Source organism: Burkholderia sp. BCC1638 (assembly GCF_902833195.1).
Taxonomy (GTDB): domain Bacteria; phylum Pseudomonadota; class Gammaproteobacteria; order Burkholderiales; family Burkholderiaceae; genus Burkholderia; species Burkholderia diffusa.
Window position 1 is genome coordinate 225,462 of sequence record NZ_CADFEC010000001.1, and the last position, 113,811, is coordinate 339,272.

Annotated in this window: 100 protein-coding genes and 1 pseudogene (2 of these 101 running past the window's edge); 51 read left to right on the forward strand and 50 right to left on the reverse strand. The window is 67.0% G+C overall.

Going from position 1 to position 113,811, the window contains the following annotated elements:
• The 7 genes in view from HWX22_RS01010 to HWX22_RS01040 are tightly spaced (at most 47 nt apart) and all read left to right on the forward strand, a layout consistent with a single transcriptional unit that may run on beyond the window.
• A protein-coding gene (locus HWX22_RS01010) for a beta-ketoacyl-[acyl-carrier-protein] synthase family protein (protein WP_175914859.1) crosses the window boundary here: on the forward strand, positions 1-350 show its 3' end. It extends 838 nt beyond the left edge of the window; only the last 350 of its 1,188 coding nucleotides appear in the window; its start codon lies beyond the left edge, outside the window; the stop codon is at positions 348-350.
• Position 351: 1 nt separating this feature from the next.
• Positions 352-855 carry a hotdog family protein gene (locus HWX22_RS01015; RefSeq protein WP_059525123.1) on the forward strand — a complete coding sequence of 168 codons (504 nt, stop codon included), beginning with the start codon at positions 352-354 and terminating at the stop codon, positions 853-855.
• Positions 852-1,577: a 3-ketoacyl-ACP reductase FabG2 gene (locus HWX22_RS01020; RefSeq protein ID WP_059525124.1), complete on the forward strand. Its 726-nt coding sequence runs from the start codon at positions 852-854 to the stop codon at positions 1,575-1,577. Before HWX22_RS01015 ends, HWX22_RS01020 begins: the two co-directional genes overlap by 4 nt.
• Complete coding sequence (locus tag HWX22_RS01025; protein ID WP_175914860.1) at positions 1,577-2,806, forward strand: beta-ketoacyl-ACP synthase; 1,230 nt, start codon at positions 1,577-1,579, stop codon at positions 2,804-2,806. Before HWX22_RS01020 ends, HWX22_RS01025 begins: the two co-directional genes overlap by 1 nt.
• Positions 2,803-4,023 carry a beta-ketoacyl synthase N-terminal-like domain-containing protein gene (locus HWX22_RS01030; RefSeq protein ID WP_175914861.1) on the forward strand — a complete coding sequence of 407 codons (1,221 nt, stop codon included), beginning with the start codon at positions 2,803-2,805 and terminating at the stop codon, positions 4,021-4,023. Before HWX22_RS01025 ends, HWX22_RS01030 begins: the two co-directional genes overlap by 4 nt.
• Positions 4,024-4,055: 32 nt before the next feature.
• Complete coding sequence (locus HWX22_RS01035) at positions 4,056-4,481, forward strand: hypothetical protein (RefSeq protein ID WP_059818951.1); 426 nt, start codon at positions 4,056-4,058, stop codon at positions 4,479-4,481.
• Between the two features lie 47 nt (positions 4,482-4,528).
• Positions 4,529-4,927, forward strand: coding sequence for a hypothetical protein (locus HWX22_RS01040; RefSeq protein ID WP_059819644.1), 399 nt, complete (start codon positions 4,529-4,531; stop codon positions 4,925-4,927).
• Positions 4,928-4,972: 45 nt separating this feature from the next.
• Here HWX22_RS01040 and HWX22_RS01045 read toward each other — a convergent pair whose 3' ends face one another.
• Positions 4,973-5,692: a class I SAM-dependent methyltransferase gene (locus HWX22_RS01045; RefSeq protein WP_175914862.1), complete on the reverse strand. Its 720-nt coding sequence runs from the start codon at positions 5,690-5,692 to the stop codon at positions 4,973-4,975.
• A 110-nt stretch (positions 5,693-5,802) separates the two neighbouring features.
• On the opposite strand from HWX22_RS01045, the gene HWX22_RS01050 reads away from it, so the two are divergent.
• On the forward strand, positions 5,803-7,050 hold the full coding sequence (locus tag HWX22_RS01050) for an NAD(P)/FAD-dependent oxidoreductase (protein ID WP_175914863.1): 1,248 nt from the start codon (positions 5,803-5,805) through the stop codon (positions 7,048-7,050).
• A gap of 114 nt (positions 7,051-7,164) precedes the next feature.
• Here HWX22_RS01050 and HWX22_RS01055 read toward each other — a convergent pair whose 3' ends face one another.
• Together HWX22_RS01055 and HWX22_RS01060 are read right to left on the reverse strand one after the other, a co-directional pair.
• A complete protein-coding gene (locus HWX22_RS01055; RefSeq protein ID WP_175914864.1) occupies positions 7,165-9,366 on the reverse strand; it encodes a glycoside hydrolase family 3 C-terminal domain-containing protein in 2,202 nt (733 codons plus the stop codon).
• Positions 9,367-9,866: 500 nt separating this feature from the next.
• Positions 9,867-11,126 carry a flippase gene (locus HWX22_RS01060; protein ID WP_059700184.1) on the reverse strand — a complete coding sequence of 420 codons (1,260 nt, stop codon included), beginning with the start codon at positions 11,124-11,126 and terminating at the stop codon, positions 9,867-9,869.
• Between the two features lie 572 nt (positions 11,127-11,698).
• Between HWX22_RS01060 and HWX22_RS01065 the strand changes: the two genes are divergently transcribed.
• Positions 11,699-13,555, forward strand: a complete 1,857-nt coding sequence (locus HWX22_RS01065; RefSeq protein ID WP_175914865.1) for an alpha/beta hydrolase — start codon at positions 11,699-11,701, stop codon at positions 13,553-13,555.
• A gap of 153 nt (positions 13,556-13,708) precedes the next feature.
• Here HWX22_RS01065 and HWX22_RS01070 read toward each other — a convergent pair whose 3' ends face one another.
• Positions 13,709-14,128 (reverse strand): hypothetical protein, encoded by a 420-nt coding sequence (locus HWX22_RS01070; RefSeq protein ID WP_175914866.1) that lies wholly within the window; start codon positions 14,126-14,128, stop codon positions 13,709-13,711.
• A 127-nt stretch (positions 14,129-14,255) separates the two neighbouring features.
• Between HWX22_RS01070 and HWX22_RS01075 the strand changes: the two genes are divergently transcribed.
• From HWX22_RS01075 to HWX22_RS01090, 4 genes are all read left to right on the forward strand, one after another.
• Positions 14,256-15,470 (forward strand): polysaccharide biosynthesis/export family protein, encoded by a 1,215-nt coding sequence (locus tag HWX22_RS01075; RefSeq protein WP_175914867.1) that lies wholly within the window; start codon positions 14,256-14,258, stop codon positions 15,468-15,470.
• A 58-nt stretch (positions 15,471-15,528) separates the two neighbouring features.
• Positions 15,529-17,802 carry a polysaccharide biosynthesis tyrosine autokinase gene (locus tag HWX22_RS01080; RefSeq protein ID WP_175914868.1) on the forward strand — a complete coding sequence of 758 codons (2,274 nt, stop codon included), beginning with the start codon at positions 15,529-15,531 and terminating at the stop codon, positions 17,800-17,802.
• Positions 17,799-19,202, forward strand: a complete 1,404-nt coding sequence (locus HWX22_RS01085) for an oligosaccharide repeat unit polymerase (protein ID WP_175914869.1) — start codon at positions 17,799-17,801, stop codon at positions 19,200-19,202. Before HWX22_RS01080 ends, HWX22_RS01085 begins: the two co-directional genes overlap by 4 nt.
• Positions 19,203-19,289: 87 nt before the next feature.
• A complete protein-coding gene (locus HWX22_RS01090) occupies positions 19,290-20,459 on the forward strand; it encodes an acyltransferase (RefSeq protein WP_175914870.1) in 1,170 nt (389 codons plus the stop codon).
• A gap of 139 nt (positions 20,460-20,598) precedes the next feature.
• Here HWX22_RS01090 and HWX22_RS01095 read toward each other — a convergent pair whose 3' ends face one another.
• From HWX22_RS01095 to HWX22_RS01105, 3 genes are all read right to left on the reverse strand, one after another.
• A complete protein-coding gene (locus tag HWX22_RS01095; RefSeq protein WP_175914871.1) occupies positions 20,599-21,678 on the reverse strand; it encodes a glycosyltransferase family 1 protein in 1,080 nt (359 codons plus the stop codon).
• A gap of 27 nt (positions 21,679-21,705) precedes the next feature.
• A complete protein-coding gene (locus HWX22_RS01100; RefSeq protein WP_059818960.1) occupies positions 21,706-22,854 on the reverse strand; it encodes a glycosyltransferase in 1,149 nt (382 codons plus the stop codon).
• Positions 22,855-23,312: 458 nt separating this feature from the next.
• Positions 23,313-24,362, reverse strand: coding sequence for a glycosyltransferase family A protein (locus HWX22_RS01105; RefSeq protein ID WP_175914872.1), 1,050 nt, complete (start codon positions 24,360-24,362; stop codon positions 23,313-23,315).
• Positions 24,363-24,777: 415 nt separating this feature from the next.
• Here HWX22_RS01105 and HWX22_RS01110 point away from each other — a divergent pair, with 415 nt between their 5' ends.
• On the forward strand, positions 24,778-26,067 hold the full coding sequence (locus tag HWX22_RS01110) for a right-handed parallel beta-helix repeat-containing protein (protein ID WP_175914873.1): 1,290 nt from the start codon (positions 24,778-24,780) through the stop codon (positions 26,065-26,067).
• 114 nt (positions 26,068-26,181) lie between these two features.
• Here HWX22_RS01110 and HWX22_RS01115 read toward each other — a convergent pair whose 3' ends face one another.
• Together HWX22_RS01115 and HWX22_RS01120 are read right to left on the reverse strand one after the other, a co-directional pair.
• Positions 26,182-27,756 carry a mannose-1-phosphate guanylyltransferase/mannose-6-phosphate isomerase gene (locus tag HWX22_RS01115; protein ID WP_175914874.1) on the reverse strand — a complete coding sequence of 525 codons (1,575 nt, stop codon included), beginning with the start codon at positions 27,754-27,756 and terminating at the stop codon, positions 26,182-26,184.
• A complete protein-coding gene (locus tag HWX22_RS01120; RefSeq protein WP_244135179.1) occupies positions 27,753-28,337 on the reverse strand; it encodes a drug:proton antiporter in 585 nt (194 codons plus the stop codon). The genes HWX22_RS01115 and HWX22_RS01120 overlap by 4 nt, the downstream gene beginning before the upstream one ends.
• A 1,299-nt stretch (positions 28,338-29,636) precedes the next feature.
• Between HWX22_RS01120 and HWX22_RS01125 the strand changes: the two genes are divergently transcribed.
• A complete protein-coding gene (locus HWX22_RS01125; RefSeq protein WP_175914875.1) occupies positions 29,637-31,028 on the forward strand; it encodes a sigma-54 dependent transcriptional regulator in 1,392 nt (463 codons plus the stop codon).
• Between the two features lie 45 nt (positions 31,029-31,073).
• Here HWX22_RS01125 and HWX22_RS01130 read toward each other — a convergent pair whose 3' ends face one another.
• From HWX22_RS01130 to HWX22_RS01155, 6 genes are all read right to left on the reverse strand, one after another.
• Complete coding sequence (locus tag HWX22_RS01130) at positions 31,074-33,548, reverse strand: glycoside hydrolase family 2 protein (RefSeq protein ID WP_175914876.1); 2,475 nt, start codon at positions 33,546-33,548, stop codon at positions 31,074-31,076.
• On the reverse strand, positions 33,545-34,600 hold the full coding sequence (locus HWX22_RS01135) for a DUF1839 family protein (RefSeq protein ID WP_175914877.1): 1,056 nt from the start codon (positions 34,598-34,600) through the stop codon (positions 33,545-33,547). The genes HWX22_RS01130 and HWX22_RS01135 overlap by 4 nt, the downstream gene beginning before the upstream one ends.
• Positions 34,597-35,568: an amino acid--[acyl-carrier-protein] ligase gene (locus HWX22_RS01140; RefSeq protein ID WP_059525165.1), complete on the reverse strand. Its 972-nt coding sequence runs from the start codon at positions 35,566-35,568 to the stop codon at positions 34,597-34,599. The genes HWX22_RS01135 and HWX22_RS01140 overlap by 4 nt, the downstream gene beginning before the upstream one ends.
• A complete protein-coding gene (locus tag HWX22_RS01145; RefSeq protein ID WP_175914878.1) occupies positions 35,565-36,761 on the reverse strand; it encodes an acyl-CoA dehydrogenase family protein in 1,197 nt (398 codons plus the stop codon). The genes HWX22_RS01140 and HWX22_RS01145 overlap by 4 nt, the downstream gene beginning before the upstream one ends.
• Positions 36,758-37,009 (reverse strand): acyl carrier protein, encoded by a 252-nt coding sequence (locus HWX22_RS01150; protein WP_047903457.1) that lies wholly within the window; start codon positions 37,007-37,009, stop codon positions 36,758-36,760. Before HWX22_RS01150 ends, HWX22_RS01145 begins: the two co-directional genes overlap by 4 nt.
• A gap of 168 nt (positions 37,010-37,177) precedes the next feature.
• Positions 37,178-37,960 carry a Crp/Fnr family transcriptional regulator gene (locus tag HWX22_RS01155; protein ID WP_175914879.1) on the reverse strand — a complete coding sequence of 261 codons (783 nt, stop codon included), beginning with the start codon at positions 37,958-37,960 and terminating at the stop codon, positions 37,178-37,180.
• Positions 37,961-38,877: 917 nt separating this feature from the next.
• Between HWX22_RS01155 and HWX22_RS01160 the strand changes: the two genes are divergently transcribed.
• On the forward strand, positions 38,878-39,660 hold the full coding sequence (locus HWX22_RS01160) for a Crp/Fnr family transcriptional regulator (RefSeq protein WP_059818969.1): 783 nt from the start codon (positions 38,878-38,880) through the stop codon (positions 39,658-39,660).
• Positions 39,661-39,692: 32 nt separating this feature from the next.
• A complete protein-coding gene (locus tag HWX22_RS01165; RefSeq protein ID WP_175914880.1) occupies positions 39,693-41,084 on the forward strand; it encodes an undecaprenyl-phosphate glucose phosphotransferase in 1,392 nt (463 codons plus the stop codon).
• A gap of 82 nt (positions 41,085-41,166) precedes the next feature.
• Here the strand turns inward: HWX22_RS01165 and HWX22_RS01170 are convergent, their stop codons facing one another.
• The gene (locus HWX22_RS01170; protein WP_175907158.1) at positions 41,167-41,340 is read right to left on the reverse strand and encodes a hypothetical protein; all 174 of its coding nucleotides are present in this window, start codon (positions 41,338-41,340) and stop codon (positions 41,167-41,169) included.
• 343 nt (positions 41,341-41,683) lie between these two features.
• Between HWX22_RS01170 and HWX22_RS32340 the strand changes: the two genes are divergently transcribed.
• Both HWX22_RS32340 and polX read left to right on the forward strand, forming a co-directional pair.
• Positions 41,684-42,076, forward strand: a complete 393-nt coding sequence (locus tag HWX22_RS32340) for a TraR/DksA C4-type zinc finger protein (protein ID WP_175914952.1) — start codon at positions 41,684-41,686, stop codon at positions 42,074-42,076.
• Positions 42,077-42,245: 169 nt separating this feature from the next.
• On the forward strand, positions 42,246-44,012 hold the full coding sequence (gene polX, locus HWX22_RS01180; protein ID WP_175914881.1) for a DNA polymerase/3'-5' exonuclease PolX: 1,767 nt from the start codon (positions 42,246-42,248) through the stop codon (positions 44,010-44,012).
• A gap of 15 nt (positions 44,013-44,027) precedes the next feature.
• Here polX and ald read toward each other — a convergent pair whose 3' ends face one another.
• Positions 44,028-45,143 carry an alanine dehydrogenase gene (gene ald, locus HWX22_RS01185; RefSeq protein WP_175914882.1) on the reverse strand — a complete coding sequence of 372 codons (1,116 nt, stop codon included), beginning with the start codon at positions 45,141-45,143 and terminating at the stop codon, positions 44,028-44,030.
• A gap of 354 nt (positions 45,144-45,497) precedes the next feature.
• Here ald and HWX22_RS01190 point away from each other — a divergent pair, with 354 nt between their 5' ends.
• On the forward strand, positions 45,498-45,914 hold the full coding sequence (locus HWX22_RS01190; protein ID WP_175907152.1) for a DUF3995 domain-containing protein: 417 nt from the start codon (positions 45,498-45,500) through the stop codon (positions 45,912-45,914).
• Positions 45,915-46,157: 243 nt separating this feature from the next.
• On the opposite strand, the gene HWX22_RS01195 is transcribed toward HWX22_RS01190, so the two are convergent.
• Positions 46,158-46,469 (reverse strand): hypothetical protein, encoded by a 312-nt coding sequence (locus tag HWX22_RS01195; protein ID WP_244135174.1) that lies wholly within the window; start codon positions 46,467-46,469, stop codon positions 46,158-46,160.
• A 55-nt stretch (positions 46,470-46,524) separates the two neighbouring features.
• Here HWX22_RS01195 and HWX22_RS01200 point away from each other — a divergent pair, with 55 nt between their 5' ends.
• From HWX22_RS01200 to HWX22_RS01215, 4 genes are all read left to right on the forward strand, one after another.
• The gene (locus HWX22_RS01200; RefSeq protein WP_175914883.1) at positions 46,525-47,262 is read left to right on the forward strand and encodes a gluconate 2-dehydrogenase subunit 3 family protein; all 738 of its coding nucleotides are present in this window, start codon (positions 46,525-46,527) and stop codon (positions 47,260-47,262) included.
• Entirely contained in the window at positions 47,262-49,040 is a 1,779-nt protein-coding gene (locus HWX22_RS01205; protein WP_175914884.1) for a GMC family oxidoreductase, read from the forward strand. The genes HWX22_RS01200 and HWX22_RS01205 overlap by 1 nt, the downstream gene beginning before the upstream one ends.
• Entirely contained in the window at positions 49,037-50,446 is a 1,410-nt protein-coding gene (locus tag HWX22_RS01210; RefSeq protein ID WP_175914885.1) for a cytochrome c, read from the forward strand. Before HWX22_RS01205 ends, HWX22_RS01210 begins: the two co-directional genes overlap by 4 nt.
• A gap of 145 nt (positions 50,447-50,591) precedes the next feature.
• Positions 50,592-52,313 (forward strand): cation:proton antiporter, encoded by a 1,722-nt coding sequence (locus tag HWX22_RS01215; protein WP_059525184.1) that lies wholly within the window; start codon positions 50,592-50,594, stop codon positions 52,311-52,313.
• Between the two features lie 129 nt (positions 52,314-52,442).
• Here HWX22_RS01215 and HWX22_RS01220 read toward each other — a convergent pair whose 3' ends face one another.
• Together HWX22_RS01220 and HWX22_RS01225 are read right to left on the reverse strand one after the other, a co-directional pair.
• Positions 52,443-54,335: a penicillin-binding protein 2 gene (locus HWX22_RS01220; protein WP_175914886.1), complete on the reverse strand. Its 1,893-nt coding sequence runs from the start codon at positions 54,333-54,335 to the stop codon at positions 52,443-52,445.
• Positions 54,336-54,710: 375 nt separating this feature from the next.
• Positions 54,711-55,058, reverse strand: coding sequence for a DUF3564 family protein (locus tag HWX22_RS01225; RefSeq protein WP_059525188.1), 348 nt, complete (start codon positions 55,056-55,058; stop codon positions 54,711-54,713).
• A 651-nt stretch (positions 55,059-55,709) separates the two neighbouring features.
• On the opposite strand from HWX22_RS01225, the gene HWX22_RS01230 reads away from it, so the two are divergent.
• Positions 55,710-56,921, forward strand: a complete 1,212-nt coding sequence (locus HWX22_RS01230; protein ID WP_175914887.1) for an SDR family oxidoreductase — start codon at positions 55,710-55,712, stop codon at positions 56,919-56,921.
• A 78-nt stretch (positions 56,922-56,999) separates the two neighbouring features.
• Here the strand turns inward: HWX22_RS01230 and hpaR are convergent, their stop codons facing one another.
• A complete protein-coding gene (gene hpaR, locus HWX22_RS01235; protein ID WP_124660096.1) occupies positions 57,000-57,440 on the reverse strand; it encodes a homoprotocatechuate degradation operon regulator HpaR in 441 nt (146 codons plus the stop codon).
• A 160-nt stretch (positions 57,441-57,600) separates the two neighbouring features.
• On the opposite strand from hpaR, the gene HWX22_RS01240 reads away from it, so the two are divergent.
• From HWX22_RS01240 to HWX22_RS01280, 9 genes are all read left to right on the forward strand, one after another.
• Positions 57,601-58,290 (forward strand): fumarylacetoacetate hydrolase family protein, encoded by a 690-nt coding sequence (locus tag HWX22_RS01240; RefSeq protein WP_175914888.1) that lies wholly within the window; start codon positions 57,601-57,603, stop codon positions 58,288-58,290.
• Positions 58,287-59,051 carry a fumarylacetoacetate hydrolase family protein gene (locus HWX22_RS01245; protein WP_175907138.1) on the forward strand — a complete coding sequence of 255 codons (765 nt, stop codon included), beginning with the start codon at positions 58,287-58,289 and terminating at the stop codon, positions 59,049-59,051. The genes HWX22_RS01240 and HWX22_RS01245 overlap by 4 nt, the downstream gene beginning before the upstream one ends.
• A 22-nt stretch (positions 59,052-59,073) precedes the next feature.
• A complete protein-coding gene (gene hpaE / locus HWX22_RS01250) occupies positions 59,074-60,537 on the forward strand; it encodes a 5-carboxymethyl-2-hydroxymuconate semialdehyde dehydrogenase (protein ID WP_175914889.1) in 1,464 nt (487 codons plus the stop codon).
• Positions 60,538-60,601: 64 nt separating this feature from the next.
• Positions 60,602-61,450 carry a 3,4-dihydroxyphenylacetate 2,3-dioxygenase gene (gene hpaD / locus HWX22_RS01255; protein WP_175914890.1) on the forward strand — a complete coding sequence of 283 codons (849 nt, stop codon included), beginning with the start codon at positions 60,602-60,604 and terminating at the stop codon, positions 61,448-61,450.
• Between the two features lie 29 nt (positions 61,451-61,479).
• Complete coding sequence (locus HWX22_RS01260) at positions 61,480-61,872, forward strand: 5-carboxymethyl-2-hydroxymuconate Delta-isomerase (protein WP_175914891.1); 393 nt, start codon at positions 61,480-61,482, stop codon at positions 61,870-61,872.
• A gap of 20 nt (positions 61,873-61,892) precedes the next feature.
• Positions 61,893-62,696 carry a 2-oxo-hept-4-ene-1,7-dioate hydratase gene (hpaH, locus tag HWX22_RS01265; protein ID WP_059689968.1) on the forward strand — a complete coding sequence of 268 codons (804 nt, stop codon included), beginning with the start codon at positions 61,893-61,895 and terminating at the stop codon, positions 62,694-62,696.
• A gap of 12 nt (positions 62,697-62,708) precedes the next feature.
• On the forward strand, positions 62,709-63,515 hold the full coding sequence (gene hpaI, locus HWX22_RS01270) for a 4-hydroxy-2-oxoheptanedioate aldolase (protein WP_175914892.1): 807 nt from the start codon (positions 62,709-62,711) through the stop codon (positions 63,513-63,515).
• Positions 63,516-63,623: 108 nt separating this feature from the next.
• Entirely contained in the window at positions 63,624-63,782 is a 159-nt protein-coding gene (locus HWX22_RS01275) for a hypothetical protein (RefSeq protein WP_175907127.1), read from the forward strand.
• Positions 63,779-65,422 carry a DUF6396 domain-containing protein gene (locus HWX22_RS01280; protein ID WP_244135175.1) on the forward strand — a complete coding sequence of 548 codons (1,644 nt, stop codon included), beginning with the start codon at positions 63,779-63,781 and terminating at the stop codon, positions 65,420-65,422. The genes HWX22_RS01275 and HWX22_RS01280 overlap by 4 nt, the downstream gene beginning before the upstream one ends.
• Before the next feature lie 275 nt (positions 65,423-65,697).
• On the opposite strand, the pseudogene HWX22_RS31885 reads toward HWX22_RS01280, so the two are convergent.
• Positions 65,698-65,821 (reverse strand): annotated as a pseudogene (locus HWX22_RS31885) (helix-turn-helix domain-containing protein); the annotation flags it as partial.
• A 35-nt stretch (positions 65,822-65,856) separates the two neighbouring features.
• Here HWX22_RS31885 and HWX22_RS31890 point away from each other — a divergent pair.
• A complete protein-coding gene (locus HWX22_RS31890; protein WP_244135180.1) occupies positions 65,857-65,988 on the forward strand; it encodes a DUF6402 family protein in 132 nt (43 codons plus the stop codon).
• A complete protein-coding gene (locus tag HWX22_RS01285; RefSeq protein ID WP_244135176.1) occupies positions 65,985-66,485 on the forward strand; it encodes a hypothetical protein in 501 nt (166 codons plus the stop codon). Before HWX22_RS31890 ends, HWX22_RS01285 begins: the two co-directional genes overlap by 4 nt.
• A 137-nt stretch (positions 66,486-66,622) precedes the next feature.
• Here HWX22_RS01285 and HWX22_RS01290 read toward each other — a convergent pair whose 3' ends face one another.
• From HWX22_RS01290 to HWX22_RS01305, 4 genes are all read right to left on the reverse strand, one after another.
• The gene (locus HWX22_RS01290) at positions 66,623-67,696 is read right to left on the reverse strand and encodes a porin (RefSeq protein WP_175907125.1); all 1,074 of its coding nucleotides are present in this window, start codon (positions 67,694-67,696) and stop codon (positions 66,623-66,625) included.
• A gap of 138 nt (positions 67,697-67,834) precedes the next feature.
• Complete coding sequence (locus HWX22_RS01295) at positions 67,835-68,902, reverse strand: ABC transporter ATP-binding protein (protein WP_175914893.1); 1,068 nt, start codon at positions 68,900-68,902, stop codon at positions 67,835-67,837.
• On the reverse strand, positions 68,895-70,667 hold the full coding sequence (locus HWX22_RS01300; protein ID WP_175914894.1) for an iron ABC transporter permease: 1,773 nt from the start codon (positions 70,665-70,667) through the stop codon (positions 68,895-68,897). The genes HWX22_RS01295 and HWX22_RS01300 overlap by 8 nt, the downstream gene beginning before the upstream one ends.
• Before the next feature lie 114 nt (positions 70,668-70,781).
• Complete coding sequence (locus HWX22_RS01305) at positions 70,782-71,882, reverse strand: ABC transporter substrate-binding protein (RefSeq protein WP_175914895.1); 1,101 nt, start codon at positions 71,880-71,882, stop codon at positions 70,782-70,784.
• A gap of 125 nt (positions 71,883-72,007) precedes the next feature.
• Here HWX22_RS01305 and HWX22_RS01310 point away from each other — a divergent pair, with 125 nt between their 5' ends.
• Both HWX22_RS01310 and HWX22_RS01315 read left to right on the forward strand, forming a co-directional pair.
• Positions 72,008-72,682 carry a response regulator gene (locus tag HWX22_RS01310; RefSeq protein WP_059450182.1) on the forward strand — a complete coding sequence of 225 codons (675 nt, stop codon included), beginning with the start codon at positions 72,008-72,010 and terminating at the stop codon, positions 72,680-72,682.
• A 130-nt stretch (positions 72,683-72,812) separates the two neighbouring features.
• Positions 72,813-74,207: a sensor histidine kinase gene (locus HWX22_RS01315; protein ID WP_175914955.1), complete on the forward strand. Its 1,395-nt coding sequence runs from the start codon at positions 72,813-72,815 to the stop codon at positions 74,205-74,207.
• A gap of 81 nt (positions 74,208-74,288) precedes the next feature.
• Here the strand turns inward: HWX22_RS01315 and HWX22_RS01320 are convergent, their stop codons facing one another.
• The 9 genes from HWX22_RS01320 to HWX22_RS01360 form a co-directional block, all read right to left on the reverse strand.
• Positions 74,289-75,155, reverse strand: coding sequence for an MOSC N-terminal beta barrel domain-containing protein (locus tag HWX22_RS01320; protein WP_059525223.1), 867 nt, complete (start codon positions 75,153-75,155; stop codon positions 74,289-74,291).
• A gap of 99 nt (positions 75,156-75,254) precedes the next feature.
• Positions 75,255-76,214, reverse strand: a complete 960-nt coding sequence (locus HWX22_RS01325) for an ABC transporter substrate-binding protein (protein ID WP_175914896.1) — start codon at positions 76,212-76,214, stop codon at positions 75,255-75,257.
• Between the two features lie 38 nt (positions 76,215-76,252).
• Positions 76,253-77,434, reverse strand: a complete 1,182-nt coding sequence (locus HWX22_RS01330; protein ID WP_175914897.1) for a cytochrome c — start codon at positions 77,432-77,434, stop codon at positions 76,253-76,255.
• 50 nt (positions 77,435-77,484) lie between these two features.
• Positions 77,485-78,309, reverse strand: coding sequence for an ABC transporter ATP-binding protein (locus HWX22_RS01335; protein ID WP_175914898.1), 825 nt, complete (start codon positions 78,307-78,309; stop codon positions 77,485-77,487).
• The gene (locus HWX22_RS01340; protein ID WP_175914899.1) at positions 78,303-79,397 is read right to left on the reverse strand and encodes an ABC transporter permease; all 1,095 of its coding nucleotides are present in this window, start codon (positions 79,395-79,397) and stop codon (positions 78,303-78,305) included. Before HWX22_RS01340 ends, HWX22_RS01335 begins: the two co-directional genes overlap by 7 nt.
• A 4-nt stretch (positions 79,398-79,401) precedes the next feature.
• Positions 79,402-80,436 (reverse strand): ABC transporter substrate-binding protein, encoded by a 1,035-nt coding sequence (locus HWX22_RS01345; protein WP_059689977.1) that lies wholly within the window; start codon positions 80,434-80,436, stop codon positions 79,402-79,404.
• A 36-nt stretch (positions 80,437-80,472) separates the two neighbouring features.
• Positions 80,473-81,318, reverse strand: a complete 846-nt coding sequence (locus HWX22_RS01350) for a class II aldolase/adducin family protein (protein ID WP_175914900.1) — start codon at positions 81,316-81,318, stop codon at positions 80,473-80,475.
• Positions 81,319-81,338: 20 nt separating this feature from the next.
• Positions 81,339-82,424 (reverse strand): LLM class flavin-dependent oxidoreductase, encoded by a 1,086-nt coding sequence (locus HWX22_RS01355; protein ID WP_175914901.1) that lies wholly within the window; start codon positions 82,422-82,424, stop codon positions 81,339-81,341.
• Between the two features lie 82 nt (positions 82,425-82,506).
• The gene (locus HWX22_RS01360) at positions 82,507-82,815 is read right to left on the reverse strand and encodes a hypothetical protein (protein ID WP_175914902.1); all 309 of its coding nucleotides are present in this window, start codon (positions 82,813-82,815) and stop codon (positions 82,507-82,509) included.
• A gap of 58 nt (positions 82,816-82,873) precedes the next feature.
• Between HWX22_RS01360 and HWX22_RS01365 the strand changes: the two genes are divergently transcribed.
• A complete protein-coding gene (locus HWX22_RS01365; protein ID WP_175914903.1) occupies positions 82,874-84,193 on the forward strand; it encodes an acyl-CoA dehydrogenase family protein in 1,320 nt (439 codons plus the stop codon).
• 61 nt (positions 84,194-84,254) lie between these two features.
• Here HWX22_RS01365 and HWX22_RS01370 read toward each other — a convergent pair whose 3' ends face one another.
• A complete protein-coding gene (locus HWX22_RS01370; protein WP_175914904.1) occupies positions 84,255-85,178 on the reverse strand; it encodes a LysR family transcriptional regulator in 924 nt (307 codons plus the stop codon).
• A gap of 62 nt (positions 85,179-85,240) precedes the next feature.
• Here HWX22_RS01370 and HWX22_RS01375 point away from each other — a divergent pair, with 62 nt between their 5' ends.
• Both HWX22_RS01375 and HWX22_RS01380 read left to right on the forward strand, forming a co-directional pair.
• Complete coding sequence (locus tag HWX22_RS01375) at positions 85,241-85,807, forward strand: cysteine dioxygenase (protein ID WP_059525241.1); 567 nt, start codon at positions 85,241-85,243, stop codon at positions 85,805-85,807.
• Between the two features lie 111 nt (positions 85,808-85,918).
• A complete protein-coding gene (locus HWX22_RS01380; protein ID WP_175914905.1) occupies positions 85,919-87,544 on the forward strand; it encodes a rhodanese-related sulfurtransferase in 1,626 nt (541 codons plus the stop codon).
• Between the two features lie 92 nt (positions 87,545-87,636).
• Here the strand turns inward: HWX22_RS01380 and HWX22_RS01385 are convergent, their stop codons facing one another.
• Positions 87,637-88,782: a glycerophosphodiester phosphodiesterase gene (locus HWX22_RS01385; protein ID WP_175914906.1), complete on the reverse strand. Its 1,146-nt coding sequence runs from the start codon at positions 88,780-88,782 to the stop codon at positions 87,637-87,639.
• A gap of 370 nt (positions 88,783-89,152) precedes the next feature.
• Here HWX22_RS01385 and HWX22_RS01390 point away from each other — a divergent pair, with 370 nt between their 5' ends.
• Positions 89,153-90,217 carry a phytoene/squalene synthase family protein gene (locus HWX22_RS01390; protein ID WP_175914907.1) on the forward strand — a complete coding sequence of 355 codons (1,065 nt, stop codon included), beginning with the start codon at positions 89,153-89,155 and terminating at the stop codon, positions 90,215-90,217.
• Positions 90,218-90,707: 490 nt separating this feature from the next.
• The gene (locus HWX22_RS01395; protein WP_059689985.1) at positions 90,708-91,928 is read left to right on the forward strand and encodes a porin; all 1,221 of its coding nucleotides are present in this window, start codon (positions 90,708-90,710) and stop codon (positions 91,926-91,928) included.
• A 155-nt stretch (positions 91,929-92,083) separates the two neighbouring features.
• On the opposite strand, the gene HWX22_RS01400 is transcribed toward HWX22_RS01395, so the two are convergent.
• The 8 genes from HWX22_RS01400 to HWX22_RS01435 form a co-directional block, all read right to left on the reverse strand.
• Positions 92,084-93,562 carry an efflux transporter outer membrane subunit gene (locus HWX22_RS01400; RefSeq protein WP_175914908.1) on the reverse strand — a complete coding sequence of 493 codons (1,479 nt, stop codon included), beginning with the start codon at positions 93,560-93,562 and terminating at the stop codon, positions 92,084-92,086.
• A 10-nt stretch (positions 93,563-93,572) separates the two neighbouring features.
• Positions 93,573-94,727 (reverse strand): ABC transporter permease, encoded by a 1,155-nt coding sequence (locus HWX22_RS01405; protein ID WP_175914909.1) that lies wholly within the window; start codon positions 94,725-94,727, stop codon positions 93,573-93,575.
• Positions 94,724-95,695, reverse strand: a complete 972-nt coding sequence (locus HWX22_RS01410) for an ABC transporter ATP-binding protein (RefSeq protein ID WP_175914910.1) — start codon at positions 95,693-95,695, stop codon at positions 94,724-94,726. The genes HWX22_RS01405 and HWX22_RS01410 overlap by 4 nt, the downstream gene beginning before the upstream one ends.
• Positions 95,692-96,657 carry an HlyD family efflux transporter periplasmic adaptor subunit gene (locus tag HWX22_RS01415; RefSeq protein WP_175914911.1) on the reverse strand — a complete coding sequence of 322 codons (966 nt, stop codon included), beginning with the start codon at positions 96,655-96,657 and terminating at the stop codon, positions 95,692-95,694. Before HWX22_RS01415 ends, HWX22_RS01410 begins: the two co-directional genes overlap by 4 nt.
• On the reverse strand, positions 96,654-97,352 hold the full coding sequence (locus tag HWX22_RS01420; protein ID WP_175907090.1) for a TetR/AcrR family transcriptional regulator: 699 nt from the start codon (positions 97,350-97,352) through the stop codon (positions 96,654-96,656). The genes HWX22_RS01415 and HWX22_RS01420 overlap by 4 nt, the downstream gene beginning before the upstream one ends.
• A 255-nt stretch (positions 97,353-97,607) precedes the next feature.
• Positions 97,608-98,030, reverse strand: coding sequence for a cupin domain-containing protein (locus HWX22_RS01425; RefSeq protein WP_175907088.1), 423 nt, complete (start codon positions 98,028-98,030; stop codon positions 97,608-97,610).
• Between the two features lie 13 nt (positions 98,031-98,043).
• Complete coding sequence (locus tag HWX22_RS01430) at positions 98,044-98,481, reverse strand: carboxymuconolactone decarboxylase family protein (RefSeq protein ID WP_175907086.1); 438 nt, start codon at positions 98,479-98,481, stop codon at positions 98,044-98,046.
• A gap of 95 nt (positions 98,482-98,576) precedes the next feature.
• The gene (locus HWX22_RS01435; protein WP_175914912.1) at positions 98,577-100,058 is read right to left on the reverse strand and encodes a PLP-dependent aminotransferase family protein; all 1,482 of its coding nucleotides are present in this window, start codon (positions 100,056-100,058) and stop codon (positions 98,577-98,579) included.
• A gap of 161 nt (positions 100,059-100,219) precedes the next feature.
• On the opposite strand from HWX22_RS01435, the gene HWX22_RS01440 reads away from it, so the two are divergent.
• The gene (locus tag HWX22_RS01440) at positions 100,220-101,137 is read left to right on the forward strand and encodes a LysR family transcriptional regulator (protein ID WP_175907082.1); all 918 of its coding nucleotides are present in this window, start codon (positions 100,220-100,222) and stop codon (positions 101,135-101,137) included.
• Between the two features lie 146 nt (positions 101,138-101,283).
• On the forward strand, positions 101,284-102,033 hold the full coding sequence (locus tag HWX22_RS01445; protein ID WP_059819009.1) for an SDR family oxidoreductase: 750 nt from the start codon (positions 101,284-101,286) through the stop codon (positions 102,031-102,033).
• Between the two features lie 71 nt (positions 102,034-102,104).
• Here HWX22_RS01445 and HWX22_RS01450 read toward each other — a convergent pair whose 3' ends face one another.
• Complete coding sequence (locus tag HWX22_RS01450) at positions 102,105-103,760, reverse strand: glycoside hydrolase family 32 protein (RefSeq protein ID WP_175914913.1); 1,656 nt, start codon at positions 103,758-103,760, stop codon at positions 102,105-102,107.
• A 166-nt stretch (positions 103,761-103,926) separates the two neighbouring features.
• Positions 103,927-105,513 carry a glycoside hydrolase family 68 protein gene (locus HWX22_RS01455; RefSeq protein WP_175914914.1) on the reverse strand — a complete coding sequence of 529 codons (1,587 nt, stop codon included), beginning with the start codon at positions 105,511-105,513 and terminating at the stop codon, positions 103,927-103,929.
• 168 nt (positions 105,514-105,681) lie between these two features.
• On the opposite strand from HWX22_RS01455, the gene HWX22_RS01460 reads away from it, so the two are divergent.
• The 5 genes from HWX22_RS01460 (at position 105,682) to HWX22_RS01480 (ending at position 110,899) form a co-directional block, all read left to right on the forward strand.
• Positions 105,682-106,716: a substrate-binding domain-containing protein gene (locus HWX22_RS01460; RefSeq protein ID WP_175914915.1), complete on the forward strand. Its 1,035-nt coding sequence runs from the start codon at positions 105,682-105,684 to the stop codon at positions 106,714-106,716.
• Positions 106,717-107,129: 413 nt separating this feature from the next.
• Positions 107,130-107,816: a type 1 glutamine amidotransferase domain-containing protein gene (locus tag HWX22_RS01465; protein ID WP_059525276.1), complete on the forward strand. Its 687-nt coding sequence runs from the start codon at positions 107,130-107,132 to the stop codon at positions 107,814-107,816.
• 143 nt (positions 107,817-107,959) lie between these two features.
• Positions 107,960-109,069 carry an NADH:flavin oxidoreductase/NADH oxidase gene (locus HWX22_RS01470; protein WP_175914916.1) on the forward strand — a complete coding sequence of 370 codons (1,110 nt, stop codon included), beginning with the start codon at positions 107,960-107,962 and terminating at the stop codon, positions 109,067-109,069.
• A 161-nt stretch (positions 109,070-109,230) separates the two neighbouring features.
• A complete protein-coding gene (locus HWX22_RS01475) occupies positions 109,231-110,301 on the forward strand; it encodes an AI-2E family transporter (protein WP_175914917.1) in 1,071 nt (356 codons plus the stop codon).
• Positions 110,302-110,524: 223 nt separating this feature from the next.
• Complete coding sequence (locus tag HWX22_RS01480) at positions 110,525-110,899, forward strand: hypothetical protein (RefSeq protein ID WP_175907070.1); 375 nt, start codon at positions 110,525-110,527, stop codon at positions 110,897-110,899.
• A 39-nt stretch (positions 110,900-110,938) separates the two neighbouring features.
• Here HWX22_RS01480 and HWX22_RS01485 read toward each other — a convergent pair whose 3' ends face one another.
• Complete coding sequence (locus HWX22_RS01485) at positions 110,939-111,733, reverse strand: SDR family NAD(P)-dependent oxidoreductase (protein WP_175914918.1); 795 nt, start codon at positions 111,731-111,733, stop codon at positions 110,939-110,941.
• A 161-nt stretch (positions 111,734-111,894) separates the two neighbouring features.
• On the opposite strand from HWX22_RS01485, the gene HWX22_RS01490 reads away from it, so the two are divergent.
• The gene (locus tag HWX22_RS01490; protein ID WP_175914919.1) at positions 111,895-112,743 is read left to right on the forward strand and encodes an AraC family transcriptional regulator; all 849 of its coding nucleotides are present in this window, start codon (positions 111,895-111,897) and stop codon (positions 112,741-112,743) included.
• A gap of 94 nt (positions 112,744-112,837) precedes the next feature.
• Here HWX22_RS01490 and HWX22_RS01495 read toward each other — a convergent pair whose 3' ends face one another.
• A complete protein-coding gene (locus HWX22_RS01495; protein WP_175907067.1) occupies positions 112,838-113,443 on the reverse strand; it encodes a LysE family translocator in 606 nt (201 codons plus the stop codon).
• A gap of 94 nt (positions 113,444-113,537) precedes the next feature.
• Positions 113,538-113,811, reverse strand: partial view of a heavy metal sensor histidine kinase gene (locus HWX22_RS01500; protein WP_175907065.1) — the final stretch only. 1,184 nt of this gene lie beyond the right edge of the window; the window shows 274 of its 1,458 coding nt (coding positions 1,185-1,458); its start codon lies beyond the right edge, outside the window; its stop codon occupies positions 113,538-113,540.

Below are 113,811 nucleotides of genomic sequence, written 5' to 3' on the forward strand. Positions count from 1 at the left end.
TCGGCTATGTGAACCTGCACGCGACGGCGACGCGCCTGAACGACGAAATGGAAGCGAACGTGACGGCGCGGGTGTTTCCGCACGGCGTGCCGGCGAGCGGGACCAAGCCGCTGACGGGGCACATGCTTGGCGCGGCTGGCGCGACCGAACTCGGATTCGGCTGGCTGACGCTGGCCCGCGGGATCCCGCTGCCGACGCACGTCTGGGACGGTGAGCACGATCCGGCGCTGCCGAAACTCGATCTCGTCCACAGCGAGCGCCGCCTCGCGGGCGATGCAACAGGGCGCTATGTAATGAGCAATTCGTTCGCTTTCGGCGGCAGCAACGCCAGCCTGATTCTGGGAGCCTGACATGCATGCCGAACCTTTGATCGACGCGTTGCACGGCGGTGCGGATATCCCGGTCGGGAACGTGCCGGACGTATTGCCGCATCGCGGCACGATGCTGCTGCTCGATGCGATCGAGCGCTGCTCGGAAACCGGCATCGAAGTGAGCGCGACCGTGCGCCGCGATGCGTGGTATGCCGACGGCAGCGGGGCGATGCCGGCGTGGATCGGCATCGAGCTGATGGCGCAGGCGATCGCCGCGCACGTCGGCCTGCTCGCGGCACATGCGGGCGGCCGCGCGAAGCCGGGCGTGCTGCTCGGGGCCAACCGCTATGTCGCGCATCGCACGACGTTCGGCGCGGACACGGTGCTGCGCATCGTCGCGCGGGAACTGCTGCGCGGCGACGAGGGGCATGGCGCATACGAATGCGCGATTCATGCCGAAGGTCAGTGTTGCGCGGAAGCCGTCGTCAAGGTGTACCAACCGAACGATTTCCAATCTTTTATCGAAGGGAGCTTCAATTCATGACTCGGCGAGTTCTCGTGACAGGGGCGAGCCGCGGCATCGGCCGCGCCGTGGCACTGCGCGTGGCGTCCGACGGCTTCGCCGTGACGGTTCATTGCCGCACCGGGCGCGAGGCAGCGGAAGCGGTCGCCGCGACGATTCGCGCGCAGGGCGGCACGGCCAGCGTGTTGCAGTTCGACGTGCGCGATCGTGCGGCGTGCCGGCGTGAGCTGGAGGCCGACGTCGAAGCGAACGGCGCGTACTACGGGATCGTCTGCAACGCAGGCGTGACGCGGGACGGTGCATTTCCGGCGTTGTCCGAAGAGGACTGGGACGTCGTGATCGAAACCGGGCTGGACGGGTTCTATAACATCGTTCATCCGCTGACCATGCCGATGGTGCGCCTGCGTAGCGGCGGACGCATCGTGACGATCGCGTCCGTGTCGGGCGTGATGGGCAATCGCGGCCAGGTCAACTACAGCGCCGCGAAGGCGGGCCTGATCGGCGCGACCAAGGCGCTGGCGGTCGAACTGGCATCGCGCAAGATCACGGTCAATTGCGTTGCTCCGGGGCTGGTTGACACCGGCATGCTCGACGACGTGCCGCTCGAGCACGCATTGAAGACGGTCCCGATGGGCCGCGTCGGTCAACCCGACGAAGTCGCGGCGGTAGTCGGCTTCCTGATGTCGGATGCGGCGACCTACGTCACCCGGCAAGTGATCGGCGTCAACGGCGGGATGGTGTGATGAAGCGAGTGGTCGTGACGGGGATGGGTGGCGTGACCGCCTTCGGCCAAAGCTGGCCGGAAATCGAGGCGCGCTTGCGCGACGGGCGCAATGCGGTACGGCGCATGCCGGAATGGGATTGCTACGAAGCGCTGCATACGCGGCTCGCGTGTCCGTTGCCGGCCTTCGAGTTGCCGGGCACGTATCCGCGCAAGAAGACGCGTTCGATGGGGCCGGTTTCGATGTACGCGGTGCGAGCGAGCGAGCTCGCACTGGCGGATGCGGGGCTGACCGACGATCCGTCGATCCGGGACGGCCGGATGGGCGTCGCGTACGGGTCGTCGTCGGGATCGGTCGAACCGATCCGGGCGTTCGGCACGATGATCGAGACGGGTTCGATGCGGGACGTCACATCGAACAGTTACGTGCAGATGATGCCGCACACGACGGCGGTCAACGTCAGTTTGTTCTGGGACCTGAAAGGCCGGATCGTGCCGACGTCGTCCGCCTGCGCGTCCGGCAGCCAGGCGATCGGCTATGCCTACGAGGCGATCGCGACGGGCAAGCAGACGCTGATGCTGGCGGGCGGCGCAGAAGAATTGTCGGGCCCGGCGGTGGCGGTGTTCGATACGTTGTACGCGACCAGCACGCGCAACGATAACGCGAACCTGACGCCGCGCCCGTTCGACGCCGATCGTGACGGCCTGGTTGTCGGCGAAGGTGCGGCGACGCTGGTGCTCGAGGAGTACGAGCACGCGATCGCACGCGGCGCGACGATCCATGCGGAGATCGTCGGCTTCGGCTGCAATTCCGACGGTGCACATATTACCCAGCCGACGGCCGAGACGATGGCGGTCGCCATGCGTCTCGCGCTGAGTGACGCGGGGCTCGATGCCGATGCGATCGGCTACGTCAACGCGCACGGTACGTCGACCGATCGAGGCGATGTGGCGGAGAGTCACGCGACGGCATCCGTGTTCGGGGAGTGTATGCCGATCAGCTCGTTGAAAAGCTATGTGGGTCATACATTGGGCGCGTGCGGCGCGCTCGAGGCGTGGTGGACGATCGAGATGATGAAGCGCAACTGGTACGCACCGACGCTCAATCTCGAGACAGTCGATCCAGCCTGTGCACCGCTCGACTACATCGTCGGCGACGCGCGACGGATCGATGTGGAATTCGCGATGAGCAACAACTTCGCATTCGGCGGAATCAACACGTCGTTGATTTTCCGGCGGGCCGGCCGATGACGGCGCGCGTCGTCGTCACCGGGCTCGGCATCGTGTCGTGCCTCGGTAATTCGCTGGACGAAGTATCGGCCGCGCTGCGAGCCGGTCGCTCGGGCGTGAGTCACGTGAGCGCATGGCGTGAACGCGGTTTTCGCAGCCAGGTCGCAGGGGTGGCGTCGGTCGCATCGGCGGCGCGGTTTTCGCGCAAGCACGAACGGTTCATGGGCGACACGGCGCGCTTTGCGGCGCATGCGGCTGCGTCGGCGCTCGACGATGCGGGCATCGATGCCGGGATGCTTCGTTCGCCGCGCGCGGGCGCGATCGTGGGGTCGGGCATCGGATCGATGGCCGATTACGACGATGCGATGACGATTGCGCAGCATCGCGGTATCGACAAGACGCCACCTTATGTCGTTCCGAAGGCGATGGGCAGCACGGCATCGGCATGCGTTGCGCAGTTGTTCGGCATCGAGGGCGTGTCGTACTCGCCGTCGTCCGCGTGCACGAGCGCGGCGCTCGCGATTGGGCAAGCGACGCAATTGATCCGGTCCGGTTGCCAGGACATCGTGCTCGCAGGCGGGAGCGAGGCGCTGCACGACAACATGACGTTGATGTTCGACGCGATGGGTGTGTTGTCCGGCAGTTTCAACAGTACGCCGGATCGCGCGTCGCGTCCGTATGCGCTTGGTCGCGACGGCTTCGTGATCGCATCCGGCGCAGGCATTCTCGTGCTCGAATCGCTCGAGCACGCGCGTGCGCGTGGTGCGCGAATTTACGCGGAGGTCGCCGGGTTCGGCCAATGCACGGACAGCGCCGGCATGGCGACGCCTCACGCGGCGGGGATCGCGCGGGCGATGCGCGGCGCGCTGGACGGCGGCGGACGGCGTGTGGACTACGTCAATACGCACGCGCCATCGACGCCGCTCGGAGACATCGAGGAACTGAAGGCGCTCATCGACGTATTTCGGGGCGACGTTCCGGCGTTCTCGTCGACGAAAGGCATGACGGGGCATCCGCTCGGCGCGAGCGGGGCGCATGAAGCGATCTATACGATCCTGATGATGCGCGACGGTTTTGTCGCGGGCACGGCCGTCGGCCACGAGCCCGACCCGGCAATCGCCGGCATGCCGCTCGTTCGCGACGCACGCGAATGGACAATCGAGCGGGCGCTGTCGGTTTCGTTCGGATTCGGCGGGAGCTGTGCAAGTGTGTTGTTGGACGCCTGGAAGGGCGATTGATGTGAACTTACTGAGCTGAGAGGACGATAACAATGAAGCACAAACGACATCTGGCCGGCATGTTGGTCGCGGCATCGTTGCTGACGGGGTGCGGCACCGTGGTCCGTTCGCTGCCTCTGCCGGCAGCGGCGACGGCATCGGACACGAGCGGCGTCGCGATCTATTTCGGTGCGCAGCCGCACCCGGACGTCAAGACCAGCATCGGTCCGCGTTCGGAATCGGTCCGTGTGTCGCGCGGGACGCAAGCTGAACAGCCGACGTGCGACCAGGCGTTGGCCGAAGCGCTGAACCGTCTGCGCGTCTATGCGAAGAATCATGGCGGGAATGCGGTCATCAACGTGACGACACGTTTCCATGACAAGCGCTCAAATTCGACGAGCGAATATACGTGCGGCGTGAGCGGCAGTGCCGGTGCGATCGCCGTGTCGGGCGACGTCGTGCAACTGAACGCGCAATAACGGGAGCGCATGTGAAATATCGCATTGCACTGGCGCTGTTTGGCGCGATGTTCGCGGTCTCGGTTGCACACGCACGGGACACGATCAACGATTATCCGATCGAAAGCGCATTGAAGAGCGAGGAAGGCAAGCTCGACAATGGCATCGCGCTCTATTTCGGCGATCAGGCGCATCCGCGCGTCATTAAGTCGTACGGTTCGTTCGCGACCAACAAGAAGACCAATTCGGTCGGCAAGAGCGACGAGGCCGCGTGCCAGCATGTATTCCTGTCGGCCGTGATCGAACTTCAGGCGCGCGCGCGAAAGGAGGGCGGCAATGCCGTCATCGGCATCAAGAGCAATTACCGCAACGTGTTGCGATCCAGCGCGACCGAGTTCACGTGCGGTGCCGGTGCGATCGTGGCCGGGGCAGCACTGACCGGCGAGGTCGTGACGTTGAAGCCGTAATCGCCACGCGTCGGGAAGGGGCCGCCAAACGGCGGCCTTGTTCGCTCAGGCAGGTTTGCGTGCAGCGACGTTGACGAGCGTCTCGCGACGCTTGCCGGGCTTCGGTGCATACAGGCCGATGCGCTCGAGCAGGCCGAAGTCTTTCGCGCGGCTCCACCACAGGTAGGGAAACGACACGTTGCACGGTTCGAACGCAAACCCGGCGTGGCGGAGCATCGCAAGGTAGCCGTCGGCGCTTTTCTGAACCTGCATCGGGTGACGGAACAGCAGACGGATCACCCATGACTTGATGTACGCATCGGTCGATTCGGCGAACAGCAGCAGCCCGCCGGGTTTCAGCACGCGGCGAAAGTCGGCCAGTGCATGTTCCTGATCGACGAGATGGTGAAAGGTCTGATGGCAGAACACGATGTCGACGCTCGAATCGGCAAGCGGAATCTGCGTGCAGTCTGCGTGATGCAGTTCGACGGGCGTTGCGCAGCGATGCGCCTCTTCCGACGCATGCTCGAGCGAGTCATCGTGGCAATCGATACCGATGATCTTGCCGGGCGAGAACGCTTCACTCAGCAGGCGGAACGATTTACCCTGACCGCAGCCCGCATCGAGGATGACGGGCGCCGTCGGCAGCGGCGCCGCGACAAGCCGCTTCAGATCGTCGATGGCCACCCTGAGCACGTGATGTTCCCAGGTATGCGTGCGAAGAAACCAGATGCCGAATCGGGTTTCGGGAACATAGGTGGGAGCGTGCGTGCGGTAGGACGTCATGGGCCTCTCGTCGGAATCTTGGATTTGTTGAGCGCCTATTGTAATTTGCAACGTCAAATCGTGGCGTGAGAAACGTAAGATACCCAATCAATCGAAGTGAGTTGGCAAGCATGAGTGAAATGAAATCGAATTCGATCGACGTCGCGATCATCGGGGCAGGGCCGTCCGGTGCAGTCGCAGCCGCGCTGCTGCGCAAGGCCGGCCGCTCGGTGTTGGTGCTCGAACGTCAGCATTTTCCGCGCTTCTCGATCGGGGAAAGCCTGTTGCCCCAGAGCATGCGGTATCTCGAAGAAGCGGGCATGTTGCAGGCAGTGGTCGAGGCCGGCTTCCAGTTCAAGAACGGCGCGTATTTCGTTTATCGCGACAGGATGTCGTCATTCGATTTCCGCGAGAAGTTTTCCGAGGGCTGGGGAACGGCGTATCAGGTCGAACGCGCAACGTTCGACGATCTGCTGATTCGGTGTGCGGCCGAACAGGGCGCGGACGTGCGATTTGGCCATACCGTACGCGCTTTCGAGCCCGGCGATACGCCGCGGCTCGACGTCGTCGACGAGGCAGGCCAAGAATATTCCGTTCAAGCGTCGTTCGTACTCGATGCGAGCGGGTTCGGTCGTGTGTTGCCGCGCTTGCTGGGGCTCGAGGCGCCCACCGGCCTGCCGACACGCGCGGCCATCTTTTCGCACGTCGAAGATGGCTTGCCTGCCGGATCGACCGATCGAGACAAGATCTGCATTGCTGTCCATCCGGCGCGACGCGATGTGTGGTTCTGGATGATTCCGCTGACGAACGGACGTTCGTCGGTCGGGTGTGTGGCCGATGCCGGATTTCTGGACGTGCCGGAAGCGCAGCAGGAATCGCTGTTGCGCGAATTGCTGCAGAGCGAGCCGACACTGTTGCGGCTGGTCGGCAGCAAGCCCTTCGTGATGCCGGTGCGTCGCATTTCGGGCTATGCGTCGAATGTCGAGTCGCTGCACGGCCGCGGCTATGCATTGCTCGGTAACGCGGGCGAATTTCTCGATCCGATCTTCTCGTCGGGCGTGACGATCGCGCTGCGGTCCGCGCATCTGGCGGTTGCCGTGCTCGAACGGCAGTTGCGCGGTGAGACCGTCGACTGGACGCGCGATTACGACGTCGCGTTGCGCAAGGGCATCGACACCTTCCGCGCCTTCGTCGAGCGTTGGTATTCAGGGACGCTGCAAGACATCGTGTTTCATGAAGACAAGGCATCCGACGTGAAGCGCATGGTCTGCTCGATCCTGGCCGGCTACGCGTGGGACGAGTCGAATCCGTTTGTGCGGGAACCGGCGCGCGGCCTCGACGTGCTCGCCGAATTCTGCCGTTCCGGCGGCCTCGGCTGATTCACCTAAGCCGCATGTGCGATACGGGAAGCCCGGACGTCGTGAGACGTCCGGGCTTCCCGTTTCACCTGTCAGCCGAGCGGGCGGGGGTGCGCTGGCCGCCGGGCTGTCCGATCAGCTCCCCTGCAGCCGGATATCGCGCGACGACGCGCCCACATACACCGTCCCGCCCGGCACGACCTTCCATCCGTTGCGCGACGTGTCCCACACGCTCTGCATCCGCGGTGAGACGGTCACGCGGACATGCCGTGCCTCACCCGGGTTCAGCCGGACCTTTTCCCAGCCGACCAGCCGCTTCGGCGGTTCGTCCTTGTACGGCACGCCGAGATAGACCTGCGGCGTTTCCGCACCGGCGACGTGGCCGTCATTGCGCACGGTAAACGCGACGCTCAGCGAACCGTCCCGGTGCCGCGACACCGACAGACCCGAATACGCGAAGTGCGTGTACGACAGCCCGTAGCCGAATTCGAACATCGGCTTGATGTTGCGCGCGTCGTACCAGCGGTAGCCCATGTTCAGCTTCTCCGCATAGACCGGATCGTTCTCGAACGCACCGTTTTGCCCCCACGCCGGCGAATCCTGGTCGCGCGCCGGGAACGTGACGGGCAGCTTGCCGGACGGATTGACCGCGCCGAACAGCACGTTCGCGATGGCCTTGCCGCCGCCTTCGCCGGGATACCACGCCTCGACGATCGCCGACACGTTGTCCTTCCACGGCATCAGCACCGGATTGCCGCTCTGGACGACGACGATCGTATGCGGATTCGCACGCGCGACCGCTTCGACGAGTGCATCCTGGTTCGACGGATTCGCGAGGCTCAGGCTTTGCAGGTCACCGAAATCCTCGCCGGCCGGCTGCGCGACCACGACGATTGCGACATCCGAGCGGCCCGCGAGTGCCGCGGCCTGGTCGATTTCCTGCTGCGTGTACGCGCGGAACGGCGACTGCTGATCGCTGTTGCCCGCGAACGTGACCTGTGCCGCCGGCGCGAGCGCGCGGATCGCCGCGACGATCGGCACGTCGACCTTGAGCCACGGATTGCGCCACCAGCTGCAGCCCGTCGACGACCCGAACGTCAGCCCGCCGCAGCCCGCGAACGAACCCGTGACCGGATCGCGTGTGTTGCCCGAGCCGCCGCCCGACAGCACGGCCGCGTCGGCGTGGCCGCCGATCACGGCGATACGCGACAATGCCGCGGCCGCCAGCGGCAACTGGTTGCCGTCGTTCTTCAACAGTACGATCGACTGCTCGGCGACCCCCTGTGCGAACCGATTCGCCGCCGCGAAATCGAGCGTGCCGCCGCCCTTGGCCGGATCGTCCATCACGCCGACGCGAATCATCACGGCCAGCTTGCGGCGCACCATGTCGTCGAGGCGCGCGGTCGACACTGAGCCGTTCGCGATCGCCTGCTTGACGGCGGCCGGCGTCAGGTAGACCGACGGCCCGACGTCCTCTTCCTCGTCGAGGCCGGCGTTGATCGCGGCGGCCGTGCTGTGCGTCGCGCCCCAGTCGGATTGCACCTGACCCTGGAAGCCCCATTCGTTCTTCAGCACGTCGTTGAGCAGGTGATTGTTCTCGCACGCATACGTGCCGTTCAGGCGGTTGTAGCTGCACATCACGCTGCCAGGCTGCCCGCGTTTCGCGGCGATCTCGAACGGCAGCAGGTAGAGCTCGCGCAGCGTGCGCTCGTCGATCTGCGTGTTGCCGCCCATCCGGCCATGCTCCTGTTCGTTGCCGGCATAGTGCTTGATGGTCGCGATGACCTTCTGCCGCTGCGTCGCGAGTGTGCGCTCCGCGAGCAGGTCGCCGGCGAGCAATGGATCCTCGCCGAGATACTCGAACAGGCGGCCGCCGCGCGGTTCGCGAGCGAGATTGGTGCCGCCGGCGAGGCCCATGCCGAACCCTTGCGCGCGCAACTGGATCGCGACCTGCTTGCCGAAGTCGTACGACAGGCGGCGATCCCAGCTCGCGGCGACGGCGATCGTCGCGGGAAACGTCGTACTGGCCTGCGACGTGCTGCCGGAACCGGTCGCCGAGTCGACCATGTTGAGATCGGGAATGCCGAGCCGCGGCACACCCTGGATGTAGCCGGCCCCGCCGCCCGGCACCTTCGACATTTCGTATTGCGAATGGATAAACTGGAGTTTCTCGTCGAGCGTCATCTTGCGCACGAGGAGGTCGGCGCGTCGTTGCACGGCGGAAGATGCGAACGCGTCGGCGGCGTCGCCCGGTGCATTGAAATCGGCGTTGCCCGCGTAAGCGGTGGTGCAGAGGGTCGCTGCCAGCACGGCGGCCGGCCAGAGTGTGTCCCGCATGTTGCTCTCCATGATCGTATTGCCGGTTGTTCGAATGATGTCTGGAGCTGCGCACGCCCGGTGGATTCGCACCGGACGCATTCGGCTGGCGATGCAGGGTGATTGCGCGTCGGCATGCCAGGCCTGGCGGGGAATCGTTACGGCCGGTTGGGCCCGATCGAATAACGCGGACGGCGACGCGGACCGTCCGACGCTGCCGAATCGGATGTAGCGATTCTCTGCAGCGACCAATCGTACGAATGTAGTTTGACTACAGCATCGGTATTTCTACCGATACGTATGATCTTTTTTCGAGATGGTCGCGCGGTGTGGGGAAAAGGCAGTAAGCGTTCCTGATTGTGCGTATGCAGCAGGGTAAGAAGTACCTGCGCGCGAGCGTTTCGAAGGGGGGGAGCGGAGAGGCGTGTGCCCGTGCGACGCCGCTCGTTGCGTGCGCATCGAACGCGACACCGTGGGGATCCGGCCGCTTCGGCGAAATCTGGGCGGCCCGTCCGAACTCGCTAGCCGCGTCGCGCGACGGGACTGCCGGGCAGCGGTATCCCGGCGCGATAGACGACGGTTGCGAGCGCCGCGGCGACGGCAGCCTCGGCCGTCAGCACGGCAGCGGCGGCGCCCAGTTCGGCGAAGTACTTCGCGAGCACAGGCACGAGCACGATGTTCAGAATGCCCGATGACATGAGCACGCGCGTGAATTCGGACTTCATCCCGAGCGGCAGCATCGTTTGCACACCGAAGAGGTCGGTCATCCCGGCCATGAAGGGAATGAAGGCCATCCACCGCAGAACCTGGACCGTGGGTTCGTACGAAGGCCCGTACAGGATGCGCACGGCGAGCGGCGCGCCGAAGAAGATCGCGAGCGAGATGCCGAGCACCATCGCGACCTGCACGACGAACAGCTTGCGCAGGAAAGAAAACGCGTCGTTTCGCGCATGCCGCATCAGATAACTGATACGTGGATAGGTGGCGGCCTTCAGCGGCTGGAGCATGCTGAGCGCCGCGCGGATCAGCTTGTCGCCGGCGGCGAAATAGCCGGCCGCGACGTTGCCCGACACGAAGCCGAGCAGCACGGTGTTGGTCGACGCATAGAACGCGATCGACGTCGATGCGAGGAACACCTGCCAGCCGCCTTTCAGCGATTCGGCGATGTCGGCGAAACCGACGCGAACGAAGTCGATTTCGCGCTGAGCATACAGATAGACGGCCAGCACGAGCGCGGACAGCGTCGGGACGGCGGCGTTGACGATCATCGCGCGATCGATGTCCGCCGGGCTGTGCACGAGCGCGAACATCGCGGGCAGGCTCAGGATGCGGCCGACGAACAGGATCACGCTCAGCGCGCGCAACTTCTCCATGCCCTGGAAATACCAGCCTGGCGTGAACGCCACGCCGGCCACCATTCCGAAGCCGATCAGCAGCAGGTCGCGGTCCTCGCCGAAGCGGCCGACGAGGACGATCAGCCCGATCAGCACGACGAAACAGATCACCGCGATGCCGATCTGCGCATACAGCGTCGCCCAGAAGATGCGGGAGCGTTCGGCGCGGTCGTCGCGGGCGAGCGCGATGCGCGGCGTGGCGGTCAGGTCGAAGCTGTAGCTCGTGCAGTTGGTGAGATACGCGATGACCGCGAGCGAAAACGCGAGCTGCCCGTAGCCTTCCGGGCCCAGCGCATGCGTGAGCAACGGTGCGATCAGCAGCGGCACCGCGTACATCGAAATCTGCAGCGTCAGCAGCAGCAGGAAATTCTTCTTGATGTTTGACATTCGCTTGGTCGGCGCCGTGGGTGTCGCTGGGCGGCGGCGCGCGTGCCGCCGTGCGCTCGCGCGGCCGGTCGGCGCTGACCCGGCTGCGTGGGTTCGCGGCCTGTTCCGGCTGGCGCCGGTTTCATCCGGCGATGCCGGACACGGCCACATCGTATGGCGGTCATGATACGGGCCGAGCGGGACGGCAGTGTTCGCGAGCCTACCTTTCGGGGATTCGGTGCGCATGTGCGGCGCGAATCGCGACAGCGCGCGCCTCGTTGTATCGCCGCAGTGATGAATGCATTTGTAAGCTGGCGCACCGAAGAACGCTCGGGCCGAGTGCTCTAATCGAACGACTGTTTGGGTTCGCGACGGAAAGGCTTGACGACGACTCAGGCCGGCAACCTGCCGCAGCGGGACCGGGACAACGCATGGCGAAGGTCGAACGAGTCGCGCAGGGGCGCGGCGAAGGTCCGTTGCCTGAAGGCCGTGCGTTGTCGCGCAGTCACATGATCGTGGAGTGGCCGATTCCGGTGGAGCCGCCGGAACGCGTGTTCGCATCCGATAACAAATACCGATCCGAGGAGTACCGATTGAAGCCGATAACGTTCGGCGGCTGCGTGGGGTGGCTGCACGAAGGACAGACGACACAAGGCGTGATCCTGTGCGAATCGCTGGGTCACGAAGCTTCATGGACGCACAAGCTCATGCGGGCGATCGCTGAGCGGCTGGCCCGCGAGGGCGTCACGGTATTGCGATTCAGCTATCCGTGCACCGGCGACTCGGCGGGCGACGATCGCGATGCCGGTCGACATGCCGCGAGCATCGCCAGCATTCACGACGCGATCGACCTGCTGCGCGATCAGGCCGGTGTCACCGCGCTGACGCTTGTCGGGATCCGCGCGGGCGCGCTGTTCGCGATGCTGGCCGCCGCGGGTTTCGGCCCGCGCCCGGCGCCGCGTGTCGACGCACTGGTGGCGCTGGCACCCGTGGTGCGCGGCCGCGCCTACCTGCGCGAGCTGTCGTTCGTGCATCGCCAGTGGCTCGATACCACGTCGCCCGCCATCCGCGTCGCGCATCGCGACGAACCGTGCATGAACGTACTGGGGCACCGCTTTCCCGGCGATTTCGTCGACGCGCTGAAGGCGGTCGATCTGTGCGACGTCGTGCGCGATGCGCCGACGTTACCCGGCGCGATGTTGCTGATCCAGCCCGATCAGGGCGACGGGCCCGCATTGCGTGAAGCGTTGCTCGAGCGCGGCGTGGACGTGGCGAGCGATCCGTTCCGCGAATGGCCGACGACGATGCTGGACGGCACGCGCTCGCGCCTGCCGCTCGCGGCGATCGACACACTCGCGAACTGGATCGTCGCACGCGCGCCGGGTACGGCGACTGGCGTCGAGACGCCGTCGCGAGCGGATCCGACGTGGAATGGCGAATCGGCCGTCGCGCTCGACTTGCACGACATGACCGAGCAGGTCGTCGCGGTCGGTCCGGACCGGCTGGTCGGCGTGCTGTGCCGTCCCGCCGACACGCGGCCGACGAATCCGGCGGGGCCGGCGGTCGTGATCGCGAACACGTCGACGAATCCGCGCAGTGGCGAAGGGCGCTTCAGCGTGCGCCTCGCGCGCACGCTGGCACGCGCCGGCGTGACGACGCTGCGGATCGACGTGCAGGGCGTCGGCGACAGCGGGCCCGCTGCGCTGGACGATCAGTCGGGCGTCGTGTATTCGGCGCAGTCGAGCGACGACGTGGCCGCTGCCGCGGACTGGCTGCGCGCGCTCGGTCACCCGGAGGTCGCCGCGGCCGGCATTTGTTCCGGCGCCTATGCCGCGTTGCATGCGGCCGTGAAGACGCCGTCGCTCGGCGGCGTGATCGCGATCAATCTCGCCCGCTTCGTGTGGCCGGCCGGGCTATCGCTCGAGGTGGTGCAGAAGCAGCGGAACAACTCGGTGCGCGGCTACTGGCTGTCGGTGCGCGACTGGCAGAAGTGGAAGCGTCTCGTGCGCGAACGGCGCGACCTGCGGCCCATCGTGCGGGCCGTGGCCGCGAATGCGGTCGCGCGGGTCAGCGTGCCGGTGAAGGAACTTGCCGCGCGCGTCGGCTGGAAGCCGGGCATCGGCACGCCACGCGGCGTGATGCACGAGCTTGCGCGGCGCGACGTATGGACGATGCTGGTATACGGCGCGCTCGATCCCGGCATCGACGATGTCCGGCGTCACTTCGGTGCAATCGAGTGTGCGTTCCGGCGCTCGCGTCACGTGCGTCTGCACCTCGAGCCGCAGGTCGACCATGCGGTGTACGGCGCGGTCGGCACGGACATCGTGATCGACCGGTGCATGCAGGCGCTGGGCCGCGACGCGGCCCGACCGGTCGCGCGCATCGCCGATCCGGCCATACCCGAAGCGGCCGCGCGATCGTACGCGAGCGTGTCGGTCGGCCGGTCGTGATGCGTGCCGCGTCGTGCGCGTTGGGGTGCGATCCCCGTTACATATGAAGATCGGCGTTCGGTGGGGTCCCTCACAGACGCGCCGTTCGCCGTGGTGTCCAATCCCGTATCGGCGCATCGTCGGTCACGTCGCGACATGACCGGCCGGGATGTGTCAGTCCGGAACACCCGGTTGCTCATAGGGCGACTTCGCGTAGGGCGACTCGTACAACCTGTCGCTGCGCCATACGTCGTCGGCGGGTGCAACGGCCAAGTGCGAGCGATGCGGCCGCCCTGGCACGAGCGGCTGGCGCAGCATGCCACGGGCGCGCGTGTCGGGCTGGACGGCGGCGCTGGCGGCGGGACGCGCGAAGGCGGGCGTCGCGACCCCGGAGGCGGTTGCCGCGGGATCGGCGGCGTCGTTTGTCGCGGCGGCTTGCGCCGAACGTTGCAGCGGTGCCGGCGAAAGCACCGCCGACGATGCGAGCGCCGGCGCGTCGGCCGGGACGGCGGGCAACGTCTGCGCATTGACGGCGCAGGCAAAGCCGACCGAGACGATGCAGACGAGTGACGAAAGCGACGAAGAGCAGTTCATGACGAATCGTACGGAATGACGTGCGGTGTAGAGGGAGGTGCGGCACCGCGATGCGAGCCGCGCCGGCAAGCGTAATGCCGGAATTCGCCGCGTTCGGCGGGTTACCACACAGTTTTGGAAGGGCACGATGTCAATCACCACGCAACCCGAATCGACGCCAGGGACGCCGCGGCCATGCATGGGCGGTACCCGTCGCGCACCGTGGCTGTCGCGCATGGCGATCGTAGCGGCCGCGTGCGCGCTGAGCGCATGCGTGCTGTCGCCGGGCATGACGTACCGGGCGCCCGCCGACCGTGACGTGAGCGCCGATGCGTCGGGCTCGGGCGGCCTCGACGGCGTGCAGAACGTGTCGAGCGAGGAGCTGATCGAAATCACGCCGGCATTCGTCGCGCAGCAGCACGCGGGCCGGCCGGCCGATGTCGACGCGGAAATCCGTCAACTGTTCGGCAAGCCGAAGCCGTACGCGATCGGCCCCGGCGACGTGCTCGGCATCGTCGTGTGGGATCACCCCGAGTTGAATCTGCCGACGACGCAGACGACGGGGAGCGGCGACGGTGTCGGCGCCAGTTCGGTTGCGACCGGTTACACGGTCGACGCCAACGGCAACGTGCAGTTCGCGTACGCGGGCCTCGTGCACGTGGCGGGGTTGACCGAGGCGCAGGCGCGCGCGCTGCTGACGAAGCGGCTCGGCGAATACGTGCGCAAGCCGCAGATCGCGCTTCGCGTGCAGACCTATCGCAGCAAGCGTGTCTATCTCGATGGCGAGGTGCGCACGCCGGGTCTGCAGATCGTCAACGACATGCCGATGACGCTGCCCGAAGCGATCGACCGCGCGGGCGGCTTCACGCCGACGGCCGACCGCTCGCAGGTCTCGGTCACGCGCGGCGACAGGACCGTGAACGTGAGCCTGCCCGCGCTGATCGCCGCGGGCGTGAACCCGTCGAACATCCTGCTGCGCGACGGCGATCTCGTGCGCGTGCGCGCGGCGAGCGATGCGAAGGTGTTCGTGCTCGGCGAGGTGTCGCGGCCCGCGACGCTGACGCTGACCGACGGCCGGATGAGCCTCGGCGAAGCGCTCGGCGACACCGGCGGCGCGAGCCAGTACACGTCGGACGCGCGCCAGGTGTTCGTCGTGCGGCGCGGCCCGGACAACCGTCCGCGGGTGTACCACCTCGACGGCAGTTCGCCCGCGTCGTTCGCGCTGGCCGACCAGTTTCCGCTCGAGCGTCGCGACGTCGTGTTCGTCGATGCGTCGTCGCTGGTGCGCTGGAGCCGTGTCGTCAACCTGTTGATTCCGTCGTCCGCGCAGGGCGCGCTGACGGCCAAGGCGATTTCGCCGTGACCCTCGTGACCCATTTCGTCATCGCGACCGCGCGTCGCGCCTACGGGACTGATGCCGTATGACTTCTTCGACCCTGCCCGACCCGCACGGCGGGCCCGCCCTGCGGCCGTCCTATCCGGTGCGCCGCTACTGGAGCATGCTGTACGGCGGCCGGCGCCTGATCCTTTGCACGGCGCTCGCGGGCGCGCTCATCGGCGCCGTGTATGCGCTGTGTGCGGCCCCCGTCTACCGGACCGACATCCTGTTCCAGGTCGAGCAAAGCCCGACCGACTCGAAATCGACGTCGCCCACAGGCGATCCGTCGTCGGTGTTCGACCTGAAGACGGACGCGTCGACCGAGATCGAAGTGCTGAAATCCCGCGCGGTGCTCGATCGCGCGATCGACAGCACCAATCTGGCCGTCGACGCACGGCCGCACTACCTGCCGCTGATCGGCTGGCGGCTCGTGAACGCGGCCGACGGGGTGTCGTCGCCGTTGCCGGGCGGCTATGTGTACGGCACCGAGCGCATCGACGTGCCGACCTTCGACGTGCCCAAGCGCCTGCTCGGCAAGCGGTTCGCACTGACTGTCGGCGACGACGGCGCCTACACGCTGCAGCGTACCGGCTGGTTCGGCCGAAGCGGCCCGGCATGGCAGGGGCGCATCGGGCAGCCGCTGCATGTCGAGACGCCGCAGGGGCCGCTCGACATCTTCGTGCGCGGCGTAGCCGGCAAGCCCGGCGCACGCTTCGACCTGACGCGCTACAGCGACGAGGAGGCGACGGCCTGGCTGCAGAAGAACGCGCTGATCTCGGAGCGCGGCAAGCAGTCGAACATGGTCGGCGTGACGCTCGACGGGACCGATCCCGTACACGACAGCCGTGTGCTGAACGCGATCGGCGACGCGTACCTGGCGCAGAACACGCAGCGCAAGTCCGAGGCGGCCGACAAGCTGATCCGCTTCATGGACGCCCAGTTGCCGCAGCTCAAGGCGCAGCTCGAAAAGGCGGAAAGCCGCTTCAATGCATTCCGGGCCTCGCACGGGACGGTCAATACGAGCGACGAGGCGCTGGCGTTGCGCCAGCAGTCGGTCGACATCGAGACGCGTGTGCAGACGCTGCAGCAGCGGCGCGAGGAATTGCTGACGCGCTTCATGCCGAAGCATCCGGCCGTGGTGGCCGTCGATGCCCAGCTCTCCGACGCGCAGCGTTCGCTCGAGACGACACGCAAGCAGATTCAGCAACTGCCTACCGTCGAGCAGGGCGTGCTGCAGCTGCAGCGCGATGTGGCCGTCGACACTGCGCTGTACACGAACCTGCTCAATACGCGTCAGCAGATGATCCTCGCGCGGGCCAGCAAGACCGGCACCGTGCGGATCGTCGATACGGCGAAGGTCGCCGAGCAGCCGATCGGTCCGCATCGCGGGGTCGCCGTGATCGCCCTGTTGACGGTGGGCCTGCTGGCAGGCGCGGCGATCGTGATCGTCCGGCAGCGCATCGTCGGCATGATCGGCGATGCCGAGGAAATCGAATGGACGACCGGGCTGCCCGTGTTCGCGACGGTGCCGCACAGCCCGGCCGCGGCGCAAGCGGAATTGCCCCCGAAGGCCGGACGGCGCGGCGCGCGCGCGCCGGTTCCGCCGGTGGCCGTGCAGGACGCGGCGCTCGAAAGCCTGCGCAATTTCCGCGCGGCGCTGCAACTGTCGATGCCGGGCGCGTCGAATCCCGTCGTGCTGATCTCCGGGCCGACCACGGGCGTCGGCAAGTCGTTCGTCGCCGCGAATATCGCATCGCTCGTCGGCGCGGCGAAGCGACGAGTCCTGTTGATCGATGCCGATCTGCGCAAGGGATCGCTGCACGAGCGGTTCCGCTATAGCCGCGCACCGGGCCTGTCGGACGTGGTGGCAGGCACCCACAGGCTCGACGAGGCGATCAAGCGCGGCGTCGTGCCGGGTCTCGATTTCATCGCGATGGGCAACGTCGTGCCCGATCCGGGCGAACTGCTGCTGCAGCCCGCGCTCGCCGAACTGATCGAGCAGGTCGCGTCGCGCTACGACATGGTCGTGATCGACGGGCCGCCGTTGCTGCCGGTGGCCGATGCGCTGGTGCTCGGCCGCCTCGCGGGAACCGTGTTCCTCGTCGCGCGCAGCGGCGTGACGACGCTCGCCGAACTCGACGAAAGCGCGCGACGGCTCGAACACGCACATATCGACGTGCGCGGTGTGGTCCTGAACGATTACAAGGGCGCGCCGGGACGTTACGACTACGGCTATACGGATACGAACACGCATCAGGCCGCGTCCGGATATGCCGGGGTAATCGCGCCGCGTCAACGGGTGGAACGGGTGTCATGAACCGGCGAGCAGGCGGCGCACGGGGCGAGCCACGACAGCGCCCGGCGACGACGCGCAGGATGGCGCGCGTGCGCGGTGGCGTGGGCGGTTATACGGGCTATTGGTGGGAAGATCCGGCGCGCCTCGTGCTGATGTTCACCCTGCCGTTGTACGGATTGCTGTCGCTGAGCCTGCTGGGTGACCAGAAGTCGATTGCGCGGATCTACTTCGACGGCTACTACGCGTTCGTCGGCGCGCTGTTCCTGATGGTGGTGATGGCGGCGTCATGGCTCGCAACGACCGAAGTGCGGACGCGACGCGGCCCGCCGCCAGCCGAGGTCGAACTGTCGCCTCGCGTGCTCGATTTCGTGTTCGCGCTTGCTCTGTTCGGCTACGCCTTGTTACTGAGCGGCATCGTCACGCATCCTGCACTGCTGGTCGCGTTCGTCCGCGGTGAAGCGAACGCATACGACATGCTCGATCTGAAAGGGCGCATCGCGGGTCTCAGCACGTTCACGCAGGCGACCGCACCATACGTTGTCCTGTATTTCTATGTGTTCAGGACACCGGTAAAGGGCTTGAATCGTTACAAGATCTACTTCGCCGTGCTCGCGGTGCTGACACTGCTGCGCAGCTTCATCTTCGCCGAGCGGCTCGCGCTGATCGAAATGGTGATGCCGCTTGCGCTCATGGTCGTGCGATTCCGCCTCGGCGGCAGGTATTCGCGGTTGTTGACGTTCGGCCCGTATGCGGCGATCCCGTTGCTGTTCGGGCTGTTCATCGCGAACGAGTACAACCGGTCGTGGGAAGCCTATTACGTCAACATCTACGACAACCTGTTCGATTTCGCGCTCGAACGTCTCGGCCTGTACTACTCGACGTCGTTGAACAACGGCGCGGGAATACTGAGTGTGCTGGGCTGGGACCAGGGCCACCCGATGTTTACGTTCGACTGGCTGCTGCGTTTTCCGATCATCGGCGCGACGTTGCAGCCGTGGCTCGACTCGGGAGACAGCATCAACCTGTTCCTGAACGGCTACGCCGATCCGGAGTTCAACAATCCGTCAGGGATTTTCGTTCACTTCTACGAGTGGGGCTGGTTCGGCTTGTTCGACGCGCTCGTGCTCGGCTGGGCGGTCGGCCGCAGTTATGCGGGCTGGCGGAGCGGGAACGGCTTCTGGTGCTGCGTACACGCGGTGCTGTTCGTGTCGGTCATGGAAGTCATGCGGACCCCGAACCTGTTCAGCGGGCGGAATTTCGTTCCGGTCGTACTGCTCATCGCCGTATTTCACTGGTTCTCCAAGGCTCGGGCACGCGCGGCGCCCGATGTCGCCGGCGCCGGATCAGATGGAGACGGAAGCAGGCGCGCCATCGCGCGCGGGAATCGCGCCGCGGACATCGATCCAGTGTTGTCGCGATAACAGCAAGGGTCGCGCGGTACGGGGCATGCGACCGCCTCATAGATTGCCGGGTCCCAAAACCAATATTTCCCGGAGCCGCTACTTTTCATGGCTACTCACAAGCAGAAGTTTGAAATTCTGGACGGATTGCGCGGTATTGCGGCAATCAGCGTGATGTTCATGCATTTCCTTCAGGATCTGCCGATTCCGATACTGCAGAGCGCGTATCTTTCGGTGGACGTTTTTTTCATGCTGAGTGGATTCATCCTGACGCACTCTTATGGCGAAAGATTGCGTCAGGAGTCGTGGTGGGGCGAGTATCTGAAGCGACGCGTGATACGCCTGTATCCGATGATATGCATCGGGCTCACGATCGGGTTCGTGAGCCTTGTCGTCATGCGTATCCACGCGTCGGCGGCGTTTTCGTTGGGTAACCTGGCGGCAGCCACCGGCCAGAACTATTTCCTCGTTCCGTATCTCGGTCGTTTCTCGGTGTCGGGCTTCGTCGGCGCTGCAAGTCACGGCCTGCCGGCAGTCGATGACCCGGGAGTGTTTCCTCTCAATCCGCCTGCATGGTCGCTGTTCTTCGAGCTGTTCGCGAGTGTCGTCCTGATCGCGGCGATCAGGACGAATGCGCGGAATCTGCTGCGACTGGCGTATGCATGTCTCGGCGCTTTCGTCGTGTATGGATGGCTCGTAGGCCTCGACAACGACAAGCTGACCGTCATCCTGAATCAGGGTTGGTCGGCCGATAACTTCATCGGCGGGTTCTTCAGAGTCGGCTACGGATTCCTGCTGGGAGTGGCGATCGGGAAGATGCACGACGCCAGTCTCTCGGCCAGGCCCCACTGGTTTGTCGCCAGGCTCATCAAGAGCGATTACATGCTGTTTGTCGCTTTCCTGCTGGTTGTCGTGTTTCCGACGTCGATCAAGGGGATTTACGCGCTGGCCGTGCTGTGGTTCATCGCGCCTGCGCTGGTTTATCGGGGTGCCATGCTGGCTCCGAGCGGCAGGGTCATTGCCCGTATCAGTGCATTCCTCGGCTGGATCTCTTACCCGCTCTATTGTGTGCATTACCCGATCGGAAGGCTGGTGTTCGCGTATGCACCGCATGGCGACATCCACGTCGTCAGAACGGCGATGCTTGCGGCGTGCGTTTCGATCGTCTCCGCTGCCGTCCTCGCGAAATTCGTCGAGGAGCCGATCAGGTCGTATCTCGGCAAACGCCTGTTCGGAAATCGACGGGCCGCGGCCGGTAGCACGGTCAACGTCGCGTAATTGCGTCGATTTGCCGAGCATGCCGGCCGGTGGCGGCGCGACTACATGAAACTGCGAGTGTCGATCGGGGCGCGGGGAGGCGCATGAGAGAAGGGCGTGTCGATCGATCGCTTCCCGATGACGACACGCCGCGATTGACCTACAGCGACTCGAAGATCTCCTTCATCATCTCGGCACTTCGGCTCCAGCGATATTTCTCCGCGTGCAGGCTTCCCTTGCGTTTGAGCTCGGCCCTGAGTTCGGCGGAATCGAGCAGGCTCCGCAACTTTTGTGCAATGTCGTCCTGCGAATACGGGTCGCAGTACAACGCCGCATCGGCGCAGACTTCCGGCAGTGCGGCCGATTTACCGACAACCACCGGACAGCCGTATCGCATCGCCTCGAGCGGCGGTATGCCGAAGCCTTCGTAGATCGACGGGTAAAGGAAGCACGCCGCATTCTGGTACAGCGCCTTCAGTTGCTCGTCGCTGATGTAGCCCACGTACTTGATGTTCGGCTCGGCTGCCGAGAGGTGATCCTGCTTGCCGAACACGGTGGCGTTCTGCATGCCGACGATGACGAGATCGACAGACGGATCGTTGATCTGCCGGAACGCCGCGATCAGCCGGCCGAAGTTCTTGGTGGGATTCATGCTGCTGACCGCGAGCACGAACCGGTCCGGCGTCAGCGCATGCTTGTCGAGCACGCTCGTGTCCGGTTCCAGGGCGTCGAGGTGATCCGCGCCGAGCGGCACGACGCTGATCTTCTCCGCGGAAACGCCGCAGTGATGCGCGAGGCGATCCCGCGAGAAACAGGAGTTGGTCAGCACGCAAACGGAGGTTCGCGCGAGGATCCAGAACATGATTCGGTACCACGCGCGAAACGCCCTGGAGAAATGCGCGGGCGTGTCGAACACCGCCGCGTCGTGCATGTAGATGATCTGGTTGCCGATGAAAATGGATGCCGAATTGCTGAGATTGACGATGCGGCCGCGGCGCGCGAATAACGGGAGAACCAGCTGCTCCCAGACGACGCCCTTGTAAAACCCCACCTTGACCGTCTTCGCGCCGCTTACCTCGACGCTCGGCTGCGGCGGCACCAGCACGGTCACCGGATCCTGCGGCTGAAACTTGATCAGTGCGGCGATCAGTTCGCGCGCGACGCGTTGCACGCCGGTTGTTTTCTGCGTCGTGAATCGGCCGTTGTAGACGAGTTGCTTCGATTTCTTGAAAGCGGTCATGTCGATAAGGGAATGTCGAATTCGGAATCAGGCTTTGACGTGATCCGGAACAACCGGCTTGAAGTCGCGCGTGTCGACACGCGGCTCGTCGGTGTCGAGTCCGTAAAGGGCGTGCCACTGACGGAATATCGCGTTCATCGAAAATCGCTGAATCGCCCGTTGCCGGGCAGCCGCACCCATATCCTCGCGAAGCTGCCGGTCGTCGCGGAGCAGGCTCAGATATGCGGTCATCTCGTCGGCGTTCGACGCGACGTAGCCGGTCACGCCGTGAATCACCACGTCGCGATTGCCCACGACGTCCGTCACCACGGCCGGTATGCCGGCGACCTGCGCTTCGATCAGCGCGACCGGCATGCCTTCCCAGCGGGAAGTCTGGACATAGATGTCCAGTTCCGACGTCAGCGCGAGCGCGCGTGCGCGGGTTACCCAGCCGCTGCAGACGACGGCGCGGCGCTGGCCGGGGTCCGGAATTTCGGCGGCGTCGCCGCCGATCCAGAGAAACTCGACGTCCGCGCCGTGCAGCGCGTCGGCCAGACGCACGAATGCTTCGTGATTCTTCTGGAACGACGCCCGACCGCTCATCCCGATGACGACCTTGCGATCGTCGCGCGTTCGACGCAGCGGAATCTCCGCCGCATTCACGCCGTTTTCCACCAGGACGGCCGACTTCGCACGAACCTTTCCCCTGATCTCGGCGAGTTCGCTGCCCGAGCACGCGACGATGGTTCCGCCGATATGCGCCGCGATGCGTTCGAAGCTCAGATAAGCGTATTGCTTCATGCGCGATACGTCGCGGCGCAGGAACGAGAGTCCGTGCGGCGAGTAGAGGACCCTTGCGTCCGGGGCGGCGATCCGGGCGGCGACTCGCCCCAGCACGCCGGCCTTCGACGAGTGCAGATGAATCGCGGTCGGCTTGCAGTCGCGCAGGTTCCGGACCAGCGCACGCAAGCTCCGCAGATCCTGTTTGATGCTCACCTCGCGCGCCATCTCGACGTATACGAGCTTCACGTCGGGCAGGAACAGCGTCGAGAAATCGGCCGGGGTTTCCGGTCGAATCGAATGCAGCACCGTCACGTCGACACCGGATGCCGCCGCATGGTTCGCGAGATGGGTCAGCATCGAAAGCACGCCGCCGCCAAATGCCTCGGCAATATGAACGATCTTTTCTTTGGTCATCATTGGGTCTGGCGATCCGATCGCACACTCATCGCCCATCGTGACGATGAGTCGCCTGCAAATCGTGCGGTCTAGGTGTCCGGTTCGTTAAAATATGCATTCCTGATTGATAAATGCATGGTGGTCTTGACCATTGGATCCTGCAGTCGCGGTCGCATGTGTGAGCTGGCGAGGCGGCCGGGTGATTTCAGCCGATGAAATATCGGGTAGACGTAGCCGGAGAGCGCCGAACACGATGCGGCACGGAGAATCCATGCCGTGCGCTACGCGTCGGCCAGATTTCTCCGAACATCGGATGCCGACGTTCGACTACGACGACTGGAGAGAGAACACGGCGAGATCCGGTCAGCGCGCGTGAATCCACTGGTCCGGATCATTGTGCAGCGCATGCGCGGCCTACTGGGTGCGATGGCTTACCGAAGGAGCGATTTGGCGCGGGATGCGCTGGCCCGACGCTGCTATCGAGCGTCGTCGCGATGCCCGGATGACTTGCGCACGCGTGCGAGAGGGTTGGAGATGTAGTGAATCGCGCGATTGCTGAGCGTTGCCGACGGCAGCAGGCATGCGAGTGAAAGTCCGGCGACGGCCACCTTCTTGGCAGGACCCCAGAACGGGTTGCGCAGCACGGTTTGCCAGTAGCGCCCGGATTCGCACAGGAACCAGCGCCAGCGCCTCACGAGCGGCGCGTGATACAGCGTGCTTGCGAAGCGCGCCTTCTCGATCGCGAAGTCGAGCGGCGCGATCGGCAATGTTTCGTGCAGCCGCGTGCCGGCGATCATGCGCAGCGTCGACCAACGGCGTTCAGCTTTCAGCGCGCCGGTCGCGGCGTCTTCCGAATTGGTGAGGGCAAGTGACGGCGTGTCCTCGGCCGGCCGCGTATCCGACTGCTGATGCACGCGATAGCCGCCGAGCGTTGCATCGATCATGTGCACGGCGCCAAGCAACGCGATACCGTAGATCGCGTAGAAATCGGCGCCATGCAGGTTGTCCGGCGTGACGGGCACCGGAAAGATGCGCTTGAGTGCATCGACACGATACGCGTTGCCGGATGCCGGCGGCGACGGGTACAGCCAGCCCGCGCGCAACAGTCGGCCGCAATCGGAGTCGACGGCCGACTGCGGCACGCTCGCCCCGGTCACCGCACCGTCCCGCGCGATCACGTCGAGCCGGAAATGCACCTTCACGAAGTCGCCGGACGCGAACGCGGCCAGCACGCGGATCGCGGCGTCGTCATAGAGCAGGTCGTCCGCGTCGAGCAGGATGACGTAGCGCGTCGTGACGTGCTCGAGCGCGCGGTTGTACGCGGCGACCTGACCGCGATTCTCCTGAAACACCGCCGTCACCCGCTTGCCGTACGAGCGAATGATGTCGCGCGAATCGTCGGTGGAACCGTCGTCGACGACCAGCACGCGTACACCGTGCGCGGTCTGTGCGAGCGCCGAATCGATCGCGTCGCGCAAGTAAGCGCCATGGTTGTAGTTGCAGATTGCGATGGTCAGGTCGGTCATGAACGGATTCTGGACGAGCGAAGAGCGGACGATGCGGGTGGGGCGCGCATGGGACCCCGTCGGGACCACGACGCCGGATCGGCGGCGGCCGGTGTCTTTGGGTGATGCCGTACCACGGTCGCGTCGCACGATGACCATGATACGCGTCGCCGATCTGCACTCGGTTCGCGAGCCTACCGTTCGGCGATTCGCGTCACGGGAGGCGCGACGAATGATCAACGGTACGTGAGCGCACGCGGTGCAGGAGGGATGCGTCGGTCTGTTGACGCACCGAAACGCGGCTGGTTCGAATGATCTAATCGAACATATCGCGTCGCCCGCTTCGGCGGTATCACGGGCAGGCAATCCGGCTGGGATCCCGCGTTCGGCTGCGCCAGCCGACGCGCATGAAGTCATTCGAGGGAGTCGATTCGATATGTGTAGATCACCAAGCCCGTTCCTCGCATGCGCGGCGATCGCCGGCATGTGCATTGCAGGCGGGCTGGCGTGGCCGGGTAGTGCCGTGGCGGCATCCGGCACGCCCGCACCCGGCGCACTTCATGCGAGCGTACCGGATGCATACGTGCGTCCCGCCGCGGACGGTGCAGATCAGGCCGACATGCTGCAACGTGCGCTGGACGCATTGCAGCCGGGCCAGCGACTGATATTCGCGCCGGGGCGGTACGTGATCGGCCGTTCGCTGGTCGTGCGGCAGCCGAATGTGGTGTTGTCGGGCTACGGCGCGACGTTGATCGCGACAACCCCCGACGACCAGACGATCGAGATGCGCGGCGACGGTACGACACTCGTCGGCTTTCGGCTCGCGGGAACCGGCACGACTCGGCTCACGACGCCCGCATCGACGAAGGTCGAGGTCACGGGGCGCGGCGTGCAGGTGCTCGACAACGTGATCGACGGCGGCGCCGGCGCCGGCATTTTCGTGTTCGGCGGCGCGGATGTCGCGATCGTCGGCAACGAGGTGCTGTCGACGCTGGCGGACGGCATTCACATGACGCACGGCTCGCACAACTTGCTCGTGCAAGGCAACGTCGTGCGCGGCACCGGCGACGACATGATCGCCGTGGTGAGTTACCAGGCGGAAGGCGTGCTGACGCGCAACGTGCTGATTACCGGCAACTCGCTGGAGGGCAATCCGTGGGGCCGGGGCATCACGGTGGTCGGCGGCGCGAACGTCACCATCTCGAACAACATCGTGCGCAACGTGGAGGTGAGCTCGGGGATTCTCGTCGCGCAGGAAGACAGCAACCGCACCGCCGGCTCGTCCGACATCCGCATCGAGAGCAACTCGATCGCGGATATCCAGACCGCGGCGGGCCGGCCCGATCATCGCCCGATCACACAGCAGGCGGCAATCGAGGTCAGCACGTGGTCGGGTTCGGTGTCGCGCGTGACCGTGATCGGCAACCGCGTATCGCATGCGCGATTCGACGGCATTCGTCTGTGGGGAAACGTGTCGGGCGTGCGTCTTGCGGACAACAAACTATCGGAGATCGGCGGAATGCCGGTCCGGATCGATCCGGCGCTCGATTGCGCGACCAGCCGGCCGGCGATGGCATCGGGCGGGCCGGCGAAGGGCACGCCGTGTGCGGCCGGGCATCAATCGCCGTCGGCGGCGGGTGACGCGGTCGGCGCAGATGCGTCGTTGTTGCCGCGCGTGCGCGAGTCCGTCAGGCAGGCGCGCTGGTCGCAAGGCGGAATCGACTGATGATGCGTCGCATGGGCCGCCGGTCCGAGGCGACATACGGTGAGCGGTCCGCCGCCGCTTGTTCGCGCGGCGGCGCCCGTCATCGTCGCGCGCGCCGCCGCGATTCGCATGCGCCTACCGGATGACGTCGCGTTCCGCGGCTTCCTCGTCCGGTTCGCGCGAGGCGAGCGACGGTCGCTGCCGCGCGGTCTCGACGACCGGCCGCCCATACTGATCGTCGAATCGCACGATATCGTCTTCGCCGAGATAGTCACCCGACTGCACCTCGATGATCTCGAGCGGAATCCGGCCGGGATTCTCGAGACGGTGAACCTCGCCGACGGCGATGTAGGTCGATTCGTTCTCGCTGAGCAGAAAGGTTTCGTCGCCGCGCGTGACCTTCGCAGTGCCGCGCACGACGATCCAGTGCTCGGAACGGTGATAGTGCATCTGCAGCGACAGCCGCTTGCCGGGCTCGACGACGATCCGCTTCACCTGGAACCGCTCGCCGAGATCGATCGAATCGTAGTGTCCCCACGGCCGCTGCACCTTGCGGTGTTCGCTTGCCTGCGGGCGCTGCTCGGTCTTCAGGCGCGTGACGATGTTCTTCACGCGCTGGACGTCGTGCTTGTTCGCGACCAGCACCGCATCGGGTGTCTCGATCACGACGACGTCCTTCATCCCGACGCACGCGATCAGGCGGCCTTCCGAGCGCACGAGACTGTCCTGAGTGTCCTCGAACACGATCGGGCCACGCGCGACGTTGCCATGATCGTCCTTCGGCATGATTTCCCAGATCGCATCCCAGGTGCCGACGTCCGACCAGCCTGCGGAAAGCGGGACCACGATGCCTTCGATGCCAAGTTCGGGGCTCTCCGCGAGACGTTCCATGACCGCGTAGTCGATCGAGTCGGACGGACACGCGTCGAAAGCCGCCGCGTCGATGCGGAAGAACGGATCCTCGGCGGTGCCCGCGCGCCATGCTGCGTCGCAGGCCGCATGGATGTCGGGTGCGAGCGCGCCGATGGCCTTCAGCCAGATCGATGCGCGCGTGATGAAAATCCCGCTGTTCCACCAATAATCGCCCGAATGCAGGTAGCGTTCGGCGAGTGTGGCGTTCGGTTTCTCGACGAACCGCCCGATTGCATAGCCGCCTTGTCCGCCGAGGCGACCGGCGCGCGGTTCGCCGACCTGGATGTACCCGTAGCCGGTTTCCGCGCGGCGCGGCAGCACGCCGAGGGTGACGATCGCGCCTTCCTGCGCGTAGCGCGCCGCGCGTCCGATCGCTTCCTGGAATGCCGCGACGTCGCCGATCACGTGATCGGCCGGCATGACGACGAGGATGGGATCGTCCGCAAGCGCACTGGCGTCGAGCGCCGCGAGCGTCAGCGCAGGTGCCGTATTGCGCGCGGCCGGTTCGAGCAGGATACGGGGAGGCGCCGCGCGCCCGACCACCTGAGCGGCGCTCATGATGCGATGCTGTTCGCCGCATACCAGCAGCAGCGTGTCGCCGAGTGCCGCATTCGCGATGCCGTTCAGGCGGCGCGCGGTCGACGACAGCGGCGATTCGTTCGAGGTCAGCTCGATCAACTGCTTCGGATACTGCTCTCGCGACAACGGCCAGAGGCGCGTGCCCGAACCGCCGGCGAGAATGACGGGCAGGATGCAGGGCAGCTCCGGGTCGGGAACCGGGCGAAGGGTGGCGCTCATCGATTGGCTCCGGTATCGGCGGGCAGCCGTTTGTGTACGCGTCCGTCGACGCGTGCGTCCTCGTTTCGCGATCGCGGCGCGGAGATGGCCCGTGACAGGAGCTGACGCAGCGCGCCGGCGGCGCGGTCGGCCGGCCGGACGAGACCGACGAACGGCGCGCCCTGTTCGAGATAGGGGCCGTAGGCCTTGCGGAATCCGAAACGCTTGTAGAAGGACTGACGCTGTGCGGGCACGTGCGTGCGCACAGCCACGTCGGGCCATGCGGCTTGCGCGGCCGTGAGCGCGCGCTGCATCAGTTGTTCGAGGGTGCGGTCGTCGCGACATGCCTCGCTTGTCAGCACCTTGTCGATCACGACGTCCGGATCGGCGTCGTCGCCGGGGAGGACGCGCGCGTAGGCGACGACTTCCGTCGTGTCGCCCCTGTGCATGCACGCGAACACGTGCAGTGCGTGCGCATCCTTGCCGTCGATGTCGAGATGCGTGTGCGCGTCCTCGACCACCAGCACCGCGTTTCGCGAACGCAGGATTGCGTAGAGATCGATCGGGCTCAGATGTTCGAATTCACAACAATGCCATTCCATGATGCGGTCCTCGTGTGAAGCCTTCAGCACGCCGGGCCGCATGAACGCCTTCGTTCCGTGCGGCCGGACGATATTCATGATGCGGATGCGGCGTGCGGCGGTCTGTTCGAAAGCGCACTCACGCTCCCGTTATTCCTGTTTCGAGCGGCCGATGCCGGCTGCGCGACACGGACCGCGTGCCGCGAACGGGGCAATGTGCGGTAGCACACGGTGGCCGTATGGCGGCTTTCCCATAATTGAATCGTCGCGACGCCCGCTGCGAAATTCGCAGCGAGGTCGTCCGCATCGAACGCGATTGAAGAACCGGGGCCGTACTTGAAGATTGCGATCGTTCACGGCAGGCAGGTCGCGCCTCGCGATCGGCTGTCGCTCGCAAGCCAACATCCATCGCATCGCCGGTTTCCTCGCGGTGCGCACATCCTTCATCTGGCCGCGATCGTTTCGCCGCGCCGGCCAACACGCGCATACTTGCCATTTAGCGCTGCCCGGCTCTTTTCGGGCTGCATGCGGGCTTGCACCAGCGCGGTGCCTGTCGCATCGGCACGTCGGCAGCGGCAGGGGGCGCGACAGGCATGGAGGTCATGCTGCATCGCGGCAGTGGGCGGATGGTCCGGCCGGCCGCTTCGTTACGATGTTGTAACGAACACGCCCGGTTTGCCCGCATTCGATGCGTCATGCTGCGTCGCGCGCGACGCGTGATTACCGACGGACGAAACATGCTGTCCGGACTTTTTGTTCGATTCAGGCGAGAATCGCGGGCAATGGGAGGGGCCGATCTTGCAGAAAAGTGGGATTTGCCACTGATTGACGGGAATGGTCGTAGATAATCAAATCTGAGTCGCTAAACGCGCGCCGCGCAGGCGGAGCGGCACCGTAATCGGCTGAATCGATGTTTAGCTTTTGGTAACAAGGCCATCTCGATACGGGGTGTAAATTCAGGAGCGGATGAAATGAGGTCACCATTCCGAAAGCGGGTTGGCGGCCATCCGGTTCAGCATCGGGCGCGACTGTCGTGTACGACGCGACGCAAATGCGGACGGAATTCCCGTTTGCCGACGTGCTCCGCCTGACGGCGCGTCGCATGAAAGCCGGAACGCCGCGGCTCCCGCGGCCGTGCGTTCCCTTCGAGTTCGATGACAACGAGGCCGGATGACATCCGGCTCGACCTCCGGGGGCTCTCGCCGTGTGCAGTTTCGATCTTCGCCAAAGCTGCGGAAACGCAGCGCGGACAGGCGGCCATGCACCGCCGTCCGCAGCGCACGCGAACGGTTCGCGGAGTGGAGAAAGTGATGGTTCGTTATGAATATGCCAATAACGCGCGATAAGAGCGCCGGCGGGGGGAGGACTACCGGGCAGCGTCCTCTGATTTACTGGACCCGGTCGCCGTCCGTCATGCTGCGCAAGGAACTTGCCCGGCGTGACTGGAAAGTGACGGTCGTTGCGCACGCAAACGAATTGCGCGACACCTCCGGCGAAATCACCTGCGGCATCCTCGACCTGAGCGGCGGCCACGCCGACGCGATCGGATTCATCGCGTCGACCTGCGCGTCGATGCGCGATGTCGTATGGGTCGCGCTCGTCGAAACCGGTCAGACCGCTTCGCCGAACGTGCGCGCACTGTTGCGCGACTATTGCTTCGACTACATCACGTTGCCCGCGTCGCACCAACGAATCGCCGATACGGTCGGCCACGCGTACGGAATGGAATGCCTGTTCGCGCGCGATCGCGAAGCGCTCGAATCGCGGGAGCACGGCATCGTCGGCACCTGCAGCGCGATGCTGCGGCTGTTCGATACGGTGCGGCGCTTCGCGCGCACCGACGCACCGGTGTTCGTGTTCGGCGAGACAGGCACCGGCAAGGAACTGACGGCCGTCGCGATCCATCGTCATTCCGAACGGCGCAACGGCCCGTTCGTCGCGGTCAATTGCGGTGCGATCCCGCCCCACCTGCTGCAATCGGAGCTGTTCGGCTACGAGCGCGGCGCGTTTACCGGCGCGAACGCACGCAAGATCGGCTACGTCGAGGCCGCGAACGGCGGCACGCTGCTGCTCGACGAAATCGGCGACCTGCCGCACGAGAGCCAGGCGAGCCTGCTGCGCTTCCTGCAGGAGCGTGCGATTCATCGCCTCGGCGGCAGCGATCCGGTGCCGGTCGACGTGCGGATCGTCTCCGCGACGCACGTCGACCTGCGCGAAGCGATGGAAGAAGGGCGTTTCCGCGCGGACTTGTTCCACCGTCTCTGCGTGATGCGCATCGATCAGCCGCCGCTGCGTGCGCGCGGCAAGGATATCGAGCTGCTCGCGCATCACATGCTGGAACGCTTTCGTGGCGACGCGCGCCATCGCGTGCGCGGCTTCTCCACGGATGCGATCACGGCGCTCTACAAGCACGACTGGCCGGGCAATGTCCGCGAGCTGATCAACCGCGTGCGGCGCGCGGTCGTGATGACGGAAGGGCGCCTGATCACCGCGCAGGATCTGGAGCTCGAATATTGTCTCGACGCGGCGTCGCCGTCCGTTGCCGATATCCGCAAGTCGATCGAACGCGAAGCGATCGAAACCGCGCTGCTGCGCACGCGCGGACGCGTCGCCGCTTCCGCGCGCGAGCTCGGCGTGTCGCGTGCCACGCTCTATCGCTGGATGGAAGCGTACGGAATCGAGCGGCCGCGCGGCACGGGCTCGTCGGACTGACGTGCGCGGCGCGGCCGTGCGGCCGTGTGAGCGGCCCCGGCCGCGTCAGCCGGCCAACGCGGCGCGCACGGTTCGCGCGGCGTTGACCGCACGGATCTCGACGGTTGGTGGCGCGCCGGCGGCCGGATGGTCGCCGGTGTTATCCAGCGGCACGAGCGCGACGCGTGCCGGCGTGCCGGGCGCGAGATCGAACCAGTCGTCGCGCGGCACGAAGCCCGGTGCGTCGATCTGCACGTGCCGCGCGACGTGGCTCGTATCGATGTCGACGTGCCACGTGTCGCCGGTGCGCGACACGCATGCCTCGATGCCGGGTTCGCGGCGGGCGAACACGGCCGGATGCGTGCGGGACGGAAAGTAGAAGGCCTGCGACAGCAGCGTGCCGTCCTCGGCGCGCAGCGTCGCGACGACGGTATCGTGCTCGCACGGGCCGAAGCGATACGCATAGGTCCAGTCGAAAAAGCGGCCGAGCAATTCGGCCGACTCGAGCCGCACCGTGTCGTGCGCGGCGATCCGGAGGGACCCGCCAGCCCGCGCGACCGGCGTACGGCCGTCGCGCAGCGCGACCAGCTCGACCGCTGCCGACAGCGGCGCCGGCCGTTCGTTGATCACATGCACGTCGAGCCCGTTCAGCCCTTCGTCGACGAGCAGGACCTGCACCGGTTGAAGTACCTGGCGCAGCGCATACCATGCCGATTTCGGCCGATGCGTCGCATCGAGCAAGCCCCATCCGGCGCCCGCCATCACGTCCTGGAACTGCCAGACGAGCGCACCCGCGCAGCGTGAGCCGGTGCGCCGCCATTCCGAGAACGTGTCGCGCATCAGGTCCGCGATCACCGCGCGCGACAGCTCGAAGTAACGCGACGGGTCCTCGCGCCGCAGGCGGTCGGGTGCCACGTCGTACAACGTCTGCAGATAGTGATCGCGAATATCGTCGAAATCCCACGACGTGCCGGGATCGCGCGGTACGGCCGCTTTCCAGCGCGGCTCATGAACGCCCGGCCAGCCGAGGCTTGCGAGCATCGCATCGCACGGCACGTTCGCGAACGCGAGGCATTCGCTTGCGAAGCGCACGTCGGCGCGACGTGCGTCGTCGAGCGGGCGAAGGTACGCGCCGACGCCGTAGTAGTGCGACACACGTTCGCGCGGCATGAACGGCAGCACGCCGCCGTCGGGCGAGTCGGGGACGTAAACCGTGTCGGGCCGTCGCGCCGCCGCATGGCTGGCGAGGCGCTCGGCAGTCAGTTCGAGGAAGCGCTGCTTCGGCCCGAGCCCCGACATCGCGGCCTGCTGCGCGATCTCGCTGCCGCCGCACAGAACCGCGAGCGACGGCGATGCGCGGTGGCGCGTGAGGAACTGTTCGACTTCGCGATCGACGGCGTCCGCGAACGCGCGATCGTCGAGCGCGTAATCGAAATTCGCGAACATGAAGTCCTGCCAGACCAGCAGTCCGAGCCGGTCGCACCATGCGTGGAATGCGTCGGCCTCATACGCCATCGTGCCGCCGACGCGAATCATGTTGAAGCCGGCGTCGCGCGCGAGTCCGAGCAGCCGGCCATAGGTTGCGTCGTCGGCGTGCAGCGCGAGCGGTGCGGCGCTGCTCCAGCAGGCGCCGCGCGCGAACACGCGCACGCCGTTCACGCGCAGGCCGAACCCCTTGCCGTCGTCGCCCGCGTCCTGCTCGATCGTGCGAAAACCCGTCGCGCCGAGCGGTCGTCGATCGGCGCCGATGTGCAATGCGACTTCATAGAGCACCGGTTCGCCGTGCGTGTGCGGCCACCAGCGGCGCACGTTCGGCACCGCGACGGTCGCGTGCAGCCGGTCGGCGCCGCTGCGCTCGAGCGTCGCGTGGTGCTCGCCGCACGACAGCCGGGCCGTGAACGCATCGGGCAGCGGCCCGGCGAACGCGAGTTCCGCGTCGAGCCAGCCGGTGTCGCCATCGATGCGCGCATGCAGGTCGCAATGAACGAGAACGGGCCCGGCGGCCGGATCGAGCACGTCGACGGGCCGCCACGGTCCGGTCGGCACGCAGCGCGGAAACCACCCGGGCATGTGCCCGAGCAGCGACGTGCGAACGGTGCGCAGCGTCGCCGGTTCGGCCAGTCGCGTGCGCCAGCGTGCACGGCGCGGTGCGCGCACGTCGCGCAGGTGCGGCGCGAGGGCGCGGAAGCAGACGGTCAGGCGGTGTGTGCCATCGAGCGACACGGGTACGTCGTGCGCGACGAACATGCTGTCAGAGCGCAGGATCTGCGTGTCGTCGAGCCAGGCTTCGGCGAGTGTCGCGAGGCCGTGAAAGCGCAGCACGCGCGGCCCGTGCCCGTGCAGTTCGACGCGATACCAGTGGTCGCGTTCGTCGAGCGACGCTGTATCGTCGGGGCGTCCGGCCAGCGCGAGCGCTTGCGCGACCGTGCCGGGGACGGGGGCGGCGATCCAGCCGTCGGCGGGAAGATCGAGCGGCCCGCGCGTGGCGCCCGCTGCCGTGGCGAGCATCGACCACGCGAGCGCGGCGGGCGCGCGTCTCACCGCATCGACGGCACGGAGGCCGCGTCGACGCGAACGGGCACCGCGCGCTGAAGCGGCGGGATGATCTGCCGCGCGCAGTCGATCAGGTCGGCGTATGCCGCTTCGATCGCTTCGAGCGTCGCGTCGCCGCGCTCTTCCTTGCCGCGCGCGCAGGCCCGCGCCAGCCGGAACTCCAGCACCATCGCCTCGGACGCGATGCGGTCGCAGGCGGTGCGAATCTCGGCGAACGGTCCGACGCAGCCGCTTGCCTGCAGCCAGCGCGCGTAATGGCCGAACAGTTCGAAGTTCGCACCGAGTTGCCGCACCGAATTGAATGAGTACGCGTGGAACCGTTCGAGCGGCGAATCGACGAGCGATTTCGCATCGATCTGCAACTGGCGCCGGAACGCCGCGACCGGATTGACGACCGGCAGGCGGTGCAGATGGCGCTGCAGCGCCGCGAGCGAGGCTTCGCACAGCGCGCGCTCGTCGAGCGGCGCGAAACGCCGCTTCGCGCACTCGACGTACGGCGGCAGCGGCATCGGCGAGCCGCCGCCTACGAGGCCGTCGTAGTCCACATCCTCGGCCACGTAATAGCCGCTGTTGTGGAAGTAGCCGATCTGGCGGTGCGTGCGATCGATCGAGTCGATGCCGATCGTCGTCTTCGTATGCTGCGCGCGGTAGCTGCTGCCGCGCGTGTCCGGCAGGAACCACGCGTCGACCTCGACGATCATCAGGTGACCGCGCGCGACCTGCGTCTCGACGTGCTGGTCGAGCGGCTCGTAGATCGAATGCTCCTGCACGACGATTCCGTAAAGCCGCTCCAGTTCGTCGTGCGGAAACTTGAAGAACGTGAACTGGTCGCCCTCGAAATCGAGCGCGATCGTAAACGGCAGTGCCGCGTACGGATTGAGGCCCCACCAACGGAGCACCTCGAGCCACATGTCGACGTAGCAGTTGGTCTGCTTCCAGACCATCTCCTGACTGTGCAGCGGGTGCGGCCGATAGTGGCGTGCGCGATGGCGCACGTCCTCGAACGACGCATCCTCGCCGTCGCGGGACACGAATTTCATCGCGTGCCCCACAGCACGTCGCGAACGTCGGCCGGCCATGCGTCGATGTCGAAACCGTGATGACGGAACAGCGCGAGCGTCAGCCGCTCGAGGCCGAAGCCGACACAGCCCGTGTGCGCGACGTCGCCCGTCGCGGTGCGGATGTCCCACAGCAGTCCGAAGTGATCCATGTGGTAGTTGAAGCTCAGGCACGCGGTCTGGCGATCGTCGTGCTCGATGGGGATCAGAAGCTCGAACTTCAGGTTCTGCTCGCGCTGGCTGTTCGCGACGATCTTGCCGCCGCGCCCGAAGAACGGATCGTTCGCGAGATCAATCGCGTTCGGCAGGCGCAGCGCCTCGATCATCCGCGTGCCGCGCTCCATCCACGTCGCGCGGAACGCGACGATCTGCTCGGGCGTGCCGATCCGCACGTATTCACGCATCCGGAACAGCTGCATGCGGGTCGGGTCGAGCGACGGCTCGTGGCGGAAGCAATACGAGAACACGTCGACGATGCGGCCGTCGTCGGGCAGCGCACCCGCGCGCGCGACGACCGGATAGACCGGGTAGCAGGCGGCCGGCGTCAGCACGACGTAAGTCGGCTTCTGGCTTTCGGTCCAGTCCTCGCCGCGGTCGAGGCACTGCAGCACGCGCTGGTGGCGCTGCTCGTCGCCGCAGAACGCATGCACGCTGCCCGCGAGCTGCGGGAAGCTCTTCATGTATTCGCTGCGCTCGAACTCGGTGCGGCTCATCGCCGGCGGGAAGCGCAGCACTTCGGCCTGCTGGTCGGCGCCGAGGCGCGTGACGAAGGCGTCGAGCGCTTCGACGACGCGCTCGAACCGTTCGCTGCGGCCGAACAGGCCCTGGATGCCGGTCGACACGAGCAGGCCCGCATCGATCAGCGCGTCGCGCAGCGGATTGACGCCCGCGCGGTCGAGCGGTGCGTCGGACGGGGTGGCGGCAGAGGGCACGGACAGGCGGTCGTTCACGAATGTTTCTCCAGCGTCGCGGGACGCAATGCGAGCAGCAGGCTCGCGGTATTGGCGGCAATGCGGTCGTTGCTGATCATCAGCGGCGCCGCGTGCAGGTCGCGCAGGTGGCGGCCGATGCTGAACGGCGTGCCGTGCTTGTAGCCGGCCATTCCGCAGATCATCATCGCCTGCTGTGCGACTTCGAGCGCGGTCGACGACACATAGGTTTTCAGCGTGTTGATCTCGGCGGCCCAGGCCATGCCGGCCGACCACGAGCGGGGCGACGCGCTGGCATGGAGGCGCAGTACGTTGTCGACGCGGGCCTGCATCGCCTGCATCAGCGCAAGCGATTCGGCGATGCGCCGCGACGCGGGCGACGGCGCGCCGTCGGTCTGGCGCGCCTGCGCGCGGAAAAACTGATGCGCGCGATGGAACGCATCGCCGGCCACGCCGATCCACACCGCCGCCCACAGGATGTGCGAAACCGGCACCATCGTCTGTTCGGCGATCTGCGCGAACGGCACGGGCAGGCATTGTTCGGTCGCGCCCTGTGCGTCGAGTACGAAGCCGTTGCTGCACGTTCCGCGCATGCCGAGCGTGTCCCATTCGCCGCGGCGCGTGAGCGTGTAGCCGTCGCGCAGCAGCGTGACGAGCACCTGCTCGGACGCCGGCGCGTCGGCGTCGCGCCGCGCGGTCGCGAGGATGCCGTCGGCATAGTCGCCGTACGAGATCGTCGGTGCGGATTTGTGCAGCCGGAATGCGCCGCCGTTGGTCTCGAGCGCGCACTGGCTCGCGCGCAGGTTGCCGCCGACGCCGTCTTCGGATGTCGCCGACGCGAGCAGCCACTGATGGCGCACGAGCTGCTGCAGGAACAGCTTGTGCCAGCCCTGGTCGGCGGCGTGATTGACGATGCAGGCGACCTGGATCTGGTGCATCGCGAACACCATCGCCGACGATGCGCACGCTTGCCCGAGGATCGAGCATGCCGACGCGATGTCGGCCAGCGACGCGCCGGCACCGCCGAGCCGGGCCGGGACCATTGCGCTCAGCAGGCGGCGCGCGCGCATGGCCTCGATCGCTTCGACGGGGCAGCGCGCGTCGCGATCGACCGCATCCGCATGCTGGGCGGCGATATGCGCGACAGCATGCGCGGCCTCGTCGAGCCGGCGTGCTTCGTCGTCGGCCGCGAGTTCGGGAAGCAGCGCGCTCATGCGGAATGCTCGGAGCGTTGCAGGGTCGCGATCGTATCCGCGAGCGCGTCGATGCTGCGGAACAGATTGCGGTTCAGCATCTCGTCGGGAATCTCGATGTTGAACTGCTTCTCGATCGCGAGCATCAACTGGATCGTGTCGAGCGAGGAGAGGCCCGCTTCGTAGAGGTCGTCCCCGTCACCGATCGAATCGATCGCGGCTTCGAGGTGGGCGACGTGCTTGAGGATGGTTCTGATTTCGTTTTTCACGTGCTGCTCCGGCGTGTGTGGTGTCGTCCGCACGGGCGGACGCGCGCAGCGCGCTGACATCCCCCCGGCAGTCCGGCATCAGTAGACCATTCGCAAGCACGGCGTTCTGTTCGCCACCCTACAATCGGCTGACTCGGATCGCACGCGTGCGCCGAAACGACGTGCGTATCACGCGCGTGCCGCAGCGGTCACGCTCGAGTCGGCCGACAGGATGCGCTTCATCTCGTCGCGCACGATCGCGCGGCAGCCGCACGACATTTTCTCGAGGCCCGCAAGGTCGGCAAGCTCGATCGAGCTCCGGTACTGGCGGATCAGGCCGAGTTTCTGGATCTCGCCGGCTGCGTCCGTGACCGTCTCGCGCCGCACGCCGAGCATCTGCGCGAGCATGCTGTGAGTCACCTGGATCTCGATGCTGCGCGACCGGTCGTAGGCAAGCAGGAACCATCTGCATAACTGATGTTTGAGCACATGATGGCGGCTGCAGAACGTGATCTGCGATACCTGGGCCATCAGCAGCCGCACGCAGACGAACACCAGGTGGCGAATCACCGGTGACGCATCGAACGCGGCGGCGAAGACGCGTCGGTCCAGCCGGTAGACGAAGCCGTCGCGGCATGCGACGGCACGGCAGGGCATCCGGCCGCTGCCGCCGATCACGTCGTCGCACACGACGCTCTCGCTGCCGATCTCGGCCACTTCCAGCGTCATGCCGCCGGACGATACGTACTGCAGCGAAATCGCCGTCGTGACGGGCAGATAAACCGCGGTGAGCATTTCGCCGGGTTCGCACAGCACCTGGCCCGATTTCAGGTGAACGAGCTGAAGATTGGCAATCAGCGTGGCGCGTTCCTCGCGGTCGAGGGCCGCGAGGAACCGGTTGGCGTCGAAACTGTGGGAGAGCTCGATCATGCCGCTCGCGTGGGCGACGGCTTCATTGGCCTGGTGGGTCACGGCGCATCCTCGTAGGGGGCGGTCGCACGTCGCGCGGCGGCATCCACGGGGATTTAGCACGCGCGTGCGGATTTGAGTTCGTCGGAATTCGAATGCCGATGGCGGGAAAAGGCTAGCACGCAATTGAATTCGATAAATTGCGCACTGCGCAACTTCACAAAGTTTGACGATTCGGGATAAATGAAAACGTTATACGGATTTGAAGATCATGTTTTCGCGAGTTAATCGCCTTGATATGGATCGACGGTTAAGTCGGGAATTCGATGATGATCTGGAATCAATCGGGAGTCGATGCATATCGTACAGGTAAAACATTAAGAATGCATTGAACATTATTTGACAATTTGGATTTCTGTCGTGAATTTGTCAATTGAATCATATGGTTACGGTGGTTGTGTGCGTTTGCTTACAGAGTCGTAAATTAATATGCCGATTCATATTTGAGACAGTTTCAAACGATCACTCGAGGTGTCGTGCGCCGCTCGGGTGACGCGCGGGACATCACGGAAACAATTGAAAACGGGCCGTAAGTAGTTGAACGATAAGCTTCGTGGCCCGGCTGTCGGAGCCGCCGCATACTCGGTGGCCATTGATCAGTCGAATCGCCGGCGGTGTCCGCTGCGGCAGAGGGTGTCCGAAAATGAGACGCTTTTTGCAGTTTTCAGTCGGCAATTCGGGGGTGCAAAATCGCGGGTCATTTATATATTAAGGATGAGGCGGGTATTGGCACGTAAATCGCTTATTGAGATGGGCGCATCGAAACGGGACTGCCGATTCGATCCGGCGGCGTGAAGCTGACGGTCGATTGGAAGGAGGGTTGTGGGCCGCAACCCGCGTCGCCGTCGGGACGCGCATCGCGATAACGAGTTCCGCTGACGCGGCTGCATGCGGCGCGGACGACAAAATGGGATACAGACATGCTTCATCTTCACTCGAGCTACTCGGCGAACGCCATCCTCGATGCCCTCCCGGAGGACAGCATCCGTGCCATCGCACCGCACCTCGAACTGGTCAGAATCAAGGCCGGCATGCTCGACCGTGTCGGGGAACCGATGCGCCACCTGCATTTCCCGACGACCGCCATGATGTCGGTGCAGCACCTGATGGAGGACGGTGCGATGGTCGAGGTCGCCGTGGTCGGCCGCGAAGGCGTGGTCGGTCTGGCGACGCTCGTCGGCGGTACCGCGATATCGAACCGCGTCGAAGTCCGTATCGGCGGCATGGCCTATCGCGTGCCGACCTGCGTGATGCGCTCGGAATTCGAGCGTTCCCCGGCGACGTATCGGCTGCTGCTGAACTACTGCCAGGCGACGATGGCGCAGATCTCGCGCAGCGCGTTGTGCAACCGGCATCACTCGGTCAGCGAGCAGTTGAGCCGCTGGCTGCTGCTCGCGCATGACCGGATCGACGGCGACGAACTGGCCGTCACGCAGCAGACGATCGCGAACATGCTCGGCGTGCGTCGCGAAGGCGTGACGGAAGCAGCCGGCCACCTGCAGGAAGCCGGACTGATCCGTCAGCGTCGCGGCCGCATCACGGTGCTCGACCGCGACGGCCTCGAGCGCCAGGCGTGCGAATGCTACGAGCTGATTCGTGCGGACTATCGCCGGCTGCTCGGCACGCGGAACGGCGCGCGATCGATGCCGGTGCGACCGCGCATGCACGACGTGCACGGCGGATTTCCGGTGCATGGTGCGTGACGATGCACGCGACGGCGGGTGGAACGAATACGATGCGGCGCGCCGCGATCGCTGCGGCCGATGTCGCGCTCGTGCTGGCAGGCGCGCTCGCCGCGCAGGTTGCGATGGGGCTCGCGTGGCGCGATCTGTCGGATGCGCAGCGCGGCGCGATTGCATTGCTGTGTGCGCTGACGGTCGCGTTGTTGCCGCGCAGTGTGCGCGTGTCGCGCGGGGCGTCGTCGTCGCATGACAGCGGAACCGTGCTGACGCGCACGGTGGTGGCCGTCGTGTGCGCGGGCACGCTGACGGTGGCCGGTACGATGTGGATCATGAACCGCGGCGGCACAGTCACGACGCGCTGGATTGCGCGGACGGTGCTGTCCGGCGACGCGGCACTGCTGCTCGGCAGGCTGGCACTGGGCGCGCTGGCGATGAAGCGCGGCGATCCGCGCACACGGCAGCGGCGGGTCGCAATCGTCGGCGCGACCGCTTACGGACGGGTGGCGATCGAGCGCATGCAGCTCGAGCCGACCGGCCCATTTGCGGCGGCCTGCGTGTTCGACGACGACGCGCCGGCCGCTGCAGCCACCGCCGGGATCGGCGGCGTGCCGGTGATCGGCGACTGGGTCGCGCTTCGGCGCATGATCCGCGGCGGCGAGATCGACGAAGTGTGGCTCACGCTGCCGATGTCGCATGAGTCGCGCATTCAGCGCATCGTGCGCGAACTGCGCGACGAGTTCGTCGAGTTGAGACTGTTGCCGGACGTGCGGCAGATGGCGGTCGTCGAGCGATCTGCGACCGATGTACTCGGCATGCCGGCAATCAACCTCGCGACTACGCCGCGTTCCGCGCCGGAACTGTGGGCGAAGTTCGCGTTCGACCGGCTGTTCGCGGTCGCCGTGCTGATCCCGCTGCTGCCGCTGCTTGCGGTGCTGGCGATCGCGGTGAAGCTGTCGTCGCCGGGGCCCGTCTTGTTCAGACAGCGCCGCAAGGGTGCCGACGGCCGCGAGTTTCACATCCTCAAGTTCAGGACGATGCGCGTGCATCGCGCACAGCCCGGTGTCGTGCGGCAGGCCTCGCGCAACGATGCGCGCATCACGCCTGTCGGTGCGTTTCTGCGGCGCACGTCGCTCGACGAGCTGCCGCAGTTCTTCAACGTGTTGTTCGGCCAGATGTCGGTGGTCGGTCCGCGTCCGCATGCGATCGAACACGACGACTTCTACCGGCAACTGGTCGACTGCTACATGTATCGCTATCGCATACGGCCGGGGATCACGGGATGGGCGCAGGTAAACGGCTATCGCGGCGAGACGCGCAAGGTCGAGGCGATGGCCGCGCGCGTGAAGTTCGATCTGTTCTACATGCAGAACTGGAGCTTCTGGTTCGACATGAAGATCATCCTGATGACGGTCGTGCGTGGCTTCGTCGGGCGCAATGCCTTCTGACGAAGAGGATTGCGAAGTATTCTGCGCGGCGTTTTCGTCGTCGATGCGATGCGCCCCGCAACGGCGCACCTGAAACCGCGTGTCAACCGTCCGACGGCGGCTGAGCGGCCGCCGGCAACGCAGCGGGCGTGGCGGCGGGGCTGGCGTCGGGCGCGGCTTGCGCGCTCGACGGCTGGATGGCGTGCTGGATCGTCGGCACGACCATCGTCGGGAACAGGGCCGCAAGGGCCACCCAGATGACGACGCCGAACAACATGACGTTCTCCCTCAAAGCAGCGGATTCGCCGCGCATGTTTTCAATCTATGTCGCAACTTTTTACAGGGGATTGATCGACCTCAACGGCGGCTGCGTCAGACGAATGCGGGCATGCGGGATTATCGCGTCGGTCCCCCGTTTTCGCGCGCACGAGGTGGGCGCTGACGCCGGTCAACACATGCGTGTGCATTGGGTTTATGCTGCGTCGAAGGCGTCCGGCGCTTCGTGCGGCCGGGCGTGCATCCGGGCGCGGCGAGCCGGGGCGTTCCGGCCCGCCGCGCACCGGCGCGACAACCGCGCGCCGTATGCTCGTTGCGCGGAACCCGGAAAAGGAGAGACGGCGATGGCGCTCGATCAAGAACAACGGCGAACGCTGCAGCAGCGACTGACCGAGAGCGAGCAGGCGTTGCGGGCGGATATCCGCACGAGCGAGGATCAGCGCGCGTCGGAGTCCTACGCGGAGCTTGCCGGCGCGGCGCCGGACGAGGGCGACGAGGCGAACGCCGATCTTTTCGTCGACATGGATCACGCGCTGATCGGGATGAAGCTGGCCGAGTTGCGTGCGATCAGGCGCGCGCAGCAGCACATGCGCGACGGCAGCTACGGCGAATGCATCGATTGCAATGCGCCGGTCGGCTACGAGCGGCTGCTCGCACGCCCGACTGCCGAGCGTTGCACGCATTGCCAGTCCCTGTACGAGCGCCGCTACGCGACGACACCGCGCGCATCGCTCTGAGGTATCGGCGCAGGCGCCGCGCAAGCCGCATGTCCCGCGCGACATGACACGGGCAATCGGTGCAGGATGACCAACGGGCGCCCGCCGTCGTCGACATGCGGCGCCGGGCGGGCAGACGCCGGCGCGCCGGCGCACGGCGCCATCCACGTGGAAGGGAGCCACGCCGACCATGCCGATCCACAATGCCGAGTGTGCGGCCGTCTTCGCCGAAATCGCCGACATGCTCGAGATCCAGGGCGCCAATCCATTCAGGGTGCGCGCTTATCGCAACGCGGCCCGCACGATTGCCGACTACGGGCGGGACATTCCCGCGATCATCGCGAGCGGCGGCGATCTCGGCCGGATTCCATCGATCGGTGCCGATCTCGCGGCGAAGCTGCGCGAGATCGCGTCGACCGGCACCTGCGAACTGCAGCAAACGCTGCGCCATGCGCTGCCGGGCGCGATCGTCGAACTGCTCGACGTGCCGGGGCTCGGCGCGAAACGCGTCAAGGCGCTGCATGACGCACTGCACGTCGACTCGCTCGAACAGCTGCGCGCCGAAGCGAAGAGTGGGCACATCCGTGCGCTGCCGGGTTTCGGCGCGAAGACCGAAGCCCATCTGCTCGACGCGATCGACGATCGCCTGAAGCGCGAGCCGCAACGCTTCCTGCTGCCGGATGCCGCGCAATCGCTGATGCCGTTGCTCGAGCGTCTGCGCAAGGTGGCCGGCGTCGGCGAAGCGGTGCCGGCCGGCAGCTTTCGCCGCAGCCGCGAGACGGTCGGCGATCTCGACATCCTCGTGACGGCCCGCGATCCGGCCACGGTGGCCGATGCGTTCGTCGGCTATGGTGAAGTCGCGCGCGTGCTCGCGAACGGCAAGACGCGTTCGAGCGTCATGCTCGGCAACGGGCTGCAGGTGGACCTGCGCGTCGTCGAGGCCGACGCGTTCGGCGCGGCGCTCGTCTATTTCACGGGATCGAAGGCGCACAACATCGCACTGCGAAGGATCGCGCAGGCCGGCGGGCTGAAGATCAACGAATACGGCGTATTCCGCGGCGACGAACGAATCGCGGGCGCGACGGAGGCATCCGTCTACGAGGCGATCGGTCTTCACTGGGTGCCGCCCGAGTTGCGCGAGGACCGCGGCGAGATCGACGCGGCGCGCGCGGGCACGCTGCCGGCGCTGGTCGAGCGTAGGCACGTTCATGGCGATCTGCACGCGCATACCGCGGCGTCGGCCGGGCGCGACAGCCTGCGCGCGATGGCGGATGCGGCCAGGGCCCGCGGACTCGCTTATCTGGCCGTCACCGATCGCGCACCGGATACGAAAGGTCACCGCGCCGATGGCGACTGGCTCGTGCGGCAGATCGACGAGATCGATCGCCTCAACGCGTCATTCGACGACTTCGTGCTGTTGAAGGGCGTCGAGGCCGGCATTCGCGAGGACGGCAGCCTCGACGTGCCCGACGACGTGCTTGGCCGCCTCGACCTCGTCGTCGGCGCGGTGCGCGACGGCTTTGACCTGTCGGGCGACGCGCAGACCGCGCGGATCCTGCGTGCGATGGATCAACCGTATTTCACGATCCTCGCGCATCCGACCGGCCGGCTGCTCGGCGAACGCGACGCATGCGAACTCGACGTGCCGCGCGTGCTCGCCGCGGCCGCCGCGCGCCACTGCTTCGTCGAACTCGACGGCGATCCGCGGCGGCTCGATCTGCCGGACGTCTGGTGCCGCGAGGCCGCGAAAACCGGCGTCGCCGTGGCGATCGGCTCGGACGCACTGTGCGCGAACGATCTGGACAACCTCGGATACGGTATCGGCCAGGCGCGGCGTGGTTGGCTCACGCGGCAGGACGTGCTCAACACGCGCACGCTCGCGCAACTGCGGCCGCTGCTGGCGCGCACGATGCGCGCGAGCGGCGCGTCGAAGCGCGGCCGCCCGAAGGGTGCGTGACGGCGCGCGCCGAAGTCAGGCCAGCACGTCTTCCGCCGGGACGTACGGCAGGCCGAGCGCCAGCGCGACGGCCTCGTACGTGATGCGGCCGTCGCATACGTTCAGGCCCGCGCGCAGATGCGGATCGTCTGCCATCGCGCGTTTCCAACCCTTGTCGGCGAGCGCGAGCGCATGGCCGAGCGTCGCGTTGTTCAACGCGAACGTCGACGTGCGCGCGACCGCGCCGGGCATGTTCGCGACGCAGTAGTGCACGACGCCGTCGACGACGAAAGTCGGCTGCGCATGGGTCGTTGCATGCGATGTCTCGAAACAGCCGCCCTGGTCGATTGCGACGTCGACGACAACCGCCCCCGTGCGCATCGTCGCGATCATGTCGCGCGTGACGAGCCGCGGCGCCGACGCGCCCGGCACGAGCACCGCGCCGATCACGACGTCGGCGTCGCGCACGGCTTCGTCGATCGTGTGCGCGTTCGAGCAGACGGTCGCGATCCGGTTCGCGAAGACCAGGTCGAGCTGGCGCAGCCGGTCCACGTTCGTGTCGAGCACGGTGACGCGTGCGCCGAGGCCGACCGCCATCTGCAGCGCACCGGTGCCCACCACGCCCGCACCGAGCACCACGACGTGCGCGGCCGGCACGCCGGGCACGCCGGCCATCAGCACGCCGCGGCCGCCGCGCGGGCTTTCGAGGTGCGTCGCCGCCACCTGGATCGACATGCGTCCCGCGACCTCGCTCATCGGCGCGAGCAGCGGCAGTCCGCCGCCGGGGCCCGTCACGGTCTCGTACGCGATGCACACCGCACCGGACTTCACCAGCGCGGCCGCCTGCTCGGGATCGGGCGCGAGATGCAGATACGTATAAAGAATCTGTCCGCGCCGCAGCATCGCGCACTCGGCCGCCTGTGGCTCCTTGACCTTGATGATCATGTCGGCGCGCGCGAAGACGTCGCGCGCGTCGTCGCACAATGCCGCGCCGGCGGCCGTGTAGTCGTCGTCGAGCAGGCCGATCGCGGTGCCCGCGCCGCGCTGCACGAGCACGCCGTGGCCATGCCGCGTGAGTTCGCGTGCACCGGCCGGCGTGAGGCCGACGCGGTATTCGTGGTTCTTGATCTCCTTCGGCACACCGATCAGCATGAGTCGTCTCCATGGGTATTCATCGTTGTCGTCGTGCCCGAGTGTGCGGCGATCGTCCGATCGTGCGTGCCGGCGAACGGCACGTGTGCGACGGTCGCGCATGCACGGTTCGAGTGCCGTACTGGAATAAAAGGGTAGTGGTGCCCGGAGGGAAGTCAAGCGGCGGCCGGTGAGACGGCGCGCGCGCACTGCACCGCAGCACGCGGCACGGCGCATTGCGACCGGACGTCGCAATGCATGCGGCACGTGGTTTGGGTATCGTCTCGTGTTGCGCGGAACGGGGCCGCGCGCGGCCGGAGCCGTTCCGGCCGGATCACGACACGACGACACGATGAGACAAGGAACCTTACCGAGATGACCGGCGCGTATTTCAGCGTGCCGACGCTTTGTGCGATCGCACTCGTTCACGTCTACTGGGCGTTCGGCGGACGGCTCGGCAAGCGCGCGGCCATTCCCGAACAGGACGGGGTACCGCTGCTGCGGCCGACCATGCTCGGCACGCTCGCCGTCGCGACGGCATTGCTGGCCGGCGCATGCGTGGTGGCGTCGCGCGCGGGCTGGCTGTGGCCGAACCTGTATCCCGGCGCGATCGCGTTCGCGATCGTTGCGCTCGCATTGATCTTCGCGGTGCGCGCGGTCGGCGATTTCCGCTACGTCGGCTTCTTCAAGCGGGTTCGCGGGTCGCGTTTCGCGCGGATGGACAGCGTGTGTTACTCGCCGCTGTGCGTGGCGCTCTCGTTGTCGATCGCGTCGATGCTGTGGCCGTGGTGAGCGTCGCGCCCGGCGCGGCAGGCCGTGTGCAGCGACGGGAGCCCTGACGCTCGTCGCGGCGTCGAGATGGAACGCGCAGACAGGGAGGAGTGGGCGAAGCCCGCGCGCGCATCGCGCCGGCGGGGTAAGTGACGACGCGACCGCACCACGGCTCTTGCGCAATCCGGAAAACGATTTCCCCATTATTGCGATTTTCGATGTAATGAATTGCATTGAACCCTTTGGAAATGGAACCGGTTCCATTTATAATTCGCGACGTTTGTCGCCGGGCCCGGAATGAGGGTCGTGCACGATGCGCTTGCCGCCGGCCAGCGCGGCGTCTAAGTTGGATAGGGCCATGGCGATGCAGGGCAGATGCGGGCGGTAAGCCGGTATTTGTCCGACGATGAGACCCACGAAGAGGTCGACTCCATGCAGCGCGCCGACAACCGGCGCGCTGCACGGCTGCATGACGGCGCCACCGCGCAACGCGCGGCGCGCCCGCATCGAGGTTGTTCGCAACACCGCAAGAACAGGACGGCCAGCCGCGCGCGGCATGGCTGCCGTGCCGGGCATGCCGCATGCGGAATGCGCGCCCCGAACCACGTTCCCCAACGATCACCATCCGACCATGTCCACGCCACCCGACAAACCCAATTCGCGTCGCCGTTTCCTGCGCACGTCGGTCGCGCTCGTGCCGATCGCGTCGGCCGCCGGTTGCGACCTGCGCTCGTCGTCGTCCGCGACCACGGCCGGCAATGCGTCCACCGCATCGGCCAGTGTCGAACGCGCGCCGTACAAGCCGACCTTTTTCGATGCGAAGGAGTGGGCGTTCGTCCAGGCCGCCGTCGATCGCCTGATCCCGGCCGACGCCGAAGGCCCCGGCGCGCTCGAATCCGGCGTGCCCGAATTCATCGATCGCCAGATGGAAACCCCGTACGCGCACGGCGCGACGTGGTACATGCAGGGGCCGTTCCAGCAGGGCGTGCCCGAACTCGGCTACCAGCTCAAGCTCGTGCCGCGCGACATCTACCGGCTCGGCATTGCGGCCGTCAACCGCTACTGCGAAAAGGCCCACGGCAAGGTGTTCACCGATCTCGACGCGCCGACTCGCGATACCGTGCTCGGCGCACTGGAGAAAGGCGGCGCGCAGATCGACGACGTGCCGTCCGTCGTGTTCTTCGGCCAGTTGCTGCAGAACACGCGCGAAGGCTACTTCTGCGATCCGGTGCATGGCGGCAATCACGACATGGCCGCGTGGAAGATGATCGGTTTTCCGGGCGCGCGCGCCGACTTCATGGATTTCGTCAACCAGAACGGCAAGCCGTACCCGTACGGCCCGGTCTCGATCAATGGGGAGCGCACCTGATGGCAGCGGAAAAGAAGCCGCACGTCGATGCGGTGATCGTCGGTTTCGGCTGGACCGGCGCGATTCTCGCGAAGGAACTCACCGAAGCGGGCCTGAACGTTGTCGCGCTGGAGCGCGGCGAGTATCGCGACACTTATCCGGACGGCGCGTATCCGAACACGATCGACGAGCTGACCTACAACGTCCGCAAGAAGCTGTTCCTCGACCTGTCAAAAACGACCGTGTCGATCCGCCACGGCGTGCAGGACACCGCGCTGCCTTACCGGCAGCTCGCCGCGTTCCTGCCGGGCGAGGGCGTTGGCGGCGCGGGGCTGCACTGGTCGGGCGTCCATTTCCGGATCACGCCGGAAGAGCTGCGCCTGCGCAGCCACTACGAAGAGCGCTACGGCAAGAAGTTCATCCCGGAAGGGATGACGATCCAGGACACGGGCGTCAGCTACGACGAGCTCGAGCCGTATTTCGACTTCGCCGAGAAGGTGTTCGGCACGTCGGGGCAGGCATACAAGGTCGGCGGCAAGGTGGTCGGCGACGGCAACGTGTTCGAGGCGAACCGCAGCGACAACTTCCCGCTGCCCGCGCAGCTCAACACGTATTCGGCGCAACGCTTCTTCGATGCGGCGAAGTCGCTCGGGCTGCATCCGTACCGGCTGCCGTCGGCGAACACGTCGGGTCCGTACACGAACCCGTACGGCGTGCAGATGGGGCCGTGCAACTTCTGCGGCTACTGCAGCGGCTATGCGTGCTACATGTACTCGAAGGCGTCGCCGAACCTGAACATCCTGCCGGCGCTGAAGCAGGTGCCGAACTTCGAGTTGCGCTCGAAGTGCCACGTGCTGCGCGTGGACCTCGACGACACGAAGAAGCGCGCGACGGGCGTCACCTACATCGACCCGGCAGGCCGTGAAGTGCACCAGCCGGCCGATCTCGTGATCGTCGCGGCGTTCCAGTATCACAACGTGCACCTGCTGTTGCTCTCGGGCATCGGCAAGCCGTACGACCCGATCTCGGGCGAAGGCGTCGTGGGCCGCAATTTCGCGTACCAGAACCTGTCGACGATCAAGGCGTTCTTCGACAAGGACACCTTCACGAACCCGTTCATCGGCGCGGGCGGCAACGGCGTCGCGGTGGACGACTTCAACGCGGACAACTTCGACCATGGCCCGCTCGGCTTCGTCGGCGGTTCGCCGCTGTGGGTGAACCAGGCCGGTGTGAAGCCGATCAGCGGCATCGCGACACCGCCGGGCACGCCGCAATGGGGCGCCGCGTGGAAGAAGGCCGTGAAGGACAACTACGCGCATACGATCTCGATGGACGCGCACGGCACGAACATGTCGTACCGAGATGTCTACCTCGACCTCGATCCGACCTATCGCGATTCGTACGGCCAGCCGCTCTTGCGGATGACCTTCGACTGGAAGGACAACGACATCAAGATGGCGCAGTACGTGACCGGGCAGATGAAGAAGATCGCGGAGGCGATGGGGCCGAAGGCGATCGGCGTGTCGACGCGCGAGTTCGGCAAGCACTTCGATTCGCGCGCGTACCAGACGACGCACCTGGTCGGCGGCGCGATCATGGGCACCGATCCGAAGACGAGCGTGCTGAACCGCTACCTGCAGTGCTGGGACGTGCACAACGTGTTCGTGATGGGTGCGTCGGCGTTGCCGCAGGGCATCGGCTACAACCCGACCGGGATCATCGCGGCGCTGGCCTACTGGTCGGCACGCGCGATCCGCGAGCAATACCTGAAAAATCCCGCCCCGCTGGTGACCGCATGAAGAGGACAGTGAACCACCACAACGCCGCGCGCCGAATTTCCCCGCTGCGGCGCGCACTGGCGATGGGCACGGCATGGGCGGCGTTCGGTCTCGCGGGCGGCGCGGCCTTCGCGCAATCGGCGGCGCCAGCGGCACAGTCGGCCGACGCGAACCTCGTCAAGCGTGGCGAATACCTCGCCCGCGCGGGCGATTGCATCGCGTGCCACACCGCGAGCGGCGGCAAGCCGTTCGCGGGCGGGCTGAAGTTCGACACGCCGATCGGTGCGATCTATTCGACCAACATCACGCCGGACCCGAAGACGGGCCTCGGCGGCTGGACGCTCGACGACTTCACCCGCGCGGTGCGCGAGGGCGTCCGCAAGAACGGCGACACGATGTATCCGGCGATGCCGTATCCGTCCTACGCGCGCCTGAGCGACGACGACGTGAAGGCGCTGTATACGTACTTCATGCACGGCGTCGCGCCGGTCGAACGCGAGAACCGCGCGGTCGACATCGTGTGGCCGCTGTCGATGCGCTGGCCGCTGACGTTCTGGCGCAAGATGTTCGCGCCGGCGCCGAAGCCGTTCGATGCGGCGTCGTACACCGATCCGGTGGTCGCGCGCGGCGCGTATCTCGTGCAGGGTCTCGGCCATTGCGGCGCGTGCCACACGCCGCGCGCGGTGACGATGCAGGAGCGCGCGCTGACCGATGCGGGCGGCCTCGACTTCCTGGCCGGCGGCGCGGCGATCGACGGCTGGGTGCCGACGAGCCTGCGCGGCGAGGCGCGCACCGGGCTCGGCACGTGGAGCGAAACTGAGATCGTGCAGTTCCTGAAGACCGGCCGCACGCTGCGCACGGCCGCGTTCGGCGGGATGACGGACGTGGTCGGCCACAGCATGCAGCACATGACCGACGACGACCTGACCGCGATCGCGCGCTACCTGAAGACGCTGCCGCCGCGCGTGCAGGGCGAGCAGCCGCACGTCTACGACGCGGCCGCGGCGAAGGCACTGCAGACCGGCGACGCGAGCAAGCCGGGCGCCGCCGTCTATCGCGACAACTGCATGGCGTGCCACCGCAGCGACGGCCACGGCTACACGCGCGTGTTCCCGGCGCTTGCGGGCAACCCGGTCGTGCAAAGCGAGGACCCGACGTCGCTCATCCACGTCGTGCTGGAAGGCAGCGCGCTGCAGGGTACGCACACCGCGCCGTCGACCTTCACGATGCCGCCGTTCGGCTGGCGCCTGTCGGACCAGGAAGTCGCGGACGTGTCGAACTTCGTGCGCACGAGCTGGGGCAATACGGGCGCGGCGATCACGGCCGCGCAGGTCGCGAAGGTGCGCAAGAGCACGCCGTCGACGCGGCCGGAGCCGCCGCCGGGCCCCGCCCGATCGATCCGACTCGCGCTGCCGGCCGGCTCGTGAGGCGCGTTCCGACTGCCCGGGGTAGTACCCCGCAATGGCGGGCCATCGCGTGAATTTTTCGCGGTGGCCCGCCATTTTTCCATCTCATCCCTTATCCTTCCATTCTTGAACCTTACTAAATAGTTACAAGAACTCGGGAGGGGGGATGCCTCATGACGTCAGCCTGATTGCGTTGCTCGCGGCCGGTTTCGGTCTCGCGATGATCTTCGGTTACCTCGCGTCACTGCTGAAAATGCCGCCGCTCGTCGGCTATCTGCTTGCCGGGATCGTGATCGGCCCCGGCACGCCCGGTTTTGTCGGCGACCTGTCGCTCGCGCAGCAGCTCGCGGAAGTCGGTGTGATGCTGCTGATGTTCGGCGTCGGCCTGCATTTCTCGCTCGGCGACCTGCTCGCGGTGCGCAAGATCGCGCTGCCGGGGGCCGTCGTCCAGATCACCGTCGCGACGTTGCTCGGCGGCGGGCTCGCGCTCACATGGGGCTGGAGCCTCGGCGCGGCGCTCGTGTTCGGGCTCGCGCTGTCGGTCGCGAGCACGGTCGTGCTGCTGCGGGCGCTCGAGGGGCGCGGGCTCGTCGAGACGGTGAACGGGCGCATCGCGGTCGGCTGGCTCGTCGTCGAGGATCTCGTGATGGTGCTCGTGCTCGTGCTGCTGCCGCCCGTCGCGGGGCTGCTCGGCGGCACGCCGCCCGGCGACGCGCACGCGGCCGGCGGCAGCGTATGGGGCACGCTCGGCGTCACGATGCTGAAAGTGGCCGCGTTCATCGCGCTGATGCTCGTGGTCGGCAAGCGCGTGTTTCCGCGCATCCTGTGGCTCGTCGCGCGCACCGGTTCGCGCGAGCTGTTCACGCTGTGCATGATTGCCGCGGCGGTCGGCATTGCGTTCGGCGCGGCGAAGCTGTTCGACGTGTCGTTCGCGCTCGGCGCGTTCTTCGCCGGGATGATGATGCGCGAGTCGGAGTTCAGCCGGCGCGCGGCCGACGAGACGCTGCCGCTGCGCGACGCATTCTCGGTGCTGTTCTTCATTTCGGTCGGGATGCTGTTCGACCCGACGGTGCTGCTCACCGAGCCGCTGCACGTGATCGAGGTCGCGGCGATCGTGCTGGTCGGCAAGACGCTCGCGGCGGTCGCGCTCGTGATCGCGTTCCGCTATCCGCTGAACACCGCGCTGACGGTCGGCGCGGGCCTCGCGCAGATCGGCGAATTCTCGTTCATTCTCGCGGGGCTCGGTCGTGCGCTCGGGCTGCTGTCGGCCGAAGGGCAGAGCCTGATCCTCGCGGTCGCGCTGATCTCGATCGCAATGAACACGCTGCTGTTCGCGATGATCGATCCGGCGCTTGCGTGGATCCGCAAGCATTCGGCGTTCGCGCGCAAGCTCGAGGCACGCGACGATCCGCTCGCCGCGCTGCCGATGTCGACGCCGCAGACGCATCTGACCGGGCAGGTCGTGATCGTCGGCTACGGCAAGGTCGGCACGCGGATCGCGCATGCGCTGGACGAGCGCGGAATCGCGTATGTCGTCGTCGAGCAGAATCGCGAGCTCGTCGAGAAGCTGCGCGCGGACGGTGTCGCTGCCGTGTCGGGCGATGCGATCGAGCCGATCGTGCTCGTCCAGGCGCACATCGCGCGCGCCGGGATGCTGGTCGTCACGCTGCCGGACGTATTCGACGTGCGGCAGATCGTCGAGATCTCGCGCACGCTGAATCCGACGCTGGAGGTCGTGCTTTGCACGAATAGCAGCGACGAGGCCGCGTTGCTCTCGAGCGAGGGCGTCGGCACCGTGTTCATGGGCGAGAGCGAACTCGCGCGTGGAATGACCGAGCACGTACTCGGCAGGATGGTGAAGCCGGTGGCGGCCGCGCACGCGCACTGACGGTCGTGCGGCCGGATTCGCGCGGATAGAGGGGCGTGTCGGCCAGCGGAAAGCGGGCGTGCCGGGCATTCGACACCGCGAACGATTGACCTGTTCGCCGCGTGCGGTGCCGAGCGCGCCCCGGCGGCTTCAGCCTGCCGCCGCCTTCGCCTGTACGGCCGCGCCGGATTGCGCGGCCGTTTTCACGGGGGCCGATGCCTTCTGCTCGGCCGCCGTCTTCGGTTGCGCCGCGGCCTTCGGCGCCGCGACGGTCTTCTGCGGTGCGGCCTTGACCGGCGCATTCGGCGTCGGCTCGACCGGTGCGTCGGGCGGCACGCCGAGCAACTGCAGCGAGCCGCTCGTGACCGACGAGAACACCGGGCCGGCCACCGTGCCGCCGTAATAGCCCTTGCCGCGCGGCTCGTCGATCATCACCGCGACGATCAGGCGCGGGTTGCTCATCGGCGCCATCCCCGCGAACAATGCGCGGTATTTGCCCTTCGCATAGGTCGCGCCGACCTGCTTGCGCGCCGTGCCCGTCTTGCCGCCGATCCGGTAGCCGTCGACCCGCGCGCGGCGCCCGGTGCCGCCTTCGCCGACGGCCGACTCGAGCATCGCGCGGATCGCCGCCGCGGTTTGCGGCGACGTCACGCGGTGGCCGCGATGGGCATTGATCGTCTGCGGGTCGGAGCCGTTCTTCAGCAGCGACACCGGGTGCAGCGTGCCGTCGCCCGCGTAGGCGGTGTAGGTCTGCGCGATCTGCAGCAGCGACATCGACAGCCCGTAGCCGTACGCCATCGTCGCCTGCTCGATCGGCCGCCAGCGCTTGTAGCCGCGCAGGCGGCCCGACGCGACGCCCGGGAACGTCAGCTCCGGCGCGCGGCCGATCCCGTATTCCTGGTACTTGTTCCAGATCGTTTCGGCGGGCAGGTTCAGCGCCAGCTTCGCGAGCGCGACGTTGCTCGACTTCTGCAGCGCTTGCGAGACGGTCAGCGAGCCGTGGTTCGACGTGTCGTGGATCACGGCCGGGCCGATCTTGTAGGTGCCGGGCGACGTGTTGATGATCGTGTTCGGTGTGACCTTGCGCTCGTCGATCGACAGCGCGACGACGAGCGGCTTGATCGTCGAACCCGGCTCGAACGTGTCGATCACCGCGCGGTTGCGCAGCTGCTGGCCCGTCAGCCGGGCGCGGTCGTTCGGGTCGAAGGTCGGGTAGTTCGCGAGCGCGAGGATTTCCCCGTTCTGCGCGTCGAGCACGACTACGCTGCCGGCTACCGCGTTGTTCTCGAGCACCGCGGCCTTGAGCTGGCTGAACGCGAGCTGCTGGATCCGCCGGTCGATCGTCAGTTCGATCGTCGCGCCGTGCTGCGCGGGCACGAGCGGACGCGTGTCGGACACGATGCGGCCCAGTCGATCGCGGATCACCTCGCGCTGCCCGGCGGTGCCCGACAGCCGCCCGTTCGCCGCGAGCTCGACGCCTTCCTGGCCCTTGTCCTCGACGTTGGTGAAGCCGACCACGTGCGCGGCCGATTCTCCCTCCGGATAGAAACGCTTCGAGTCGGCGATCTGCGTGATGCCGTCGATCTCGAGCTTGTCGAGCCGGCTCGCGGTGTCGGCGTCGATCTGCCGCTTGAGCAGCACGAACGTCCGGTCGTTGCGCAGGCGGCGCTTCACTTCCACGAGCGGCATGTCGAGCAGCTTCGCGATCTGCGGATAGTCGATTTCGGCGACCTGTTTCGGATTTGCCCAGATTTCATAGGTTGACAGGCTGACCGCGAGCATCGCGCCGTTGCGGTCGACGATGCGCCCGCGCATCGCATCGAGCTCGATCGTGCGCTGGTAGCGCTTCTGGCCTTGCCCGACGTAGAAATCCTGGTTCGCGACCTGCACCCAGAAGGCGCGTCCGATCAGCGCGGCGAAACCGAGGGACACCATGATCACGACCAGCTTCGAGCGCCACATCGGCAGGCGTGACGCGAGCATCGGATGCTTGGTCGCGGCGGCGTATGGATCGGCGGGGTGGGTCTTCTTTTTCACGCTCATGCAAGGGCCGGGTCGGGCCGCCGGACGGCGGCAAGTCAGTCGGAATAATGCGATTGTAATAAATGAGTAAACATCATGTGGGGAAAGTGTGTTTCGGCCCCGTAAAAGATTGGCGTTTCCGCCCGGGCACGGTCGGGAAAAGGTGGGGGCGGGGCGAAATGGCGGCGCCGCCTGACGTGCTGGCGCAACGGAGCCGGATTGGAGGGGGCGGATCGTTACCGTCGCCGCGGTTCGATTAACCCGGCCCCGATTAATTCAGGGGCCGGAAAATAAAAAGGCGCCTTGAAGAGAGGCGCCTTATTGGTGAATATCGAAATGAATATCGCGGAAACTGGAATAAACCCGAAAACCGCAGAGGATTGCCCTCAAAAATACCTATCGCGCGACGGAAATAAATTCATGGTATTCCGGCTCCGCAGTGGAACGATCGACCGCTTGCAGACGCCATGCACCGTCGGGGTGCTCGCCGGCGAGCACCGCGGGACCTTGTTCGCGCTGCGTCGCGCTGAACGACAGCCCCTTCAACTGGCACACGGCCTTCCCGCTGTCGGCCGCGCAGAGGGCCATTGCGCCTTCCACGTCCCGAACCTTGCCCCAGCTCGGAAGATCGATCCCCTGGTGAGCCTCGCGCGACCACAGCCCCTCGTCGGTATCGACCCAGAGCACCGCGAAGGAGTGACGGGTTGCCGACTCGCTGCCATTAATCCGAATAGTGAGGCGCATTGGATCGTCTCCTGAAGAAAATGACACATTCGACCGTTTTGGTTTGACCAGTCTAGATAGACTGCCGTGAAACGCAAGTGATAATCCGCAATAAATCCGAATTGCGCCTATAGGCGTTTCCCGATGAAACGATGTCTGACGATCCGCCGCGATCGTGACGGCGCGCGCAAACGCAAGCGCAGCGTGATCCGCGCACCGCGATCGGACCCTGGCGTGTCCCGGACATGCGATGACCCCGTGAGAGGCCGCGTCGAAGTGTCGCGCTGAAACGAGGGCTCCACGCGTATCGGCGGGCTGGCCGCTGACGCATCCCGAATGCTGCCCGCCCGGACGTTTCGACGATTTGATCGCCCGGCCGGCGCGACACACTCCGACATTCGCGTACAAATCCTCACACTTTCACGAAACTTTCAGGACAGACTTGCGGGCGATCAGGCCCCACACTTGGATATTCCGATCCTGCGCCGTGGACGCCTGTCCGCGGCGGGCCGCCGCCGCCTCGTGCCAGAGACGCGATCGACGCGATCGCGGGCCGCAGCCCGATCGGGATTGCCGGGGCGAGCGTCGGCCCCGGCCCCGGCCGACAGCCGTGCGCCGCTCCGCGATCCGGGGCGGCCGCGCCGTCCGGCCGATTCTTCGAAGGAGACTATCGTGCTGATCTGGAAAACCGCGTTGTCGCTCAACTGGCGCACGAGCCTCGTGTCGCCGGCCAGCGCACCGGTCGCGGCGGCCAACGTCGGACGGCTGGTGCTTACCGGCGCCACCGGCTTCATCGGCAGTACCGTACTGACGGCGCTCGTCAACGCCGGGTTGCTCGAGCGCATCGTGTGTGTCGTGCGTGCGGAGAATCGCGGCCACGCGGTCGCGCGTTTGCGTGAAGCGGCGTTGCGCGCGGGGCTCGCGCCGTACTGGGCATCGCGTCTCGGCGACGCGAACGTGGTCGTCGGTGCGCTCGGAGACGTGTGGCAGGGCACCGACGCGTCGCGTCTCGCCGGCGCGACGCACGTGATCCATTGCGCGGGCCATGCGTCGCCGGCCGACGGTTCGCACCTGCAGGCCGACATCGCCGATTCGCTGCGCTTTGCCGAACGGTTCGCGCACGCGCCGCAATTGCAGCGTTTCGTGTACGTCGGCACCGCCTATGCGCACGCGGGCCGCGGCGGGATCGTGTACGAGGCGACGGCGGGCGCGTCGGCGAGCGACGCGGCGCAGGGCGGCGACGGGTTGCACGGCGCGGTGCTCGCGGCGGACTACCTGCAAGCGAAGGCGGAAACGGAGCAGCGCCTGCGCGCGCTCGGGCTGCCGCTCGTCATCGTGCGTCCGTCGCACGTCGTCGGCCATACGGTGCTCGGCACGCGGCCCGCACCGAATTCATTCTGGATGTTCCGCGTGGCGCACGCGGCGCGGCGCTTTACCGCGCGGCCGATGACGCGCATCGACATCGTGTCGGTCGACGACGTCGCGCGCGCGACGATGCTGCTGGCCGTGAAACCGACGCTGATGCACGACGTGTACCACGTGTCGGCCGGCGAAGAGGCGCCGCAGGTCGCGCAGATCGTGCGCGCGATGGACGAGGCGGCCGGCATGACGGGCGCGCCGCGCTACGTGGCCTGTGCGCCGGCCGAACTGCCGCTCGTGGTGCGCGACGTGCTCGGGCGGTCCGATCCGGCGCTTGAACGCGTGATCGGGCGCGCGTTGCAGCGTTGCGCGGAGTTCGCGATGGTCGATCGCGTGTTCGACAACCGCCGCGTGCGCGACGAAATCGATTTCGAGCCGCTGCCGTTCATCGATTACGTCGAGGAGTGCATGCGCACGTCGCGCGGCGTCGCGGTGACAGAACTGATGCGTGGCGCGCTGCACTGAGAGCCCGCGCGATTCGGGGCCTGCCGATTCCCGGCGGCCGGTTTGCCGCCGCTCGCGGCGGTCCGGCGACGGCAGGCCCTACGACGCGCTGCCGAGTTCGATCAGCCGGTCGAGCGCGCGGTAGATGTCGTCCAGGCCGTCCTGGCCGAAACGCGCTTCAAGCTGACGATACTGCTCGTCGATGCGCGGACCGATTTCCGTGACCAGTTTCCTGCTTTGCGGCGTCAGGCTCACCAGCAGCCGGCGCTGATCTTCCTGCGCGCGCGTGCGCGTAATCAGGCCGTCGCGCTCCATCCGTTCCAGCACGCCCGTGAGACTCGGGCTCAGGATGCAGCAGCGGCGCGCGATCTGTCCCGCTTCGAGCGCGTGCGCAGGCTCGCCGTCGAGCACGCGGATGATCCGCCATTGCTGTTCGGTCAGCGCGAATTCCTTGAGAATGGGGCGGAACAGGCCCATCAGCGTTTCGCGGGCCTCAAGCAGCAGCATGGCCAGGTTGCGATGGTCGAGCGTACGGTTCATCGGGGTGGGTAGAGGTGCAGAGGACGGGGACGCATCAATCTTAACAGCCGATGGTGATGAATTTCGCGTATCAGGGTAATCGAGGTTGCGAGCATTCGATTGTTTACTTAAGATGTTAAGTATTGACGATGCGCCGCGATGCGCGGCAGGGGAATGACGCATGGAGCTGTCCTGCATGACCGCCGCGGCACCGCCGCTGCCGGTCGCCATCGGTACCGTCTACGGTGCGCTGCTCAACGAGCGCGCCGCACTCGACGCGCTCGGCGACGCCGTGCACGCGCCGCCTTACGGCCGTCCGCCACAGGCACCGATCCTTTACATCAAACCGGCCAACACGCACGCAGCCGACGGCGCGGCCGTCGTGGTGCCGGCGGGCGTCGATGCGCTGGAGATCGGCGCATCGGTGGCCGTCGTGTTCTCGCGGCGCGCGACGCGCGTGCCGGCCGCGCAGGCGCTCGACTACGTGCATGGCTTCACGCTCGCGAGCGACGTGTCTGTTCCGCATCCCGATTATTATCGTCCGGCCGTGCGCTTCAAATGTCGCGACGGTTTCTGCCCGCTGGGCCCGATGATCGTGCCGGCGGCCGCGCTCGGCGACATCGACGCGATCGGCCTGACGGTACGGATCGACGGCCGCACCGCGGTGTCCGCATCGACCGCCACGCTGATCCGCCCGGTGCGCGAGCTGATCGCCGACGTGACGGCGTTCATGTCGTTCGACGCGGGTGACGTGCTGCTGCTCGGCGTCGCGGGTGGCGCACCGCGTGCCCGCGCGGGCAGCACGGTCGAGATTGACGCTGCCGGCATCGGCACGTTGCGGCATACGCTGATTGCGGAGGAAGCACGATGAAGACGGCGCGCGTGATCTACAACGGCGCACTGCATGCGGCCGAACCGGCCGGCGACGGCGCGATCCGTCTCGACACGGGGCGCGTGCTTGCCGAGGACGCGGTGACGTGGCTGCCGCCCGTCGCACCGCGCACGACTTTCGCACTCGGCCTCAACTACGCGGACCACGCGAAGGAACTCGCGTTCAAGGCACCGAGCGAGCCGCTGATTTTCCTGAAGGGGCCGAACACGTTCATCGGCCATCGGTCGCACACCGTGCGCCCGGCGGACGCGACGCACATGCATTACGAGTGCGAGCTGGCCGTCGTGATCGGTCGCCCGGCGCGCAACGTGAGCCGGGCGCGGGCAATCGACTACGTTGCCGGCTACACGGTCGCAAACGACTATGCGATCCGCGATTACCTCGAAAACTACTACCGCCCGAACCTGCGCGTGAAGAACCGCGACACCTGCACGCCGCTCGGGCCGTGGTTCGTCAGCCGCGACGAGATTGGCGATGCAGGCGGCCTCATGCTGCGCACGACGGTGAACGGCCGGGAGACGCAGCGCGGCAGCACGCGCGACATGATCTTCGACGTACCCGCGCTGATCGAGCACATCAGCGGTTTCATGACGCTCTCGCCGGGCGACCTGATCCTGACTGGCACGCCGGAAGGGCTGGCCGACACGAAGCCGGGCGACGAGGTGGTGACCGAAATCGAAGGGATCGGCCGGCTCGTGAACACGATCGTCGGCGAAGCTGACTACTATCGCGCCGGCTGAGCCCGTCGCCCAAGGAGAGCACATGACCATCAAGCACTGGATCGACGGCCGCGAAGTCGAAAGCCGAGAGACGTTCACGACGCTGAACCCCGCGACGGGCGACGTGATCACCGACGTCGCGTCCGCCGGCGAGGCCGAAGTCGACGCGGCCGTGCGCGCGGCGAAGGAAGCGTTCCCGAAATGGGCGAACACACCGGCCAAGGAGCGCGCGAAGCTGATGCGCAAGCTCGGCGAACTGATCGAGAAGAACGTGCCGATGCTCGCCGCGCTCGAAACGCAGGACACCGGCCTGCCGATCGCACAGACGAGCAAGCAGCTGATTCCGCGCGCGTCCGAGAACTTCAACTTCTTCGCTGAAGTGGGCGTGCAGATGAACGGCCGCACGTATCCGGTCGACGACCAGATGCTGAACTACACGCTGTACCAGCCGGTCGGCGTGTGCGCGCTGGTGTCGCCGTGGAACGTGCCGTTCATGACTGCGACGTGGAAGACGGCGCCGTGTCTCGCGCTCGGCAACACGGCCGTGCTGAAGATGTCGGAGCTGTCGCCGCTGACGGCCGACCAGCTCGGCCGGCTCGCGCTCGAGGCCGGCATTCCGCCGGGTGTGCTGAACGTCGTGCAGGGCTACGGCGCGACCGCCGGCGACGCGCTGGTGCGCCATCCGGACGTGCGCGCGGTGTCGTTTACGGGCGGCACGGTCACGGGCAAGCGGATCATGGAGCGCGCGGGCCTGAAGAAGTATTCGATGGAGCTTGGCGGCAAGTCGCCGGTGCTGATTTTCGACGATGCCGATTTCGACCGCGCGCTCGACGCGTCGCTGTTCACGATCTTCTCGATCAACGGCGAGCGGTGTACCGCGGGCTCGCGGATCTTCGTGCAGCGCACGATCTACGATCGCTTCGTGCAGGAATTCGCGCGCCGCGCGAACAACCTGGTGGTCGGCAACCCGACCGATCCCGCGACGCAGCTCGGCGCAATGATCACGCGCCAGCACTGGGAGAAGGTGACGGGCTATATCCGGATCGGCGAGCAGGAAGGCGCGCGCGTGGTGGCAGGCGGCGCGGACAAGCCGGCCGGTCTCGCCGACCATCTGCGCAACGGCAACTTCGTGCGCCCGACCGTGTTCGCGGACGTCGACAACCGGATGCGCATCGCACAAGAGGAAATCTTCGGGCCGGTCGCGTGCCTGATCCCGTTCGAGGACGAGGAAGAAGGGCTGCGGCTCGCGAACGACACGTCCTACGGGCTCGCGTCGTATATCTGGACGCAGGACGTCGGCAAGGTGCATCGCCTCGCGCGCGGCATCGAGGCCGGGATGGTGTTCGTGAACAGCCAGAACGTGCGCGACTTGCGCCAGCCGTTCGGCGGCGTGAAGGAGTCGGGCACCGGGCGCGAGGGCGGCGAATACAGCTTCGAGGTGTTCGCGGAAATCAAGAACGTATGCATCTCGATGGGTTCGCATCACATTCCCCGTTGGGGCGTGTAACGGGCGCGGATTGTTTCGCCGCAAGAACGCCGTCAGAACGCCAGAACGATACGGAGACTTAACGATGGGAAAACTGTCCCTCGCCGCGAAGATCACGCACGTGCCGTCGATGTACCTGTCGGAGTTGCCCGGCAGGCATCATGGCTGCCGCGAAGCGGCGATCCGCGGCCATCAGTTGATCGGCGAGCGCTGCCGCGCGCTCGGCGTCGATACGATCGTCGTGTCGGACGTGCACTGGCTCGTCAACGCCGGCTATCACGTGAACTGCAATGCGCGGTTCGCAGGCACGTATACCAGCAACGAACTGCCGCATTTCATCCGCGACATGGCGTACGCGTATCCGGGCAACCCGGCGCTCGGCCGCCTGATCGCCGAGACGGCCAGTGCGCGCGGCATCGCGACGCGCGCGCACGAGATCGACAGCCTCGAACTCGAATACGGCACGCTCGTGCCGATGCGCTACATGAACGGCGACCAGCACTTCAAGGTCGTGTCGATCGCGGGCTGGTGCATGTGGCACACGCTCGACGAAAGCCGGCGTTTCGGCGAGGCGCTGCTGGAGGCCATTGAAAAGAGCGATTCGAACGTCGCGTTCCTCGCGAGCGGTTCGCTGTCGCACCGCTTCAACGACAACGGCAGTCCCGAGGAATCGATTCACCAGATCAGCCGCGAATTCTTCAGGCAGGTCGACCTGCGCGTGGTCGAGCTGTGGAAGCAGGGCGACTTCAAGACCTTCTGCGCGATGCTGCCGGAGTACAACACGCATTGCCACGGCGAAGGCGGCATGCACGACACGGCGATGCTGCTCGGCCTGCTCGGCTGGGATCGCTACGACAAGCCCGTCGAGATCGTCACCGACTATTTCGCGAGCTCGGGCACCGGGCAGATCAACGCGATCTTCCCGCTCGCCTGAGCGTCGCATCACCTATCCGGAGCGTTGCCATGCCACACATCGTCGTCGAGTACACCGCGAACATTCGTGACGACGCGCGCATTCACGCGCTGCTGCGCACGATCAACGCGACCCTGATCGCGCAGGGCGGCGTGTTTCCAACGGGCGGCATCCGCTCGCGCGCGATCGAGTTGCAGGACTATTGCATCGCCGACGGCACCGGGGACGACGCGTTCGTCCACGTGACGCTGAAGATCGGCTCGGGCCGCAGCGACGAAACCAAAAAGGCCGCGTGCGACGCATTGTTCGACGCGATCAAGGCACATTTCGCCGAGCTGTACGCGAAACGCTATCTTGCGTTGTCGATGGAGCTGACCGAGTTCAGCGAAAGCGGTTCGTACAAGCACAACAACATCCACGCCCGCTACAAGCGGGCCGGCTGAACACCATTCCCGATCCGACCATGCTCGAACCCGCCATCATCGACCAGCTTGCGCAGCGTCTGCACGACGCCGAGCGCGAGCGCAAGCAGATCCGCCAGATCTCGCTCGACCATCCGGACATCACGATCGACGACGCGTACGCGATCCAGCGCGCGTGGGTGACCCTCAAGCTCGCGGAAGGCCGCACGCTGAAAGGGCACAAGATCGGCCTCACGTCGAAGGCGATGCAGAACACGTCGCAGATCGACGAACCCGATTACGGCGCGCTGCTCGACGACATGTTCTTCGACGACGGCGGCACGATTCCGACCGGCCGCTTCATCGTCCCGCGCGTGGAAGTCGAACTCGCGTTCGTGCTCGGCAAGCGGCTCACGGGCCCGAACTGCACGATCTTCGACGTGTATGACGCGGTCGACTATGTGGTGCCCGCGCTCGAGATCATCGACGCGCGCAGCCAGTCGATAGACCCCGATACGAAGCGGCCGCGCAAGGTGTTCGACACGATCGCCGACAACGCAGCGAACGCGGGCGTCGTGATCGGCGGGCGGCCGGTGCGGCCGCAGGACGTCGACTTGCGCTGGGTCGCGGCGATCATGTCGCGCAACGGCGTGGTCGAGGAAACGGGCGTCGCGGCTGGCGTGTTGAACCATCCGGCCAATGGCGTCGCGTGGCTCGCCAACCGGCTGTCGCGCTTCGACGTCGCGCTGGAACCGGGGCAGATCGTGCTCGGCGGTTCATTTACGCGGCCGTGCGCGGCACGTTCGGGCGATACGTTCAGCGTCGACTACGGTCCGCTCGGGACGATCCAGTGTCATTTCGAGTGAGGTGAGCGAACGATGCAGATTCCGTCGAATGTCTTCAAGGCCGCGCTCGCGCGCGGCAATGCGCAGGTCGGACTGTGGCTCGGGCTCGCGAATCCGTACAGTGCCGAAGTCGTCGCGGGCGCTGGTTTCGACTGGCTGCTGATCGACGGCGAACATGCGCCGAACACGGTGCCGACGATCCTCGCGCAGTTGCAGGCGATCGCGCCGTATCCGACGCATCCGGTCGTGCGCGTGCCGTGGAACGATCCGGTGATCGTCAAGCAGGTGCTCGATCTCGGTGCGCAGACGCTGCTTGTGCCGATGGTGCAGAGCGCCGAGGAAGCACGCGCGGCGGTGGCCGCGACGCGTTATCCGCCGCATGGGATTCGCGGGGTCGGCAGTGCGCTCGCGCGCGCGTCGCGCTGGAATCGCGTTGGCGACTACCTGCATCGCGCGAACGACGAGATGGCCGTGCTCGTGCAGGTCGAGACGCGCGCCGGGCTCGATGCGATCGACGCGATTGCGCGGATCGATGGCGTCGATGGCGTGTTCATCGGGCCGGCGGATCTGGCGGCCGACCTCGGACATCTCGGCAATCCCGGGCATCCGGACGTGCAGATGGCGATCGACGGCGCGATCCGGGCGATCAAGGTGGCAGGGAAGGCGCCGGGCATTCTCAGCGCGGACGAGGCGGCGGCGCGGCGGTATCTCGAAGCGGGTGCGCTGTTTGTTGCGGTGGGAGTCGATACGACGCTGCTGGCGCGGAGTGCGGAGCGACTGGCGGCGCGGTTCAAGGGGAACGGTGGGGAGGCGGCGAAGAAGGGGGATGGGACGTATTGACGATACGGCGGCGGGCGGCCGTTCTCTGGGTTGCTTTATGGTGGTGATATTAAATATAGCGGTCATCCGAAAGATATGCCGGATGCATTCAGGAATTGGAATCGACGAATGAGCAAGAATCAAGATATCCAGCAAGCGGGTACGCAACCGATGACAGGGTTTTTGCTGCCATTTGTCGAGCATCGTTCGACCACGACGCTATACGGGTCGATCTCCGTGCCAAATGGTGGTGGTATCGGTGGCCATCCTGAAAATGTGTACGCATGAAAACTTTTATCTACGTATTGCGTTTTGCCTTTGCCTTTTTGTTCCTAACAACTACGGCGCACGCAGGCATCCTGACTTCTATCGGTAATAAGTTAACCACTGCTATGTCTGATCTGCCACGAAACGAAAAACTGCCACTGTTTGATCCACATCGAAAAGATTTTACCTGCGTGTATGAGGCGCAACGAGTGCCGCCCGTCGATCCGCAGGCAGAAATGTGGTTCCAGCAAGCGTTGAAGTTGGACGACCCTGCTGTAGCTGTCGATAACATCGATTATGCAAAGGTGTATCAGCTCTATTTGCAAGCAGCTGAGAAAAGCCATTGGAAAGCAATGCTGAATCTGGCGTCGTTGATCTTGAGTGATCATTCCGGCGTGCCGGAACACAATCCTGAAGTGGCAATTCAATGGGTGGAGAAGGCGATGAGACTCGATATTCCCGACGCGTACGACAGAATGGGTGTATACCATCTCAACGGCGTAGTGAAGGAGGGAGACGCTACGAGCGCTTACGCGTTTTTCCAGCGAGCAGCGGATATGGGTAGTCCGGCCGCAATGGCGTTCCTGGGATACAAGCTGGCCGCGTCTTACGATAACCCCAGTGAGGGCTTTTGGGCCAACCAAGCGGTGGGAACCAAGATGCTCGAATGTGCTTTTGCACAGGGAAATGGAGATGCCGCCGAGAAGCTGGGTTTGATCTATGCACGTCCCAATACACTCGAGGCGAAGCTCCGCGCGCTGAAGGTCTTGCATGAAGGTGTAAAGCTCGGGAGCTCCAAGTGTGCAGATAGCCTCGTTTCGGAGTTTGACGGGATGGATCTCGACAATGGAACTAATCTGGTAGGCCATATCGACAAAGCGCGTGCTCAACGCTACGGAAAAATTGCCGATATCTTGAAGCTTTACGATGGTCGATTGAAGCTTCCCAACTTGGACAAGATACTGCCATTACCGCCGACGCCGCTACCCAAATGGAACGGTGACGGACAAACGCTCATCAATGCCGCGAAGGCGGTTACTCCGCCGGTCAGGCGACAAAAGAGCGGTGCGCTTCAGGGGCGTTCTTTTATACCCGATGGCTACGCGGTCGCCGCACTGGGAGCGAGCACGCTTGCAGTTGGTGGTGATCAAAGCGTACCCAAAACGGGATACTGGCTGGCACTGTACGGTTCATCGAATGAGCCCAATGGACGGTTGATGGCGCGATCCGGCTCGCCAGAGCGTTTTGAAACCGGCGAGCGGTTCGAGCCGCCGTTCCATGAATGGCTATCGCGGGATCGCGTGCAATGGTATTTCCTCGGCGAAGCGTACCGCCTGCCGCCACAGCGTGCAGATTTTCTGGCGAATATGGTCGAAGCGGGATTGTTGCGCGAAGTAGCGGCGCAGCCGTTGGTGGTGAAGTGCTCAGGTGATCGTCGCTGTACGGAGACAGGCGTGTGGGAGGGCCGCGTTGCAAATGACCACCCGATGGCCGCCTTGTTTAACCAATGGGATCAGCAAGCGTTTGTCGAGAAAGGGCAGGCGTTTCCATCACCGGCCGAGCAATTCATCGACATTGCGAATGATGATGTTCAATGGACCGATTTGGGGAGCCCGAATGCAGAAACGGGCACCGCCGGTATTTACACCATTAATCTATAAAAGTGGTGTGGCGTTGCATTCGACGTAGCCAGATGCGGTCATCGTTGACGCCTAGCCGATTGTTCGCAAGTGCGACACCGCCGAGTGCAGCGCGCACGATAGATGAGATATCTTGAAACCGGACGACGGTAGTGTTCTGTCATTGACAGGCAGGTAGACCCGAAGGAACGATTTCGAATCGCGGCGCAGCGTGACAACTATGTGTGCTGTTCAGTTCGAAAATCCGACATATCAGTAAGTGGGCCGCGACCGTTCACGCCTGCGGGCGGCCGCACCTATCCCTCCGCTCGCCGTTCCGTCTCCATATACTTCCCTGGCGTCGTCCCCATCGCCCGCCGGAACATGTCGATGAAACGCGCTCATGTTGTCGTATCCGAGATCGAGCGCGATCGTCGGCAGGCAGTACGGTCGCAAACCTCTATGAACCGGGGAAGATTTACTATCCGGTCCGGAATCGCTCGTTCCGCGAGTGGCAAGCACGGTACCATCGAGGCGGCGACTTCATCATATTTTCCGACTATAGGCCAATCATGTTAGCTAAACCCATAACGGTGTATTTCGAATGAATGGACTGGCGATAGGTATGCAAGGTGCAGGAATGGTTGCACTTGCAGCACTCGTTCTGGCCGGAACCGTTGTCTGTCTGCTGATAGTCGTTTTATACAGCCTCTCGCACAAGGAGGGGCGCGTTGAACGAATGAAGTCGGGAATGAAGGCACTGGGTTCCGGTCTGGCAATTGTCACTTTGTTGTTCTGCGCCGGTTCTTACTACAAGGATGCGCGCGTACGCTCACAGGCGATGCGGTTTGATACCGAGCTTTCCAGGAACGATGGGGGGCGCTATACGGCGCAATACGCCTACCTCGGAGCGGATCGAATCCTTTTACGCCTCTATCGGACATCCGACATGCGATTGCTTGCCGAGCGGACTTACGAGTCCCCGGATTCTGTTCGTTTGGTATGGACCAAGAAATCCCTGATCTTTGATACCGCCGTTGATAGTGAGGGAGAGATCAGGCTGCCGCCTACTCGGTTTGATCGATTCAAGGCTATGTTGCCGTAGCAGAGAGTGATCCATGCGTGTGCGACGTCGTGCTGCGCGTTAGGCTCGGCGCACGATGGCGAGCGAGTGCTGCCAATGACCGCATCGCATGGAGGCGGGCAGGCGGCGCGTGCCGCCGCCTGTCGTCAAGCCAGGACTCAGAACCGCTGCTGAATCCCCGCCGTCACGCCGACCTGCGTGGTGCCATACCCGGCGAAATCGCGCGACACGCCGACCTTCTGGTCATGCTTCGCGATCGCGAACGCACCGGCCGCGTAGAGCACCGTGCGCTTCGACAGAGCGTAATTCGCGCGCACCGACACCAACGTCGGATCGGCATCGCTGCCACCCTTGACGTTCTGGTGATAGACGGCCGCGATCAGCGAGAACGTCGGCGTGAACTGGTACGATCCGCCGACCCAGTACGTGTCGCTCAACTGGTTCGCCGCCGCAGTGCGAAACGTGCGCTTGTAGTTGCGATAGCCGGCCATTGTCTTCAGGTCGCCGAAGTCGTAGCTCAAGCCCGCGTGAATACCCTGGATGTAGTTGACGGTATCGGCCGGCGTGACGCTGTCGGCCGCGCCGTTCTGTCGATCGAACGTGAGCACCGCCGCGAACGGGCCGGTCTCGTAGCCGAGCGCGAAGTCGTATTTCGAGCTGGTCTTCACGCTGCCCGGCACATTGCCGAAGCCGTACATCGCGCCGAACTTCACGCCGCTGAATTCACCGTCATAGCGCACCGCGTTCGACGAGCGCGTGAACATGCCGTCCTTGCGGCCACCCGTCGCCATCGACGATGTCGCCCACGAGTAGTTCTGCGCGTAACCCATCGGATCGAACGGCAGCATGTAGTCGTACGTGACGGTGTAGTTGCGGCCGAGCGTCAGCTCGCCCCATTTGCCTTTCAGGCCGACCGTCGCGCGACGCGCGAAGATCGAGTCGGGGCCATCGTCGAACGCACCGTTCGCGAGATCGATTCCGCTTTCGAGGCGGAACACGGCCTTCAGCCCGCCACCGAGATCCTCGACGCCGCGCAGGCCCCAGCGCGACGTATTCTTGTTGCCCGACTTCAGCTTGACGGAACTGCCGCCCTCCGGCGCCGCATGGTTCGTGTATTCGATGCCGGCATCCATGATCCCGTACATCGTGACCGACGACTGCGCGTGCACGACGGGGGTTGCGATGCAGGCCGCGGCGGCCGAGCTGGTGAGGACTGCTGCGCGAAATTTCATTGACGGTGTCTCCTGATTTATTGTGGGTTGGGTAAAACGGGTGTGACGCGGTCGAGGCCAACGCCGGAAAGCGTTCGCCGGACGGTCTGTCATTGCCTTGCTCGACGTGCGCGGCGCACAGAGCACGCCGCGCCCGGGTCAGCCCGCTTTCGCGAACGCCCAGCAGTCGTTGGTCGGGAATTCGATCCAGTGCTTGCCGGCCGCGCGCGGCACGTGGCCGAACGCGCGCAGGCGCATCTCGCCGCAATGGAACAGGTATTCCCAGCGATCGCCGAGATACATCGACGTGACGAGATCGGCCTGCAGCCGGTTCGCCCCAGGGCCGTCGGTGACCTGCACGCGTTCGAGACGGATCACGGCCTGTGCGTCCTGGCCCGGTGCGAACGTGTCGCGGGCCAGCGCCTGCAGTTCCCAGCCGTCGCCGGCGAGCGTCACGCATTCGCCGTCGACGGCCGCGACGCGTGCGTCGATGCGGTTGTTGCTGCCCATGAACTCGGCCGTGTACAGCGAGCGCGGCGCACCATACAGCTCGGCCGGCGTGCCTTCCTGTTCGATGCGGCCGTTGCGCAGCAGCAGGATGCGGTCGGACATCGCCATCGCTTCGGTCTGGTCGTGCGTCACGCAGAGCGCCGACAGCCCGAGCGACACGATCAGCTCGCGCAGCCACGCACGCGCTTCCTCGCGCAGCTTCGCATCGAGGTTCGACAGCGGCTCGTCGAGGAGGATCACGGGCGGGTTGTAGACGAGCGCGCGTGCGATCGCGACACGCTGCTGCTGGCCGCCCGACAACTGATGCGGAAAGCGTTCGGCGAGATGGCCGAGGCCGAGCTGATCGAGCGCGGTCTGCACGCGGCGCTTCTGTTCGGCCGGCGCGACGCGGCGCAGCTTGAGACCGTAGCCGACGTTGTCGGCCACGGTGCGGTGCGGCCACAGCGCGTACGACTGGAACACGAGGCCGAGCGAACGCTGTTCGACCGGCAGGTCGACATGCCGCGCGCCGTCGAAGAACACGCGGTCGTCGAGCTGGATGCGCCCGTCGGACGGCTGTTCGAGGCCGGCCACCGCGCGCAGCAGCGTGGTCTTGCCGCTGCCCGATGCGCCGAGCAGGCACACGACTTCGCCGGCCTTCAGTTCGAACGACACGCCCTTGAGGATCGGGTTGGCGCCGTAGCTGAGATGCAGGTCGTCGACGATGAGCTTATCCATGAAGTTTCACTCCGAAGCGCAGGGCTACGCCGAGACCGGCGCCGACCATCGCGATGTTGATGACAGAGAGCGCGGCCACCTGGTCGACGGCGCCGGTCGCCCACAGCGACACGAGCAGCGCGCCGATCACTTCGGTGCCGGGCGACAGCAGGTAGACGGCGGTCGAGTATTCGCGCTCGAAGATCATGAAGATCAGGAGCCACGCGGCGAGCAGGCCGAAACGCACGAGCGGCAGCGTCACGTCGAGCGACACGCGGCTGCGCGTCGCGCCGACGCTGCGGCCGGCTTCCTCGAGTTCGGGGCCGACCTGCAGCAGCGCGCTTTGAATGAGCCGCATCCCGTATGCGAGCCACACGACCGTGTACGCGATCCAGATGCTCCACATCGAGTTCTTCAGCTCGCGCAGGCCCGGGACGAACAGGAAGATCCACAGAAACGCGAGACCGGCGAGCAGGCCGGGCACCGCGCGCGGCAGCAGCACGAGATAGTCGAGCAGTTTCGTCGCCCAGTCGTGCCGGCGGTGGCCGGCGAACGCGACGAGCGAGTAGAAGCCGATCGCGAGCGCGCCGCCGATCACGCCGATGCCGAGCGTGTTGACGATCGCGCGCACGAGGTTGTCCTGCTCGAACAGCTCGATGAAGTTCGACAGCGTCAGCACTTCGGCGAGCGCGACACCTTCGCCCCAGTTGGTCACGAATGCACGCAGCACGATGCCGGAAATCGGCACGATCACCGTCAGCATCAGCCATAGCGCGACGATCGCGAGCGCGACCCAGCGCCATACGCCGAGCGGCAGCACCGTCGCGCGACCGGCCTTGCCCTTCACGGTGACGAAGCGATTCGCGGTCTTCAGCAGGCGGCGTTGCAGCAGCACGAGCGGGAACGTGATCGCGACGATGCACACCGCGACCGCGGCCATCAGGTGATACGACGGCACGCCGAGCTTGTTGGTCAGTTTGTACAGGTAGGTCGCGAGCACGAGGTGGCCTTCGGGATCGCCGAGCACGAGCGGCAGCCCGAACACCTCGAAGCCGAGGAAGAACACGAGCACGCCGGCGAACAGCAGTGCGGGCATGGTCATCGGCAAGCTCACGTCGAGCGCGACGCGGAACGGGCGCGCGCCCGTCACGCGCGCGGCTTCCTCGACGTCCGAACCGAGGTTGCGCAGCGCGGCCGACGAGTACAGGTACACGTGCGGCACGTGCGTGAGGCCGACGATCACCGTGATCGCGAAGATCGAGTAGACGTTCCAAGGCACGTTCTGCACCCCGAACAGTTCCTTGAACCACACCGAGTAGAAGCCGACCGGGCCGGCCGCGACCACGTAGCCGAACGCGAGCACCATCGGCGATACGAACACGGGCGTGAGCAGCAGCGGTTCGAGCCAGCGGCGGCCGGGCAGGTTGGTGCGCACCATCAGGAACGCGAGAATGCCGCCGAGCGGGATCGAGATGAACAGCATCCCGCCGGCGATGATGAACGAGTTCTTCACGGCCGACCAGAAGTCCGGGTCGGTGAAGATGAAACGGAAGCCTTCGATGCCGAGCGTCTTGTTCGCATCGAAGAACGGCGCGGACAGCAGGCTCTGGAACAGAATGAAGCCGAGCGGCAGCGCGACCGCGACGGTGAGCACCGCGACGACGATCCAGCGCAGCATGCCGGCGAGCGGCTGCAGGCCGTTGGCCGGAAGCGCGGGGATCGCGCCGCCCGGGCCGGTGGTGGGCGGAACGGCCGGCGCCGCCCCGCGTGTGCTGGTTGAAAGCATGAGTTCGCCCCTGCGGCCATCCGGATGGCCGCCTCTAGGAAGTCGGTAAGGGGAAGGGGCCGCCCGCGCGGCGTGCGGCGGGCGGCCGTCGGTCGGCCGAAGCCGATCAGCGGATCAGCTCTTGATCGCCTGCTGCCATTGCTTGAGGAATGCGAGCCGCTTCGACTGGTCCAGATAGACGAGCAGGCCGGTGCCGATCGGGATCGGCTTCAGCGAATCGCCGAGTTCCTTCGTGAGGCTCGCGACCGACGTTTCGCCGGTCACGTCCGTGCGAATCGCGTACAGGTTCGCCTGGTTCGCGATCAGCGTCTGGCCGCGCTTCGACAGCAGGTAGTCGACCCACAGCTTCGCGGCGTTCGGGTTCTTCGCCTTCTTCGAGATCGTGGCCAGGCGGCTCACGACTTGTGTGTAGTCCTTCGGGAATACGTAGCCGATCGACTTGTCCTTCTTCGCCTTCGCGTACGCATACGAGCCGATGATGTTGTAGCCGATCAGGTTCTCGCCCGACGAGATGCGCTCCATCATCGCGCCGGTGCTCGACTGCAGCTTCGGACCGGTCGCGCCGATCGCCTTCACGAGCTCCCACGTGACCTTCTCGTTCAGGTGCGCGTCCTGCGTCAGCGCGTTGAAGCCGACGCCGGATTTCTCGACGTCGTACGTCGTCAGCTTGCCTTTGAATTTGTCGGGTTGCGACGTGAGCAGCTTGATCAGGTCGGCGCGCGTCTTCGGCACCTCGTTCTCGGGAATCAGCCGCTTGTTGTAGACGATCGCGAGCGGCTCGAACGTCGTGCCGTACGCCTGCTTCTGGTATTGCGCCCATTGCGGCACGTTCGCGCTTTCGGGCGAATCGTACGACGTCATCAGGCCGTCGTTGACGAGCTTGACCTGCAGGTCCATCGCCGAGCTCCACAGCACGTCGGCGCTCGTGCTGCTCGCCGCGTTCTCGCTGATGTAGCGGTTGTACAGCTCGGTGCTGTTCATGTCGTTGTACTCGACCTTCACGCCGTACAGGCTTTCGAAGTCCTTGATCAGCGGGCGCACGAGGCCCGTGTCGGTCGTCGAGTAGACGATCAGCTTGCCTTCCTTCTTCGCGGCGTCGACGACGCCTTGGTAGTTACCCGGATATCCGGCCGGAACCTGCGCGACGGCGGCGCCGGCGGTGGTGCCCAGGACGATCGCCAGCGCGGCGGCGAACTGCTTCGGTGCAAACGGCATGTCTTCCTCCAGTGATGCGTGTGTGTTGTTCGAGTGACGCGGATGTTAATTGCGAGGCACTTTCAGCCTGCTTTCATTTCGGTTCACAATAGCGTCCTTTGTGTCATGGATTTCCCGAGGTCCCCATGCGTGTGCTGCTCGTCGAAGACAACCCGAACCTGGCGCAGTCGCTGAACGACGCGCTGAGCGCCGCGCGTTTCGCGGTCGATCACATGGCGGACGGGGAGGCGGCGGATCACGTGCTGCGCACCCAGGACTACGCGCTGGTGATCCTCGATCTCGGGCTGCCGAAGCTCGACGGGCTCGAGGTGCTGCGGCGGTTGCGCGCGCGCCGCAATCCGGTGCCGGTGCTGATCCTGACCGCGCACGGCTCGGTCGAGGACCGCGTGAAGGGGCTCGATCTCGGGGCCGACGACTATCTCGCGAAGCCGTTCGAACTGACCGAGCTGGAGGCGCGCGCCCGCGCGCTGATCCGGCGCAGTCTCGGTCACGAGCATTCGCGGGTCGAATGCGGGCCGCTTTCGTATGACAGTATCGATCGCAGCTTCCACCTCGCCGGCGAAGCGTTGCCGCTCACGCCGCGCGAGCGCTCGGTGCTGGAGGTGCTGATCCTGCGCAACGGGCGCGCAATCAACAAGGAGACGCTGTCGGAGAAGATCTTCGGGCTCGACGAGTCGGTCAACGCGGACGCGATCGAGATCTACGTGTACCGGCTGCGCAAGAAGCTGGAAAACACCGGCGTCGCGATCGTCACGCTGCGTGGGCTCGGGTATCTGCTCGAAGCGAAGGCCGCCGGATGAATCAACCCTACGCTCACCGGCCTTGCACGGGACCGGCGTATGCGCTGAAGCGCTATTCCGGATCGACACGTCCGCTGCCCGCCGAGGGGGCGCATGCCGCGCTTGGGGCGGCCCGGTGGCGGACATGAGGATCCGCCGTCCGAACCTGCGCACGCAAGTCGCGCTGTGGCTGCTGCTGCCGCTGCTCGGGCTGCTCGCGCTCGACTCGTGGCTCACGTACCAGCGCGCGATGAGCGCCGCGCACGTCGCGTTCGACCGCACGCTGTCGTCGTCGCTGAAGTCGATCCGCGAAGGCGTGCGGCTCAACGACGGTGAGATCGAGGTCGACCTGCCGTATCTCGCGCTCGAGATGTTCGAGTCGGGCGACGGCGGCAAGATCTATTACCTGATCCGCGAGGACAACGGCCACACGATCACCGGCTATCCGGACCTGCCGCTGCCGCCGGGCGACGGCGCGCTGTTCGTCACGCGCTACTACAACGTCGTCTATCGCGGCGAACAGTTGCGCATGGCCGCGTTGCGCGTGCCGGTGCACGACGTGCCGACCGCGCAGACGCGCATCGTATGGGTGATGGTCGGCGAAACGATCGAGGGGCGCCAGGCGCTCGCGCGCGAAATCCTGATGGGCTCGCTGCTGCAGGAAGGCTTGCTCGTCGTGCTCGCACTCGGGATCGTGTGGCTCGGCGTCGGGCGCGGGCTGCGGCCGCTGAACCGGCTGTCCGCGAAGGTCGCCGCGCGTACCGACGGCGATCCGACGCCGCTCGACACCGGCGGCATGCCGAGCGAGCTCGCGCCGCTCGTCGAGTCGATCAACCAGTACATCGGCCGCACGCAGCGGATGCAGGTCGCGCGGCGGCGCTTCTTCGCGGACGCGGCGCATCAGTTGAAGACGCCGCTCGCCGCCGTGCAGGCCGGCGTCGAACTGGCCTTGCGGCCGGACGAGCAGCCGCGCGTGAACGTGCATTTGCGGCGTGTGAACGGTGCGGTGCGCCAGGCCGCGAAGATCGTCCAGCAGCTGCTGTCGCTGTCGCGGCTCGATTCGGACAGCGGCCATGCGGTCGCGCACCAGCCGGTCGCGTTGCATCGGCTGGCGCGCAGCGTGACGCTCGACTGGTCGCCGGTGGCGCGGGCGCGCGACATCGATCTCGGCTTCGAGCACGAGGCCGACGTCGAAGTGCACGGTCAGCTGGACCTGCTCGGCGAAATGGTCGGCAACCTGATCGACAACGCGATCCGTTATTCGGGCGACCGTGCGGTGATCACGGTGCGCGTGTCGCGCGACGGCGAACATGCGCGGCTCGACGTGATCGACAACGGGCCGGGCATTCCGGCGGCCGAGCGCGACGCGGTGTTCGAGCGCTTCCATCGCGGCAGCAAGACGCAGACGGTCGAAGGCACGGGGCTCGGGCTGTCGATCGTGCGCGAGATCGCGCGCGTGCATCAGGGCAGCGTGACGCTGACCGATGCGGCGGGCGGCGGGTTGGTCGTGACGGTGATGCTGCCGACGGTTCCGGCGGCGCAATAGAAGGCGGGCCGCGCTCGACGCAACCGCAGTGAGTGGCGACGGCGAAAGCGATACGCCGTCGCGCCGTTTCGACCGATCCGCTCAGTCGCCGAACCCGATCTCCGCTTCGAGCGACTGCCCGACCTCGAGCCACGCGCCCGCGCCTTCGACGACGATCGCGTTGATGCCGAACGTCAGCGCGTCGTCGTAGTTCGGATGCGCGCGATAGGTCTGCATCGTGTCGGTCGGCTCGTGCGGCCATTCCGGGTTCGGCGCGCCGGTCACCTGGTCGATCGTCGGCATCGGGCAGCGCGTGCACAGCTTCACGAGGCGCAGCCGCACGGGCGTGTCGCCTTCGGCGTCGAGATGCTCGACGAAATCTTCTTCGTATGCATCGAGATCCGACACGACGATGTTCGGGCGGAAGCGGTTCATCGGAATCGCCGGCGCGCCTTTCGCGACGAGCTTCGCGTTCAGGTCGTCGAGCGACGACTGGCCGATCACGAGCAGCGGATAGCCGTCCGCGAACTGCGTGTGCGTGTCGATGTCGCCGGTCCATTTGCGGTTGCAGCCGCGGCGCGACTCAGCCCCGAAGCGCGCAAGCTTCAACGGCACGCCGAGGAATTCGGTGAGCCACGCGGCCGTTTCGGCGCCCGTGTCGATCGCGTCGACGGTGTCGCGCCAGACGGTCGCGGCCATCTTCGGTGTGGCGGGCGTCGCATCGCCGTCGAGCGGCGTGCGGATCTCGGGCATGCCCGGCGCGTTCAGCACGAGCGCATCGTGCTCGAGCGCGGTGCGGATCAGCGCGAGGCGCGGGTGCGTGCGCTGTGTGATCATCATTCCGTCCGGCGTGGTGATCAGCCAGTGGCGGTCGTACGCGAGGCCCGTTTCGAGCAGCTGCGCACGCGACAGCGCGATGCCGGCGCAGGATTTGATCGGATAGACGAAGAGTTCGGAAATGGCTGGCATGACGCTGGCTGAAGGCGGGATGGTCGAATCGCGATTGTGCCAGATCATGCGGAAGCCGTTTGGGCGGTTGCAGGCCATCACGCCGCGCCGCGCGTCGCGTCACGCCAGCGGAAAGCCGAGGTCGAAGGTCGTGCGCACGTCGAGCGGCTGGCGCAGCAGCCCGGCCTTCAGGTAGAAGTCGGCCGTGCGTTGCTGCTCGGCGATCACCGTCGCGTCGATCGGCTGCCAGCGTGTGTTGCGGCGCTCGAACTGCAGCTTCGCGGCCGCCGGCGGGATGCCGACGATGCGAGCGAGCGCGGCCGAATACGCGTCGACGTGCCGGTACGACCAGGCCTGCGCGCGCACGACGCGTTGCAGGAAGTCGCGCAGCACGTCGCGCTTCGATGCGATCGCCGCGTCGGTCGCCGCGACGTAGCTGAGGCCCGACCACAGGCCGCGGCCGTTGACGAGCACGCGCGCGCGGCCGCTCGTTTCGGCGAGCGCGGTATAGGGCTCCCACGTCGCCCACGCGTCGATCGAACCGGTTGCGAGCGCAAGCATCGTGTCGGCCGGCGGCAGGAAGCGGAACGATACGGCGTCGGGCGGCAGGCCTGCGGCGTCGAGCGCCTTCAGCGTGACGAAATGGCCGATCGAGCCGCGCGTGGTGCCGATGCGCTTGCCTTTCAGGTCGGCGGCGTCCTTCAGGGCCGCGTCGGGCCGCACGAGCACGGCGGTGCCGTACGGGTCGGAGCGGTTCGCGCCGATCACCTTGATGCGCGCGCCCGATGCGAGCGCGAAGATCACCGGTGCGTCGCCGATCGGTCCGCAGTCGACGGCCGCCGCGTTCAGCGCTTCGGCCAGCGGCGCGGCGGCCGGGAATTCGGTCCATGCGATGTCGTATGCGAGGCCGTTCAGTTCGCCGGCCGCTTCGAGCAGCGCGCGCAGTCCGCCTTTCTGGTCGCCGGCACGCAGCAGCGGTCGCGTGCCCGATTGCGCGTGCAACGTGGTCGGCGCGACGGCGAGGGTGGCGGCGGCGAGGGCGCTCGCTTGCGCGAGAAAGTGACGTCGGGTCGGATTCATCGTGAAGTTCGGTCGATCGGAGGAAACGGTTCAGGGATTCAATGCGGGAGCCAGGCCTGCACGTCGCGTACGGGTTCAGCGTCCACACGCAGCAGCAGCGCGGTCAACGGATCGACGTTCGCGGGGGCGGCGGACGGACGTGCGGTCGCATCCGAGCGGCACAACAAATCGTCGGCCGACCAGCCCGCGCTGCCCGGCAATGCGCGCGCCCGCAGCCTTCCGCGCCGGTCGGCGAGCAATTGCGTGCCGCCGAACGTCTCGGGCGGCACGCCGGCGATCGTCGCGAACGCTTGCCAGGCACCCGGCGTCGACGCGACGCAGTTTGCGCGCGGGCCGGTTGCTGTTGGCGCGGGCGTGTCGTCGGCGGTGACGAGCAGCGTCTGCCAGCGCGGATCCTCCGTCGGCAGTGCGCTGCCCGGCGCGAGCGCAACGACGCGCACGCGCTGGCCTTCGCGCCAGCGCTCGAGCGGCTGCGGCGCGGCGCTGCCGCAGCGAACGTCGAGCGCAGGCAGCGGAACCGGCACGGGCCACGCACCTTCGGCCCGTGCGCCGCTGCCCGCCGACAGCGCCTTCAGGTAGGCAAGCACGGCCCACGTGTCGGCCGGGCCGAGCGTCGCGGCAAAGCCCGGCATCGACGCCGCGCCGCGCGCGTCGTGCATACCGTGCCGCACGCGCCAATACAGTTCGCCGTCGAGCCGGCGGGCGAGCAGCGCGCCCGCGAAGGTCGGCGGCCAATGCGCGAGCGTTGCCGCGAGCGGCCCTTCGCCGCGACCGTCCGCGCCGTGACACGCCGCGCAATGCCGCGCATACAGGTGCGCGCCGTGCATCACGTTCGTGACGGAAAGCGGCGCGGGATTGCGCTGGAAACTGGTCGGCACCGCAGGTGCGAGCCACAGCGATGCCGGCGGCCACGGCGCGAACCACGCGACGGCGAGTGCGGCGATCGCCGATGCCGCCCGCCACTTGCGCGAAACGAGCGCGATGGCGCCCAGCGCCACGGCGAACGCGGTAGCCGCGCAAGCGACCGCAAGCTGTCGCGTGAGCCCGGCATCGATGCGCAGCGTTTCGAGCGCGATCCGGTGTGCCCAGGGCCACGCGGCCTGTCCGTCGGCGTCCCCGGTCAGGCCCGCCGCATGCAGCGCCCGGACGAACGCGATCTGCGCGCGATACAGCAGTTGCAGGAACAGCAGCGCCCAGTCGGCGAACGGCGGTGCATTCATCGGCGCGGCCTTTGCCGTGCGCGGGCCATCCTGCTAGCGGCACTCGGCATCTACCAGCTCGCATCGAGTCCGAGATGCCGCAGCGCTTCGTGGCGCAGTTCCGCGAGACGCGGATCGCCGCGATGGCGCGGATAGGGCAGGTCGACGCGCAGTTCCGCGACGATCCGCGCGGGACGCGGGCCGAACACGATCACGCGCTGCGCGAGAAACAGCGCTTCCTCGACATCGTGCGTGACGAGCAGCGCGGAAAAGCCGTCGCGTTGCCACAGCGCGGTCAACTCGGCCTGCATCGTCAACCGCGTCAGCGAATCGAGCTTGCCGAGCGGCTCGTCGAGAATCAGCAGGCGCGGATCGTTGACGAGCGCGCGTGCCAACGCGACACGCTGCGCCATCCCGCCCGACAACTGATGTGGAAACACGTTCGAGAATTCCTGCAGCCCGACGCGCGCGAGCGCATCGTCGACGCGATGTTGCGCGGTGCGAGCCACGCCGCGCGCCTCGAGGCCGAGCGCGACGTTCGCGCGCACGCGGCGCCACGGGTAGAGCGTCGGATCCTGGAACACGACGATGCGCGACGGATCGGGCCGCTCGATCGGCACGCCGTCCTGCGCGATTCGGCCTTGTCGCGCGGCGTCGAGGCCCGCGACGAGCCGCAGCAGCGTCGATTTTCCGCAGCCGCTCGGGCCGAGCAGCGCGACGAATTCGCCGGCCGCGACCGACAGCGTGACGTCGTCGAGCACCGGCAGCGGGCCGCCGGGGCCGTCGAACGCATGGCTCACGCGGCGAATGTCGATGCGCGCGCCGCGCGGCGCCGTGGCATCGGGCGTGGCGGGCGCCGTGGAGACGGACGATTCGGGAACGGCGGCGCTTACCATTTGACGGTTCCTTTCTGCCACGCGAGCACGCGGTCGCGCACCGCGAACAGCAGCGCGATCAGCCCGGAAAACAGCAGCGCCATCACGATCAGCGCCGCATACATGTTCACGTACGATGCCCAGCCCTGCGCCCAGCTCAGGTACCAGCCGAGCCCCGACTTGACGCCCATCATCTCGGCGACGACGAGCACCGTGAACGATGCGCTCAGCCCCATGAAGATGCCGACGAACACGTGCGGCAGCGCGGCGGGAATCGCGACGCGCAGCACCAGGAAGCGCGCGTTCGCGCCGAGCGTGCGCGCGACGTCGTAGTACTGCCGGTTCACGCTCGCGACGCCCGACCACGTCAGCACCGCGACCGGGAAGCCGGTCGACAGCGCGATCAGGAACGCGGCGGCCGAATAGCTCGTCGGGAAGAAGTAGAACGTGAGCGGCAGCAGCGCGGTGGCCGGCACCGGGCCGAGCACGCGCAGCACCGGATGCACCCAGTAGCCGATGCGGCGCGACCAGCCGATCGATACGCCGACCGCGAACCCGACCGCGACGCCGTACGCGAACCCGAGCGAAAGCAGCTTCAGCGTATTGCCGGCGCTGCCGGCGAGGCGCGGCCAGTCGTCGACGTAGACCTCGATCAATGCTTGCGGCGGCGCGAAGAACGGCGTCGGCAGCCAACCGGTTTTGGCCGTGACGATTTCCCACGCGGCAAGCACGAGCGGCAGTGCGACGAGCCACGGGCCGGCCGGGCGCACGCGGGCAAGCCGCGCGCGCGTGGCCGGCACGCGATGGCCGAGCGTCGCGGCGACCAGCAGCAGCGCGGCGATCGCCCACGCGGCGATGCCGAACGTGTCGGTGTATGCCCAGTCGGTGAAACCGACGACGCGGTTCGGCCACACGGCAGTCACCGCGCCGAGCGCGGCCCACGCGAGCGCCGCGACGACGCCGGTCGGCCAGGTACGCGCACGGCGGGCTTCGGCGGCGAGCGTCGCTTCGCAGGCCGTGCACGCTGCACGGGACGTGCCAGTCGCGCTGGCGGTGCTGCCGGATGCGGATGCGGTGCGCGCCGCGGACGCGTGTTCGATCGTCGACATCGCGTCACCCCAGCACGTTCGCATAGACCTGCTGCGCGAAGCGCTGCGGGTCGGTGCTCTTCTTCAGCACGCTGATCCGGCGGAAATCGTCCGCGTAGAACGCGATTTCCTGCTGCAGATCGACGTTGGTCGGGTGGTGCGTGTAGGTCAGCGTTGCATACAGCTTGCGCAGATCTTCCGGATTGATCTTCGGCGAATACTTCGCGAACGCCTTCGCGGCTTCGTTCGGGTTGTCGTGCGTGTATTCGGTTGCCTGCACGATCGAGCGCGCGAGCGCGGCGGCCGCCGGCCGGTCGTTGCGCACGAGGTCGCCGCGCGCGCCGATCACGCAGCACACCTTGCGCGCGTATTCGCCGGACAGGTTCGTCGCGAGTTCCGTATATGCGCCGTTGCTGCGCTTCTCGAGCAGATAGAGATTCGGGTCGCCGTCGGCGATCGCCTGGATCTCGCCCTTGTCGACCGCGACGCCGAGCAGATCGGCCGGATACTGCCGCCACGTGATGTCGCGTTCGGGATCGATGCCGTTCTTCGCGAGCAGGATCGAGAAGAAGTGCTTGCCGGGCGCCGCGAGATCGCTGACGCCGACCGTCTTGCCCTTCAGCGCCTGCAGCGTCGTCACGCCGGCCGTCTTCGCGCCGAGCAGCCGCACGCACCCGCCGTGCGAGCTGCCGATGATCTTCACGTCGAAGCCGGCTTCGAGCGGCTTCAGCCAGCGGTGAATCATCCCGACCGCCGCGTCGGCCTTGCCGGTCGCGATCGATTCGAGCAACTGGTCGGTCGATCCGCTGTAGTTGATCAGCTCGACCTTCAGCCCGTTCTTCTCGAAGAAGCCGTTTTCCTGCGCGACGACGATCGGCGTCAGGCAGAACGCGTTCTGGTTCCACGCGAACGTGAGCTTCTTCAGCGGCGGCGCGGACCATGCTTTGCGGCCGAGCGTGATCGCCGGCGCGGCGAGCGCGGCGGCGCCGGCCGCGCGCAGCAGCCGGCGGCGCTTGTCGTCATGGGCGCCGGTCGGCGCGGGTGCGGTGGGTTCGGTCATCGTGTGGTCTCCGGTTCCGGTCGTGCGGCAGGGCGCTCAGTCGAGCAGGTCGGGTTCGTCGGCGACGACGCGTGCGAACAGGCTGTCGAACGCGTGCAATGCGCCGTCGGGGCCGCCGATCTGGCCATGCGTGTGTCGCGCGGTCGCGCGATCGATCGGTTGCGGCGTGCCGGCCGCTTCGGCCAGCAACTGCGTGTGCGCGGCGTTGTCGAGCGCGATGTACCACCACGCGGCGGCCTCGACCGTCGGGCCGGCCGTCAGGATGCCGTGGTTCTTCAGGATCACGCCCTTGTGCGTGGTGCCGTCGGGCTTCGCGAGCGCGTCCGCGATCCGCGCGCCTTCGCTCGTGTCGACGACCATCCCCGTGAAGTCGTCGAACAGCGCGTGATCCTCGTAGAACACGCACGCGTCCTGCGTCAGCGGGTCGAGCGGGCGGCCGAGCGTCGACCACGCCTTGCCGTAGGTCGAATGCGTGTGCGCGGCGGCGACAATGTGCGGATGCGCGTCGTGAATCGCCGCGTGGATCGCGAACGCGGCCTTGTTCAGCGGCCGGTTGCCGATCGCGGTTTCGCCGCGTGCGTTGACGAGCAGCAGGTCCGATACCTTGATCCGCGAGAAATGCACGCCGAGCGGATTCACCCAGAAGTGGTCGGGCAGTTCGGGGTCGCGCGCGGTGATGTGGCCGGCGAGGCCCGACGCGAAGCCGAAGCGCGCGAACAGGCGGAACGCGGCCGCGAGCCGCTCCTGCCGGTGGCGGCGCTCGGCGGCGACGTCGACGCGCGGCGCGGGCGGATCGAACCAGAAATGCTGGCGCGGCGTGTCGGCGAGGACGAGGCCCGACGCGGTGCGCGCGGGCGATGACGAAGCCAGGACGGCGGACATGATCGGCGTCTCCCTTTGCGTCAGGCCGCGCGGCGCGCCGCGTCGCGTGCGGCGACGGCGCTGCGCACGCGCGGAATCAGTTCGCGACCGTAGTCGATCGCGTCTTCGAGCGGATCGAAGCCGCGGATCAGGAACGTCGTCACGCCGAGGTCGTAGTAGTCGAGCAGCGCGTCGGCGACCTGTTCGGGCGTGCCGACCAGCGCGGTCGAATTCGAGCGTGCGCCGGTGAGCTTTGCGATCTCGGTCCACAGCCGCTTGTCGACGCGCGAGCCGCGTTCGGCCGCGGCGAGCAGGCGTCGCGCGCCTTCGCTCTGCTGCGGGCCGCCGCTGCCGAGGCCGGCCGCTTCGCGCAGCCGGCGCGTTTCGTCGAGGATCCGGTGCGCGCGCGCCCATGCTTCGTCTTCGGTCGCCGCGAGGATTGGCCGGAACGACACGGAGAAGCGCACCTGCCGGCCGTGCTTCGCGGCTTCGGCGCGCACGCGGGTCGTCAGGTCGCGCACCTGGTCGAGCGATTCGCCCCACAGCGCATAGACGTCCGCGTGCTTGCCGGCGACTTCCAGCGCCGCTTCCGAGGCGCCGCCGAAGTAGATCGGCACGTGCGGCTGCTGGAACGGCTTCACTTCCGAAAAGCCCTGCGTGAAGCGGTAGTGCGCGCCGTCGTGATCGAACGGCTGCGTTTCGGTCCAGATGCGGCGCAGGATGCCGAGATATTCGTCGGTGCGTGCATAGCGTGCGTCGTGGTCGAGGAAGTCGCCGTCGCGCTGCTGCTCGCTGTCCGAGCCGCCGGAGATGAAGTGCACGGCGAGCCGGCCGCGGCTGAACTGATCGAGCGTCGCGATCTGCCGCGCGGCGAGCGTCGGCGCGGTGAAGCCCGGACGATGCGCGAGCATGAAGTGAATGCGCTCGGTCGCGGCGGCGGCGAACGCGATCGTCAGCGTCGCGGACGGGCCGGTCGAATGGTGCGGGACGAGGATCCGGTCGAAGCCGGCCGTTTCGTGTGCGCGGGCGAAGTCGCGCACGTAGTCGGGGTCGACGACGGGGCCGGCAGGTGGATGGATTTCCGACTGCTTCTGGCTCTGGATCATGCCGATGAATTCGACGCTCATCTGGGTCTCCGATACAAGGACGGCCCCACGCGGCCGGCAACGGCCGGCGGGGGCGGGAATGGAGCGCAGATTACCGCCGGGATCATGCGGAACGGAAATAATCAATCCCGATTTGAATATCAGATTTGCATGGTTTGGCCGCGTGTGCGTTGCGCATACGCTGTGGGCTCGCGATGGCGTCGAAAGGGCGTCGGGGCGTGTCGGGCGGGGCTTTCGCGCCGGGCGGGAACCGGCTCGGCATGCGCCCCGGGATGCGCGGCGCGGTGCGAATGCCGATGCGTGCGCACGCATTCGCGGCAAACGTCCGCGAACCGGCACGGCGCGCGAGTGCGCAACCGGTCGCCGCCGGCTTCACGCGCCGCCGCGCCATCCACCGATCGATCTCTGCCATGAGCGCCGATCCGTTAGCCAGCTACCCAGCTACCCAGTCACCGAGGGAATCCGTACCGATGTCCGCCAGCCTTGCCGCTTCCTCGCCGCTACCGCCGCAGTCGTCGCTGCGCCACCTGCCTGCCGACGATGCGCGCGTCGCGGCGCTGCTCGAGCGCCTCGCGCCCGAACTCGCCGCCGACGCCGCCCGTAACGACGTCGACGGCCGCTTCCCGCACGAGAACTTGGCGCGGCTGCACCGCGCCGGGCTGATCGCGCAGGTCGTGCCGCGCGAGCATGGCGGCGCGGGCGCGACGCTCGCGCAGGCGAGCCGGATCGTGGCCGCCGTCGCCCGCGCCGATCCCGCGACCGCGCTGGTGCTGACGATGACGTATCTGCAGCATCGCGCGCTCGGCCGTGCGGACAACCGCTGGCCCGCGCGCGCGCGGCGTGCGGTGTTCGACAGTGCGGTCGCCGAAGGCGCGCTGATCAACGCGTTGCGCGTCGAACCGGCGCTCGGGTCGCCGTCGCGCGGCGGCCTGCCCGAAACGATTGCGCGTCGCGACGGCGACGGCTGGCGGCTGTCCGGCCACAAGCTGTACAGCACCGGCATTCCGGCGCTGCGCTGGCTCGCCGTATGGGCACGCACCGACGAACCCGAGCCGCGTGTCGGCGTATTCCTCGTGCGGCGCGAGCGCGATGTGGAAGACGACGCAGGCATCCGCGTGATCGAAAGCTGGAATCACCTGGGCCTGCGCGCCTCGGGCAGCCACGAGGTCGTGTTCGACGACGTGCGGCTGCCCGCCGATCATGCGGTGGACGTGCGCGCGGCCGATGCGTGGGCCGTATCGGCCGCGAGCCATGCGGATGTCGACGCGCAGGCCGACCAGCAGGCGTGGATGGTCGCGCTGCTCGGCAGCCTCTACGATGCGGTGGCGCGCGCGTCACGCGACTGGCTGCTCGCGTTCGCGACGACGCGCGCGCCGAGCGGGCTCGGGGCCCCGCTCGCGACGCTGCCGCGCATTCAGGAGGCCGTCGGCGAGATCGAAGGGGGGTTGCACACAAACCGCGTGCTGCTCGACGAGCACATCGCGCGCACCGATGCGGGTGACGCGCCGACGGTGACGACGAGCGGCCTCGTCAAGCGAACCGTGACGGAGCAGGCGATCCGCACGGTCGAGCACGCGTTGAAGCTGTCGGGCAATCACGGGCTGAGCCGCCACAATCCGCTCGAACGTCATTATCGCGACGTGCTGTGCAGCCGCGTGCATACGCCGCAGGACGATGCGATCGCGGTCGCCGCCGGGCGTGCGGCGCTCCACGCCGCGGCGCGAAGCGCGAACGCGGAGACTGGCGGGACGTCGCGCGATGCACCGGCATCCGGTCGACGCGATGCGTGAGCGGGACCGCAGGACGGTCGGCGCAAACGGGACAGCGCGGTGCCGGCGTCGCCGGCCTCGGTCAAGCGGCCTCGTCGTGCGCGGCGGCATCCGCGGGCAGCGCCAATGCCGCGCGCGCATGCGCGCCCAAGGCCGCGAGCGGCGCCTTGATGCGCGCGGCGTCCTGACGGTGCAGCAGCCACAGATCGATCTGCGGCTTGAAATCGGCGAGCGGCACGATCTCGACCGCGTCGCGCAGCGGGCTGCCTTCGACGAGCGGCAGCGGCATCAGCCCGATGCCGAAGCCGTTCGCGACGCTCTGCAATTGCAGGTCGCGACCATACACGTCGAGCGTGACGGGCATCGGCAGCCCTTGCGCGTCGAGCGCGCGGCGCAGGCCCGCGCGAAAGCCGCAGCCGTCGGGATTGAGCACCCAGCCGCGCGCTTGGCAGTCGGCGAGCCGGTAGCTGCGGCGCGGCCAGTCGCCCTTGCGGCCGACCGCGACGAGCCGGGTGGCCAGCAGCCGCTCGCCCTCGACGTGCGGCGGCAGCACCATCTCGCGGGCCAGAAACACCAGCGCCGCATCGAGTTCGCGGCGCGCGACGCGCTCGACGAGCATGCCGCCCCAGGCGGTCGTGACCTGCGTGGCGAGTGCGGGCCATTGCCCGGCGATCCGCGCGATCAGGCCGGGCAGCATCAGTTCGCCGAGGCCTTGCGTGAGGCCGACGCGGAATTCGCCGGCGGGCGGCCGCTGGCCGGCCGTCAGTTCGCGCAGCGCATCGACCTCGCGCAGGATCGCGCGGCACTGCTCGAACACCTGCAGGCCGATGTCGGTCGGACGCGGCGGTTTCGTGTTGCGGTCGAGCAGCGTCGCGCCGAGCGCTTCCTCGAGATTCTGCACGCGCCGCGTGATCGCCGGCTGCGTCATCCCGAGCTCGGCCGCGGCCTGGCTCAGCGTCTGGCAGCGGACGACCGCTGCAAAAGCGTCGATATCGCTAATTTTCATGTTTGTTCTGCATGGTATTTCGGGTGCATCATGACGATTCATCATATTCGAGGAGGCAGCCGATGAGTACGCTTTCGTTGCATCAGACGCCGCTGCGTCCCTTCGTCGACGGGCTGGGCGCGCTGCTCGCGTCCGGCGCGAACGAGGCGCGCATTCTCGACGAGGGCGGCGCGCTGCTTGCCGCGCTCGTCGCGCACGACGACTGGCTGCCCGACGCATTCGCGCAGCCCGATCCCGAGCGCTACCGCCAATACCTGCTGCATCTCGATCCCGACGAGCGGTTCTCCGTCGTCAGCTTCGTGTGGGGGCCTGGCCAGACGACGCCGATCCACAATCACACGGTGTGGGGGCTGATCGGCATGCTGCGCGGCGGCGAGTTTTCGCAGCCGTACCGGTTCGACGCGACCGGCAAGCCGGTGCCGTCGGGCGATGCGGTGCGGCTGCAGCCGGGCGACGTCGAGGCCGTGTCGCCGCATATCGGCGACGTGCATCGCGTGACCAACGCGTTCGCCGACCAGGTGTCGATCAGCATCCACGTGTACGGCGCGAACATCGGCAAGGTCGAGCGCGCGGTGTTCCTGGACGACGGCACCGTGAAGCCGTTCGTGTCCGGCTATTCGAACGTGTGATCGAACGTGTGACACCGCAACGCGCGGACATCCCGTTGCGAGCACACACGCCCGCAGCCCCGAGCTTCTTTGCTTTCTTCACCGACTTCAACAGAATCCGACAGAGACATCGTGACGCAATCCGTTGATTCCACTTCCCGTTTCCCCGTCGCGTCGTACCAGGACGTACGCGCACGCCTCCTGGCCCGCGACGAGCTCGCGCTGATCGACGTGCGCGAGGAAGATCCATACGCGCAGGGCCATCCGCTTTGGGCCGCCAACTTTCCGCTGTCGAAGCTCGAACTCGACGCGTGGACGCGCATTCCGCGCCGCGACACGCCGATCGTCGTGTTCGGCGAGGCCGATGGCGAGGATCTCGCGCCGCGCGCGGCCGCGAAACTTGCGCAGCTCGGCTATACCGACGTGCGGCTGCTCGACGGCGGTCTGGCGGGCTGGCTTGCCGCGGGCGGCGAGCTGTTCATCGACGTGAACGTGCCGAGCAAGTCGTTCGGCGAATGGGTCGAGGCCGAGCGCCATACGCCGTCGCTGTCGGCGCAGGAAGTGCAGGCGCTGATCAACGAGAAGGCCGACGTCGTGATCGTCGACGCGCGCCGCTTCGACGAGTATCAGACGATGAACATCCCGACGTCGACGAGCGTGCCGGGGGCGGAACTCGTGCTGCGCGTGCGCGCGCTCGCGCCGGACCCCGCGACCCGGGTCGTGGTGAACTGCGCGGGCCGCACGCGCAGCATCATCGGCACGCAGTCGCTCGTGAACGCGGGACTGCCGAATCCGGTCGCGGCACTGCGCAACGGCACGATCGGCTGGACGCTCGCGGGCCAGACGCTCGAGCACGGCGCCGCGCGACGCTTTCCCGACGACGTCGAACCCGCGCAGCGTGAGGAAGCCCGGCGCGCCGCGCGCGCGGTGGCCGAGCGCGCCGGCGTGCCGCGCATCGCGCTCGCGGACGTCGCCGCGCTCGACGAGCCGGGCCGCACGCTGTATCGCTTCGACGTGCGCACGCCGGAGGAATACGAGGCCGGCCATCTGCCAGGCTTCCTGGGCACGCCGGGCGGCCAGCTCGTCCAGGAGACCGACCATCACGCGGCCGTGCGCGGCGCGCGCATCGTGCTCGCCGACGACGACGGCGTGCGCGCGGACATGACCGCGTCGTGGCTCGCGCAGATGGGTTGGGACGTGCGCGTGATCGAGCCGGCCGGCACGGCGGCCTTCACCGAGCGCGGCCAGCCGCCGCGCAACGTGCCGGCGACGCCGCAGGTGGCCGAGGTGTCGCCCGCGCCGCTCGCGGGCTGGCTGAAGGAGGCGGGGCCGGGCGAGGTCGCGATCGTCGACGTGACGACCAGCGCGAACTACGTGAAGCGGCATATTCCCGGCGCGTGGTTCGTCGTGCGCGCGCGGTTGCGCGACGCGCTCGCCGCGATTCCGCCGGCGAAGCGCTATGTGTTCACGTGCGGATCAAGCCTGCTCGCGCGGTTCGCGGCAGACGACGCGCGTGCGTTGCTGCCGGCTTCCGCGGCGATCTCGGTGCTGACCGGCGGCACGGCCGCGTGGATCGACGCGGGGCTGCCGCTGGAGCACGGCGAGACGCATCTGGCGTCGCCGCGCGTCGACCGCTACCGGCGCCCGTATGAAGGCACGGACAACGCGGCCGCCGCGATGCAGGCGTATCTCGACTGGGAATACGGGCTGGTCGACCAGCTGAAGCGGGACGGTACGCACCACTTCCGCGTGATCTGAGCGCGGCGCGGCATCCGGTGTGCGGCACGACATGCGCCGTGCCCGGTTGCCGCGCGTTCAGCGGCGCATCGCATCCGACGCGTTCGGTACGCTCACCGTTTGAACGTATCGACGGCCGTGCGGCCGACGGCCGGATCGTCGGTGAAGAAGCCGTCGATGCCCGCGCGCAGGTACGCCTGGATCTCGCGCACCGAGCCCGCGGTGTTGCGCGTGGCCGGCGTGCCGCCGTCCTTCAGCGACGCGGGCAGGAAGTTGTTCTCCGGACGGAACGTGTACGGATGCACGACGAGGCCGGCTTCGTGCGCGTAGCGCACGTACGGTGTCGGCTGCTGCAGCGTGCCGTCCGCGGCCACGGCGATGATCGACGTCTTGTACGGGCCGACACCGTTCGCATAGGACGCGATCTCGCGCATTCCGTCGCGCGTCGACAGGTCACCGTAGGTGCGCTTGTCGTTCGCCATCACGAAGTCGTACGGACGCAGGCCGGCTTCGTCCATCAACTGCACGAGCTTCCAGTTCGGCTGGCTCGACTTGATCCGGTTGCGGATCGCCTTCAGGTTCGCGACCTCGAACGACTGGATGTAGACGGTCGCCGTGCGTGCCGTGTACGGATCCTTCAGAAGCGCATCGACGAGACGGTCCTCGAGCGGCAGGCCGACCGACTGGAAGTAGGTCGGGTGCTTGGTTTCCGGATACAGGTGGATCGTGCGGCCGGTCTGCGCGGACATCAGTTTCGCGAGCGCGACGATCTCGTCGAAGGTCGGAATCTCGAACTGGTCGTTGTACGCGGTGTTCGCCGGGCGGACCTGCGGAATGCGCTCGCGGGCACGCAGCGTCTTCAACTCGGCGAGCGTGAAATCCTCGGTGAACCAGCCGGTCAGCTGCGCGCCGTCGATCGTCTTGGTCGCCTTGCGGCTCGCGAACTGCGGCAGCGTCGACACGTTCGTCGTGCCGGAGATTTCATTCTCGTGGCGCGCGACGAGCACGCCGTCGCGCGTCGAGACGAGGTCGGGCTCGATCACGTCCGCGCCGTCCTCGATCGCCTTGCGGTACGACGCGAGCGTGTGTTCGGGGCGCAGCGCGCTCGCGCCGCGATGGCCGACCACCTGGACCTTCGCGGAGATCGGCTGCGTCGGATCGGATGCCGACACGTCGTCGCCGCCGCAGGCGGCGAGCAGGAGGGCGGCGGCACAGGCGAACGGGATGCAGCGCAGGGCGGTCGGGCGCGTGAAGAGCATGTCGGTGAACCTTCGAAACGGAAGTCGGTGAAAGGGGCGTCGTTCCGGCGCTGCGGCCTGTCTCGGCGGGCCACTCGGGATCGAACGGGACGCGATCGTCGCATCGAATAATTACATATGTATTACTTGGGCCTTTCTTTTGTGTTGCCGCGTGAGACGCACGGGACGGGCGGATTGCGCGACCGTGCGAGCGGCGCGATCCGGCCGTCGCCGGGAGCCGGCGCGCCGGATGCACTAAACTTGCGGGACTTTTGCATCGCCGCGCCGGGCCGACGCCGGCCCGCGCGACGATGCGGCGACTCGCGGGCCGGCGCGGGCGCCCGGCGCCCGTGTGCGTCCGGGGCCCGCGCCGGCCGATTTTTACCGACCCATGACGACTCATACCGATCCCGCCTACCTGCTCGGCGACCTGCTGAAGAACGTTTCCCGCTCCTTCTACCTGACGCTGCGCGTGCTGCCCGACGGCATGCGCGACCCGGTCGGCCTGGCCTACCTGCTCGCGCGCGCGGCCGACACGATCGCCGACACGGCGCTCGTCGCACCCGATCTCCGCGCGGCGTTGCTGACCGACCTGCGCGACGAGGTCGAGCGGCTCGGCGACGGCGCGGCGCTGTCGCGTGCGCTGGAGGACGTGACGCGAATGCAGACGGATTCGCACGAGCACGTGCTGCTCGGCTCGATGCAGCCGATGCTCGCGCTGCTGCGCGCGCAGCCGGAGGCGGATCGCGCATCGATCCGCAAGGTCGTCGCGACGCTGACGTCGGGGATGGAGTTCGACCTGCGCACGTTCCCCGACGAACAGTCGGGAGAGGTCGCGTCGCTGCCGGACCGCGACATGCTCGATCGCTACACGTATCTGGTCGCCGGCTGCGTCGGCGAATTCTGGACCGACATGACAGGCGCGCACACGCGGGCCGCGCGCGGCTGGGACCTGGCGGACATGCGCGAGAAGGGCATTCGTTTCGGCAAGGCGCTGCAGATGACCAACATCCTGCGCGACTGCGCGAAGGACCTGCGGATCGGCCGCTGCTATCTGCCGGACGACGTGCTGGCCGCGCACCGCGTGGGCGTTGCCGACCTGATGTCGCCCGACGCGTCGGCGCGCGCGCGCGGCGTGCTGGTCGACCTGCTGCGCGTGGCGCTCGATCAGTATCGCGACGCGTGCCGGTACACGCTGGCGATTCCGCGCCGTTTCGTGCGTCTGCGGCTCGCGTGTCTGTGGCCGATCATGATCGGCCTCGAAACGCTCGAACGGCTGGCCGGCCATGACGCGTGGCTCGATCCGGCGAGGCCGGCGAAGGTGCCGCGCAAGCGGATCTACCGGATCATGGCGTCGTCGCTCGCGCTCGTCGGCTCGAACGCGGCGATCCGTGCGCGCATGAACGCGCTCGTCGACGCGGTGAACGCGCGGATCGAGCAGCCGGCCGCGCGCTGATTCTCGCTGAACGATGCCGGCGCGACAGGCGCGGGCATCGCCCCTCGGCCCGCATTCGCCGGGCCGCTTCCGTCCGATTCTCCCCACACGCACTGAAACGTTTTCACGATTTCGCTTTCCGAAACGTGGGTGTCATGAATGTCAGCGATCCTGCGCGGCGGCGTTGAATCGTGGCAGCCGCCGCGGTCGCGCATTTGTAAGAAGGATGTTGCCGAAGGCGTCTGACGACATTGGACGGTCGCGATGCACCAGTAAAAATGTAAAGCTAGGGTTTTCACCGGGAAATGCCGGAAAGGCCCACCGCGTAAGCGTTTTCAGGTGTTATGTAACCGTTTGGTGAACCCCTGCGTTGCGTCGATCATACGATGACCGACTGCACATGTTGGGAAACGATTGGTAATCCGTCAGAATCGCACCGGCATGTACTCGCACATGTGTCAGTCATAAAACCACACCAGAAAAGAAATCATTCTTTGAGGACGGAGAATCAATGAAAAAGCGCGTCGCTTTCGCCATGACGGCAGTGGGTCTCGCAGCCGCTACCGCCGCCCACGCCCAGAGCAGCGTGACCCTGTACGGTATCGTCGATAACGCCATCGCCTGGCAGAACAACTCGTCGGCGACCAGCGCGGTTTCGGGCGGTCACTCGAAGGTCCAGATGGCCACCGGCATTTGGGCAGGCAGCCGCTTCGGCCTGAAGGGCAGCGAAGATCTCGGCGGCGGCACGAAGGCGATTTTCCAGTTGGAAGCCGGCTTCAACGCGAACAACGGCTCGTCGCAATGGACGAACGGCATCTTCACGCGTCAGGCGTGGGTGGGTCTGACCAACCCGACGTACGGTACGCTGACGGCCGGCCGCCAGTACACCGCGTACTACACGCTGCTGTCGCCGTATAGCCCGACGACCTGGCTGACCGGTTACTACGGCGCGCACCCGGGCGATATCGACTCGCTGGACACCAGCTACCGCGCGAACAACTCGCTCGTCTACATGTCGCCGAAGTTCTACGGCTTCACGGTCGGCGGTTCGTACTCGCTCGGCGGCGTGGCAGGCAGCTTCAACCGCGGCTCGACCTGGAGCGCGGCGATCCAGTACCTGAACGGCCCGGCAGGCATCGCGGTCGGCTATCAGCGCATCAACAACGCGACGCTCGGCGGCGGCGTGTGGGGCGCGAACTCGACCGCGCAAAACGGTCTGGATTCGAACGGCAACGGTGCCGAGCAGGCCGTGTCGTCGATCAACGGCGGCTACAAGACGGCACAGTCGCAGCAACGTGTCGCCGTGACGGCCGGTTACCAGTTCACGCCGGCGTGGGACATCTCGGTGTCGTACTCGAACGTCCAGTACATCCCGGGCAACCTGTCGGCATTCCACAATACGGCGATCTTCAACACGGCGGGCGCAGTGCTGCACTGGAAGGCAGCGCCGCAGTGGGACTTCGCGGCAGGCTACTCGTACACGCGTGCGACCCAATCGAACGGCGTCTCGAGCGCGGCCAAGTACCACCAAGTCACGCTGTCGCAGTACTACAGCCTGTCGAAGCGCACGGGCCTGTACGCGGTTGAAGCGTACCAGCACGCCAGCGGCAACACGATCAGCGGCCTGACCGGCGGCATCGTCAACGCAACGACGTCGATCGGCGACGGCGTGGGCGCAGGTTCGAAGCAGAACCAGATCGCTGCAGGCGTTGGCCTGATCCACCGCTTCTGATGTCGCGCGGCGCGCGAGCGCCGCTCACGGCATGCGGTATGAAAAAACCGGCCTTCGGGCCGGTTTTTTTTCGTGGGTGCGCGCCGCACGCGTGGCGCGGGTGCCCTCGTCGACCGAGCAGCGTCCGACGACGTGTGCGCAAGCCGTCCCGATCGTCAGCGGCTCGAATCGTCCGACCAGTTCCCCGCCAGCGACTGAAACAGCGCCGCCGTATCGGCAAGTCGGTCTGCCTGTGCACGTGTGCGATCGAGCGCGGTTTGCAGTGCCTGCCGCTGCGCGTCGAGCAGCGCGAACGTGCTGATTCCGCCTGCCGCGTAACGGTCGACGGCAATCGCGTTGCCTGCCGCCGCTTCCCGTGCGGCCGTGTCTCGTGCCTCCAGCTCCGCCGCATCGTGCTCGACTGCGCGCATCGCGTCGGCGACCTGCTGGAGCGCCAGCAGCACGGTTTCCCGATAGCTTGCGAACGCGGCGTCGTATGCGGCTTCGGCCGCGCGCTTTTTCGCGCGCAGTTCGCCACCGTGAAAGAGCGGCTGCGTCAGGCCGAGACCGACATTCCAGACATTGAGCCCGCTCACGATATCCGCGATGCGCGTGCGTTCCGAACCGATCCCCGCCGAAATCGAAAAACGCGGATACAGGTTCGCGGTCGCCACGCCGACGTTCGCGCTCGCCTGGTGCAGCACGGCCTCCGCCGCGCGGATGTCGGGCCGTTCGCGCGCAAGCGTCGACGGCAGCGCGACCGGCAGCGTGCGAGGCAGCGCGAGCGCATCGAGCGTGAGGTCGGGCAGTGCGGCGTCGGACGGCGGCGCGCCCAGCAGGATCGCGAGCCCGTGGCCGGCCTGCGCGAAGCGGGCCGCGAGCGGCGGCAGCGAGGCCTGCGTCTGCGCGAGCAGCGTGCGCTGCGCATGCACGTCGGCCTGCGATACGCCGCCCGCCGCGAAGCGCGCTTCGACGACGCGCAACTGCCGCGCCTGCGCGTCGACGAGCTGGCGTGTGAGCGCGATCTGCTGCGCGAGCGACGCGCGCAGGATCGCGGTCGCGACGACGTTACCCGCGAGCGTCAGGCGCGCGGCGTCGAGCGTATATGCCTGATAGTCGACCTGGGCGCGCAGCGCTTCGAGCGCGCGCCGGTTGCCGCCGAACACGTCGAGGACGTACGACACGCTCACCGACGCGTCGTACAGCGTGAATGGCCCCGGATTCGGCACGTTGGCGGGCAGCCCGAACGCGGCGACGTCGACCTTCTGGCGTGTGGCGGACAGGTTCGCGTCGACGCGCGGCAGCATCGTCGCGCCGGATTGCGCCGCATGGTTCTGTCGCGCTTCGTCGAGCCGTGCGCGGGCCTCGGCAAGCGTCGGGCTGTTTTGCCACGCGGTGTCGACGAGCCGGTTCAGCGGCGCCGAATCGAACCGCGTCCACCAGCGTTGCAGCGTGTGTGCGGCCGGCGCGAACGTCTGCGCGTCGCTGGCCGCCGCCGTCGCCGCGGGCGCTTCGTCGCGTGTGTAACGCTGCGTGGCCGGCGCGTCCGGCGTGCGGAAATCCGGCCCGACCGCGCATCCGGCGACGAGCAGCGCAGCGGCCGCCAATGCGCTGCCGCGGGCGGTGTGGGAGGCGTGACGCGAAGCCGGTTTCATCGCGCGGCCCTTAGTCGAGCGTGCGCCGGTAGAAGCGCAGCGCGATGCCCATCACGACGAGCGTGAAGAGCGCGACCGGCCACACGGACGGCCACAGGTCGGCCCAGCCGTTGCCTTTGAGCAGGATGCCGCGCACGAGGCGGTTGAAGTAGGTGAGCGGCAGCAGGTTTCCGATGAATTGCGCCCACCGCGGCATCCCGGCGAACGGAAACATGAAGCCCGACAGCAGGATGTTCGGCAGGAAGTAGAACACCGCGAGCTGCATCGCCTGCAGCTGGTTCTGCGCGAGCGACGACAGCGTGATGCCGACCGTGAGGTTCGCCGCGATGAACAGCAGCGCGGACAGGTAGATCGCGAACGCGCCGCCGACGAACGGCACGTCGAACACGTAGCGCGCGGCCGCGAGGATGATCGACACCTGGATCAGCCCGATGAACACGTACGGGACGATCTTGCCGGTCATCACCTCCAGCGGCCGCACGGGCGTCGCCAGCAGATTCTCCATCGTGCCGCGCTCGCGTTCGCGCGTGATCGCGAGGCCCGTCATCATCACCATCGTCATCGTCAGGATCACGCCCATCAGCCCCGGCACGACGTTGTACTGCGTGATGCCTTCGGGGTTGTACAGGCGGTGCAGCACCACGTCGAACGCGGCCGGGCGGCCGTTCAGGTGCGCGAGCGGGCCGGTCAGGTCCTTGTCGGCGACGGGTTGCACGAGGCCCGGCAGCGCGCCGATCGCCGACGCGGTCGCGACGGGATCGGTCGCGTCCGCCTCGACGAGCAGCGCCGGGCGCTCGCCGCGCAGCAGCCGCTTCGAGAAATCGGCCGGCACGCTCAGCACGAACTGCACGTCGCCACGGGCAAGCGCATGCCGGCCGGCCGATTCGTCGGGCAGCGTCGCGACGATGTCGAAGTACGCGGAATTGCGCATCGCGGCGATGAAGCTGCGCGCGAACGGGCTCGAGTCGGCGACGATCACCGCGGTCGGCAGATGCTTCGGGTCGGTGTTGATCGCGAAGCCGAACAGCGCGAGCTGGATGATCGGCACGCCGACGATCATCGCGAACGTCACGCGGTCGCGGCGCAGCTGCAGGAATTCCTTCAGCACGATGCTCCACCAGCGCGCGACCGAGAAGGATTCGCGCAGGCCCGTCCACGCGTTCATGTCGCCGCTCCGCCGGGCGGCCCGGACGCGCGGCCCATCATGTAGATGAAGACGTCTTCGAGCCCGGTGTCGATCGGCGCGACCTGCAGCGGTGCGCGACCGTCCGTCTGCGCGTCGGCTTGCGATGCGATCTGCGCGAGCGTTGCATCGAGCAGCGCGCGATCGCGGCCGCTCACGTGCAGCGTGGAACCGAACACGACCGTCTGGTCGACGCCCGGCATCGTGCGCAGGCGCGCGGACAGTTCGGCCAGATGCCCGCCGGTGACCGAGCGTGTCGACAGGTGCTGCGACGCGACGATTTCCTCGGACGTGCCCTGCGCGAGCAGTTCGCCGGACGCGATGTACGCGAGCTTGTGGCAGCGTTCGGCTTCGTCCATGTAGTGCGTGCTGACGAGCACCGAGATGCCTTGCGCGGCCAGCCGGTGCAGTTCTTCCCAGAAGTCGCGGCGCGCGGCCGGATCGACGCCGGCCGTCGGTTCGTCGAGCAGCAGCAGTTCCGGCTCGTGCAGCATGCACGCGGCGAGCGCGAGACGCTGCTTCCAGCCGCCCGACAGCGCGCCCGTGAGCTGGTCCGCGCGGCTCGCGAGGCCGAGCCCGTCGAGCGCGCGCGAGACGGCCGCCCGGCGATCGGGCATCCCGTACACGCGTGCGACGAAATCCAGGTTCTCGCGGATCGACAGGTCTTCCCAGTACGAGAAGCGCTGCGTCATGTAGCCGACACGCCGCTTGATCTGCGCGCTGTCGCGCACGATGTCGTAGCCGAGGCAGGTGCCGCTGCCCGAGTCGGGCGTGAGCAGGCCGCACATCATGCGGATCGACGTCGTCTTGCCGCTGCCGTTCGGCCCGAGAAAGCCGAAAATCTCGCCGCGCGCGACGCGCAGCGACACGTCCTTCACGACATGCTTGTCGCCGAAGCGTTTGTTCAGGCGGTCGACGTCGATCGCGTACGGAGCGGGCGGCGCGTTCATCGCATCCTCACGGCGACGGGCTGGCCCGGGTGCAGCTTCGGCGCGTCGGCGACGGCGGGGCGCGCTTCGACCATGAACACGAGCTTGGTCCGGCTCTCGTTGCTGTAGATCACGGGCGGTGTGTATTCGGCCTCGCGCGACACGTAGGTGACGTGCGCGGGGACGTCGGCGGGGCAGCCGTCGCAGCGGATCGCGACGGCGCGCCCCGGGGCGATCGATGCGAGGGCGGCTTCCGGCACGAAGAACCGCACCTTCAGGTTTTGCGGCGGCAGCATCTGCACGACCGGATTGCCGGCCTGCACCCATTCGCCGACGCGGTACAGCGTGTCGTACACACGCCCGGCGGCGGGCGCGGCGACGCGCTTCTGGTCGAGCTTCCATTGCGCTTCGGTGACGGCCGCCTGCGCGGCATCGACTTGCGCGGCCTGGGCGGCCACCTGCTGCGCGCGTCCGGGCAGGCGCGCGACGTCGACCTGGTTCTGCAACTCGCGCACCTGCGCGGCGGTGGTCTGCGCGGACGTGCGCGAATCGTCGAGCTGCTGCTTCGACAGGCCGCCGGCCGCGTACTGGCGCTCGTCGCGCGCGCGTTGCGCGGCGGCCCGCGCGGCCTGTGCGGTGGCCTGCGCGAGCTGGGCCCGCGTGACCGCGACTTCCGGCGGACGCTTGCCGGTCTGCAGGTCGGCAAGTTGCGCGCGTGCGGCCGCGAGCTGATGCTGCGCCTGCAGCAATGCGGCCGTTTCGTTGACGGCTTCGAGCGAGAACACCGACATGCCGGCCGCGACGGCCTGGCCGCGTTCGACCGACAACTGCGTCAGCGTGCCCGCTTGCGACGACGACAGGTACACGAATTCGCCTTCGACATATCCTTGATAAGTTGCCACGTCGTTCGCCGGCCGTCCGCAGCCGGCGAGCAGCGCGACGGCGGCGGCCAGTGCGAGCGGCGGCGGGCGGGACACGTTCACGACGGCCTCCGGGGCGAATGTGCGCCGGCATCCGGCACGGCGGCGGGCGGCTGCAAGCCGGAACCGAGCAGCGCGCGGACGTGGCGATGCAGCACGTCGCGATCGATCGGCGGCAGGCCGCGCGCGCTTTGCCACAGCTTCGCAGTGGCGAGCGGCAGCATCACGAGCGCAATGATCGAATGGAACAGGAATGCGGGTTCGAGCGCGGGGTTCAGCGTGCCGGCCTGCTGTGCGGCGCGGATGCGCTCGGCAAAGCGGCCGACGTGCTCGAGCGGAATGCGCCGGATCATCCGCTCGCGCAGCAGGCCGCCTTCGTGGACGATCTCGCGCAGCCAGATCGACGGCAGCCAGGGCATGCGATGCGTGACGTCGAAGAACCGGTCGACGAGTTCGGCGACGAGCGCGAACGGATCGTTTTCGATCTGCGGGGCGGTCGGCCGCCACACGAACGCGATGACCTGCGCGAGCCGCTCCTCGACGATCGCGTCGAGCAACTGCTCGCGATTCGTGAAGTAGTAATGGACCATCGCCGACGTGACGCCGGCGGCCGCGGCAATCTGCGCGACGGTCGTCGCCGCGATGCCGCGCTCGGCGAACAGCTGCATCGCGACGTCGAGCATGTGGTCGCGCAGGTCGAAGTCGTCCACCGACGGGCGGCGCCCGCGCGGCCTGGCGACGGTGGATTTCGCGTTCATGCAGACGACGCTAATTGACGGGTTAGTTAATTTCAAGGAAGGGTTTTCGCCCGCGTTGATCGAGATCAGGCGTACGTCGAACGGCGGTGCAGACGAGCGGGGTGGCGGCGTGACGACCGGGCGTATGCCAGTGGCGGAATGTAGGAAGCGGCTAATGGGGAAACCACGGGGAACCGGGGGAAGAAGCGCCCGAGGCCGGCGAGGAAGCCGTGCGTCGCGGGTGCGTGCCCGACACGGCACGCACCCCGAACGTCGTCACTGATCGATCGGCGACTTCAGCGGCTGGTGCTCGCCCGTCAGCCCGAACACGACGAGTTGCGCGGGCTCGGTCGCGCTCGCATTGCGCGACACCTGGTGGCGCGAACCGGGCGGCTCGTACCAGCCTTCGCCGGCGCGATAGCGGCGCACCGGGCCGTCGTTCACCTGCGACAGCACTTCGCCTTTCGACACGACCGCGAACACCGAGCCGAGGTGTTTGTGTGCTTCGGACGCCTGACCAGGCGCATAGTCGACGGTCGCGACGACGGCGAGCTTGCCGGGCGCTTCGGGCACGGCCTGTTGCATGATCGCGTGCACGTTGTCGCCGGCGTCGTGCGCAATGGCGGCGGCCGGCAGCGCGACGACGAGCGCGAGCAGCGTGCACAGCATCGCGCGGCGGAGCGTGAAGCGGGAGCGCATGATCGTCGTCTCCTTATTCGGGCATCTTGCGGAATGCGATCGCGAAGCGGTTCCACGTGTTGATCGTCGCGATCAGCATCGACAGTTCGAACAGCTCCGTGTCGTTGAAGTGCGGCTTCACGGCATCCCAGACGGCATCCGGCACGTGGTTGTCGGCGATCAGCGTCAGCGCCTCGGTCCATTCCAGCGCCGCGCGTTCACGCTCGGTGAAGAACGGCGTTTCGCGCCACGTGACGACGGTCGCGAGACGGCGGTCGGTCTCGCCGCCCTTGCGCGCATCGGTGGTGTGCATGTCGACGCAGAACGCACAGCCGTTGATTTGCGACGCGCGCAGCCGGACCAGTTCGGCGAGCGGCTTCTCGATCGAGCTTTTCGCGATGAATTCCTCGGCGTTGCGCATCACCTTGATGGCGTTCGGGCTGGCGGTATAGAAGTTCAGGCGCGGTTGCATGGCAGGTCCTTTTTCCGGTTGATGCGCACGGTGGCGCGACAGGACCCACTTTAAGCGTGGCACTGGCCTGCTTGAATGGCCAATTCCGGGAAAATTCAGGTAACCAGTGGTGCACCGCCGATGTTGCCCGAGTCCAGCAGCGCGGCCAGTTTCGCGAGCGCGGCGTCGATGCGCAGCGCGTCGATCCCGCCATAGCCGAACAGCAGCCCCGCGCGCGCCGCCGAGCCGACGTGGAACGCCGAGATTCCGTACAGGCCGATGTCGTGCTCGCGGGCGGCACGGACCAGCGCGGCTTCGTCGAGCCCCGGTTTCAAGTGCGCGGCGAGGTGGATGCCGGCGGTCGGCACGATCGGGTCGAACCACGGCGCGAGATTGCCGCGCAAATGCGCGAGCAGCATCTTGCGGCGCGCGTCGTAATGCTTCTGCACGCGCCGCAGATGCCGCGCGAAATCGCCTTCGTGCATGAAGCGCGCGAGCGCCGCCTGCGTGAGCGTGCAGGTATGCCAGTCGACGATCTGCTTCGCCTTGGCGAGCGCGCCGCGCAGCGCGCGCGGCGGAATCGCGTAGCCGATCCGCAGTTCGGGAAAGATCGTCTTCGAGAACGTGCCGACGTACGCGACGAGGCCCGTGCGGTCGAGGCTCTTCAGCGACTCCACCGGCCGGCCTTCGAAGCGGAATTCGCCGTCGTAATCGTCCTCGATGATCACCGCGCGGCGCCGCTGCGCCCATTCGAGCAGCGCGACGCGCCGGTCCAGCGTCATCGGCATTCCGAGCGGGAACTGGTGCGACGGCGTCACGTAGACGAGGCGCGCGTCGTCGGGCAGCCGCTCGATGATGAGGCCGTGCGCATCGACCGGCACGCCGATCACCGTCGCGCCGAGCGACGCGAACGCCGCGCGCGCCGGCGGATAGCCGGGATTCTCGACCGCGACGACATCGCCCGGCCGTACGACCACGCGCGCGATCAGGTCGAGCGCCTGTTGCGCGCCTTGCGTGACGAGCACGTCGTCCCAGCCGCACGCGACCGCGCGGCTGAACGCGACGTAGCGCGCGATCGCGCCGCGCAACTGCGGATCGCCGGCCGGATCGTGGTACTGGCCGGGGCCGCGCGCCTGCTGGCGCAACGCGTGATGCAGGCAGCGGCGCCACGCGTCGAACGGGAACAGCGTCTTGTCGGTCACGCCGCCGCGGAAGTCGAGCGCGGGCGTGTCCTGACGCGCGGGCATCGCGAGCGCGTCGGGCAGTTCGTCCCACAGCGCGCGTGCGTCGACGGCATGGACGGGCCGTGTGGCCTCGACGAGCGACGGTGTCGAGTCCGCCGCGTGCGGCACCCGCGCGAGGCCGTCTGCGACGAACGTGCCGTCGCCCGCGCGCGTGTTCAGGAAGCCCTCGGCGACGAGACGCTCGAACGCGTCGAGCGTCGTCTTGCGCGACACGCCGAGCTGCCTGGCGAGGTCGCGCGTCGACGGCAGCCGGGCGCCGCCTTCGAGCCGCCCGTCGACGATCGCGGTGCGCAGTTGCCGAAAGATTTGCCCGGTGAGGTCGTGACGGCCTTCGATGCGGATCGCGATGTCCATCGCAGTGGTTACCTCGAATAGGGCAATTTGATGTCGATGAGCATACCGGAAGTTCGTGGGCGGCCCGGCATCCGCCGAACGTAGCCGCACGGCGCCATTCGATTGGACCGCCGCCCGCCGGTGCCTTACGATCCATCACAATCCCCGATCGGAGTGCCCTCATGCTGTCCGAAGACGAACTCGCGCTGCTCGATGCGATCCGCGCCACCGGCAGCCTGTCGCGGGCGGCCGCGCGGCTCGGCAAGGCGCCGTCGACCATCTCGCACGCGGCGCGGCAGCTCGAAACGCGCTTCGACGCGCTGCTGTTCGACCGGCGCGGCTACCGGCTGCAGCTCACGCCGGCCGGCCAGTTGCTGACCGACGAGGCGTCACGCCTCGCGCTGGACGTCGCGCGGCTCACGCAGCGCGTACGGCAGGTCGCGAGCGGCTGGGAGGACCGGCTGTGGATCGTCAGCGACGAGGTGCTGGAGTTCGATACGCTGCTGCCGGTCGTCCGTGCATTCGATGGGCTCGATTCGGGCGTGTCGCTGCGTTTCACGCACGAAGTGCTCGGCGGCACCTGGGAAGCGCTGCGCGACGGCCGCGCGGATCTGGTCGTCGGCGCGACCAACGAGCCGCCGGCGATTCCGGGTTTCAAATGGTTCGAGCTCGGCGCGATGGAATGGGTGTTCGCCATATCGCCGCGCCATCCGCTCGCCGCGGCAAGCGAGCGGCTGACCCGCGACGCGATCTGCGCGCATCGCGCGGTCGTCGTCGCCGATTCGTCGCGGCGGGCCGTCGGCCGCGCGTACGGGCTGCTCGGCGGGCAGGCGGTGCTCGCGGTGCCGTCGATGCGCGCCAAGATCCTCGCGCAGCGCGACGGGCTCGGTGTCGGCTGGGTGCCGCGCCGGCGGGTTGCATCGCTGCTCGCGCGCGGCGAGCTCGTCGAGAAGGAAACGGCCGATCCGCGCGAGCCGAACGTGCTGTACGTCGCGTGGCGCGGCGACCGCGACGGCCGCGCGCTGCAATGGTGGCTAGAGCAACTGCGCGAACCGCGGCTCGCGCAGCGCCTGCTCGACGGGATCGACGTGACGGGCTGAGTGCGTCAGCCGTGCAACGGACGGACAGGTCCCGACAAACACGTTCGAAGATTTCGAACATGTCCGCCGCGCCGGTCGTACGGCAAGGGCGGGCGCCGCGCGCATCCTGTGTTCACGGTCAACTCACCGGTTCACAGGAGAACATCATGCAACGCTTCGAAGGAAAAACGGTCCTCGTCACGGGCGGCAACAGCGGCATCGGCCTGGCGGCCGCACGGGCATTCGCGGCCGAAGGCGCGCGTGTCATCATCACCGGTCGCGACGAGCAGACGCTCGCCGCCGCGCGCGCGTCGCTCGGCGACGGCGCGCTCGCGATCCGCAACGAGGCCGGCAGCGTCGCGTCGGCGCGGGCGCTGGCGGATGCGATCGCGGCCTCCGGCGCGCGGCTCGACGCCGTGTTCGTCAACGCGGGCGTCGCGAAACTCGCGCCGTTCGCGGATATCGACGAAGCGTTGTGGGATCTCGTGTTCGACACGAACGTGAAGGGCGCGTATTTCCAGATCCAGTCGCTCGTGCCGCTGCTGAACCGCGGCGCGTCGATCGTGATCAACGGCTCGATCAACGCGCATATCGGGATGCCGGGCTCGTCCTTGTACGCGGCGAGCAAGGCGGCCGTCAATTCGTTCGCGAAGACGTTGTCGACGGAGCTGCTGCCGCACGGCGTGCGGGTGAACGTGGTGAGCCCCGGCCCGGTCCAGACGCCGCTGTACGGCAAGCTCGGGCTCGACGCGGCGACGCTCGACGAGACGGCCGAGAAGATCAAGGGGCTCGTCCCGATCGGCCGGTTCGGCACGCCGGACGAAATCGCGTCGACGGTGCTGCATCTGAGCGCGCCGGAATCCGCGTTCATCGTCGGCGCGGAGATCATCGCGTCGGGCGGGATGGGCTTGCTTTGAGCGGATGACCGGCGGGGCCGCACGACCCGACGCGAGGTCGGGCGGCGCAGCCCCGCCGGGCGATCGCATCGCTAGCGCGATGTGCAGGCGTCGCGAACCTCGCCGGCCCGATCGCGTCCGTGGAGCTGCGTCACCGTCAGCCCCGAGAACGCCGCGCTGCCGTGCTCGGCGAACACGGCGACGCGGTCCGCATCGAGCGGCGGAAAGATCAGATCCGTCAGCGCGACGCGGCCGCCGTTCGCGAACACCTCGACCGACCCGCGATCGACGACGATTTCGAGCCGCAGTTGCCCATGATCGAGCGGCAGATCGACGATGTGCTCGCGGCTGAACGTGCCGGCGAAATCCGTCGAGCCGGCGCGCGAGCGGTCGAGCGTCAGCGTGCGCTTCGCCGTGTCGTACACGATCCGGGTGCCGATCGAGCCATCCGCCGATCCTCGCACGATCACACCCGCGCGGGCCGCGTGCCGCGGCGCGATCGTCACCGTGATGCGCTGGACGACACCGCGCGTGGCGTCCGACAGCGCACGCGTGGCGGACTCGACGTTCAGGTTGCCTTCGTGCACGGCGGGCCGCCCGTCGGCCCACGCATCGAACGCGGTGGCAGGTGTCACGACGAGCGTCGGTTCGCCGCCGATCGTCTTCAGCGCGAACTCGCGCGGCAACGTCGTCGCGCCGCGCCAGGGCGCCGTCGGCACTTTCGCCGCGTAATCCCAGTTGCTCATCCATGCGATCGCGACAGGCCGCGCACCTGGGGCGCCGGAGAACGTGCCGGCGGCGTAAAAGTCGGCGCCGTGATCGACCCAGCGGAATCGCGCGGGATCGGAACCGGCCGGCGCGACATGGTCGGGCGTGAACGTGCGACCGTCGAAGTCGCCGACGAAATACATCGCGCCGGAGCCGCCGGCGATCGACCACGGGTTGACGTTGACGATCATCACCCACTTGATGTGTCGCGGATCGTCGTCGACGGGCAGCGGCACGAGGTCGGGCATTTCCCACAGCACGCCCGCATGCGGCACGTCCGGCAGCGTGAAGTCGCTCAGGAACGACCAGTGAATCAGGTCATCGGATCGATAGAGCTTCACGACCTGCGCGTCCGCGACGACGGTCGTCATCAGCCAGTAGCCTCCCGGCGCGTACCACGACACTTTCGGGTCGCGGAACTGCTTCGACTCGGGATCGAGCGTGAGCACGGGGTTGTGCGCGTAGGGCCGCCACGTCGCGCCGTGGTCGAGGCTGTACGCGAGCGATTGCGCCTGTGTGCCCGGTGCGTGACCCGAGCCGTCCTTGTAGACGCTCGTGTAAAGCGCAACCAGCGGCGTCTCGCCCGGCGCGCCGAGGCCGGACGTGTTGCGCGTGTCGGCGACGATCGAGCCGGAGAAGATTTCCTCCGTCGCGTTCGCGCGCATCGCGACCGGCTGCTCGCGCCAGTGGACGAGGTCGGTGCTGGTCGCATGGCCCCACGACATGTTGCCCCAGTCGTGGCCGAGCGGGTTGTACTGATAGAACAGGTGATAGCGGCCGTTCTCGTAGACAAGGCCGTTCGGATCGTTCATCCAGTTGCGTTGCGGCGTGTAGTGCACGGCCGGCCGCCATTGCGGCGTGCCGTGCTCGGGCGGTGCTTCGCAGGGCGCGGCGGCGGCGTGCGTGCAGGCCGCGCTTGCCGCACACGCGAGCAGCAGCCGGGTAATCAGGAGCGGAAAGCGAAAAAACGTCGATCTCATGCGGGGTTCCGTGCTTCGGCGCGCGAAGCGGGAAAGGTGGCGCATGCCGCTTGCGACGGCAGCATGCGCGATTCTGCGAAAGAGGGAGGCGGCACACACGCGACACGCGCGATGTGCGCCGCCTCGACGCCGGCGGGCGATGCCCGCTGCGTCCGTAGCGGACCCGTTACGGACGGGTGCCGGGGCCGCCGTTGTGGTCGGCGCCCGTCGCCGGCAGGTTTGCCGGGATGTCGCCGTAACCGCCGAGGCCGCTACGTCCGTACGCGCGGTCGACCGCCGTCGACGTGCCGTTGATGTTCACCTTCACCGTCGGCGCGAGCGTGCCGCCGCGAAGCGGGCCGATCGCATCGATGAACGACTCGACGAGCCCGCCCGGCATCACGTAGTGCGAATACGACTGGAATTCGCGCGGGTTCTGGTTCGGATCCTGCGAATACGGCGCGCCGGCCGGTGCGGAGAAGTCGGTCGGGTTGCCGAGCACGAGGCCGCTGCCGCCGTTCAGCGGCAGGAAGTCGCTGCGGATGCCGTTGCCGACGAACCCGTAGACGCCGTCCGGCCCGTCGACGCCCGCGGCCATCGTCGTGCGGTGGCTGATCGTGAACAGGTAGTACTTGCCGTCCTTCAGATAGATCTGCGGGCGCTCGGTCTGGTCGTCGACGCAGTTCGCCGACAGGATCGGCGGCAGGAACTTCCATTCGGTCAGTTGCGGGTTCGTCGCGACCGCCAGGCCGACGTTGGCCTTTTGATACACTGCGCCCGAGTTCATGACGGCGTTGAGGTCTTCCCGGTGCGGATCGTTCGGCGCGTAGCCGAGGTCGGCCTCGGTGCAGGTCCGGGCGCCGCGCGGGCCGCCGGTGTTGCCTTCAAACACCATGTAGGTCTTGCCCGGATGCGCGGGGTCGGTGAACACGAACGGATCGCGGAACGAGAAATAGGTGTTCTGCTGGCCGCTCTGGTAGTAGTTGCCGTCCGGTTGCAGCAGCGCCTTGTGATCGTCGAAGCCGCTGAACCACACGTGTTTGTCGTCGGCGTGGATGTGGCCGTCGGCGCGCGTGATGATCGCCTGCGGCGGCGTGATGTCCGCGCCGCCGGGGGCCGAGCGGTTGAACGAGGTCGCGGTGTAGTAGAGGCTGACGTTGTCGCCCTGCGTGAGGCGCGCGGAGCCCGACCATTCGGCGTTGTTGGTCATCGGCGACGTGCCGAACACCTTGACGCTTGCGCCGTCCGGGAACAGGTGGCCGCCCCAGGTCCAGCCGCCGTTCGCGGGACGCTGCGACGCGGGAATCCCGGCACGGCGATAGAAGAAGCCGATGCGCGCATGGACGTGACGATCGTCGAACGTGTAGCCGGCGTGCGGATCGGCCGTGAGCGAGAAGATCACTTCCCAGCCCTTGTAGCTGAGCTGGTTCGCGCGCAGGTCGGCCAGCGGCCAGGTATCCCAGACCCACACGTTCGAGTTGATCAGCGGGAAATCCTGCGGGATGTCCGGCATCGTCAGCGACTGCGGCAGCGAGTTCTTGTCCGCGCCGGCCGTGTGCGACTGCGCGACGATCTGGCGGATGTCCGCGCGGGTCCAGCGCATCGTGAAGTTGCCTTCGGGATCGTAGGCCTGCTGCGTATGCGGCGTGGGCGCGGGGGCGCCGGTGCTTTGCGCGTGCGCGACGGATGACGCGGACGCGAAGGCGGCCAGTGCCGCGCCAGCGAACAGCAAACGTTTGGCCGCGGTCGCGCGGCAAAAAGGAAAGTAAGTCATGTCGGCGTTGTTTCCGTTGACGGTGAAAAGGAACTGCTGAGGTGGCATTGATATCCAAACCGGTTTGGATGCTATTTCAAACCGGTTTGGACGTCAAAAGATAAATATTTGACGGTAATAACTACCATTCGGAAATAATTGCCGCCGCACGCGGATTGAACGAATGGCATGCACAACGCGAGGAGCGACGTGAAGGTGAATCTGAAGGCGCTGTCGGATGCGCTCGGACTGTCGCGCACGACGGTCAGTCGGGCGCTGAACGGCTACGACGATGTGAGCGAGGCGACCCGCGAACGCGTGATGAAGGCTGCGCGCGAACTCGGTTATGTCGCGGATCCGACCGCACGGCGGCTGGCGACGGGGCGTGCCGATGCGATCGGCATCGTGTATCCGTTCGGAGCCGGCGATCTGGGCGACCCGCGCTTCGGTGAAGTCGTTGCGGGCATCACCGAGCGGCTTGGCGAGCGCAATCTCGACTTCATCATCGCGGCCGCACGGCCGAACGCCGAACTCGACTCGTATCGCCGGCTCGTCGACGGCCGGCTCGTCGATGGGCTGATCGTCGCGCGCACGCTGGTCGACGACCCCCGCCTCGCGTACCTGCGCTCGAATGCGTTTCCGTATGTCGCGTATGGCCGTACGCAAGCCGCCGAGCCTTACGCCTGGTTCGATTTCGACAACGAAGCGGGCGCGCGCGATGCGGTGCGGCGTCTGATCGGCTTCGGTCATCGACGGATCGCGATGATCAGTGCGCCGCTGTCGCTGAATTTCGCGATGCAGCGCCGCGCCGGCTATCTCGCGGCGCTGCGCGAGGCCGGCATCGAACCCGATCCGGCGCTGCTCGTCGAGTGTCCGTTTACGCGCGACGGCGGCCAGCAGGGCGCGCAGGCGCTGCTCGCACAGGCCGAACGGCCGACTGCGCTGCTCGTCGACAACAACATTTCGGGGGGCGGCGCGTTCCGGGCGCTGGTCGACAGCGGCTTGCGGCTGGGGCGGGACATGTCGCTCATCGTCTATGACGGGGTGCCGCCGGAGGTCGCGTACCCGCATCGGGTAACGGCCGTGGTGCAGCCGACCGGGCATGCGACCGGACGTGCGCTGGCGGACCTGATGCTGGGCCTGCTCGCCGACGGCGTGCGCGGCCATCGGCTCGAGATGCCGATCATCGAGGCAGGCGATACGGACGGGCCGTTGCACGGCTAGCCGTTTCGGCGGCACGCCCCCGTGGGGCGCGATCGGCAACGCACGTTGCGGGGCGCGCTCCGGCGCAAAAGCCATGACGGCGGCAGGGCTGAATGCCTGGTTTCTAGACGACCGGTCTAATCCGGGGCTATCATCCAGCCTCATGAATACGACGTCGTTCCTGCCAACGGACGCGAAGATGCCATATCGCGCTGCGATGCTGGTGGTGCAGGAGATGCCGTTGTTTTTTTCGAGCTGCTTCTAGACGACTGGTCTAATAGACTTGAGCAATATTTTTGGCGCGGAGCCGGCACGTTGACGCGTGCCGGCGGCCTAACCGGCAGGCGCGCCGTCGTCGCCGGCACGCGGCGTGCGTCGCGTGGGCTGCCGCCGCGACGCGGCCCCGTTCCCCCATTTCGAAGGAGTGTCCGATCATGAAGATTCTGGTTGTCCTGACCTCGCACGACACGCTCGGCGACACCGGCAAGAAGACCGGCTTCTGGCTCGAGGAACTGGCCGCGCCGTACTACGCGTTCACGGATGCGGGTATCGAGCTGACGCTCGCATCGCCGAAGGGCGGCCAGCCGCCGCTCGACCCGAAAAGCAGCGATCCGGCCGCGCAGACCGACGCCACGCGCCGCTTCGACGCCGATCCGGCGGCCAAGGCCGCGCTCGCGGCCACGCGCAAGCTGGCCGACGTGTCGGTCGACGATTACGACGCGGTGTTCTATCCGGGCGGGCACGGCCCGCTGTGGGATCTCGCCGAGGACCTGCACTCGATCGGCCTGATCGAGCGTGCGCTGGCGGCGGGCAAGCCGGTCGCGGCCGTGTGCCACGCGCCGGGCGTGCTGCGCCACGTGAAGGATCCGAAGACCGGCGAATCGGTCGTGCGCGGCAAGCGTGCGACGGGCTTCACCAACAGCGAGGAAGCGGCCGTCGAGTTGACGGAAGTGGTGCCGTTCCTCGTCGAGGACATGCTGAAGACCAACGGCGCGCAGTTCGAGCGCAGCGCCGACTGGGCGCCGCATGTCGTCACCGACGGGTTGCTGATCACGGGGCAGAACCCCGCGTCGTCGGAACCCGCTGCCGAGGCGCTGCTCGCGAAGCTCGGCCGTCAGTAAGCCCGCGCGGTGCCGGCATGACCGGCACCTGGCCGTTTTCGTCGTCGGGCGCAACCGGCCCGGCGACGCCCGAACCGTTCCGTCGTGCGCACCGCACGGCGGCTCATCCAGTCGTTTCGTAGAACCAAGCAAAGGAGTGGTGGATGTCTGCCCTGTTCGAACCGTTCAAACTGAAGGATGTCACGCTGCGCAACCGCATCGCGGTGCCGCCGATGTGCCAGTACGTTGCCGAAGACGGCGTCGTCAACGACTGGCATCACGTGCATCTGGCCGGTATCGCGCGCGGCGGCGCGGGCCTCGTGATCGCGGAGGCGACGGCCGTGTCGCCGGAAGGCCGCATCACGCCGGGCTGCGCCGGGTTGTGGACCGATGCGCAGGCCGAGGCGTTCGCGCCGTCGGTCGCGGCGATCAAGGCGGCCGGCGCGGTGCCGGGCATCCAGATCGCGCATGCGGGCCGCAAGGCGAGCGCGAACCGTCCGTGGGAAGGCGACGACCACATCGCCGACGGCGATCCGCGCGGCTGGCAGACCATCGCACCGTCGGCCGTGCCGTTCGGCGCGCATTTGCCGAAGATGCCGCGCGCGATGACGCACGACGACATCGCACGCGTGCAGGCCGACTTCGTCGCGTCGGCGAAGCGTGCCCGCGACCTCGGCTTCGAATGGCTCGAACTGCACTTCGCGCACGGCTATCTCGGCCAGAGCTTCTTCTCCGTGCATTCGAACCGGCGCGACGACGAATACGGCGGTTCCGCCGAAAACCGCGGCCGTTTCCTCGTCGACACGCTGAAGGCCGTCCGCCAGGTCTGGCCGGAGCATCTGCCACTGACCGCGCGTCTCGGCGTGATCGAATACGACGGCCGCGATGAGGAAACGCTCGCCGAATCCATCGCGCTCACGCAGCGGATGAAGCAGGAAGGCCTCGACATGCTGAGCGTGTCGGTCGGCTTCTCGACGCCCGACGCGCGCATTCCGTGGGGCCCGGCGTTCCTCGCGCCGATCGCGGAACGCGTGCGCCGCGAGGCCGGCTTGCCGGTGTCGTCCGCATGGGGGATCGACACGCCGCAACTGGCCGAGCGTGTCGTCGCCGAACAGCAGCTCGACCTCGTGATGGTCGGCCGCGCGCATCTGGCCGATCCGCACTGGCCGTACTACGCGGCCAAGCAGCTCGGCGTCGAGCGTCCGTCGTGGACGCTGCCTGCGCCGTACGCGCACTGGCTCGAACGCTATCGCGTCGCCGACAAGGTGGCCTGAGCGCACGTCGCACCGCGCGGCGCGCGCGACGTTCGCGCCATGCATTTGACAATGCTTGGCATCGCGTCCGCGTGTCGTGGCGGTATCGATGGATAGAATGGCGGTTCGCACCGGCCCTCGGCCCGCGCGAACCGCCATTTTTTCATTTCGACAGAGGTGCCATGCGCGCACATGTCTCGCCTTCCCAGGAATCCGCCGCGCGGCCGCGTGCCCAGCAGATCGCCCGCGCCGTGCTGTATGCGGCGCTGCTGGTGCTCGCGCTGTGGGTGATCCGCGATTTTCTTCCCGCCATCGCGTGGGCCTGCGTGATCGCGATCGCGTTGTGGCCGTTGCTGAAACGCTTCGAATCGGACAGCTGGTTTCGCGATCGGCCAACCCTGATCGCGACCGCGATCACCGCGGGCGTGTCGCTGCTGGTCGTGCTGCCGGTCGCCATCGCGCTGGGCCAGGCGATCTCGCAGGCGCATGACCTGCGCATCTGGCTGCACTCGATCCAGGACAACGGCATTCCGCTGCCGGACGTCGTCGGCCGGTTGCCGTACGGTGCCGCGCAGGTCACCGAGTGGTGGCAGGCCAATCTCGGTCATCCGCTGCACGCGGGCACCGCGATGCATGGCGCGAGCGGCGAGAAGTTCATCGCGTTCGGCCGGCAGTTCGGCACGAAGCTCGCGCATGCGCTGTTCGAGTTCGGCTTCATGCTGGTCACGCTGTTCGTGATCATGCGGGCCGGCCACAAGTTGTCGGGCGCGTTGCTGCAGGGCGCGCGGCGTGCGTTCGGCCGCGGCGGCGCGCACCTGATCGAACGGATGGTCGCGGCCGTGTACGGCACGGTGACGGGGCTGGTCGTCGTCGGGCTGGGCGAGGGCGCCATTCTCGGCGTCGCGTATGCGCTCGCGGGGGTCCCGCACGCGGCGCTGCTCGGCCTCGTCACGGCCGTCGCCGCGATGCTGCCGTTCTGCGCGCCGATCGTGTTCTGCGGCGCGGCGCTCTGGCTGTTCGTGCAGGGTGCGACCGCGTGGGCCGTCGTGGTGCTGGCGGTCGGCTTCGTGGTCGTGTTCGTCGCCGAGCATTTCGTGCGGCCGGTGTTGATCGGCAGCTCGACCCGCCTGCCATTCCTGCTCGTGCTGTTCGGCATCCTCGGCGGCGCCGAGACGTTCGGCCTGATCGGACTGTTCGTCGGCCCGGCGCTGATGACGGTGCTGACGATGCTGTGGGCCGAGTGGGTCGCCTGACGGCGAGGCTCGTTGCGCCGATCCGGGCCATCGGCGCAACAGCATTGACGCGTGAGCGAGCCCGCGCGGCGCTTTCATGGTTCGCGACGATCGGGCGCGAGCCGGGCCGCGCCGAGCGCGGCGTCGGACACAAGTCTCTACATTTCTTTTCGATCCGGACCCAAAGGTCTAGTAGCATGGGGCTTTCGATCACGCCGGCATGGCGCGGCAGATTCTTCCAAGCATGCGATTGATTCCGATGTACCGTCCTGCAGCGACGCTGTCGCTGGCCGCCAGCTGCCTGATGCTGCACGGTTGCGCGTGGTTCGACTCGTGGCTGCCGTTCTCCTATTCGCGCACGCCGCTGGCGCGGGCCGCGTCGCGGCACGGCGCGACGCGCGCCGACGTTGTACGCGCGGGCGGCAACCCGCGCAGCGTGTGGATGGTCCGTAACGGAAGCGGCGTCTGCTACAACTACTTCATCGAGCACGGCAACGATCACCGGGCGTACTTCGTCGTGTTCGACAAGGCCGGTGCCGTCACGCAATACGGCTTCGATACCTGCATGGACGCCGACCGCAAGGGCACGCTTCAACCGGACAAGGCGGCTTCGCGATAGCGCGGCCGCCATGCGCCGCGCGAGCGTGTCACGCAGTCGTCACGCGATCGTGTCGACCACGCCGCCGTCGACGCGCAATGCCGCGCCCGTCGTCGCCGAGGCCTGCGGCGAGCAGACATACACGACCAGATTCGCGACTTCCTCCGTCGTTGCCGGCCGCTGGATGATCGAGCTCGCGCGCTCGCTGCGCACGAAATCCACCGCGACGTCGTCGATGCTGCGGCCCGTCGCGTCGGCCGTTTCCTTCAGCAGCGCGCGCACGCCCTCCGACATCGTCGGCCCCGGCAGCACCGAATTGACGGTCACGTTGGTTCCGGCCGCGAGTTTCGCGAGGCCGCGCGCGATCGCGAGCTGCGCGGTTTTCGTGAACCCGTAGTGAATCATGTCGACCGGGATGTTCAGGCCCGATTCCGACGAAATGAACACGACGCGGCCCGTGTTGCGCGCGAGCATCCCCTTCAGGTAGTGCCGCGCGAGACGCACGCCTGACATCACGTTCATCTGGAAGTAATGGGCCCATTCGTCGTCGTCGATGTCGAAGAACGCCTTCAGCCCGTAGATGCCCGCATTGTTCACGAGGATGTCGGCCTCCGGCGTGTGCTGCGTGACACGCGCGACGCCGGCGGCGTCGGACAGGTCGGCGGCGACGCCGTCGACGTCCGCGCCCGGTACCGCGCTGCGCAGCTGCGCGAGCGCGGCATCGACCGACTTGTCGCTGCGTCCGTTGACGATGACACGTGCGCCCGCCTGCGCGAGCCCTTCGGCGATCGCCAGCCCGATGCCGGCGGTGGAAGCGGTGACGACCGCGGTTTTGCCTGTCAGATCGATGTGCATGAATGTACCGGTTGGAAGAGGGGAACGGAACCCGCCGCGTCTGCCGTGGCGGCCGAAATCAAAGCTTAGGCGATCCGGCCGCGGAGCGTCGGTTCGCGGTTGCATCGCGCCGCGCAGTCTTGTACGGTGTGCGTTCGCCATCCGATCCGGGAGCCCGTCGCGTGAGCCGTTCCGCCAAACCCCTCGCCGTGCCATCGCCGTTCTGGCGCGACGCCGCGCTGCCGTTCATCGAGGCGCGCACCGTCGACGACGGCCGGACGATCTGCTACGCGAAGCACACGCACGACACGTTTTCGCTCGGCGCGATCGTCGGCGGCACGAGCACTTACCTGAACGGCGCGACGAAGGAACACGTCGGGCGCGGCGTGCTCGTGATCATCGATCCGGAGCAGGTGCATGCGTGCAATCCGTATGGCCCCGACGCGTGGGCGTACCGGATGGTCTATGTCGACGTGCCTTGGCTCGCGCGGCTGCAGCATGCGCTCGGACGCGACCCGAACAGCGATTTTCACGGCTTTTCGCCGAAGTTGACGGAGCGGCGCGACCTGTTCGCGCAGTTCGGCGGCTTTTACCGCACGCTCGTGGCACCCGGCGTCGATCCGCTCGGCAAGGAAAGCGCGGCGGTCGAATTCTTCACGCGGCTGCACGGCGCGCTCGATCGCGAACTGCCCGTCGATACGCGGCGCGGGACCGACAACGCGAAGCTCGCCCGCGCGGCCGACTACATCGCCGCGCATTGCCGTCAGGCCGTCACGCTCGATGCGATCTGCGCGGCCGCCGACCTGTCGCCGTCCTACCTGATCCGCGCGTTCAACGCCCGCTACGGGATGACGCCGCATGCGTTCCTGGTCGACCGTCGCGTGCAGTACGGCCGCACGGAACTGCGCCGCGGCCGGCCGATCGCCGAGGTCGCGCTCGATGCGGGCTTTGCGGACCAGGCGCATTTCCAGCGCGCGTTCCGACGCATCGCGGCCGCCACGCCGGGCCAATATCGAAGCGCCGCGAACTGAGCGGGGGAAGGGCCGGCACGATGGCGGCGCCGCAACGGCGGGCGACGGCTCGCACCGCCGCCGCCCGCAGCAACACCCGTTCGAAGCGACGACGCTAGACGTCGAGCAGATAAAGCGCGCTGCCCGCGAGCAGCAGCGCCATCGCGCGGTTGAACAGCCGCATCCGCCGCGCGTTCGCGAGCCAGTGCCGCAGCGACGCACCCGCATACCCCCAGCACGAGATCGACGCGAAGCAGATCACCAGATACAGCGCCGCGAATTGCCACACCTGCGCGCGACCGCCATCGGCCGCATACGCGCCCATCGCGGCCACGCATGCAAGCCAAGCCTTCGGGTTCAGCCATTGCATCGCCGCGCCGGCCGCCACCGACGGGCCGGCGACGTTTGGCGCGTCCGGATCGGCCGGATCGGTCGACAGCCGGCCGTCGTCGAGCGCCAGCCGCAGCGCGAGGTAAAGCAGGAACGCGATCCCCGACCATTGGGTGGCCGTGGTCAGCATCGGCCAGCGGGCGAGCGCCACGTGCAGCCCGAGGCCGATCAGCAGAAACAGCGCGACGAAGCCGAGCGTCGCGCCGGCCGCATAGCGCAGGCTCGCGCCGAGACCGTGGCGCGCACCCGCGCCGAGCGCGACGATATTGACGGGACCGGGCGTAATCGACGACGCCAGCGCGAACGCGGCCATCGAAATCAGCATGCTCATCATGTGTCTCCATGCGAATGTGAAAGTCGCATCGAGACTAAAGAAGCCGCGCGTGTCCGTATTGAAGAAAACTGCCCTGGGCGGCGCGGTGCCGTCAGTGCATCGCGCGCGGCGCGTGCGTCGGCCGCAGCACCTGCGGGTCGCCCGCGTCGCCCGCCTCGGCTGAGCGTATCGGGCCGACGCTGCACGCCTGCGTCGACACCGAGAAGCCGAACGTATTGACGCCGCCCGAGCACGCGACGAACACGCTGCCGCCGTGCATCTCCGCGACGGCCTTGACGATCGACAGCCCGAGCCCGTGGTTCTCCTTGCTGTTCGCGCGCGCTTCCTCGAGCCGGTAGAAGCGCTCGAACACGTGCGAGCGCTGC

Bases quoted from the DNA above. Each gene is read 5' to 3' on its own strand.
- HWX22_RS01015 (WP_059525123.1), top strand. From the start codon at position 352: ATGCATGCCGAACCTTTGATCGACGCGTTGCACGGCGGTGCGGATATC.
- HWX22_RS01020 (WP_059525124.1), top strand. From the start codon at position 852: ATGACTCGGCGAGTTCTCGTGACAGGGGCGAGCCGCGGCATCGGCCGC.
- HWX22_RS01025 (WP_175914860.1), top strand. From the start codon at position 1,577: ATGAAGCGAGTGGTCGTGACGGGGATGGGTGGCGTGACCGCCTTCGGC.
- HWX22_RS01030 (WP_175914861.1), top strand. From the start codon at position 2,803: ATGACGGCGCGCGTCGTCGTCACCGGGCTCGGCATCGTGTCGTGCCTC.
- HWX22_RS01035 (WP_059818951.1), top strand. From the start codon at position 4,056: ATGAAGCACAAACGACATCTGGCCGGCATGTTGGTCGCGGCATCGTTG.
- HWX22_RS01040 (WP_059819644.1), top strand. From the start codon at position 4,529: ATGTTCGCGGTCTCGGTTGCACACGCACGGGACACGATCAACGATTAT.
- HWX22_RS01045 (WP_175914862.1), bottom strand. From the start codon at position 5,692: ATGACGTCCTACCGCACGCACGCTCCCACCTATGTTCCCGAAACCCGA.
- HWX22_RS01050 (WP_175914863.1), top strand. From the start codon at position 5,803: ATGAGTGAAATGAAATCGAATTCGATCGACGTCGCGATCATCGGGGCA.
- HWX22_RS01055 (WP_175914864.1), bottom strand. From the start codon at position 9,366: ATGCGGGACACACTCTGGCCGGCCGCCGTGCTGGCAGCGACCCTCTGC.
- HWX22_RS01060 (WP_059700184.1), bottom strand. From the start codon at position 11,126: ATGTCAAACATCAAGAAGAATTTCCTGCTGCTGCTGACGCTGCAGATT.
- HWX22_RS01070 (WP_175914866.1), bottom strand. From the start codon at position 14,128: ATGAACTGCTCTTCGTCGCTTTCGTCACTCGTCTGCATCGTCTCGGTC.
- HWX22_RS01075 (WP_175914867.1), top strand. From the start codon at position 14,256: ATGTCAATCACCACGCAACCCGAATCGACGCCAGGGACGCCGCGGCCA.
- HWX22_RS01080 (WP_175914868.1), top strand. From the start codon at position 15,529: ATGACTTCTTCGACCCTGCCCGACCCGCACGGCGGGCCCGCCCTGCGG.
- HWX22_RS01085 (WP_175914869.1), top strand. From the start codon at position 17,799: ATGAACCGGCGAGCAGGCGGCGCACGGGGCGAGCCACGACAGCGCCCG.
- HWX22_RS01090 (WP_175914870.1), top strand. From the start codon at position 19,290: ATGGCTACTCACAAGCAGAAGTTTGAAATTCTGGACGGATTGCGCGGT.
- HWX22_RS01095 (WP_175914871.1), bottom strand. From the start codon at position 21,678: ATGACCGCTTTCAAGAAATCGAAGCAACTCGTCTACAACGGCCGATTC.
- HWX22_RS01100 (WP_059818960.1), bottom strand. From the start codon at position 22,854: ATGACCAAAGAAAAGATCGTTCATATTGCCGAGGCATTTGGCGGCGGC.
- HWX22_RS01105 (WP_175914872.1), bottom strand. From the start codon at position 24,362: ATGACCGACCTGACCATCGCAATCTGCAACTACAACCATGGCGCTTAC.
- HWX22_RS01110 (WP_175914873.1), top strand. From the start codon at position 24,778: ATGTGTAGATCACCAAGCCCGTTCCTCGCATGCGCGGCGATCGCCGGC.
- HWX22_RS01115 (WP_175914874.1), bottom strand. From the start codon at position 27,756: ATGAGCGCCACCCTTCGCCCGGTTCCCGACCCGGAGCTGCCCTGCATC.
- HWX22_RS01120 (WP_244135179.1), bottom strand. From the start codon at position 28,337: ATGGAATGGCATTGTTGTGAATTCGAACATCTGAGCCCGATCGATCTC.
- HWX22_RS01125 (WP_175914875.1), top strand. From the start codon at position 29,637: ATGAATATGCCAATAACGCGCGATAAGAGCGCCGGCGGGGGGAGGACT.
- HWX22_RS01135 (WP_175914877.1), bottom strand. From the start codon at position 34,600: ATGAAATTCGTGTCCCGCGACGGCGAGGATGCGTCGTTCGAGGACGTG.
- HWX22_RS01145 (WP_175914878.1), bottom strand. From the start codon at position 36,761: ATGAGCGCGCTGCTTCCCGAACTCGCGGCCGACGACGAAGCACGCCGG.
- HWX22_RS01160 (WP_059818969.1), top strand. From the start codon at position 38,878: ATGCTTCATCTTCACTCGAGCTACTCGGCGAACGCCATCCTCGATGCC.
- HWX22_RS01165 (WP_175914880.1), top strand. From the start codon at position 39,693: ATGCGGCGCGCCGCGATCGCTGCGGCCGATGTCGCGCTCGTGCTGGCA.
- HWX22_RS01170 (WP_175907158.1), bottom strand. From the start codon at position 41,340: ATGTTGTTCGGCGTCGTCATCTGGGTGGCCCTTGCGGCCCTGTTCCCG.
- HWX22_RS32340 (WP_175914952.1), top strand. From the start codon at position 41,684: ATGGCGCTCGATCAAGAACAACGGCGAACGCTGCAGCAGCGACTGACC.
- polX (WP_175914881.1), top strand. From the start codon at position 42,246: ATGCCGATCCACAATGCCGAGTGTGCGGCCGTCTTCGCCGAAATCGCC.
- ald (WP_175914882.1), bottom strand. From the start codon at position 45,143: ATGCTGATCGGTGTGCCGAAGGAGATCAAGAACCACGAATACCGCGTC.
- HWX22_RS01190 (WP_175907152.1), top strand. From the start codon at position 45,498: ATGACCGGCGCGTATTTCAGCGTGCCGACGCTTTGTGCGATCGCACTC.
- HWX22_RS01195 (WP_244135174.1), bottom strand. From the start codon at position 46,469: ATGCCCGGCACGGCAGCCATGCCGCGCGCGGCTGGCCGTCCTGTTCTT.
- HWX22_RS01200 (WP_175914883.1), top strand. From the start codon at position 46,525: ATGTCCACGCCACCCGACAAACCCAATTCGCGTCGCCGTTTCCTGCGC.
- HWX22_RS01205 (WP_175914884.1), top strand. From the start codon at position 47,262: ATGGCAGCGGAAAAGAAGCCGCACGTCGATGCGGTGATCGTCGGTTTC.
- HWX22_RS01210 (WP_175914885.1), top strand. From the start codon at position 49,037: ATGAAGAGGACAGTGAACCACCACAACGCCGCGCGCCGAATTTCCCCG.
- HWX22_RS01215 (WP_059525184.1), top strand. From the start codon at position 50,592: ATGCCTCATGACGTCAGCCTGATTGCGTTGCTCGCGGCCGGTTTCGGT.
- HWX22_RS01220 (WP_175914886.1), bottom strand. From the start codon at position 54,335: ATGAGCGTGAAAAAGAAGACCCACCCCGCCGATCCATACGCCGCCGCG.
- HWX22_RS01225 (WP_059525188.1), bottom strand. From the start codon at position 55,058: ATGCGCCTCACTATTCGGATTAATGGCAGCGAGTCGGCAACCCGTCAC.
- hpaR (WP_124660096.1), bottom strand. From the start codon at position 57,440: ATGAACCGTACGCTCGACCATCGCAACCTGGCCATGCTGCTGCTTGAG.
- HWX22_RS01240 (WP_175914888.1), top strand. From the start codon at position 57,601: ATGGAGCTGTCCTGCATGACCGCCGCGGCACCGCCGCTGCCGGTCGCC.
- HWX22_RS01245 (WP_175907138.1), top strand. From the start codon at position 58,287: ATGAAGACGGCGCGCGTGATCTACAACGGCGCACTGCATGCGGCCGAA.
- hpaE (WP_175914889.1), top strand. From the start codon at position 59,074: ATGACCATCAAGCACTGGATCGACGGCCGCGAAGTCGAAAGCCGAGAG.
- hpaD (WP_175914890.1), top strand. From the start codon at position 60,602: ATGGGAAAACTGTCCCTCGCCGCGAAGATCACGCACGTGCCGTCGATG.
- HWX22_RS01260 (WP_175914891.1), top strand. From the start codon at position 61,480: ATGCCACACATCGTCGTCGAGTACACCGCGAACATTCGTGACGACGCG.
- hpaH (WP_059689968.1), top strand. From the start codon at position 61,893: ATGCTCGAACCCGCCATCATCGACCAGCTTGCGCAGCGTCTGCACGAC.
- hpaI (WP_175914892.1), top strand. From the start codon at position 62,709: ATGCAGATTCCGTCGAATGTCTTCAAGGCCGCGCTCGCGCGCGGCAAT.
- HWX22_RS01275 (WP_175907127.1), top strand. From the start codon at position 63,624: ATGAGCAAGAATCAAGATATCCAGCAAGCGGGTACGCAACCGATGACA.
- HWX22_RS01280 (WP_244135175.1), top strand. From the start codon at position 63,779: ATGAAAACTTTTATCTACGTATTGCGTTTTGCCTTTGCCTTTTTGTTC.
- HWX22_RS01285 (WP_244135176.1), top strand. From the start codon at position 65,985: ATGAATGGACTGGCGATAGGTATGCAAGGTGCAGGAATGGTTGCACTT.
- HWX22_RS01290 (WP_175907125.1), bottom strand. From the start codon at position 67,696: ATGAAATTTCGCGCAGCAGTCCTCACCAGCTCGGCCGCCGCGGCCTGC.
- HWX22_RS01295 (WP_175914893.1), bottom strand. From the start codon at position 68,902: ATGGATAAGCTCATCGTCGACGACCTGCATCTCAGCTACGGCGCCAAC.
- HWX22_RS01300 (WP_175914894.1), bottom strand. From the start codon at position 70,667: ATGCTTTCAACCAGCACACGCGGGGCGGCGCCGGCCGTTCCGCCCACC.
- HWX22_RS01305 (WP_175914895.1), bottom strand. From the start codon at position 71,882: ATGCCGTTTGCACCGAAGCAGTTCGCCGCCGCGCTGGCGATCGTCCTG.
- HWX22_RS01310 (WP_059450182.1), top strand. From the start codon at position 72,008: ATGCGTGTGCTGCTCGTCGAAGACAACCCGAACCTGGCGCAGTCGCTG.
- HWX22_RS01320 (WP_059525223.1), bottom strand. From the start codon at position 75,155: ATGCCAGCCATTTCCGAACTCTTCGTCTATCCGATCAAATCCTGCGCC.
- HWX22_RS01325 (WP_175914896.1), bottom strand. From the start codon at position 76,214: ATGAATCCGACCCGACGTCACTTTCTCGCGCAAGCGAGCGCCCTCGCC.
- HWX22_RS01330 (WP_175914897.1), bottom strand. From the start codon at position 77,434: ATGAATGCACCGCCGTTCGCCGACTGGGCGCTGCTGTTCCTGCAACTG.
- HWX22_RS01335 (WP_175914898.1), bottom strand. From the start codon at position 78,309: ATGGTAAGCGCCGCCGTTCCCGAATCGTCCGTCTCCACGGCGCCCGCC.
- HWX22_RS01340 (WP_175914899.1), bottom strand. From the start codon at position 79,397: ATGTCGACGATCGAACACGCGTCCGCGGCGCGCACCGCATCCGCATCC.
- HWX22_RS01345 (WP_059689977.1), bottom strand. From the start codon at position 80,436: ATGACCGAACCCACCGCACCCGCGCCGACCGGCGCCCATGACGACAAG.
- HWX22_RS01350 (WP_175914900.1), bottom strand. From the start codon at position 81,318: ATGTCCGCCGTCCTGGCTTCGTCATCGCCCGCGCGCACCGCGTCGGGC.
- HWX22_RS01355 (WP_175914901.1), bottom strand. From the start codon at position 82,424: ATGAGCGTCGAATTCATCGGCATGATCCAGAGCCAGAAGCAGTCGGAA.
- HWX22_RS01360 (WP_175914902.1), bottom strand. From the start codon at position 82,815: ATGGCAGAGATCGATCGGTGGATGGCGCGGCGGCGCGTGAAGCCGGCG.
- HWX22_RS01365 (WP_175914903.1), top strand. From the start codon at position 82,874: ATGTCCGCCAGCCTTGCCGCTTCCTCGCCGCTACCGCCGCAGTCGTCG.
- HWX22_RS01370 (WP_175914904.1), bottom strand. From the start codon at position 85,178: ATGAAAATTAGCGATATCGACGCTTTTGCAGCGGTCGTCCGCTGCCAG.
- HWX22_RS01375 (WP_059525241.1), top strand. From the start codon at position 85,241: ATGAGTACGCTTTCGTTGCATCAGACGCCGCTGCGTCCCTTCGTCGAC.
- HWX22_RS01385 (WP_175914906.1), bottom strand. From the start codon at position 88,782: ATGCTCTTCACGCGCCCGACCGCCCTGCGCTGCATCCCGTTCGCCTGT.
- HWX22_RS01390 (WP_175914907.1), top strand. From the start codon at position 89,153: ATGACGACTCATACCGATCCCGCCTACCTGCTCGGCGACCTGCTGAAG.
- HWX22_RS01395 (WP_059689985.1), top strand. From the start codon at position 90,708: ATGAAAAAGCGCGTCGCTTTCGCCATGACGGCAGTGGGTCTCGCAGCC.
- HWX22_RS01400 (WP_175914908.1), bottom strand. From the start codon at position 93,562: ATGAAACCGGCTTCGCGTCACGCCTCCCACACCGCCCGCGGCAGCGCA.
- HWX22_RS01405 (WP_175914909.1), bottom strand. From the start codon at position 94,727: ATGAACGCGTGGACGGGCCTGCGCGAATCCTTCTCGGTCGCGCGCTGG.
- HWX22_RS01410 (WP_175914910.1), bottom strand. From the start codon at position 95,695: ATGAACGCGCCGCCCGCTCCGTACGCGATCGACGTCGACCGCCTGAAC.
- HWX22_RS01420 (WP_175907090.1), bottom strand. From the start codon at position 97,352: ATGAACGCGAAATCCACCGTCGCCAGGCCGCGCGGGCGCCGCCCGTCG.
- HWX22_RS01425 (WP_175907088.1), bottom strand. From the start codon at position 98,030: ATGCGCTCCCGCTTCACGCTCCGCCGCGCGATGCTGTGCACGCTGCTC.
- HWX22_RS01430 (WP_175907086.1), bottom strand. From the start codon at position 98,481: ATGCAACCGCGCCTGAACTTCTATACCGCCAGCCCGAACGCCATCAAG.
- HWX22_RS01435 (WP_175914912.1), bottom strand. From the start codon at position 100,058: ATGGACATCGCGATCCGCATCGAAGGCCGTCACGACCTCACCGGGCAA.
- HWX22_RS01440 (WP_175907082.1), top strand. From the start codon at position 100,220: ATGCTGTCCGAAGACGAACTCGCGCTGCTCGATGCGATCCGCGCCACC.
- HWX22_RS01445 (WP_059819009.1), top strand. From the start codon at position 101,284: ATGCAACGCTTCGAAGGAAAAACGGTCCTCGTCACGGGCGGCAACAGC.
- HWX22_RS01450 (WP_175914913.1), bottom strand. From the start codon at position 103,760: ATGAGATCGACGTTTTTTCGCTTTCCGCTCCTGATTACCCGGCTGCTG.
- HWX22_RS01455 (WP_175914914.1), bottom strand. From the start codon at position 105,513: ATGACTTACTTTCCTTTTTGCCGCGCGACCGCGGCCAAACGTTTGCTG.
- HWX22_RS01460 (WP_175914915.1), top strand. From the start codon at position 105,682: ATGCACAACGCGAGGAGCGACGTGAAGGTGAATCTGAAGGCGCTGTCG.
- HWX22_RS01465 (WP_059525276.1), top strand. From the start codon at position 107,130: ATGAAGATTCTGGTTGTCCTGACCTCGCACGACACGCTCGGCGACACC.
- HWX22_RS01470 (WP_175914916.1), top strand. From the start codon at position 107,960: ATGTCTGCCCTGTTCGAACCGTTCAAACTGAAGGATGTCACGCTGCGC.
- HWX22_RS01475 (WP_175914917.1), top strand. From the start codon at position 109,231: ATGCGCGCACATGTCTCGCCTTCCCAGGAATCCGCCGCGCGGCCGCGT.
- HWX22_RS01480 (WP_175907070.1), top strand. From the start codon at position 110,525: ATGCGATTGATTCCGATGTACCGTCCTGCAGCGACGCTGTCGCTGGCC.
- HWX22_RS01485 (WP_175914918.1), bottom strand. From the start codon at position 111,733: ATGCACATCGATCTGACAGGCAAAACCGCGGTCGTCACCGCTTCCACC.
- HWX22_RS01495 (WP_175907067.1), bottom strand. From the start codon at position 113,443: ATGAGCATGCTGATTTCGATGGCCGCGTTCGCGCTGGCGTCGTCGATT.